Here is a 110,631-nt window from a genome sequence, read left to right as displayed (position 1 = left end):
TCGTCAAACCGATGGCCAGGGCAACAGAAAGGAGGCGCACGAGGCGATCGTGCCACAAGGGCTTCAGCCTGCTATGCATTGCAGTGCCTCTGGATCTTGTTACTGGACACGACGTTCGGGCGAAAACTCGCCGGCAAGCATACGGCTGCGCAGCGATTCGAGCACCGCTTCGGCGCCGTTTTCACCATGAATCCGGATGGTCTCCCGCATGGCCAGGGCGAAAGCCGCGTCGGCGATAATTTCCGGTTCGATGCCATCCGCGATGCCGTCGGCCCAGGCTTCGTTCTGGTATTCCAGCGCGGCCTGCGTCTTCTCATGCACGATCATGTCGTCGATCTCGTTGCGGCGCGGTTCCATGGTCATTCCCCGAAGCGTAGTCCTTACTCACCTGTTAATGACACTATCAGTCTTTTATCAAAACGACACGGCCCGAGACCAAAACAGGTGAATTAATCGTTAATTTCCATAACGGGCGGCGATTTCGACAGCCAGTGTTGCGCCTTCGTTACGGTAGAAACCCTCGGCGGCGATCGCCGACGCCGTGCAGGTCGTGTAGACCGAGGCGAAGGAGCGGTATCCCCGATTGTAGGCCGAGACCATGCGTGCGCGCCTTTTCGGCTCGGTGCCGGTCTCTGCATCCACGAGCTCTTGCATGGCCTCGCGCCATTCGGGCTCGCCTTCCTTGTCGCACAGATTGCGCAGGTAGTGCACCGCGCCGATGATCTCCGAAAGGCGGGCGAGCTTGTCGTCGTAAGGCGCGGGCTTCTCTGTCGATTCGGGCGTGGCTTCCGGTGCTGCGGGTGCCTGGGGCGCCTGCGCATTCGCCGGAAGCGCACCAATGGCAAGGGCGGCGGCCACGAATAAAGCCTTGGCGGAAAATCCTCTAGCGCGCATGCCCTGCCTTGTCGTCGCTGCGGTAAAATCGTCGGCGATCGAGCGCCGAACCCTTGTTTATCCCGCTTCGCCGCCCCTGACCAGCCTCTCGACGCAGGCGCGCACGCTGTCGGGAACGGGCAGGCGGGCGATCTCCTCGGGCAGGAACCAGCCGGCCTCGAGCGCATCGTCGTCGGCGATGGCGACCGTTTCCGCAGCCGCCTCGACGCGGAAGACGGAAAGCAGGAAATGGCTTTCCGGCATGCCGTCTTCGGGCAGCAGTTCGAGCGTTTCGAAGAGACGCGCCGCGCGACCCTCCAGCCCGGTCTCCTCGAACAGTTCACGGATCGCGGTTTCCTCCGGCGTTTCGCCGGGCTCGGCCCGTCCGCCGGGAAAGGCGAAGAGATCGGCGGCCGGCGGGTTGCGCCGGCGCACGAGCAGGAAGCGGCCTTCGCGTTCGACGATGGCGGAAGAGGCAAGGCGAGGGCGGGTCTGCATGAAGCGGATCTCCTGGGGGCTGTCGACGTGCACTGGGCGCGGCGGAGAATCGACCGTTCGACTATCGCCAGTTTTGCTTCTGGTCGCAAGCGCCGGGGCCACGCGCCGTCGCCTTGACCGGTCCGGCGGCAAGTGCGATGGATTCCGCATGTGCGGACGTTTTTCACTGACGGCGACACCTGAAGAGGTTCAGGAGTTCCTTGGGCTGCTTGAGCTCGAAGGGTTTCCGGCGCGTTACAATATCGCGCCGACCCAGCCGATCCTGGTGGTCGTTTCCGGCGATCGGCCGGAGGCCGGAAGCAATCTGCCGGACCGCAAGGCGGTCCTCGTCCGCTGGGGGCTCATCCCCGGCTGGGTGAAGGATCCGAACGATTTCCCGCTGCTGATCAACGCGCGTTCGGAGACGGCCATCGGCAAGGCCTCGTTCCGCGCCGCCATGCGGCATCGGCGCGTGCTCGTCCCGGCCTCCGGCTTCTATGAATGGCATCGTCCGGCCAAGGACAGCGGCGAGAAATCGCAGGCCTACTGGATCAAGCCGCGCCATGGCAAGATTGTCGCCTTCGCCGGCCTGATGGAGACGTGGTCGTCGGCGGACGGATCGGAAGTCGACACCGGTGCCATCCTGACCGTCGGCTCCAACCGCACGATCGGACGCATTCACGATCGCATGCCGGTGGTGATCAAGGCCGAGGATTTCGAACGCTGGCTGGACTGCAAGACCCGCGAGCCGCGCGAGGTGGCGGATCTCATGGTGCCGGCGCAAGAGGATTTCTTCGAGGCGGTGCCCGTGTCCGACCTTGTCAACAAGGTCAAGAATACCGGACCGGAGGTGCAAGCCCCGGTCGGGGAAAGCCTGGTCGTGGCCAAGCCGGAGAAGAAGTCATCGGGTGGTGGCCAGATGAGCCTGTTCTGAACCTCAGGCGACGGCCTTCTTGACCGGCTTGCGCTTCAGCATCAGCGCGGCGGCGATGACTGCCTTCAGACCGAGCGGCCTGTAGTGGGAATCGAGACTCGGGTTCGCCGGCTTTGCCTCGGCGGGGGCCTTGGTGGTCATGTCGTGCTCCTGAAGTGTTTCCTGGATGATTTTTTGTTTTTGTTTTTCGCTCTATTCGAGCAGATCACGACAAAAGCGTGGCGCAGACCACGAGGCAAATCAATTTTGATCAGAAGCGGCCATGTTTCGCGAGAAAAGAGCAAATTTCTCCGGGAAAAGGCTGCGGTTAGGCGAAAACCGCGGCTCAGAGACCCCGATCGATCTCGGAGAGACCCTTTTCAGGGGCTTCCTCGCCGATGGTCAGCGTGCCGTAGCGGCGGTGCCATGAGCGGGCGCCGAACGGCAGCGACAGAAGATAGCCGAGCACGGTCAGCGACAGCACTTCCCAGGTGAAGCTCATCAGCAGCGCCACGTAGAGCACCACGCCGAGAATCATCGGCAGGACGAGATCGCGGCGGATGCGGCTGGTCTCCGACTTTCCCGACCAGACGGGCAGGCGGCTGACCAGCAGATAGGCGATCAGAATGGTGTAGATGGCGCCGGCAAAGGCGACAGGCGCGCTCGGAGGGACGCCGAGGAAGCCGAGATAGACCGGCAGCAGCACCAGCATGGCTCCGGCCGGAGCAGGCACGCCGACGAAGAATTCCGATTGCCAAGGAACCTTGGTCTCGCGCTCGGCCATGACGTTGAAGCGGGCAAGACGCAGCCCCGCGGCAATGGCGTAGATCAGCGCCGCGATCCAGCCGAACGAGCGGGCCTGGTCGAGGATGAAGACGTAGAGCACGAGGGCAGGGGCGACACCGAAATTGACGATGTCGGCGAGTGAATCCATCTGCGCGCCGAACTTGGACGTCGCCTTCATCATGCGCGCAATGCGCCCGTCGATGCCGTCGAGGAAAGCTGCGGCAAGCACCATCATGACCGCCAGTTCATAGCGGTTCTCGAAGGCCAGCCGAATGCCGGTCAAACCGGCGCAGATGGCCAGCACCGTAATCAGGTTCGGCACGAGCAGTCGCAAGGGGATCTCGCGAAGGCGAGGGCCGCGTGCGCGATCATTTTGCCCGTTCTCGTCGGCCGGCGGCTTTGGCGTCTGCATGCGGCGTGTCCTCCCTGGCCTCAGCTGCGGCGGCTGACGACGGGTCCCTTGGCCGAGCCGAACTCGGCGATCACCGTCTCGCCGGCGATTGCGGTCTGGCCGATGGACACGCGCGGTTCCGCGCCGGCCGGCACGAATACGTCGAGGCGCGAACCGAAACGGATGAGGCCGAAACGCTCGCCGGCGGCCAGCGGGTCGTTCGGATTGGCCCAGCAGACGATGCGGCGCGCGACGAGGCCGGCGACCTGCACGACGCCGAGGTCGCCGTGGCTGGTTTCGATGACGAGGCCGTTGCGTTCGTTCTCTTCGCTCGCCTTGTCCAGCTCGGCGTTGAGAAAACTGCCCTCGCGGTAGACGATATTGGCGATGCGGCCGCGCATCGGTGAGCGGTTCACATGGCAGTTGAACACGTTCATGAAGATCGAGATGCGCAGCATGGGTTCGGTGCCGAGATGCAGTTCCTCGGGCGGAACGGTCATCTGGATGGCGGAGACGCGACCGTCGGCCGGGCTGACGACGAGATCGTCATCCTGCGGCGTGACCCGCTCCGGATCGCGGAAGAAATAGGCGCACCACAGGGTCAGCACCATGCCGATCCAGAAGAGCGGCTCGAACATCCAGCCGAGGATCAGGGACGCCACGAAGAAGATGGCGACGAAGGGGTAGCCCTCCTTGTGCACAGGCACGATAGCCTTACGGATACTCTCGAACAGATCCATGAAAAACCCCGTTTCGCTGCAAAGGATCGACGTGGCTGACTACCCCGAAAGCGCGCCGGGGGCAATGCTCAAGCCACCGAAACCGAAGGACGCGGCAAATGGCGTCACATCGTGACCATTTTTGGTAGTTGGGAGCCCATGCACCTTCCGTCAACAATTACCCCCTAAAATGGTAGGTCAAAACTTTCAGGCGCGTCCCGCAAGGATGTATTTCCGCCGTCATGAAATCGGAAGAGCAGTTGTCCAGTATTGAACAGAGTTCGATGCGACAGGCCCATACGAAGGACGACCGTGAGGTCTTCTGGCTTGCCGTCGATAGCCGTCCGATACCGCCGCTCCTGGCCGCGCAGGGCGTGACCGCGCCGTTGTCCATCGAAATTCCCGAAAGTCCAATCGCCTACCTCGTCCCCGTGGCGGCCGAACGGCTGGGCAATGCGGTGCGCGAACTGCGCCGCTCATTGGGCGAACATGCCTATCTCGTCATCGCGACGGAGAAGCTCAGTGGCGGATGGATCGAGCGCGCCATCGCTCTCGGCGCCGACGATGTCGTCGACCCGACCTCGGCCGAGAGTATCGCCATCTGCCTGGCTCGCACGCGGCGGGCGCTCGAAAGGGGCCGCGCCACGTACCAGCAACGGGGCCATCTTGCTCTTGAGCGCGACTACCTTCAGGCCTGTATCGACAACCTCCCGGCGCCGATCTTTTTCAAGAACGCCGAAGGCATCTATGTCGGCTGCAATGTCGCCTTCGCCACCTTCATTGGCAGAACGCCGGACGGCGTCGTCGGCCGCTCGGTCTTCGAAGTGGCCCCTGAAGCGCTGGCGAGCCGTTACCAGGAAGCCGACGACGAATTGCTGATGCGCGGCGGGATACAGGTCTACGAGAGCGAGGTCCGACATTCCGACGGAGCAAGCCGCCATGTCGTCTTCCACAAGGCGGCCATGCAGGGCGGCGACGGTTGCGCGCGCGGTATTGCCGGGGCGATCCTCGACATCACCGAGCGCAAGATGCTCGAGGCGCGATTGATCGAGGCCGCCGAGCGCGATCCGCTCACCAATGCCTATAACCGGCGCAAGTTCTTCGAACTGGCCGACCAGATCATGCGCCGGGCCGCCGGTGAAGGCCAACGCCTGGCGGTGGCCGTCGCCGATGTCGACCAGTTCAAGCTGATCAATGACCGGCTGGGTCATGCCGAGGGGGACAACGCCCTGCGGCTGATCGCCAGTGTGCTGGAGGACACGATCGGTGAGGGCAATGTCATCGCTCGGGCCGGTGGCGAGGAGTTCTACGCGCTGTTTCCCGACGCATCGATCGATGACGCCGAACGCATAGCCGATCGGATGCGGGTCGAAGTCGAGCGCAGTTGCCGTCAAGCGGCCCTGTCGGCTGTGGCCGGCACGGTCAGTATCGGTCTTGCCGGCTTCGATCCACTGGAGGAAACCTTGGACGAGGCCCTCAAGCGCGCCGACAATGCGCTCTATCTCGCCAAGAACAGCGGCCGCAACCGGATCTGCGTCGCCGCCTAGGTTCGGACTGACTCGGCGAGAATAGCGATTGGCCTCAGGATGCCGGCGGCTTGCGCACCACGACGCCGAGTTCGTCGCTCTCGCGGACCTGCCGCAGATGCTCTTCCGCCTGCGTGGCTTCGCGCTGGCGGTTCCACATCGAGGCATAAAGGCCCTGCTTTTCCAGCAGAGCGGCATGGGTGCCGCGCTCGGCGATCTCGCCACCCTTCAGTACGATGATCTCGTCGGCATCCACCACGGTCGAGAGCCGATGGGCGATGACCAGCGTCGTACGGTTCTTCGACACCACGTCGAGTGCCGCCTGGATTTCCTGCTCGGTCGTCGTGTCGAGCGCCGAGGTCGCCTCGTCGAGGATCAGGATCGGCGGTGCCTTGAGCACCGTGCGGGCGATCGCCACGCGCTGCTTCTCGCCGCCCGAGAGCTTCAGGCCGCGTTCGCCGACCTTGGTCTGGAAGCCGTCCGGCAGTTCGGTGATGAAATGGCCGATCTGCGCGACTTCGGCGGCCTGGGCGATGTCGGCATCGCTGGCAGAGGGGCGCCCGTAGCGAATATTGTAGGCGATGGTGTCGTTGAACAGCACGGTGTCCTGCGGAACCATGCCGATCGCCGCGCGCAGGCTCTTCTGGGTGATATCGCGCACGTCCTGGCCGTCGATGGTGATCGAGCCCTGCTGGATGTCGTAGAAGCGGTAGAGCAGTCGCGAGATCGTCGACTTGCCTGCGCCCGACGGGCCGACCACGGCGACCGTCTTGCCGGCCGGCACCTCGAACGAGATGCCCTTGAGGATCGGGCGCTGCGGATCATAGGCGAAATGCACGTCCTTGAAGGCGATCGCGCCGCCCTGACGGATCGAAAGCTCGGTCGCGCCGGGCTTGTCGACGACTTCGGCGTCCACTTCCAGGAGGTCGAACATCTGCTCGATGTCGGTCAGCCCCTGGCGGATTTCGCGGTAGACGAAACCGATGAAATTGAGCGGGAAGGAGAGCTGCATCAGCATGGCGTTGACGAAGACGAAGTCGCCGATCGTCTGCTGACCCTGCTGCACGGCGATGGCCGACATCACCATGACGACGGCGGTGCCGACCCCGAAGATCACGCCCTGGCCGAAGTTCAGCCAGCCGAGCGAGGTCCAGACCTGGGTGGCCGATTTCTCGTAGCGCGCCATCGACTGGTCGAAGCGGCTGGCCTCCATCTCCTCATTGCCGAAATATTTGACGGTCTCGAAGTTGAGCAGCGAGTCGATCGCCTTGGTGTTGGCGTCGGTGTCGCTGTCGTTCATCGCCCGGCGGATGCCGATGCGCCAGTCGCTGGCGCGGATGGTGAACCAGATATAGGCCCACACGGTGAAGGCCGTGACGGCGAGATAGGAGAAGCCGTAGCTCCACCAGAAGATCGCCGCCGTCAGAAGGAATTCGATGAGCGTCGGGATCGAGTTGAGGATAGTGAAGCGGACGATCGTCTCGATGCCCTTGGTGCCGCGCTCGATGATGCGCGACAGGCCGCCGGTCTTGCGCTCCAGATGGAAGCGCAGCGACAGGCGGTGCATGTGCACGAAGGTCCGATAGGCGAGCTGGCGCACGGCATACTGGCCGACGCTGGCAAACAGCGCGTCGCGCAGCTGGTTGAGGCCGACCTGGGCGATGCGGGTGAGGTTGTAGACGATGACCAGCGCCACGGCGCCGAGCAGGAAGGTGGGCAGGATGCCCACCATGTCGAGCTTGCCGTTCAGCGCGTCGGTCGCCCATTTGAAGAAATAGGGGACGAGGATGAGCACGAACTTCGACACCAGCAGGAAGATCGTCGCCCAGACGACCCGCATCTTGAGGTCCAGCCGGTCGCGCGGCCACATGTAGGGCCAGAGGTTGACGAGCGTACCGAGGGGATTGCTATCGTCCGCCGAAACCGTCTTCTTCTTGTTGTCAGCCATTCCCGATCCGCCCCTGAAAGCCTCTTTAGCGCAAAAGGCGGCGACTCCCTTGGAGCCGCCGCCTGGTTCGCAGATAGGGCTTCGTTTCGCCCAATGCAATGTCCGGACGGAGAAAGTCCCCGCCGTTTGCTCAGTTCACCGGCTCGCCGCTCAGCCGCTTGCGATGGATCTCTTCGGCATTGGGCAACGCCTCGTTCGGGACCTGGAAGACCTGGCCCGGCTCGATCAGATCCGGATTGCTGATCTGGTTGGCATTGGCGAGGTAGATGGTCGTGTAGCGCACGCCCTGGCCGTAGACGCGGCGCGAGATCTGCCACAGCGTATCGCCGCGACGGATGATCACGCTGTTGCGGCTCTCGGTCAGCGGTGCCTGCTCGATCGTCTTCGGTTCGGCCGGCGCCGCTGCGGTGTCCAGCGTGGTCGTGGCGGGCACTGATGGCGCGGCCGGCGTTGCCGTTGCCTCCGCTGCGGCCGGCATGACTGGCTCGGGCGAGGGGGCGACTGGCGAAAGCACGGCCTCGATCAGCGCAGCGATCTTCGGCAGTTCGGCGCCGACCGCCTCGATGTCATTCGGCAGTGCCTGCAGCGCGGCAAGGGCCTTGCCGGCCTTTCCGGCGGTGGCGGCGACGAAATCGGCGAGCGGGACCGCCGAAATGGCGGCCGGACGGAAATCGGCAATCGATTTCAGGCCGATTTCGGTGGCCGAACGGGCGGCGGCAAGCTCCTCGAGCGCCGGCTTCTTGCCATCGACATAAAGTCCCTGCAGCAGGGCGAAGGCCTGGCCGAGCGAGCCGCGCAGCTTTTCGAAGGCGGCGAGATCGACCGGTACCATGGCGCCGCCCTGTCCGGACGCCGTCTGGCTGTTCTGCGCGACGACGGATACCTGCTCGCCCTCGGGGCGGTCGAACGGCACGGAGGCGCGCACGACGACCGCGCCGTTGGCGTCGAGCAGTTCCGCACGGATCACGTGGGCGCCGACCGAAAGCGGCACCTCGCCGTCGACGACGAAATGGCCGCTGGCGTCGGTGACGACCGTGCCGATCAGCGTCTCGTCGGCAAAGCCGCGCACGCTGCTGCCGGCGGGGGCCTTGCCGGCCACGAAGATGCGGTTGCCCTCGATCTCGACGGCGGTGACCTGGATCTCGGCCGGCTGGGCGGCCGGCGCGGTCTCGGTCGGTGCCGTCGATGGCGTGGTCGCAGCCGCGGCGGTCTCGGCAGGTGCTGTCGCCGAATTGTCCGTCGCCGGTGTGGTCTCGCTCGCGGCGACGCGCTCCTGCTTGGTGCCGGAGTTGACGCTTTCGGGCAGGGTGATCAGCCGGCTTGCCTCGCCGGGTTTGGAAACCATGGCCAGCAGCTTGCCGTTCGGATCGGCGGGAACGGAAATGGTCGCGACTTCGTCCGAGGTGAGCGCCTTGCCGTCCGTGCCGGTCGCCTTGAGCTGCAGGCTGTGGTCGCCCGCCGGCAGCGGCTGGTCGAGCACGGCGGCGAAGTCGCCGCTCGGGTCGACCTCAAGCGTGGCGATAACCTTGTCGCCGGAAACGATCTCAAGCTTCGAACCCGGAGCGGCATTGCCGGCGATCACGGTCGAGCCATCGGGCTCGACGCGCAGAACGTCGAAGCGCGGCAAGCCGGCATCGGCCGCCTCGTCAGATACTGCGGCCGGAGCGGCAGGTGCCGGTTCAGTTGCCGCGGCGCCCGTCAGCGCGCTTTCGATGGAGGCGATGAGGGCTGCGGCCTTGGCCGGATCGTCGGGCAGGGACTCGATGAGGGCGAGGGCCTTGGAGGCGTCTTCGCGGGCCTTCTTCATCGCTGTGTCGAGCGCAGCGTCGATCCCTGCCGGAATGTCCAGGGCGGCGAGCGCCGAAACGGCGGCCCGGGCCACACCCTTGGCGGTGGCGAAGGCATCGGCCGCCGGCGTGCGGCCGTCGGCAAACAGCGCCTTCATGGTCGTCACTGCCGTGGTGGCCTCGGCCTTCAGCCGGTCCATCTTTTCCGCTGCCGTCTTGGCAGCGTCCGCGACCGTGGCTTCTGCCGTGGCAGCGGCGTCCTTGGCCGTATCGACGGCCGTGGTGACGGCCTGCGAGGCATCGTCCTTGACCGGCGAAACGCGCGGCAGGACGAAGAACACCATCAGCAGGGTTGCAACGCCGAGCACCAACAGGGCCACCCAAACGGCGCGGTTTTTCATCATCGTCAGTCTCCGGGCGGAACAGCCGCCATATTCTTCAAAATTGCTAGCCCTATCTTTCGACTTTCACAAGCGTTCTCAAGGGATTCGAGATTGTGGCGAACAGGTTTCCGTCAATTTTGTTGACCTTGTCGCCGCTCCATAGTCATCTTTCGGACATGACTGAAAAAGCATCTTCGATTCGATCCGTCTGCGTCTATTGCGGTTCACAGCCCGGTCGCGACCCTGCCTACATGGCTGCCGGCCGCGCGCTCGGCCGCTCGATCGCGGCGAACGGCATGCGCCTCGTCTATGGCGGCGGCACCAAGGGCATCATGGGGGCGGTCGCCAGCGGCGTTCTGTCGAACGGCGGTCAGGTGACCGGCATCATTCCGGAATTCCTCGTCGACATGGAGGCCACGCGCCATTCCCTCGGCCAGCTGGACGAGCTGATCGTCACCAGGGACATGCACGAGCGCAAGCACGCCATGTTCGAACGCGCCGATGCCTTCGTTACTTTGCCGGGTGGTATCGGTACGCTGGAGGAGATCGTCGAGATCATGACCTGGGCACAGCTCGGCCGCCACGAAAAGCCGATGGTCTTCGCCAATGTTAACGGTTTCTGGGATCCGATGCTGGAACTGGTGCGCCACATGCGCGAGCAGGGCTTCATCCACACCGCCCACAGGGTCCAGCCCATGGTGATCGCCGAGATCGACGACATCGTCCCGGCCATTCTCGAAAAACTGGAAACGGTCACCGACCTCGACGGGGCCGATGAGGTCATTTCCCGGCTTTGAAGCCGGGGTCGGTCAATCGACGATGAACAATTTGGCGCCGACTTGGGTTGAGGAGCGGTGGGGTTCGGCATTGTCGGCCACCTGATAGCTCATGCCCGGCTTCAGCACGAAGACGCGACCATCGGCAAGCTCGGTCGTCAGCTCGCCCTCGAGGCAGAGCAGGATATGCCCTTTGACGCACCAGTGATCCGCCAGATAGCCGGGCGTGTATTCCACCATCCGGACCCGGATCGGACCGAATTGGCGTGTGCGCCAGGTGGCAGCGCCCGTCTCGCCCTTGTGCTCTGTCGCCTCGATCGTGCTCCAGTCGGTGGTGCCGAAGGCTATGTCCGCCATCTGCATCGCATGTCTCCACTCGGTTTCGCCGATGTCGCCGCCCGCTTGCTTTCGCCGCTCAGCGGTTGCGATACTCGCGGATCATCGGCCAGGAATAGGTGATCAGGCCGGCCCAGATGAACAGGAAGGCGATGAACTTCGTCTGGCCGAAGGGTTCATGAAACACGAAAACGGCGGTGATGAACACCATGGTCGGGGCAATGTACTGCATCATGCCGATCGTCGACAGCCTGAGCAGTTTCGCCCCGTTGGCGTAACTCATCAGCGGAATGGCGGTGGCGATGCCGCTGAAGATCAGCAGCCCGATATCGCTTGCGCCATTGCCGTTGACCATGTGCCCCGTGCCGCTCATTTCGACGAACAGGATGTAGAGGCAGGCCGGCACCGACAGGATCAGGATCTCGAGGAAGAAACCCTGATTGGGGCCGATCGGCAGCGTCTTGCGGAAGAAGGCGTAGAAGCCCCAGCTAAACGCGAGCGCCAGCGAGATCCAAGGCAGGCCGCCGGCGTCATAGGTGAGGATGGCGACCGCGATCGCCGCCAGAAGGATGGCGACCTTCTGCGGCAGCATCATGCGCTCCTTGAGCAGAATGGCCCCGATCAGCACCGAGATCAGCGGATTGATGTAATAGCCGAGCGCGCCCTGCAGCGCATGGCCCGACGTGATCGCATAGACATAGACCAGCCAGTTGATGGTCACCAGGCTCGCCGTCACCAGCGCCATACCGAGCATGGAGGGCGTGCGGATCGCCTTCCACACGTCGCCGCCGCGCTTGAGCAGAAGCAGGATCACCGCGGTGATCGGCAGCGACCAGATGACGCGATGGGCGACGACTTCCATCGGCGAAATATGCGCCACGAGCTTCAGGTAGAGCGGCAGGAAACCCCACATGAAATAGGCAGCAAAGGCGAAAGCGAAACCGCGCGCGCTGTCCTCGTTCTTCACTGCCGGGGCGATCTCGTCGCTCATGATGGTCGCATCCTGATCAATATCTGGGCATGCGGGTTAGCGGATGACTTGCGAATGAGCAAATTCATTCGGGTGAACAATGCCTGATTGCTTTTGATGCGTGCGCGCGGCAAATTTGCGTCGGGGGCCGAGCGGATGGAGACGGATCATGCTGGCCGGTTCGACGATGGAGCAGCGTCGGCACTATGCGGTGCGCATGCTGCAGAAGGCGGGCGTCCTCGAGGACGGCCCTCTGGCGAACGCCTTTTCCCATGTCAGACGCGAGGACTTCCTCGGGCCGCCGCCCTGGCTGATCCAGGAACATGGCGGCTATCGCGAGGCGCCGTCGCATGATGTGGCAACCCTCTACGAGGATGTGCTGGTGGCACTCGACGCGCCGCGCGGCGTCAACAACGGCAGTCCGTCCCTGCATGCGCTGGCCCTTCATTCGCTGGCGCCGCGACGGGGCGAAACCGTGGTCCATGCGGGCGTCGGCACAGGATACTACACCGCCATCCTCTCGGAACTCGTCGGCCCGCAAGGGCGTATTCTCGCGGTCGAATACGATCCGGCGCTCACTGAGCGGGCACGGGCCTGCCTCGCCGGTCGTGCCAATGTCGAGGTGATCTGCGGCAATGCGGTAGAATGGCCAAAGGAAGATGCCGACATCGTCTACGTCAACTTCGCCGTCGACCGGCCGGCCGATCCGTGGATCGAGCGACTGAAGCCGGGCGGACGACTGCTGTTTCCCCTCGGCGTGCCGCTCTTCGAGGGCGGCGGCAAGGGCCCCGAATATACGGCCATGGCCGGCTTCCTCCTGATGCGGCGGGAGGCGGCGGGCTACGCAGCCCGCTTCATCGAAGGCGTCTCCTTCGTCTGGGGCGAGGGCGTCGCGCAGTCGGACTGGGCCTGCCACACGCGGCTTCGGGCCGCCTTCGTCGACAATTGGCGCGCGGTGCAGAGCCTGCGCTGGAAGGGCGTCCCGGCCGAGGACGAATGGTATTCCGAGCCCGACTGGGGCCTCTCCACCCACGCGCTGGCCGTGGCCGCCGCCGAGTGACCGCAAAAGTGCTAGAGCGGCGGGGGCTTCGTTCGCGATCAGTTGACCCGGCCGTGTTCCGAGAGAAAATCGAGCATCACCCGGATGCGGGCGGGCAGGTGACCGCCCTGGCCGACATAGACCGCGTGGAAGGCTTCGCTGACCCGGGTGCGCGGGTCGTCGAGCACCTGGACCAGCCGGCCGGCGGCGATGTCCTCGCGCACGGTGAAGGCGGCAAGCCGCGCCAGTCCCGTGCCGCCGATCGCCAGATGACGCAGCGCCTCGCCGTCGCTGGCGCTGACGCGGCCGACCGCCGGTACCGGAACGATGGCGTCGCCCTCCGGGACGTCCCAGTCGGACAGCGCGCGCACATAGCCGAAGCCCAACCGGCAATGGCGATCCATGTCGGCGGCGGTCCGCGGTTCGCCGTGACGCGCCAGATAGTCCGGCGACGCGACGATCACGAGCGCAGTCTCGCCGAGCTTGCGGGCGACCAGACTGGAGCTCGCCATCGGCCCGGCGCGGATGGCGATGTCGGCCCGTTCCGCCAGCAGGTCGACCACGAGGTCGGTCTGGACGATTTCCACGGAAATGCCGGGATGGGCTTCGAGGAAGCGGGAAAGCACCGGCGCCAGGATATGCGTGCCATAGGCCGCGCTGGTGTTGATGCGGATCAGGCCGCGCGGATTGTCGAGCGAGGCAGCACTTTTCTCCGCCTCGTCGATGTCGGCGAGGATGCGCATCGAGCGCTCGTAGAAGACCTGGCCTTCGGGCGTCAGCAGCAGTTTGCGGGTTGAGCGATTGACCAGCCGCGTACCGAGCCGGGTTTCCAGCCGCGCGACAAGCTTGCTGACCGCCGAAGGGGTCATGCGGCAGGCGCGGGCGGCGGCGGAAAAGCCGCCCCGTTCCACCACCTGCACGAAAACCTCCATCTCGCCGGATCGATTGATGTCCTGTCGGGCCATTCGGTGACTTCAGTTCACATATATTGTTCTTGTCGGCATACTATTTCACCGAGCCGCCTCTGTCTATCTGGAGAGCCTAACGGCACCAGATAGAGGATGTCTCTCCATGCCCCTTGCCCTTTATGCTCTCACCGCCGGCGCCTTCGGGATCGGCGTCACCGAATTCGTCATCATGGGATTGCTGATCGAGGTCGGCCGCGATCTCGGCATCTCGATCGCCACGGCCGGCCTGCTGATCTCCGGCTATGCGCTCGGCGTCGTCGTCGGTGCGCCGATCCTCACCGCCTTTGCCGGGCGGATGAAGTCGCGCACCACGCTCCTGCTGCTGATGGTGGTCTTTACCATCGGCAACGCGGCCTGTGCGCTGGCCCCGAACTTCGAAGCGCTGATGGTCGCCCGCCTGGTCACGGCGCTGGCCCACGGCACCTTCTTCGGCGTCGGCTCCGTGGTGGCGACCAGCCTCGTCGCTAAGGACCGCCGCGCCTCGGCCATCGCCGTCATGTTCACCGGGCTTACGGTCGCCAACATCGTCGGCGTGCCGCTCGGCACCTGGCTTGGCCAGGAATATGGCTGGCGCATGACTTTCTGGGCGGTTGCCGTCGTCGGCGTCATAGCCTTTGCCGTTCTCACCATTTTCCTGCCGAAGGAAGACGCCGCGGCCGACAAGACCGAGAAGGGCACGTCCCTCTCGGTGCTGTTCAGCGAACCGGTGGTAACGAGCCTCGTCATGACCGTGCTCGGTTTCGCCGCGGTCTTTGCCGTCTTTACCTTCATCGCGCCGATCCTCACCCAGGTCAGCGGCTTTGCCGAAACGGCCGTCTCGCCGATCCTGCTGCTGTTCGGGGCGGGTCTGGTCGTCGGCAACCTCCTCGGTGGCCGACTGGCCGACCGCAATCTCGACCGCGCCCTGATCCTGTCGCTGGGCGGGCTCGGCGTGGTGCTGGTCGCCATGGAAATGCTGATCGGTTACCCGTTCGCCGCCGCGGCCATGGTGGGCCTGCTCGGTGCCGCCGGCTTTGCCACCGTCGCGCCGCTGCAACTGCGCATCCTGCAGAAGGCCACGGGCATGGGGCAGGCGCTGGCCTCCAGCCTCAACATCGCCGCCTTCAACCTCGGCAATGCGATCGGCGCCTGGGTCGGCGGGCTTACCATCGAACACGGTCCGGGCCTTGCTCATCTGCCGATCGTCGCCGCCATCTTCCCGGTCGCGGCCGTCGGGCTCGCCCTCGTCGCCATGCGCCGCGAGCAGCGGGGCCTGGATGCGGCGCCGGCCAAGTCCTGAACCACACCCAGCCAAACGCATCAACAATCGAAAGGACACTGTCATGGAATATCGTCGTCTGGGAGCTTCCGGCCTGCGCGTGCCGGCCCTCAGTTTCGGAGCCGGCACGTTCGGCGGCTCCGGCCCGCTCTTCGGTGCCTGGGGCAATACGGATGTGACGGAGGCGCGGCGGATGATCGACATCTGCCTCGAGGCCGGGGTCAACCTGTTCGACACGGCCGACGTCTACTCGGCCGGCGCCTCGGAGGAGGTGCTGGGCCAGGCCATCAAGGGCCGGCGCGGAGACGTGCTGATCTCCACCAAGACCGGCCTGCCGATGGGTGACGGGCCTGCCGATTGGGGCACATCCTCGGCGCGCCTCGTGACCAGCATCGACGCCGCCCTGCGCCGCCTCGGCACCGACTATATCGACCTCCTGCAGCTTCATGCCTTCGACGCCTCGACGCCGGTCGAGGAGGTCTTGTCGACGCTCGACCGCCTCGTCGCATCCGGCAAGCTTCGCTACGTCGGCGTATCCAATTTCGCCGGCTGGCAGATCATGAAGTCGCTGGCCGCCGCCGAAAAGCACGGCTGGCCGCGCTACGTGGCCAACCAGGTCTACTATTCGCTGGTCGGCCGCGACTACGAATGGGACCTGATGCCGCTCGGCATCGACCAGGGCATCGGCGCGATGGTCTGGAGCCCGCTCGGCTGGGGCCGTCTCACCGGCAAGATCCGCCGCGGCAGCCCGCTGCCCAAGCAGAGCCGACTGCACGAGACGGCCGCCTTCGGCCCGCCGGTCGACGAGGAACGGCTCTACCGGGTTGTCGATGCGCTGGATGGCATTGCCGAGGAGACCGGCAAGACCGTCCCGCAGGTGGCGCTCAACTGGCTGCTGTCGCGCCCGACCGTCTCTTCGGTCATCATCGGCGCCCGCAACGAGGAGCAGCTGCGCCAGAACCTCGGCGCCATCGGCTGGACCCTGACGGCCGAACAGATCGCCGCGCTCGACGCCGCGAGCGTAACGGACGCAGCCTATCCGCACTTCCCGTACTATCGCCAGGAAGGCTTCGCCCGCCTCAGCCCGCCGGCGGTGTAAATGCACCGCATGCAGATCGCCGCCGTCACTCGGCGGCGATCTTGCCGGCGAGTTCGCGGTTCTTCATCAGCTTGTAGACGATCGAATCCATCAGCGCCTGGAACGAGGCGTCAATGATGTTTTCCGACACGCCGACGGTCCACCAGCGCACGCCGGTATCGTCGGTGGATTCGATGAGCACGCGGGTGATGGCTTCGGTGCCGCCATTGAGGATACGCACCTTGTAGTCCGCGAGTTCGAGATCGGCGATCTCGGCCTGGAACTTGCCGATGTCCTTGCGCAGCGCGAGATCGAGCGCATTGACCGGGCCATCGCCTTCGGCGACCGACATGACGGCCTTGCCGTCGATCACCATCTTTACCACCGCTTCCGACACCGTCTTCAGCCGGCCATGGCTGTCGAAACGGCGCTCGACCATGACGCGAAAGCTTTCGACCGCAAAGAAGTCCGGCACGGTGCCGAGCGTGCGGCGGGCCAGAAGCTCGAAGCTCGCATCCGCGCCCTCATAGGCATAACCCGACGACTCGCGCTCCTTGACGATCGAGATCAGCTTGTCGAGCCGCGGATCCTGTTTGTCGACCTCGATGCCGCGGCGCTTCAGCGCGTTGATGAAATTGGCCTTGCCGCCCTGGTCGGAGACCATGACCTTGCGGAAATTGCCCACGCTTTCGGGCACCACATGCTCGTAGGTGCGCGGGTCCTTGAGCAGTGCGGAGGCGTGGATGCCGGCCTTGGTGGCGAAGGCGGACGCCCCGACATAGGGCGCCTGATGGTCGGGCGAGCGGTTGAGCAGTTCGTCGAAGGCATGCGACAGCCGGGTGAGCTCAATGAGCTTGTCGGTATCGATCGCGGTTTCGAAGCGCGACGCATAGGTCTCCTTCAGACAGAGCGTCGGGATGATCGTCACCAGATTGGCATTGCCGCAGCGCTCGCCGATGCCGTTCAGCGTGCCCTGGATCTGGCGCACGCCGGCCTCGACGGCGGCGAGCGAATTGGCGACCGCTTGGCCTGTGTCGTTGTGGGCATGGATGCCGAGCGAGGCGCCGGGAACGCCGGCCGCGATCACCGCCTGGACGATGTCGCGGATCTCCGGCGGCTGGGTTCCGCCATTGGTGTCGCACAGCACCACCCAGCGCGCACCGGCCTCATAGGCCGTTTTGGCGCAGGCCAGCGCGTAAGCGGGATTGGCCTTGTAGCCGTCGAAGAAATGCTCGCAATCGACCATCGGCTGCTTGCCGGCGGCGGCCACCGCCTCGACGCTCTCGCGGATGCTTTCGAGATTTTCTTCGTTGGTGCAGCCGAGCGCCACTTCGACGTGATAGTCCCAGGTCTTGGCGACCAGGCAGACGGCATCGCTCTCGGCTTGCAGCAATTGCGTGAGGCCCGGATCGTTGGAGGCCGAGACGCCTGCCCGCTTGGTCATGCCGAAGGCGACGAAAGAAGCGCTGGTGGTACGCTTCTGGGCGAAGAAGGCCGTGTCTGTCGGGTTGGCACCGGGATAGCCACCCTCGACATAGTCCAGGCCGAATTCGTCCAGCATGGCGGCGATGGCAATCTTGTCCTCGACCGAAAAATCGATGCCCGGCGTCTGCTGCCCGTCGCGCAGGGTCGTGTCGAAGAGGTAGATCTTTTCGCGTGTCATGTCTGTGCCTCCCGAGGCATATGTCCTGTCATGTCGTCCACCCCCCTCTGCCCTGCCGGGCATCTCCCCCTCAAGGGGGGAGATCGATCCAGCCGTTGCCGCTCTTCACCTCTTGAGCACCCGAGGGCTTGGCAGGAGTTTCTTTTCCGAGCCGCAGCGCCACCTCGATCTCGGCGCATCTGACCGGTCGGCGACCGTGCCGCGCGTCGATCTCCCCCCTTGAGGGGGAGATGCCCGGCAGGGCAGAGGGGGGTGGCCAGAACCACAATCATTTCATTTCCTTGCCGGCAAACCGGTCCGTCGCGCGGATCAGCTGGTCGAGGATGCCGGGTTCCAGATAGGCGTGTCCGGCGCCTTCGATCAGGTGTAAGTCGGCCTTCGGCCAGGCCTTATGCAGCTGCCAGGCATATTTCGCCGGGCAGGGCATGTCGTAGCGGCCATGCACGATGACGCCCGGAATGTCCTTGAGCTTATGGGCGTCGCGCAGCAGCTGGCCTTCGTCCATCCAGCCGGCATGGACGAAGAAATGGTTCTCGATCCGGGCAAAGGCGATCGCATAGTCGTCCTCGCCGAAATGCGCTTCATAGTCCGGGTTCGGCAGAAGTGTGATGGTCCCGCCTTCCCAGGTGCTCCAGGCGATCGCGCATTCGAGCTGCTTCTTCCTGTCCGTGCCGGTCAGGTAGCGGCGGTAGGCGCCCATCATGTCGTGGCGTTCGTCCTCGGGGATCGGAGCCTGAAAACGCTCCCACTTGTCGGGGAACATCTCCGACACGCCGAACTGGTAGTACCAGTCGAGCTCCGCCTTGGTCAGTGTATAGATGCCGCGCAGGACCAGTTCCGACACATGCCCCGGATGCGTTTCCGCATAGGCGAGCGCCAGCGTCGAGCCCCAGGAACCGCCGAAGACCAGCCATTTCTCGACGCCCATCATCTCGCGCAGCCGTTCGGTGTCGGCGACGAGGTGCCAGGTGGTGTTGGCGTCCAGGCAGGCATGCGGGGTCGACCTGCCGCAGCCGCGCTGGTCGAACAGCAGGACGTCGTAGAGTTTTGGATCGAACAGGCGGCGCTGCAGCGGGCTCGTTCCGCCGCCCGGGCCGCCATGCAGGAAGACCGCCGGCTTGGCGCCTTTGGTGCCGACGCGTTCCCAATAGATCGTATGGCCGTCTCCGACGTCGAGAAAGCCGGTCTCGAACGGTTCGATCTCCGGGTAGAAGCCGCGCAGTTCACTGGTCATGATCAATCCTCTTCCGGCGGCCAGACCGCCGTATCATGGTCGGGATGCTGGTTCGACACGACCGAGGCGAAGAACGCCTCCATTTCCGGCGAAGTCGCCGCCGGCTTTTCAAACAGGTGGTCGATCCATGGCAGCCGCTTGTCGTGGTTGACCTGCACCTGCGGCTCGATCAGCTCGGGATGGTCGAAGGCGCCGATCGCCAGCTCGATATGCTCGCCGACATGGTAGGTGAGGGGCGTGCCACACTTGTTGCAGAAGCCGCGCTTGACCTTGGCCGAGGAGCGGAACAGCGAGGGCTGGCCGCGCGTCCAGGTGAGATGCGCATGGTCGGCGGTCACCAGCGCGCCGAAGAATGATCCGAAGGCCTTCTGGCACATGCGGCAATGGCAGATCGACGGCCGCCCGAGCTTTTCCGCCCGGAACCTGACTGCACCGCACTGGCATCCGCCGGTGAAAATTCCGTCCATTCGTTCTTCTCCTAGTGAAGCGCCACGTAGGCGACGACGCCGACGGTGATGAGCACGACCACGATGCCCTTGCCGATCAGGCCGTAGAGCAGCCATTTGGGCATCTGCGTATTGGGGTTCTTTTCCGTCATTCCTTGCTCTCCTTCGGCCACTCGCCGCCGGCGTCATGGTCAGGATGCTGGTAGGAGACGATCTCCAGCACGAAGGGCGCCTCTTCGGCATCCTCTTCCGTGCGGTGGCCGGGCAATTCTGCGAGATGATCGACGAAGTCGATCTTGCCCTCGGTGCCGAACTGCACCACCGGCGGCAGCAGCGACGGATCGTCAAAGGCGCCGGCGGCAATCGCCACGCCGTCCGGCGCCTCATAGGTCAGCGGCGTGCCGCAATTGTCGCAGAAACCGCGAAAGGCGAAATTCGACGAGCGGAACTTCTTCGGCTGACCGCGCGTCCATTCGAGCTCAGCCCCCCGCGTCGAGACCAGCGGCGCATAATAGGCGCCGAACGCCTTCTGGCACATCCGGCAATGGCAGATCGACGAGTCCTTCAGGACACCGCTGACCCGGAAGCGGACCGCGCCGCACTGGCATCCGCCGGTGTAGGTGGCTTCTGTCATGATGCGTCTCCTTTCCGGGTGACGTTGCCCCCCTCTGCCCTGCCGGGCATCTCCCCCACAAGGGGGGAGATCGACCAGGCCACCGCCATCCTCTCTGTCCCCATCAGAACCCTTGAGCCTGGCCGAAGACCAAGACAGGCAAAGCGCCTGAAGTCCCATTCGTAACCGCGAGCGCTTTGATTCGAGGGGGCCCGCGACGGTGCGGCGTCCCGATCTCCCCCCTTGTGGGGGAGATGCCCGGCAGGGCAGAGGGGGGCGATCCAGGTCGAGACGCCGACGGCACTCATTCCCTCTCCCTCCCAATCACGGCCAGGATATGCAGGCACACATTGTCGAGATCCCGAAGCACGTCTTCGTTCCAGAAACGCAGGACCGTCCACCCGTCCGCCTCGAGCCTTGCGGTGCGCGCGCGGTCGTAGGCGAGATCCAGGTCCTGCGCGTGCTGGGAGCCGTCGATCTCGACGACGAGATTTTGGGTCGGGCAGGCGAAATCGACGATAAATCCGGCAATCGGCACCTGCCGACGGAAGCTCAGCCCCATCAGCCGGTGAGCTCGGACAGCGTTCCAGAACCTCAATTCGGCCTCCGGCATGGCCTTGCGCATGCGCCGGGCGTTCTTCCTCCGCTGGGGCGGGATCGGTGTGTGCGGCATCGGCAATCCCCTCGCAGAAACACAGTCCGGCGAAGAGTGGAGCGAAAGGGAATGCGACTCAAGGGGCCGTTTTGACGAGGTGTTACCCCCCTCTGCCCTGCCGGGCATCTCCCCCACACGGGGGGAGATCGACCCGGCCGCCGCCCTCTCTGTCTCCTTCAGAACCGGTGGGCGCGGCCGAAGGCCACGAGAGGCAGGGCGCCCAAAGCCCCATTCGTTTCCGAGCGCGCGACGGTTCGATGAAGTTGGCGACGGCGCAACGTCCCGATCTCCCCTCTTGTGGGGGTGAGGCACGGTCGGCGTAGCCGAGCAATCGATCCGGTGAATCGATTGCAGGGCCGAACGCCCGGCAGGGCAGAGGGGGGTGTCGGCAAACGCCAGAACAAACATCCTACCGCTTGACCTCCCAGATGGTCACCCGCTCGCCGCTTTCCTTGTCCTTGCCGTCCTTGAGCTGGATGCCCTTGGCCAGGAGATCGTCGCGGATCTTGTCGGCCTCGGTGAAGTTCTTCGTCTTCAGCATTTCCAGGCGCATGGCGACAAGCGCTTCGACAGCGGCGGCGAGGTCGTCGCTCACCGCCACCTTCTTCGGCATGATGCCGAGCAGGGCGGCGCTGGCGGCGAATGTGCCGGCCTTCGACGCATCGGCATTGGCGGCCTGCGCAAGCGCGTGCAGCGCCTGCACTGCGGCGACCGTGTTGAGGTCGTCGGCCAGCGCGTCGATGATCGCCGGGTCCGGCTGTGCGTCACCGGCGTCTGCCGTCGGCCACCTGGCGAGAAGCCTTTCCGCCTCCTCCAGCCGCTTGACGGAAAAGTCGATCGGCTCGCGATAATGCGTCATCAGCATCGCAAGCCGGAGCACCTCACCCGGCCATTTACGGCCGCCGAACTTCTCCGTTTCCAGCAACTCGTTGATGGTGACGAAATTGCCCTCCGACTTCGACATCTTGCGGCCTTCGACCTGCAGGAAGCCGTTGTGCATCCAGACATTGGCCATGACGTCGGTGTCGAAGGCGCAGCAGGACTGGGCGATCTCGTTCTCATGATGCGGGAAGATGAGATCCAGCCCGCCGCCATGGATGTCGAACTGGTGCGGGCGGGCCTTGGCGCGCGGCGAAAGCCGGTCCTTGATTTCTTCCCAGAGATAGCGGTCCGACATGGCCGAGCATTCGATATGCCAGCCGGGGCGGCCGTGGATCGCCACCGTCTTGCCCTCGAAGGAGAAACTGGCGCTCCAGCCCGGCTCGGTGTCGGCCGACTGTTTCCACAACACGAAATCGCCGGGATTGGTCTTGTGGGCTTCGACCGCGATGCGGGCGCCGGCCTGCTGGTCTTCGAGCTTGCGCTTGGAGAGTTGACCGTAGTCGGCCATGGAGGCGGTGGCGAACAGCACCTCGTGACCCTCCGAACCGGAAGCCACGTAGGCGTGACCCTGATCCAGCAGCCGCTGGATGATGGCGATCATCTGGCCGATATTGTCGGTTGCCCGCGGCTCGACGGTGGGCTCGAGGCAACCGAGCGCCGCCACGTCGGCATGGAACTGGCTCTCGGTCTTGCCGGTGACGGCGCGGATGGCCTCGTTCAGCGTCATCGATCCGTCGGCGATCTGCGCACCGAAGTCGCGCAGCGCGCGGGCGTTGATCTTGTCGTCGACGTCGGTGATGTTGCGCACATAGGTGACGTGGCTTTCGCCGTAGACATGGCGCAGCAGGCGGTAGAGCACGTCAAAGACGATCACCGGGCGCGCATTGCCGATATGGGCGAAGTCGTAGACGGTCGGGCCGCAGACATACATGCGCACGTTGTCGGCATCGATCGGGGCGAAATCGACCTTGTCGCGCGTCAGTGTGTTGTAAAGCTTGAGGCTCGTCGCCATTCCAGTCTCCCAATAGCCAAATCGTCCGGCTGGACCGGGTCGTTTGTCATCTGGGACTTGATCAGGAGACGAAAACGGCCGGGCCAGCGTTTGCGCTAGCGAATAATAGTCCCGCAAATAATGCAGATGGTCGTTTTCATGGGGCGTGTTATGGCGCGGGCCGGGCCCGAGGTCAAGAGGCCGCCGCCGGCCCGGATCGCCGCGCCAGCAGCCCCTTGAACACGCTCCTCAAGGATAGACGTAGGAGAACGAGGCGCACATGTCGCCGCTGCTTTGCGGCACGTCCTGAGTGTCGAACATGGCGACGATGGTGACGTCGTCGGCGGCCCAGGAGGCGACGTAGGTCACGGCGCTCGCGCCGCAGAGCGTGTTCCCGTTGAGGAGTTCCGGCACGCTCGGATCCTTCACGCTGTAGACGGAGGCTGGAACATCTTCGCCGTCAACGACGAAGTGGTCGCCGACCAGCTCATCGAACTCGATCTTCTCGCCATTGGCAAAAACCATCTCGAAGTCGTCCATGCTGATGTCGCCGGTGATGGCGGTCGCGGTCGTGCTGAGCGCCACCAGGTCGTCGGCGAGGACGGGGCTCGCGGAAAGCAACAGGACGGCGGCATAGGTGAGGGCTTTCATTCCAGATATCTTCCCGGTTCCACAGTGACGGCAGACGCTAACTACATGTTCGGGCAAAGGAAAGGCATACGCAGCCGCCTAAGAGGGAAAACTCGGTGGAAAGCCGAAATGAGCCGGACCAATTTTGGCATCAGCGTGATTTGCCCGGGAGGGCGGCGTCGCTGTTCGCCGTCGCGGACAGGCGAGGCAGCCGCGAGGTATGACGGTGCGGCGGCGGAGGCGGGCGCCGTATAGGTTCGGCGCCGTGGTGCCTTCAGCGTAAGGGTTTCTCAATCAGCCGTCTTATAGGATGACGCCGCAAGGTCTCTTTGAGCGGACACTTATTTCAGCATGAACCATCTCTTGCATCTTCCGACCATCATGGTGATCCATGCGTGTTCGACGTTGATCTCAGCCTTGCTGATCGGAAACCTGTGGCGTCAGCGCAGGAGCAGCGTGCTGCTCGGCATCCTGACCTTCGCCGCTGCCATCGGATTTCTCGGGACGGTCGTGCATGCCATGCGCCCCATTGTGCCGTTCTGGATGTCCGCCGGGTTCGGGCTCGGAGCCGGCACGCTGGCGCTGGGCCTGTTCTGGCAGGCGATCGCCGTGTTCGAAGGCAAGCGCCCCAGCTACTTTCGGGCGACGGCGGGAACACTGATCTGGTTCGTGCTCTATCTGACGCCGATCTTCCACGCCTCGATCATGTTCCGCACGGCCGCCATCGCCCTGATCATGGGCACCTATTCGGTGCTCGGCGGGCGTGAGATCTGGCTTGGCATGCGGCGCGAGCCTCTGCCGTCGCGCAAGCTGGCCGCCGGGGTGCATTGCGCCCGCGGCGCCGTCTGGTATTCGGTGCTCGTCGGCTCCTTGCTGCTCGATCCGGCCTATAAGGCGCCCGGCGAATATGCCGACTGGTTCGTATTGGCATCGCTGCTGCAGACCCTGCTGGTCATGCTGTCGATCATCACGCTGCTTATCCTTGCCCTGGAGCGCGACGAGCGCGCAAGTCGCCTGGTCGCGGAACGCGATCCGCTGACCAATCTGCGCAATCGCCGCTCCTTCGTCGAGCATGCCGAGGCACTGCTGAAGCGAGAGAGCAATCCTTCAGCCCTGTTGCTCTTCGACATCGATCATTTCAAGCAGATCAACGACACATACGGCCACGCCGCCGGCGACAAGGTGCTGACGGAATTCGCCGCCATGCTGGAAGGGCGGATGCAGGCCAACTGGCTTCTCGCCCGCATCGGCGGCGAGGAGTTCGCCTGCCTCATCCCGAACGCCGGGACCGCCGACGCCGCCGACATTGCCGAGGCCATGCGCCGGGCCGTCGAATGCCTGCACACGACGATCGACGGACGGTTCGTTCCGGTTGCCGTCAGCATCGGGGTTGCCGCGACCGACGAGGTGACGCCGAGCCTCGATCCGCTGCTCGCAGCAGCCGACGTCGCGCTCTACCAGGCCAAGGCCGATGGCCGAAACGCCGTGCGCGTCCACCGGCCGGGCCAGTCCTTGCGCGACCTTCTCGCCGACGGCCATATGCACCCGCCCGCCGCCAACCAGACGCTGGCCTATGTCCGCGCGTCGAGGGCCAACCGCCTCGGTTGAGAACGGCATATTTTCACCGGCTGTCGGATGTATCATCCCTGCGGTGGTGAGACCGTCCGGTCTGACGTCGGTCTTGGAGAGAAGGGCGCCGCGGTGAGGAAATGGGTCAAGGCGATCAGCATCGGTACGGTGATTCTCGCGGCTGCATGCGCGGCCTACATGACGTATGAAACAGAAATGGCCCGCTTCAATCCGCCGTCGCTCGCAGACTACCCGATCCAGGGCATCGACGTCAGCCACCACCAGGGCGACATCGATTGGCCAAGGCTTGCGTCACTGCCGAATGTACGCTTCGCCATCATGAAGTCGACCGAGGGCGGCGATTTCAGGGACAAGAAGTTTGCCGAGAACTGGCGACGTGCGGGGGAGGCCGGCATCGTGCGCGGCGCCTATCACTTCTTCACCTTCTGCCGGCCGGGCAGGGATCAGGCAGAGAACGTGGTGGCCACCGTCCCGCCCGATCCGGCGGCACTACCCGTTGCTGTCGACATCGAGTTCCACGGCAATTGCGGCAAGGTGCCGGCGGTCGATGAATTGGCGAACGAGCTCAACGCCTTCATGGATGGGATCAAGGAAACATTCCCCGACAAGCCGATCTTCTACGTCACGCAGGAGGTCTACGACCGCTACCTGAGGGGAAACGAGAACCGTTTCCCCAAACACCATCTCTGGCTACGCAGCATTGCCCGCGAGCCGAAGCAAGAGGACTGCGGCCGCTGGTCGATCTGGCAGTTCGCCGACAACGGAAAGCTCGAGGGCATTCAGGGGTCCGGTCGACCTGAATGCCCTGTGCCCGTCGGAGACGGGATTTTCCCATCTGTTTTCCGCTTTGGAAGACGAGTGAGGCAGGCGAGGGCTGGCACCAGATGGGCATGAGCGGGGATCGAAGTGACCTGCATGATGGAGCGCAGACAATCCCACACCGACCTAATCTGGTTGCTCCGCTTCCATCCACTCCTGCATGGCATCAATGACATCGACTGTGGGATACTGGCGGATGTCGTCTTCTGCTGCACCCGCGGCGATTTCACGTTTCCAGTACCATTGCTGAAAGGTGGCATATTTACCGAGGATCAGCGCCGCACCGCGCTTGGGCGCTTCGGCCTGACGTATCAGCCAGGCACGGACTTTCTTGACGGCCACTTCATGATCGCGGTCATGGGACTCGATGTCCCATCCGGCAATGTCAGAGAGTGCCTTTTGATAGTCGTAGCGGCTTTCCCCAAGAATGAGGATCGACTTCTTCTGAAGTGCCCCTTCGCCGTAGCGCCTGCTTCCATGGTCCATGCCCAGTTCAAAAGGCATGTTCATGCGGGCGAACTCACCCACTGCACTGGAACGGCAGCGACTGAGATCGTGAATGCCGTATTTTGACGATCGAATGATTTCGGCAATCCGATCAAGTCGATTGGCGGCGTTATCCCCATTCTGCGGGGCGAGTCTCGGCGCGAAGCCCAAGAAGGTCACACAAAAGGCGACGGCCTGGAGAATGGGAGCATAGTCTTCGTCGAACGGGCAATTTATGAAAACTGATCTTTCGAACGCGGAAAGCACTTTCAACCCTTCGTCGGCAAGGGGTCGCTGCCATAGGTATTGCGTTCACGGATTCGGCCATCTTTGCCGTGAATATAGAGCTCTGTTTTGTGGGACTTCGCGATTTGCCGCGCAGTCTCTATGGCCTCAGCCTGTGTCTCGTGAACGCTACTCGCCCGGGACGAGCCAGAGGTCAGTACGCCCCACCTGCCCGAGCGGGGTACCACATGTTGTGCCTTTGCTTTCGTCATCTCGTCGCTCCAACCAGAGAAGTCAAACATAGCGGAGATCGAGGCTGACTACCAGAGGTGGTGCCTCACTCCGGCATCCGGTAGTCGACCAGCTTGTTCTCGCGCACGACGAACAGCTTGCCGGTTTCCGTGAGGTCGGGGCCGCAGAGCGGCAGGAGCCGGGCGGCGACTTCGGAAGGGTGCGGAACGGTGCTCGGGTCCTCGCCCGGCACGGCCTGCGCGCGCATGGCGGTGCGGGTCGCGCCCGGGTCGATCGACACGATGCGCAGCGGCAGGCGCTGGGTTTCGCCGGCCCAGGTGCGGGCCAGCGCCTCGACGGCGGCCTTGGAGGCGGAGTAGACGCCCCAGAACGGCCGGCACTTGTGGGCGGCGGCCGAGGACAGGATCAGCGCGCGGCCCTGGTCGGACTTGACGAGCAGCGGCTCGACCGAGCGGATCAGCCGCCAGGTGGCGGTGACGTTGATGGTCATCACCTTCTCGAACACCTTGGCCTCGATATGGCCGATCGGCGAGATGACGCCGAGCATGCCGGCATTGGCAACGAGAATGTCGAGCTTGCCCCAGCGCTCGTTGATCGAGCCGCCCAGCGCGTCGATCGCGTTCATGTCGGCAAGGTCGAAGGGAACGAGGGTGGCGCTGCCGCCGACGGCCTTGATTGCATCGTCCAGTTCTTCCAGGCCGCCGACCGTGCGGGCGCAGGCGATCACATGGGCGCCCGCCTTGGCGAGCTCGAGGGCGGTGAAAAAGCCGATGCCGCGTGAGGCGCCGGTGACGAGCGCGATACGGCCCTTCAAGTCAACTGTCATGGTGTCTGTCCTTGGAGCTCAGCCGTTGGTGGCCAGCATGGAGACCTTGCGGCCCATCTTCTCGCCTTCCTTGTCGAGCAGGCGGGTCGGGTAGTCGCCGGTGAAATAGTGGTCGGTGAACTGCGGCGCGGCGTTGTCGCGCGGCTTGCCGCCCACGGCGCGGTACAGTCCGTCGATCGACAGGAAGGCGAGCGAATCGGCGCCGATATACTTCGCCATCGCTTCCGGTCCGGCATACTGGTTGGCCAGCAGCTTGTCGGCGTCCGGCGTGTCGATGCCGTAGAAGTCGGGATGGAAGATCATCGGCGAGGCGACGCGGATATGCACTTCCTTGGCGCCGGCATCGCGGATCATCTGCACGATCTTCAGCGAGGTGGTCCCGCGCACGATCGAATCGTCGACCAGCACGACGCGCTTGCCTTCGATCATCGCCCGGTTGGCGGAATGCTTGAGCTTGACGCCGAAGGCGCGGATCTGCTGGGTCGGCTCGATGAAGGTGCGGCCGACATAGTGGTTGCGGATGATGCCGTATTCGAAGGGAATGCCGCTCGCCTGGGCATAGCCGAGCGCTGCCGGCGTGCCGCCGTCGGGAACGGGCACCACCACGTCGCCGTCGCACGGGGCTTCGGTCGCCAGATTGAGACCCATGGCCTTGCGGGTCTGGTAGACGTTGCGGCCGCCGACGACGCTGTCGGGACGGGCGAAGTAAACATATTCGAACAGGCAGAGCCGCTCCGGCTGCGGCTTGGCCGGCTTGCGGGCGTCGATGGTGATCGAACCGTCCGGCTGGATCTCGCAGATGATGACTTCGCCGTTTTCCACGTCGCGGACGAACTTGGCGCCGATGATGTCCAGCGCGCAGGTTTCCGAGCAGAAGATCGGCTTGCCGTCCAGATCGCCCATGACCAGCGGGCGGATGCCGATCGGGTCGCGGGCGGCAATCAGCTTGGTGCGGGTCATCGCCAGCATCGAATAGCCGCCTTCCATCTGGCGGATGGCGTCGATGAAGCGGTCGGCGGTCGACGAATGACGCGACCGGGCGATGAGGTGCAGCACCACTTCGGTGTCCGAGGTCGACTGACAGATGGCTCCCGTGGCGATGATCTGCCGGCGAAGCGTCAGGCCGTTGGTGAAGTTGCCGTTATGGGCAATCGCGATGCCGCCTTCTTCCAGTTCGGCAAACAGCGGCTGCACGTTGCGCAGCGCCACTTCGCCGGTGGTCGAATAGCGGGTGTGGCCGATGGCGGCCGAACCCGGCAGCTTCGCCAGCGTCGCCGGATTGGTATAGTGGTCGCCGACCAGGCCCATGTGCTTTTCGGTGTGGAACTGCCGCCCGTCGAAGGAGACGATGCCCGCCGCTTCCTGGCCGCGATGCTGCAGGGCATGCAGGCCGAGTGCGGTCAGGGTCGCCGCGTCGGTGTGGCCCAGAATGCCGAACACCCCGCATTCTTCATGGAGCGTGTCGTCTTCGAGACTCCATTCGGAACCGGAAAAAGCTGACTGAGACATGGAAGCAGGCCTTTGCTCGATCGGACAGATGTGCCGGGACGGCTTTAACACGGAAGCCGCCGGTCTGTCCTGATCCGGCGGCGTCCGCTTGTGGATTTCAAGGGCGCGGCCGAAGGCCGCAGCCTGGTCAGTTGTTGGCGGCCGGTGCGTCTTCGGCCGGTGCCTGTTCCGCGGGCGCCTGGTCGGCCGGCGCATCCGCGGCCGGGGCGTCTGCTGCGGGCTCTTCCTTGCCGAGGATGCGGGCGCGGATCTGCGGCTCGATGTCGGCCGGCAGGACCGCCTCAAGCTTCAGCACCAGCGTATCGAGGAACGGCTTGGACTTGGCATTGTTGACCCAGTCCGGGCGATGCTTGACGTCGATCAGCCAGTTCCAGAAGGCGACGGCCACGACCAGCAGCAGGATGCCGCGCGCCGCGCCGAACAGGAAGCCCAGCGTGCGGTCGAGCGCGCCGATGCGGCTGTCGATGATGAAGTCGGCGATGCGGCTGGTGATGAACGAGATGACGATCAGCGCGACCAGGAAGATGATGCCGGCCGAGCCGGCCATCGCGATACGGTCGTCGCTGGTGTAGTTCTTCACATAGGGAAGCAGCAGGGGATAGAGATAGTAGGCGGCGGCAACCGCGCCGGCCCAACTGGCGATCGAAAGGACTTCGCGCGAGAAACCGCGCACCATGGCGAGCACGGCCGAGAACAGCACGACGCCGATGACAATACCGTCAAAAATCGTAATGGGCATAAATACCAACTCCAAGACTTGCCGGCCTACGCCTGCTTGTTTGCCATCGCGACCGCTGCCGCCTTAAGCCGGCCGGGCCGGATTGGATCAGTCGCCGGCCTCTTCCGAACGCGCCTTCAGCCGGGAACCGGCAATCCGCGCCACGAGATCGGGCAGGCTCTCGACTTCATTCCACTTCCCCGCCGCTCCCTTCGGAAGCTCCGACGAGGCCGCGGGCAGTACAGCGGACGAGAAGCCGAGCTTTTCCGCTTCCTTCAGCCGCTGGGCCGTATGCGCAACCGGACGGACGGCGCCGGACAGGCTGACTTCGCCGAAATAGACGCAATCGGCGGGAAGGGCAAGACCGGCCAGTGACGAAACAAGGGCAGACGCGATCGCCATGTCCGCCGCCGGCTCAGAGATGCGGTATCCGCCGGCAACATTCAAGTAGACGTCGTGCTGTCCGAGCCGAACGCCGCAATGCGCCTCAAGCACGGCGAGGATCATGGCCAGCCGAGATGAGTCCCAGCCGACCACGGCGCGGCGCGGCGTGCCGAGCGTCGTCGGCGCGACCAGGGCCTGCACTTCGACCAGAACCGGACGCGTGCCCTCCATGCCGGCGAAGACTGCGGCGCCGGGCGATTTGGCATTGCGTTCGCCGAGGAAGAGTTCCGACGGGTTGGCGACCTCGCGCAGGCCCTTGTCCGACATTTCGAACACACCGATCTCGTCCGTCGGCCCGAAGCGGTTCTTCACGGTGCGCAGGATACGGTAATGATGCCCACGGTCGCCCTCGAAATAGAGCACGGCGTCGACCATGTGTTCGACCACACGCGGGCCGGCGATCTGACCGTCTTTCGTGACGTGGCCGACGAGCACCATGGTGGCGCCGGTCTGCTTGGCAAAGCGGATCATCGCCTGCACGCCGGTCCTGACCTGGGTGACGGTGCCCGGCGCGGATTCGGCCGTGTCGCTCCACAGCGTCTGGATCGAATCGATGATGACGAGATCTGGCCGCTTTCCTTCGGAGATGGTGGCGAGGATGTCCTCGACATTGGTCTCGGCGGCGAGCAGCACGTCGGTGTCGGCGGCGTGCAGACGCTGGGCGCGAAGTCGGACCTGCGCCACGGCCTCTTCGCCCGAGACGTAGATGACGCGGTGGCCCTTGCGCGACAGGGCAGCGGCCGCCTGCATCAGAAGCGTCGATTTGCCGATGCCCGGATCGCCGCCGATCAGAACGGCCGAGCCGCGCACGAAGCCGCCGCCGGTCGCCCGGTCGAGTTCGCCCATGCCGGTCGGGATGCGTGGCGCTTCCTCGATCTCGCCGGACAGCGAGGTGAGGGTGACCGGACGGCCCTTCTTCGGTGTCTTGCCCGGGCCGGAGCCGATGCCGCCCATCGGGTCTTCCTCGACGATGGTGTTCCACTCGCCGCAGCCGTCGCACTTGCCGGCCCAGCGGTTATGCACCGTGCCGCAGTTCTGGCAGATGAATTGGGTCTTCGCTTTCGCCATGCTGGAGATTCCCGCGTCCGCGTCGCAGCGGAACAAAAAGTGAATATCGATCTCTCAGTTAGGAGAAATCGCGGGAATGCGCAAGCCGGTCACGCGAGTCCTTAAAGCGCGTCGATATAGCGCCGCTCGTAGCGCAGGCCGAGCCCGGTCAGCAGCTCGTAGCCGATCGTGCCGGCGGCGCGGGCGACCTCGTCGATCGGCATGTTGGCACCGAACAGCTCGATATAGTCACCGGCGGAAATGGCGTTCGGCGGAACATCGGTTACGTCGAAGATCGTCAGGTCCATGGTAACGCGGCCGGCGACCGGGACCTTGTGGCCGGCGACGAAACCACATGCGCCGGCAATACCGGTGTCGCGGAGCGGCACGCCGCTGCCGGACAGCGAACGCAGATAGCCGTCGGCATAACCGGCCGAGACGATGGCCAGCCGGCTGTCGCGGGCAAGCCTGCAGGTCCCGCCATAGCTCACCGGTTCTCCGGCCTTGGCTTCGCGGATCTGCAGGATGCGGGCCTCGGCGGTCGCCACCGGCCGCATCGGGTTCTTCACGCCATTGACCGCCTCGCCGCCGTAAAGCGCGATGCCGGGCCGGGTCAGGTCGAAGTGGTATTCGGCGCCGAGGAAAGTTCCAGCGGAAGCTGAAAGGCTTGAATCGATGCCTTCGAAGGCGGCGCTAACCCTGCGGAATGATTCCAGTTGCCGGCGGTTCATCGGCGAGGCCGGATCATCGCCGCAGGCAAGGTGGCTGAGCACCAGCACCGGCGACAGGCTGGCCGGACGCGACACGTCGTCGGCGAGCGCCAGCGCATCTTCGAGCGGCAGGCCGAGGCGGTTGAAGCCGGTATCGACATGCAGGGCGCAGGGGTGATCGCCGTGCTCGGCGACGACTGACATCCAGAAGGCAAGCTGTTCCTGCGAGGCGATGACCGGCACCAGATCATGCTCGAAGAACACGGCTTCCATTCCGGGCCAGATGCCGGAGAGAACGAAGATCCGCGCCTCGGGCGCATAGGCGCGCAGCGTCGCGCCTTCGGCCGGGACTGCGACGAAGAAATCGCGTGCGCCGGCATGGTAGAGCGTCTGGCCGACATCCTCGATGCCGAGGCCATAGGCATCCGCCTTGACCACGGCCGCGGTGCGCGCCGTGCCGGAGCGCCGGGCCATGTCCCGCCAATTGTCCGCGAGGGCGGAAAGATCGATGGTTAGCCGCAGCGGGGAGGCGAGGAATTCATCGGAGGCGTCGGTAAGATCGAAGGCGGCAGACATTTTGAAATCGGAAACCACGTGTCATGAAAGAACTGGCCGGACCCTAGCACTTTTCTTCAAGACTGGAATGCTCGGAGCGGGTATAATTTTGCAATGCACAATGTTTCGCAGAGGGATGCGGCGGACGACATGCCGCTGACGCCGACCGAACGCACCAGCTTCTGGCGCGACGGGCGGTTCGGCGGCATGGAATGTCTGAGCGCCACCTTCCAGACCCATGCCTATGCGCCGCATGCCCATGACACCTTCTCCATTGGCGCGATCGAGAGCGGCAGCCAGATCGCCCGCATCCGCGGCGCCCGCGAGGAGACGGGCCCCGGCTGCCTCTACCTGATCAACCCGGAGGTCGTGCATGACGGAGCGCCCGGCCCGGGCGGCTATCGCTATCGGATGATCTATCCGAGCGAGGCGCTGTTTCGCGACGTGCTGGAGGAAGTGACCGGCAAGGCATGTCGCTCGACGCCGAGCTTCGCGCGCGAACTGCCGCAGGACGCCGAACTGGCAAGGGTTTTTCACCGCGCCCACCGGGCGCTCGAGGAGAATGTCGGTGCCCTCGAAGCGGAGGAGAGCATGTACAGCGTGCTCGCGGCGCTTTTCCTGCGTCACGGAAGCGAGCAGCGCGCGCCGATCGAGACGCGCGAGCGCACCGCCGTCTGGCGCGCCCGCGACTATCTCACCGAGCACTTCGCGACGGATATCGGCCTGGAGGAATTAGCGGGCATCGCCGGTCTGTCGCGCGCCCATCTGATCCGCGCCTTCCGCAAGGAATTCCACATCACCCCGCACGCCTTCCTGACCGACATCCGCATCCGTCGGGCGCGGGCACTGCTTTGCCTCGGCCGAAGCCCGGCCGACGTCGCCTTCGCCTGCGGCTTTGCCGACCAGGCGCATTTCACCCGCCACTTCAAGGCGCGCGTCGGCGTCACGCCCGGCCAGTTTCGCAAAGCCTGATCACTTTCGTTCAAGACCGGCACGGCCGTCGCCCCTAGAAGGCGCGTCAAAGGTTTTGATGGGAAAGTGGAATGCCGACAGAACACTCATCCGCGCAGGAATTTCTCCAGGGGCTGCGGCGCATGGCGCCGCTCATCATTGCCGTCCTGCCGGTCGGCATGGTGTTCGGCGCGGTCGCCGCGACCAAGGGGCTGTCGACGCCCGAAATTGCCCTGATGAGCGCGCTCGTCTTCGCCGGCGGTTCGCAGTTCGTCGCCATGGACATCTGGACCCATCCGGCGAGCTGGACGGCCGTCGGCTTTGCTGCGCTTCTGGTCAATGTGCGCCATGTGCTGATGGGAGCCTCGATCGCCGGCAAGATGGGGGCCTTCAGTGGCATGCAGAAGGGCGTCTCGCTGCTCTTCCTGGCCGACGAGATATGGGCGATGTCGGAATTCCGGGCCCGCGAGGCGCGTCTGACGCCGGCCTGGTACGCCGGCGTGGTCGGGATTTTCTACATCGCCTGGGTTCTGGCCAGCGTCCTCGGCGGCCTGCTTGGCCGTTTCGTCGGAGATCCGGCGGTCATCGGCCTCGACTTTGCCTTCCCTGCCGTCTTCATCGTGCTGGTGACCGGCTTCTGGAAGGGCAGGGAGACCGGCATCGTGCTGGTCGCCAGTGCGCTGAGCGCGCTTGCCGTCCATCATCTCGTACCCGGCGTCTGGTACATCGCGGCCGGTGCGGCCGGCGGCCTGCTGGCGGCAGCCTTCAGCCGAAATCCGGAGGGAGACGTTCGATGAGTCTCGATCTTGCGACGCTCGCGGCCATCCTCGCCATGGCCGGCGCCACGATGATGACCCGGCTGGCCGGGCTGGTCGTGCTGAAGTTCGCGACGCTGACGCCCCGCGCGCGGCGCATGCTGGACGCCATTCCGCCCGCGGTGATGGTGGCCGTCGTCACGCCGACGGCGCTTGCGACCGGCCCCGCCGAGAGCCTGGCCTGTGCCGTCACGGCCCTTGCCGCCCTCCGGCTGCCGATGCTTGCGGCCGCCACAGCGGGGGTGGCGACCGTCGCGCTGATGCGCCTGGCCGGTCTTTGAGGTGCCTCACGGCTCCTGGTATTCGACGAAGCTCGGATCGGCGAGGTCGGCGAAGCGGGTGAACTCCGACTGGAAGGCGAGCTTGACGGTGCCGGTCGGTCCGTGGCGCTGCTTGGCGATGATGACGTCGGCCGTACCCTTGACCTTGTCCATCAGCGCTTCCCATTCCGGATATTTCGGATCGGCGAGATCGCGCGGCTCGGCATTCTTCACATAGTATTCCTCGCGGAACACGAAGAGCACGACGTCGGCGTCCTGCTCGATCGAGCCGGATTCGCGAAGGTCGGACAGCTGCGGGCGCTTGTCGTCTCGGCTTTCGACGCCGCGCGACAGCTGCGACAGCGCGATGATCGGCACGTTCAGTTCCTTGCCGAGCGCCTTCAGGCCCGTGGTGATCTGGGTGATTTCCTGCACGCGGTTTTCGCCCGCCTTGCCGGTGCCGGTCATCAGCTGGATATAGTCGACCACCAGGCAGTCGAGGCCGCGCTGGCGCTTGAGGCGACGGGCACGGGCGGAGAGCTGGGCGATGGAAATACCACCGGTCTGGTCGATGAACAGCGGCACCTTCTGCATCATCTGGCTGCAGGCGACCAGCTTCTCGAAATCGGCCTCGGTGATGTCGCCGCGGCGGATCTTCGACGACGAGACTTCCGTCTGTTCGGAAATGATACGGGTGGCGAGCTGTTCGGACGACATTTCCAGCGAATAGAAGCCGACGACGCCGCCGTTCTTCGCCTTGAACGAGCCGTCCGGCATGATCTCCGGCTCGTAGGCCGCCGCGATGTTGTAGGCGATATTGGTGGCGAGCGAGGTTTTGCCCATGCCGGGACGTCCCGCAAGCACGATCAAGTCGGAACGCTGCAGGCCGCCCATCTTGCCGTCGAGCGACATGATGCCGGTGGAGATGCCGGACAGGTGACCGTCGCGTTCGAAGGCGGCCCCCGCCATGTCGATCGCCTGGGCCACCGCATCGTTGAACGACTGGAAACCGCCGTCATAGCGGCCGTTTTCGGCCAGCGCGAAGAGGCGGCGCTCGGTGTCCTCGATCTGCGCCTGCGGCGGCATGTCGAGCGGCGCATCATAGGCGATGTTAACGACGTCCTCGCCGATCTGGATCAGCGCGCGGCGGAGCGCGAGGTCGTAGATGGCCCGGCCATAGTCCTCGGCATTGATGATGGTGACCGCTTCCGACGCGAGGCGCGCGAGGTATTGCGCAACGGTGAAATCGCCGACCTTCTGGTCGGACGGCAGGAAGGTCTTGATGGTGACCGGGTTGGCGGTCTTGCCCATGCGAATGATTTCCGAAGCGACCTCGAAGATCTTGCGGTGCAGGGGCTCGTAGAGGTGATCCGGCTTGAGGAAGTCGGAGACGCGGTAATAGGCGTCGTTGTTGACGAGGATCGCACCCAGCAGCGCCTGTTCGGCTTCGATATTGTTCGGCGCTTCCCGGTAGTGGGGTTCGGCCGGCTGGATTGGGGCTATCTTGCGCGCAGCATCGTTCATCGCGGGCTACCGTCTTTTCTTCTCGGGAATGTCTATCTTGTTGGCCTTAGGATTTGGCGGCTGGCTCGGTGCGAGTCAACTTCAATCGAGCGCGTCGGACTTGTCCCCTTTTATCCACAGGGGTCAGGGAAAAATCGGCGCGCCCGCTGACGAAAGAGCTTGCACAAGCATTTGCCGCACGAATCGCCAAGCATCATGGAATCATATCCCAAAGGCGCGAGAGCGGCGCAAATACTTCGGCCGCCCACCCTTGCGCCGCAGGCGGGCGGCCAAACAAAAACGCCCGGGTCGAAAGACCCGGGCGTTTTTTCAGCATTGACTGATGCTTATTCTTCGTCGCCGTCGCGGTCAGCGTCCGGATCGAAGAAGTCTTCCGGACGAAGCGCGTCTTCGTCAACGCCGTAGATGGCGTCGGCCGAGGTGAGGCTTTCGCCCTTGGCCTGGCGCTCGGCTTCTTCGCCCGAACGGGCAACGTTGAGCTCGACCGAGATTTCGACTTCGGCATGCAGGTGGATGACAACCTTGTGCAGGCCGATGGTCTTGATCGGGGTATTCAGCTCGACCTGGTTGCGGCCGATGACGAAGTTCTCGGCGCCGAGGATCTCGACGACGTCACGAGCGGCGACCGAACCGTAGAGCTGGCCGGTTTCGCCAGCCGAACGGACGACGATGAAGGACTTGCCGTCGAGAACGTCGGCAACCTTCTGGGCTTCGGACTTGCGCTCGAGGTTGCGGGCTTCGAGCGTTGCGCGCTCGGCGTCGAAACGGGCCTTGTTGGCGGCGTTGGCGCGCAGCGCCTTGCCGAGCGGCAGGAGGTAGTTACGGGCAAAGCCGTCACGAACCTTTACCGTCTCGCCCATCTGGCCGAGCTTGGCGATGCGTTCAAGAAGAATGACTTCCATTTTTCTGTTCCTTTCAGTTTGAGTTCAAGATTTGGAATTGTCGGTTTCGGCCTTGCGGGCCGGGGTCAGGGCCACGGTTCGCCGCGTGTCGGCGAGCCCGAGGACGAGAATGACGAAGGCGGGCAGCACCATCGGTGTCGCGATATAGGCGAGCACGAGGACCGGCAGGCGCCAGTCCTTGCCGCGGGTGCGAAGGTGTAGCGCGCCGAAGCCGGCGAGCAGGAAACCCGCGCCGAAGGTGCCGCAAATGGTTGCGCCGATCAGCGCCGGAACACCGCCGACGAAACAGGCGACGATGCCGGCGAGAAAGACGAAGGTCGCGTTGCGGTTCATGCGAAGCGACGAAGGCAGGTCCTCGCGCGGGCGAAGCGCCCGGCCGGAGGCGCTGACGACGCGCATGGCGATGTAATAGGCGGCAAACAGCATCAGCACCCACATGCCGCCCTGGACGATCGGCAGCAGCAGCACCATCATGCCCTTGATCTGTTCGATCGAGGCCGGGTCGGCGGCGAGCGTCGGATCCCGTTCGGCGACCGATGCCATGAGCAGGTCGATCATCTGGCCGGTGAGTTCCGGGCCATAGCCGATCATCACGCCGAGGAAGATCACGGCGACCGACACCAGTGCGCAGAGATGCAGCAGGATGTCGGAGAGCGGATACCATGCCATCAGGTCGTCCGGGCCGCCGATCTCGGAGGCGGGGCGGGCCAGATTGGCGAGGTGGCTGAGCCAGCCGGCCGGCAGCAGGGTGAAGATCGCCATGGCGACGGCAAACAGGGGGGAAATGACGAGCGCGCCGATGAGCGCCGCGGTGGCGACGGCGGCGATGGCCGCGACATTGCCCCAGCCGAGGCCGACAATCAGCACGGGGAGGGCGGAGGCCGCATAAAGGATGGAGGAAAAAGACGGCTGCGCGTTCGCGCCCAGCACCAGCAGGGCGGCGGTAAGACCGGCGATCAGGCCGATCAGCAGCAGTTGTCCATTTACCTGTTTCACGTTCGCTGTCCTGCTGGTTCAAGCAGTTAGGGGAAAAGCCGGATTCAGATCCTGAAGTCCGTCCCCAACATGGGATTTCACCTGAGGTCGTTCATGCTTCGGATGAAGGCGCCCGACCTTGGGCATGGGTTCCGATCCGCGCCCAACGCGGAAGGGATGAAGCCCGCCGGCAAAGGCCGGCAGGCTTCGGATCAGATTACGCTACGACGTAGGGCAGCAGGCCGAGGAAGCGGGCGCGCTTGATGGCCTGGGCCAGTTCGCGCTGCTTCTTCTGGGAAACTGCAGTGATACGCGAAGGAACGATCTTGCCGCGCTCGGAAATGTAGCGCTGCAGGAGACGGACGTCCTTGTAGTCGATCTTCGGTGCGTTTGCGCCCGAGAAGGGGCAGGTCTTGCGACGACGATGGAACGGACGGCGTGCCGGAGCAGAGGATGCATCAGCCATTGTGTTTTCTCCTATTGCTCGAAATTACGCGCGGTCTTCGCGCGGACGACGCTCGAAGCCGCCTTCGCGCGGACCACGGTCCGGACGCGGGCCACGATCGCGATCGCCGAAGCTGCGCTCCGGACGGTCGCCGTCACGACGCGGACGGTCGTCACGGTCACGCTTCTGCATCATGGCAGACGGGCCTTCTTCGTGGGCTTCCACGGCGATGGTCATGTAACGAAGAATGTCTTCGTTGATGCGCATCTGGCGTTCCATTTCGTGGATCGCTGCACCCGGAGCTTCGATGTCCATCAGGGCGTAGTGAGCCTTGCGGTTCTTCTTGATGCGGTAGGTGAGGGACTTGAGACCCCAGTTTTCTACGCGCCCGACCTTGCCGCCATTCGCTTCGATAACACCCTTGTACTGTTCGACGAGGGCATCAACCTGCTGTGCGGACATATCCTGCCGGGCAAGGAATACATGTTCGTAAAGAGCCATTGTAAGCTTTGCCTTTCTTGCGGTTGTCATCACCCGGATCCGGCGCTAAGCCTCAACGACTGCTCCTGTTTGGGAAACCCAAGGCAAGAAAAGCTGTTGTATCGAGACGGTCGAGAGCGGAGACACGGGAGGCCGGAACCTCTCCTGGTTCCTGCGGCATCCTCATCGGATACCGGCCCTCCGTTCAGCCACCAGCCATGAGACCGGGTGTTGTGAACAGCGCGCTTATACGGATTTTCGGCGCGATAGCAAGGCCAGTCCGGGAAAAACCGCTCAAACAGCCGCTTTCGCCTTCTTCCACTTGCGGATGCGCGCCCGCGCATTGGCATAGGGCGAGGCGGTGTTGAACTGGATCATCCGCCCGAGCGTCCATTGCTTGTACCAGCCACGCCCGTAAAGCGCGTCGTCGTCCAGGCGCTCGACGAGCGCCATCAGCCGCGCATGAGTGGCTCTCAGCCTTTCGAGGCGGTCGGAAAAGTCCAGACCCTGCTGATCGCGATAGAATTTCTGCGCCAGCGCGCCGAGTTCGTTCCATTTGTAGCCGGTTTCCGGGAAATCCGGCTCCAGGCCCCGGTCACGCAGTTTCATCCATTTCAGCACCAGTTCGCCCCAGCCGTCGAGATAGGCGACGAGGTCGTTGACGCTCATCGTCGTGCCCCGGGCATGGCCTTCCATGCCCGGATGCTGCGCTTCCTCGGGATCGATCGTCGAAAGCTCGGCCTCCAGCCTGGCAAAGCCCTGCTTCATCGCGTCCAGAAGTTGGGCCTTGTTGGTCGGAACGGCCACGGTGCCGCCTCAGATCGGCGCCGGATAGACCCGGTGCACCTTGCTGATCTCCTTCAGAATCTCGTCCGACAGCGTGATGTCGGCCGCGGCGATATCCGTCTTCAACTGATCCATCGTCGTCGCACCGATGATCACCGAAGCCATGAAGGGGCGGGTCAGGCAGAAGGCGATCGCCAGCTGCGATGGGTCGATGCCGTGCTTTTTCGCCATGTCGACATAGGCGCGAACCGCGGGTTCCTGCAGCGGCTGCAGGCGGCCGCCGAGATCGCCGTTGATCGCGCCGCGCGAGCCGGCCGGTTTCCGGCCGTCGAGATATTTGCCGCTGAGAAGTCCGGCGGCGAGCGGCGAATAGGCGAGAAGGCCGACGTCCTCGTGGTGGGAAAGCTCGGCCATGTCGAGATCGTAGTGGCGGTAGAGCAGGTTGTATTCGTTCTGCACGGTCGCAACGCGCGGCAGGCCGTTTGCCTCGGCGAGCGCGATGAACTTCTGCGTGCCCCAGGTCGTCTCGTTGGACAGGCCGATGGCGCGGATCTTGCCGGCCTTGACGCATTCGTCGAGCGCCTCGAGCTTCTCGTTCATGTCGGCAAGCGCACGCTCGCGATCCTGTCTGTAGGGATTGTAGGTCCAGGCCTGGCGGAAGTGGAAATGCCCGCGGTTCGGCCAGTGGATCTGGTAGAGGTCGATATAGTCCGTCTGCAGGCGCTTCAGGCTGGCGTCTACCGCCTCGCGGATCGAAGCGCCGGTGATCGGCTTGCCTTCGCGGATATAGGGCCGGCCGGCACCGGCGACCTTGGTGGCGAGCACCACGTCCTTGCGCTTGCCGCTCTTGGCGAACCAGTTGCCGATGATCGTCTCGGTCAGCGCATAGGTCTCGGGCGACAGCGGCGTGGTCGGGTAGAGTTCGGCGGTGTCGAAGAAATTGACGCCACGTTCGACGGCATAGTCCATCTGTTCGAAGGCTTCGGCCTCGGTGTTCTGCGAACCCCAGGTCATGGTGCCGAGGCAGATTTCGGAGACGGATATGCCGGTGCGGCCGAGTATATTGTGCTTCATGAAAAGGGATTCCGATGGTTGAGACGGCCAGAGGCCTTGGGGGCGCTCCAAATCTAAGGCGGTTTTGGCGGATCGCAAGCCGTCATCGACCGCTTTCCGGAGTGTGCAGTCCTGCGCTCGTCACTCTTCGGGCCGAAAGAGAGAATTCGCTCAAAGGTGGTAATCGGGCTTTCATCGTTCGCGCATATCAGACGATTTTTCGCCGTGGGTATGGCGTCAGAGGGCGGGACGCGTGGAACGAGCAAGGATTGCCTCAAACATATTTGCCCTGATCTGCACCTCGTTGCTGACGGGTCTGCTGCTGCACGATATGTTGGCAGACAAGCGCGCCGCCGAGCATCTGTTGAAGGTCGGGACGGTGACACCTGCGCTGGCGGCCAAAGCCAAGGTCACGGGCGGGAGACGGTGTCGCTACCGCATCGACTATTCGTTTCGCGCCGATGACGGCCGGCAGATGTCCCACCGCGCGGATCTGCGTTGCGAGCGGGAAGGCTGGTTCTTCGCCAAGCCGGTCCCCCTGCCGGATGTGCTTGAGGTTGTCTACGAGAAAGGTAATCCGGTCAATTTCCGTCTGATGCTGGAGATCAAAAGGGCGGTGGAGCCACAATTTTATATGGTAGTAGTGTGCTTCTTCCTGGGGTGGCTCCTGTTCTTCAAGCTCGCCAGTCGGGTAATTGCCTGGGCGGTGAAACTGCCTTGATGATAGACCGATAACAGCGCGCGGCGTGCTCCGTGGTTGTGCATCAGGGCCGCTCCATTGGCCGCCAGACTTGACTTGCAAGGCAAGAATGTGAATTGAGAGGCCTCAAAATGAGGCTATTCAGCGAGGCATCCATGAGCATTGCATTCACATTCCCCGGCCAGGGCAGTCAGGCCGTCGGCATGGGCAAGGAGCTTGCCGAAACCTATGCTGAAGCGAAGGCGGTCTTCGCGGAAGTCGACGAGGCGTTGGGCGAAAAGCTTTCCGCCACCATGTTCGATGGCCCGGAAGAGACCTTGACCCTGACCGCCAACGCCCAGCCGGCCTTGATGGCCGTCTCGATGGCCGTGATCCGCGTCATGCAGGCCCGCGGCCTCGACCTCAAGTCCAAGGTATCCTTCGTCGCCGGCCATTCGCTCGGCGAATATTCGGCACTCTGTGCCGCCGGCACCTTCTCGCTCGCCGACACCGCGCGCCTCCTGCGCATCCGCGGCAATGCCATGCAGGCCGCCGTTCCGGTCGGCGAGGGCGCCATGGCGGCGATCATCGGCCTCGAGCACGGCGATGTGCAGGCAGTCTGCCAGGACGCTTCGTCGGCCGGCCCCTGCCAGATCGCCAACGACAATGGCGGCGGCCAGCTGGTCATCTCCGGCGCCAAGGCCGCGGTCGAGAAGGCAGCTGCCCTTGCCACCGAAAAGGGCGCCAAGCGCGCCATCATGCTGCCGGTCTCGGCACCCTTCCATTCGGCCCTGATGGCCCCTGCCGCAGACGCCATGCGCGAGGCACTGGCCAAGGTCGAGAAGCACAACCCGGTCGCGCCGCTGATCGCCAATGTGCGCGCCGCCCCCGTCACCGATGCCGGTGAAATCGCCGACCTCCTGGTCGAGCAGGTGACCGGCCAGGTGCGCTGGCGCGAGACGGTCGAATGGTTCGGTGCCAACGGCGTCACGACGCTGTATGAAATCGGCTCCGGCAAGGTGCTGACCGGGCTTGCCCGCCGCATCGACAAGAACATCAGCGGCGTTGCCGTCAATTCTGCAGCCGACATCGACGCGGCGCTTGCCGCGCTTCTCGGCTGATTGTCTGGATGATCTGGAACAAGGAACTTAGAACATGTTTGACCTGACCGGCCGCAAGGCCCTCGTCACCGGCGCGACCGGTGGCATCGGCGAGGAGATCGCCAGGCAGTTGCACGCCCAGGGCGCCATCGTCGGCCTGCACGGCACCCGCGTCGAAAAGCTCGAGGCGCTGGCCGCCGAACTCGGCGACCGCGTCAAGATCTTCCCGGCCAACCTGTCCGACCGCGACGAGGTCAAGGCGCTCGGCGAGAAGGCCGAGGCCGACCTCGAAGGCGTCGACATCCTGGTCAACAATGCCGGCATCACCAAGGACGGCCTGTTCGTCCGCATGCAGGACGCCGACTGGGACAGCGTGCTCGAAGTCAACCTGACCGCCGTCTTCCGCCTGACGCGCGAACTCACCCATCCGATGATGCGCCGCCGCTTCGGCCGCATCATCAACATCACCTCGGTCGTCGGCGTCACCGGCAATCCGGGCCAGGCCAACTACTGCGCCTCGAAGGCCGGCATGATCGGCCTCTCCAAGTCGCTCGCCCAGGAAATCGCCACCCGCAACGTGACGGTCAACTGCGTTGCACCGGGCTTCATCGAAAGCGCCATGACCGGCAAGCTCAACGACAAGCAGAAGGACGCCATCATGGGCGCCATCCCGATGCGTCGCATGGGCACCGGCGCCGAAGTCGCCTCCGCCGTCGTCTATCTCGCCTCCAACGAGGCGAGCTACATGACCGGGCAGACGCTGCACGTCAACGGCGGCATGGCGATGATCTGATGCGTCCTCGCCCGCGGCGCCACGGTTTCTCAATTGCATGTTGAGCAACCGCTGCGGGCGAATTTCTGGCTTTGCGGCGCGGCTAAACCGTGTTAAGCGGGCCATGACTGTGAACAGTCGTCCTGTCATTTAAGACGATTGCTATGCGTTTGATTGCATGGTTGGTTCGTTGAGACGGGGCTGAACGGGTTTGCCGGGGGAACGAAACGTTCTCCGGTTTGATACAGGGTAGGGAAGTCGTCACGACGCCCCTGAGATTAAGAAGGTCGAGGAAACCGACATGAGCGATATCGCAGAACGCGTTAAGAAAATTGTTGTTGATCATCTCGGCGTTGACGCTGAAAAGGTTGTTGAAGGCGCCAGCTTCATCGACGATCTGGGTGCGGATTCGCTCGACACGGTCGAACTGGTCATGGCCTTCGAAGAAGAATTCGGCGTCGAGATCCCGGACGATGCCGCTGACTCGATCCTGACGGTCGGCGATGCCGTGAAGTTCATCGAGAAGGCTCAGCCCTGATCGATTGCAGGAATAGCGGGGCGGCGGCTGCGGCTGCCTTTCCCGCCGGGGCCCGCGACATGCGGGCCTTGCTGTTTTCTAATGACATCGACTGCAAGAGTGGGGTGGACTACGGGCGATGAGACGTGTCGTTATCACCGGTACCGGCATGGTATCTCCGCTAGGGTGTGGAACTGAACTGACCTGGTCGAAACTTCTCGCCGGTGAAAGTGGTGCCCGCCTCGTGACCGAATTCGAGGTCGATGACCTGCCGGCCAAGGTTGCCTGTCGTATCCCGACCGGCGATGCCGAGGGCGCCTTCAGTCCCGACGACTGGATGGAGCTCAAGGAACAGCGCAAGGTCGATCCCTTCATCATCTACGCGATCGCCGCCGCCGACATGGCGCTCAACGATGCCGACTGGCATCCGAAGACCAATGACGACCAGTGCGCCACCGGCGTCTTGATCGGCTCTGGCATCGGCGGCATCGAAGGCATTGTCGAAGCCGGCTATATCCTGCGTGACAAGGGGCCGCGTCGTCTTTCGCCGTTCTTCATCCCCGGTCGCCTGATCAACCTTGCCTCCGGCCAGGTATCCATCCGCCACAAGCTGCGCGGTCCCAATCATTCGGTCGTCACGGCCTGCTCCACCGGCGCTCATGCGATCGGCGACGCGGCGCGCCTGATCGCGTTCGGCGATGCCGACGTCATGGTGGCCGGCGGCACGGAATCCCCGATCAGCCGCATTTCTCTCGCCGGCTTTGCCGCCTGCAAGGCGCTGTCGACGGCGCGCAACGACGATCCGAAGGCCGCCTCGCGCCCCTATGACAAGGATCGCGACGGCTTCGTCATGGGCGAAGGTGCCGGCATCGTCGTGCTCGAGGAGCTTGAGCACGCCAAGGCGCGCGGCGCCAAGATCTATGCCGAAGTGGTTGGTTACGGCCTGTCGGGCGACGCCTTCCACATTACTGCCCCCTCCGAGGACGGCGACGGCGCGTTCCGCTGCATGACCATGGCGCTGAAGCGCGCCGGGCTGACGCCTGCGGATGTCGACTACATCAATGCCCATGGCACATCGACCATGGCCGACACGATCGAGCTCGGCGCAGTCGAGCGCCTGGTCGGCGAGTCGGCCTCGAAGATCTCGATGTCGTCGACCAAGTCGGCCATCGGCCATCTGCTGGGTGCTGCCGGTGCCGTGGAAGCGATCTTCTCGGCGCTTGCCATTCGCGACAATGTCGCCCCCCCGACGCTGAACCTCGACAATCCCGCTGTCGAGACGGCGATCGATCTCGTGCCCCACAAGGCGCGCAAGCGCGAAATCAACGTCGCGCTGTCCAACTCCTTCGGATTTGGCGGTACGAACGCCTCCCTGGTGCTTCGGCGCTACGAGGGCTGAGCGCCGCGCGAGCACGGCGAAGTTTGTGGATGCCGGGGCGCAAGCCCGGCTTCCACCTGCTTTTTGCCGTATTGCTTGGCCAGACAGCAGCGATACCGAACTGAAGAGGATTGCCGGTGACCGACAATAGCCAGAACAGCGGGGTTTCCTTTGGTCGCGGAGCGGAAACGTCTGCGAAGGGGCCGATTATTCCGAAGTCTCCGACCGAGGCGCTGCGTCCGGAACGAGTCCCCGCGCCGCCACGCCGCTCGCGCAAGGCGCGCAGCCAGCTGGTGATCTTCCTCAACTTCCTGATGACGATGACGGTGGTGGTCTGCGTGATCGCGGTTGCCGTCTTCTTTTACGCCATGCAGGCCTACCAGAATCCCGGCCCGCTTGCGACCAACACCAATTTCGTCGTGCGCACCGGTGCAGGCCTTGCCGAAATCGCCGGCAGCCTGGAGCGCAACGGCATCATTGCCGATGCCCGCATCTTCCGCCACGTCACCTCGACCTATCTGCGGGAGGGCGAAAGCCTCAAGGCCGGCGAGTATGAGATCAAGGCCGGGGCCTCGATGAAGGAAATCATGGAACTGCTGAAGTCCGGCAAGTCCATCCTCTATTCCGTCTCGATGCCGGAGGGCCTCACCGTCAAGCAGATGTTCAAGCGGCTGGCAGACGATCCGGTGCTCGAAGGCGAACTGCCGGCCGAACTGCCGGTCGAGGGTTCGCTCCGGCCCGATACCTACAAATATTCGCGCGGCACCAAGCGCACCGAGATCATCAACCAGATGGCTGCGGCGCAGGCCAAGCTGGTCGACCAGATCTGGGAAAAGCGCGATCCGGACCTGCCCTTGAAGACCAAGGAGGAGTTCGTCACGCTCGCCTCCATCGTCGAGAAGGAAACGGGCAAGGACGACGAGCGCGCCCATGTGGCTTCCGTCTTCATCAACCGCATGGCCAAGGGCATGCGGCTGCAGTCCGACCCGACGATCGTCTACGGCCTGTTCGGCGGCGACGGCAAGCCGGCCGACCGGCCGATCTACCAGTCGGACCTGAAGAAAGAGACGCCGTACAACACCTATGTCATCAAGGGCCTGCCGCCAGGGCCGATCGCCAATCCCGGCCGCGCTGCTCTTGAGGCTGTCGCTCATCCGTGGAAGACCAAGGACCTCTACTTCGTCGCCGACGGCACCGGTGGCCATGTCTTCGCAGCCACGCTGGAGGAGCACAACGCCAATGTGAAGAGCTGGCGCAAGCTTGAGGCGGAGCGCGGCGAGGATCCGGGCGCTGCGGTCGATGCGACCCCGGAGAGCGACCCGGATGCGGCTGCCGTCAAGAAGAAGAAGACGAACTGATCTCCAAGGCGAGGGTAGGGCGATGGCACTGCAATCCATGACCGGTTTTGCCCGCAGCGAAGGCACCGTCGGGCGATATCGCTGGGCGTGGGAACTGCGCTCGGTCAACGGCAAGGGCCTGGATATCCGCATGCGCCTGCCGCAGGGCATGGAGAATTTCGAGGGCGAAGTCCGCCGTCTGGTCTCGCAATATGTCACGCGCGGCAATGTGCAGGTCGGATTGACCGTGCAGGTCAGCGAGAACCGCGTCGAGGCGGTGCTCAACCGCGAGACGCTCGATGCCGTGCTGAAGCTGCGCCAGGATCTCGGTGCCGGACTGGTCGATCCCGCGCCGCTGACGCTCGATGCCCTTCTATCGATCCGCGGGCTCGTCGAATTCAAGGAGGCCGCCGACGACGTCGACGCGCTCGCCCGGCGTGACGCCGATGTGCTCAACGGCCTCGAACAGGCGGTACACGCGCTGTGCGAGATGCGGCGGATCGAGGGTGATGCGCTCTGTCGCCTGCTGACGGACCAGGTGCAGCGGATCGAAGAGCTTGCACACATGGTCGAGGCTGACCCGTCGCGCCAGCCGGACGAGATCACCCGGAAGCTGGAAAGCCAGATCGCCGCACTGATCGGCGCCGCCGCGACGCTCGACCGCGACCGGCTCTACGCCGAGGCGGCGCTGCTAGCCACCCGCGCCGATTTGCGCGAGGAAATCGACCGGCTGAAGGCGCATGTCGCCGCCGCCCGCGATCTTCTCGCCATGGGCGGCCCCGTCGGCCGCAAACTCGATTTCATTGCGCAGGAATTCAACCGCGAATCGAATACGATCTGCTCGAAGTCGAATTCCGTGGCCGTGACCTCCGCGGGCATCGAGTTGAAGGTCGTGATCGACCAGTTCCGCGAACAGGTCCAGAATTTGGAGTGAACCGATGGTAGAGGGCAAGGGGACGATCATACCGATCGCGCGCCGCGGGCTGATGCTGGTGATCTCGTCGCCGTCGGGCGCGGGAAAGTCGACGATCGCCCGCAATCTGATGGAACGCGACCGCCAGATCGGCATGTCGGTGAGCGTCACCACGCGCCAGCGCAGGCAGAGCGAGATAGAGGGGGTACACTACCACTTCGTCTCGCAGCGCGAGTTCGAGCGCATGCGCGATTCGGATTCCCTGCTGGAATGGGCGGAGGTCCACGGCAATTTCTACGGCACGCCGCGCGATCCTGTCGAGCTTGCCATGTCGGAGGGCCGCGACATGCTGTTCGACATCGACTGGCAGGGTGCCCAGCAGTTGCAGGACAAGATGAAGGCGGACGTCGTGTCGATCTTCATCCTCCCGCCGACCATGGCGGAACTGCAGTCCCGGCTGCACCGCCGGGCCGAAGACACCGAGGAAGTCATCCAGACCCGGCTTGCCAATTCGCGGGCGGAGATCTCCCATTGGCGCGAATATGACTACGTGATCGTCAACGACGACCTCGATGCCGCCTTCGATGCGGTACAGTCGATCGTCAAGGCCGAGCGCCTGCGCCGCGACCGTCGCCATGGGCTGTTCGACTTCGTCAGCGACTTGGTGAGATAACGGCAGATTTCTCTGGAAGCATTTCCAATGGTTGCAAGGATGCAAGATTGCCACCAAAGAAGATTAAATTTAACTAAAATGCAATAATGGCACGCATAGAGTGTCCCAGGTTTTTATGCCCGCGTCGGGCGTCTTTCGGGGGATGACATGCGTCTTATTGATGTTCCTGTAAAATGGAGATTGCTTGCTGCCTTGGCCGTGCCGCTTGCCGCCGCTGCAGTTCTCTCCTTCCTGCAGGCCATGGCCACACTGCAGAGTTACCGCGATGCCAGGCATCTACAGGATGTCGGTGCCGATCTCGCCCTGATTGGCGATCTGGTCCACGAACTGCAAGCCGAGCGGGGCATGACGGCCGGTTTTCTTGGATCGAAAGGCCAGCAGCGCGGTGCCGAATTGGCTGCGTTGCGCGACAAGGCCGCGCCCCATGTTCAGGCGATGTCAGTCGTGGTCGAGAATATCACGGCCGAGAACGATCCCCGAATGACCCGGCACGCCGAGGCGATCCGCACCGAACTTGATGGCCTCGTGGAAATGCGCGGCAGGATCGACCGCTTGGCAGTCGAGCGACCCGAGGCATTCGGTTACTACACGGGCGTCATCGTGCATCTTATGAACCTGTCCCGGGAGTTTTCGCTGGCGGTCACGTCGAAGAGCATTACCGGAAAACTGATCGCCTACAGCCTGCTGATGAATGCCAAGGAAGTGGCCGGCCAGGAGCGAGGCATGGGCAACGGATACCTCACGGCGGGGGCGCTCGATTCCAGGACCTATCTTGAGTTCGCCGGATTGCAGGGCGCGCAGAAGGCGCTGCTAGGCCAGTACATCGAGCTCCTGCCGGAAGACGTGCGCTCCCGGTTTCAGGCGGGAATCGAGACGGAGGAGGCCGGTAAGGTCCAGGAATACCGGCAGAAGTTGCTGTCTTTCGACGCGTCGAAGGACTTGTCCGGCCTCGATGCGGGTGCGTGGTTCGCCACGACGACCCGACGGATGGAGCAACTCAAGGAGGTCGAGAACAAGACGCTCGCGGAAATCGTCCAGGATGCGACGAATATCGCCGAAGCCGAGTTTCAGCACCTTGTCGTGGTTCTGGCCATCGTCGGAAGCGGATTCCTTGTCGCGTTCGTGCTGACCACTTCGCTTACCTATACCGTGGTCCGCCCCCTGGGCATGCTGACGGACGCGGTGCAGCGACTGGCAGCCGGCGAGGCCAATGTCCATCTCATCCACTCCGAGGGCAAGGACGAAATTGGCCGCATGGGGCAGGCCATTCGGCAGTGCATCACCAATTCCGAGGAGCAGGCGGCGCGCGAGCATGACGAGCAGATGCGCAACCTCGCCGCAAAACAGGCGAGGGAACGTCAGGCCGAGCAGGAGCGGGCCGAGCGGGCGACGCAGATCGCCTTCGCTGTCGACCAGCTTGCCGACGCGCTCGACGCCTTGGCCGCTGGAGATCTCGGCTATCGTGTGAGCCAGCCGTTTGCCGAGGATCTCGACGCGCTACGCCATAACTTCAACGGCTCGATGGACAGGTTGCTGGCGGTCATGTCGACGATCGGTGACAGCACCCGGATCATTCATGGCGGCACGGGTGAACTGCAGCATGCCGCCGAGAATCTGGCGCAGCGCACGGAAAGGCAGGCAGCGGCCCTTGAGGAGGCATCCGCGTCTATTGCCGAGATCACCACGGGCCTGCGCGACGTGAGCCGTCGCGCCGAATTGGCTGGCGGGTTGGTGGGACGCGCAACGGTCGATGCGCAACATTCTGGGGCCGTGGTCCGCGATACCGTGGATGCGATGGGCCGAATCGAGCAGTCGTCGGGCCAGATCGGCCAGATCATCGGCGTCATCGATGAGATCGCCTTCCAGACCAACCTCCTGGCGCTCAATGCCGGTGTCGAAGCAGCGCGTGCTGGCGAAGCCGGAAAAGGCTTTGCTGTGGTTGCCCAGGAAGTGCGGGAACTCGCCCAACGCTCTGCACAGGCCGCGCGCGAGATCAAGGAGCTGATTGCCCGATCGGCAGGTGAAGTCAAGACTGGCGTGACCCTGGTGGGTAATACCGGCGAGGCGTTACGCGGCATCGAATCGCACGTGTTCAAAATCAATGAAGAGATCAGGGAAATCATTTCGGCCGCGCGCCAGCAGTCGGCTGCCCTTGGCGAGATCAGTGCTGCTGTCGGGCAGATGGATCAGGTGACGCAGCAGAACGCAGCCATGGTCGAGGAAACCAGTGCGGCTACGCACGGTCTTGCCAACGAGGCGAACAGGCTGAACGGGCAGGTGGCGCTCTTTCGCCTGACGCAGGCAGGGCGCGGCGGTACCGCGCGTGCCGCTTGATCGTCTCTTCGATCCAACTATCGACGGGGGCTCTGGCCCCCGTCTCTCTTTCTGCGTCACCGGGTCCTCTGATGTGTCGGCAAGAGGCTCTGGTGAACGGAAGACGGGCGATCCGCCCCGCCGCCTGCCGGCCTGCCTCATTCGCCGCGCGGGAAGCGCTGGTTATCCTCAAGCACGTTCAGATCCATATGGTTGCGCATGTAGCGCTCGGATGCCTTCTGCAAGGGCTGGTAGTCCCAAGGGAAGTAGGCGCCGTTGCGCAGCGCCGCATAGACGACGTGACGCCGCGCCTGGCTTTCCCGCACGGCAGCGTCATAGCGCTTGAGGTCCCAGCGCTTGGCCGCTGCCGCCTCAAGACGCTGGAAGGTTTCGGCATGGGCCGGCTGACCTGCGAGATTGTGCAGTTCCTGCGGATCCTCCTCAAGGTCGACGAGGATCGGCGGATCACGATCGCACAGCGTCAGCTTGAAGCGACCGTCCCGTAACCCGACCAGCGGCGCAATCGAACCCTCCGCCGCATACTCCATCGGCACAGGACTGCGTGCCCCCTTGCCGGTCGCAAGCGGCAGCAGGTCCTCCCCATCGGTCCAGGCGGCGAGCGCGGACATGTCGATGCCGGCAAGGCGCGCGAGCGTCGGCGTGACGTCGAGCGTCGATACGGGCTCGGTGACCAGCCTCGGCTCCAGCCCGGGGGCACAGAGCATCAGCGGCACGCGGGCCGATCCCTCGAAGAAGTTCATCTTGAACCACAGACCGCGCTCGCCCAGCATGTCGCCATGGTCGGAGACGAACAGGATGGCGGTATTGTCCGCCATGCGGGTCCGCTCCAGCACGTCGAGGATCTCCCCGATCTTCTCGTCGACATAGGAGACATTGGCGAAATAGCCGCGGCGGGCTTGGCGGATGTCCTCGTCGGTGATGGCAAAGGCCGTGTGGTCGCAGGCATCCATCAGCCGTTTCGAATGCGGGTCCTGGTCCTCGTAGGGGATCGCCGGAACGGCCGGGTCGAGTGCCGGACAGTCCTCGTAGAGGTCCCAGAACTTGCGCCGGGCCACATAAGGGTCGTGGGGGTGGGTGAAGCTCACCGTCAGGCTCCACGGGCGCTCGTCCTGGCCGCGCGACAGATCGTAGAGGCGGCGTGTCGCATGGTAGGCGACCTCGTCATCATACTCCATCTGGTTGGTGATTTCCGCCACGCCCGCCCCGGTGACGGAACCGAGATTGTGGTACCACCAGTCGATGCGTTCGCCCGGCTTCGAATAATCGGGCGTCCAGCCGAAATCGGCGGGATAGATGTCGGTGGTCAGCCGTTCTTCGAAGCCGTGCAACTGGTCGGGGCCGACGAAATGCATCTTGCCCGACAGGCTGGTCTGGTAACCGGCATTGCGCAGGTGGTGGGCGAAGGTCGGAATGTCGGAGGCGAATTCCGCGGCATTGTCGTAGACGCGGGTGCGGCTCGGCAATTGCCCTGACATGAACGAGGCGCGGGCAGGCGCGCAGAGCGGGCTGGCCGTATAGGTGTTGGCGAAGCGCACGGAGCGCTCCGCCAGGGATTGCAGATGGGGTGCGTGGAGAAATTCGGCCGGCCCGTCCGGAAACAGTGTGCCGTTGAATTGATCCACCATCAGGATCAGGATGTTGGGACGGGATTGCACGACGTTTTCCTTCTCAGAGCCCGAGGGACGACTTGACCGCGTCGGCACCCGGCTTGCCGTCGAACGTGGTCACACCCGCCAGCCAGGGTTCGAGCGCTGCGGGGTTGGCCTTGAGCCATGCGCTCGCCGCCTCCTTGGAATCCTTGCCGCCAAGGATCTCGCCCATCAGCACGTTCTCCATGCCCACTTCGAACTTGAGCTGCTTGAACAGGCTCGCCGCGTTCGGGCAGGTCTCCGACCAGCCGGTGCGGGCCAGTGTATAGACTTCGGCGCCGCCGTAGTTGGGACCGAAATGGGCGTCACCGCCGGAGAGATAGGTGATCTGGAAACGCTCGTTCATCGGATGCGGTGCCCAGGCAAGGAAGACCACGCCCTTGCCTTCCTTCGTCGCTCGTTCGACCTGCGAGAGCATGGCCTGTTCGCCGGATTCGACGAGCTTCCAGTCCTTCAGCCCGAATTCGCCGGCATCGATCATCTTCTGTATGTTGAGATTGGCCGGTGCGCCGGGCTCGATGCCGTAGATCGTGCGTTCGAAGTCGTCGCCATGCTTTTCGAGGTCGGCGAAGTCCTTGACGCCCTTATCGGCCGAGGCGGTGGGCACCGCCAGGGTGAATTTGGCGCCTTCGAGATTCTTGTTGATCACTTCGATCGCCTTGGCGGCGTTGAGGTCGTCGATGAAGGCCTGCTGCGCCGGCATCCAGTTGCCGAGGAAGACGTCGATCTCGCCGTTCTTCATCGACTGGTATCCGATCGGCACGGCGAGCGTTTTGACCTCGGCCTGATAGCCGAGCCCATCGAGCAGCACGGACGCCACGCCGTTGGTCGCGGTGATGTCCGTCCAGCCGGGATCGGAGAGGCGTATGGTCCGGCAGCTCTCGGCATCGGCGGCCACAGCTGGTGCGGCTGCGCCGATGGAAACGGCGAGCGCGACGCCGCCGAGCCAGTATCTGGTCAAGCCCTTGTTCTTAAGCATGTCTTCGTTCCCTCTTTTTTGACATTCGCTAGCTTTATTGAAACGGAAACTGCGATAGGCTGTGAAGCTGGAGAATTTCGATCGTTGACATAAGGAGTGTTTATGGCAGATGCGCCGGTGGACCTCGGATGGATGCGGCTCCTGGTCGAGATAGGCCGACGCGGTTCGCTGTCGGCCGCAGCACGTGCACGAGGATTGAGCCAACCGGCGGTGAGCTATCAGATCCGCCAGCTGGAGCAGAGTTTCGGGGTGCCTCTTCTGCGCCGGCTGCATCGCGGCGTGGCTCTGACGGACGAGGGCCGACGGGTGTTCGACATCGCCGCCCGCACGGTCGCGGAAATGGATGAACTGGAGCGCGTCATGCGCGCCGCCAGTCAGAGGCCCGTCATCCGGCTTTGCACCGACTATGCCTTTTCGAGCCTCTGGCTCATTCCCCGCATGCACGCGTTTCGTCAGGCCCATCCGGAACTGGATCTGCAGATCGTCGCCACGCAACGCCTTGCCCCTGACTGGGAGGTGGATTCCGACATCGCCGTTGCCTTCGGATCGCGCGGAGAATTCGGCCAGGACGGAATCCTGCTGATGCCGGAGCGGGTCTTGCCGGTCTGCACCCCGGCCTTCCTCGAACGGCACGGCCCGTTCGAGGATCCGGGTGCGCTCGCGGGCGTGCCGCTGATCCATCTGGATGCCGCCGTGCCGTCACCGTGGTTCGAATGGACAAGCTATCTGGCGCAAGCCGGGGCGAGCCGAAAGGCCGATGCCATGCTCGGCGACATGAGTTTCAATACCTATGCCATGGTCATCCAGGCGGCGCTGGCAGGGCAGGGGCTGGCGCTGGGCTGGCTCGGCCTGGTCGACCAGATCATCGACAGCGGCATGCTGTGCCGCGCCGGGGCCGTTCTGGAACGCAAGGAGCGCGGCTACTGGCTGCTCGTCTCCAAGGCACGACGTGCAGGCGTCGAGCAACTGGCGGACTGGCTGGTCGCGGAGGCGAACGGTGGGGCACCGGAAGAGGGCGCCCAGGTTGCACCCACGGTCGCTGGCGGCCAATAGCCGGCCAGCCTGTCGCCGCTACAGCAGATTGGCGATGCGGCAGAACTCTTCGACTGACAAGGTTTCGGCACGGCGTGCCGAATCGATCTCCGCCTTGGCAAGCAGGGCTTCGCCGCCGAGTGATTTCAGGCTCTGGCGCAGCATCTTGCGGCGCTGGCCGAAGGCGGCCTGCGTCACCCGTTCGAGCTTTTCCACGTCGCAGGGAAGTGGCTGCGGTCTCGGCACAAGATGCACGACCGAGGAGGTCACCTTCGGCGGCGGGGTGAACGCCTGCGGCGGCACGTCGAAGGCCATATGCGCGTCGGCGCGCCAGCCGCACAGCACGCCGAGCCGGCCATAATGGTCGTCGCTCTCGTCGGCGACGATGCGCAGACCGACTTCCCTCTGGAACATCAGCGTCAGCGACTGCCAGAAGGGCGGCCACGTCCGCGGCAGAAGCCAGTTGATCAGCAACTGCGTGCCGACATTGTAGGGCAGGTTGGCGATGATCTTGACCGGGCCTTCCGGCGCCATCGCCTCGAAGTCGGTCTTCAGCGCATCGCCCTCGATCACCTCGAGACGCCCGGGGTAGTGGTCGGCGATTTCGGCCAGCGCCGGCAGGCAGCGCGCGTCGCGCTCGACGGCAATGACTTTCTTGGCGCCGAGCGACAGGATGGCGCGGGTCAGCCCGCCCGGCCCGGGACCCACTTCGAAGACGGTGACGCCCTCAAGCGGCCCCGCGGTTCGGGCGATCTTCTGGGTGAGGTTCAGGTCGAGCAGGAAGTTCTGGCCGAGCGCCTTGCGCGCATCGAGACCGTGACGGGCGATGACGTCACGCAGCGGCGGCAGTCCGTCGATTGCAGCCATCAGGATTGCGCTTCGCTCGTCCGGCTGATCGTCTCTGCAAGCTTCAGCGCCGCGACCAGACTATCCTCGCGAGCGATGCCCTGGCCGGCAATGCCGAACGCGGTGCCATGATCCGGCGAGGTGCGCACGAAGGGAAGGCCGAGGGTGACATTGACCGAATCGTCGAAGCCGAGGGCCTTGACCGGGATCAGCGCCTGATCGTGATACATGCAGATGGCCACGTCGTAACGGCGGCGGGCTTGGTCATGGAACATGGTGTCGGCCGGAAGTGGGCCGAAGGCATCGATGCCCTCGCTGCGCAGCTTCATGATGGCCGGATGGATGATGTCTTCGTCCTCGTGGCCGATCGCGCCACCTTCTCCGGCATGCGGATTAAGCCCGGCGACGGCAAGACGGGGATGGGCGATGCCGAAACGGTTCTTGAGATCGGTGGCGACGATCCGGCAGGTCTCGACGATAGCCGCCTCGGAAAGCGCGCCGGGAACGTCCTTGATCGGGATATGGATCGTCACCGGGACGGCACGAACCTTGGGGCCGGCCAGCATCATCACCGGGCGGTAGGTTTCGCCGGTGCGGCGCCTGGCAAGGTCGGCGAGGAATTCGGTATGCCCCGGGAAGCCGAAGCCTGCTTCATAAAGCACTGCCTTGGCGATCGGATTGGTGACCATGGCACGGACCTTGCCGTCGAAGCAGAGCTGCACGGCAGTCTCGATCGCCGCAATCGTGCCCTTGGCATTGGCGATATGCGGCTCTCCGGCGACGACGTCGAAGCCGATCGGGACGGGGAGAACAGGCAGGGCCTTGTCGAACAGGCCGACGGCACCGCCTGCATCCGTTTCCTTGAGCGGAACGTCAAGCTCAAGCTGCCGGGCGCGCACCGCCAGCACGGCCGGATCGCCGATGAAGACGAAGGGCGGCAATTGGTATTCCGCCCGCTTCACCCACGCGGCGAGCGCGATGTCGGGACCGATGCCTGCCGGGTCGCCCTGGCTAAGCGCAAGAGGAAGGTCGTTGGCAGGGGTCATCCGGTGCTCGGCTCAATTCTCAATTATAAAGGATCTGGGCCTTCGAGCGCAGATCTTCGAGGTATTTCTTGGAGTTCGGATTATCGTCCTGCTTCTCCTTGCCGAGATCCTCGGCGCGGAACACGACTTCGGCCGCGACGTCGTCGGAGACCTGGCGCTGGTTGCAGATCGCCAGGTACTCGACGCCACGCTCGGTGACGCGGGTACCCGTCGTGCCGCCGTTGGCCTTCTCGATCAGCGGCTTCCACTCCGGCGGCAGCTCGGGCTCGAGCACGCGGCCGAGATTGCGGATCGATACGTCGAGATAGTTCTTGGCAAAATCCATGGCGCCGTCGCAGCCCGGGAACTTGGCGCGCGATGCTTCAGCTTCGGCCTTGCGCTTGCCGGTGATGCCCTTCTTCGAAGCCGGGACGACGAAGATCACCTGCTTGAGGAAATACTCGGTCGTGACCGGCTTTTCCTTCTTTTCCAGCAGGCGGGTGACGAGGTCCTGGTTGGACAGCCGCCCCTTCGTGCCGTAGCGCGCATTCACCAGCCGCGGCCAGCTCATGGAGACGGCGATATAGGCCTTGAAATGCTCGGCGCCGACACCGGCCTGGCCAAGAATTCCGGTCAACTGCTGCGGGGTGAGCTTGTTGCCGCTGGCGAAGCGGGCGAAGGAGGCATCGACCTCGGTGGTGCTGACGGACATGCCGACGCGGGCAATTTCCTGGCGCTTCAGCGCTTCGTCCACCAGTTCTTCCTTGGCGACCTGGTTCAGATTGCCCTTGCGGCGCTGCAGGCGAAGGAATGCGACGCGACGCGCGACGTCGCCGTTCGTAATCGCCGTCTTGTTGACGACGGCGACGACCTGGCTCGCTGCCTGAGCGACGCTGACGACGGATGCGTCACCTGCGATGATCGCCAGCGCGACAGCGCAGGCGATCAGCATCTGCTTCCCCTTCATTGCAATGGCCATCATCTTCCTTTCCAGCGGGAGCAGCAGTGTACTCATCCCACCTACGCACAGTCCGGTGAAAGTATAATCTGCCGCACCGATTGCACAATCCGTGCGGCGAAACAATGACGTGAACCCGCGATAGCGATGGGTTTTACCGGCAAACCGGCCTCAATCGAACCCGGCAAGCTGCGTGTCGCCGATCTTGACGTCGCCGAGTGTGCGGAAGGTCAGGCGTGCGCCGATCGACCAGTCGCTCGCCGATTCCTTCTCCGGGTCGTACTTGTCGGAGTAAACCAGCGAGAAGACCGTGCATTCGTCGGCATAGGAAATACCGATGCCCTTGCGGTTGATCACGCTCTCGTCGAGGTCCCAGGTGACCGAGCCGAACAGCGACCAGTATTCGCTGACCTTGATCGAGCTTGCCGACTGGATCTCGTCGTTGCGTTCGGTGAAGCCGTATTCCGGCTGGGCAGCGATCTGCGAATAGGTCAGGCTCGTCTGGAGTTTCTCGTTGGAGAACGAGACGTTTGCATCAGTCCGCCGGAGCGCCAGCGTGCGCTCGTCGAGGCGAACATTGGTTGCCAGCGACATTCCGTTCGGCATGTCGACGCCGGCCATGCCGACGAAGTCGGAGACATCGGTTTCGAGGCCGGAATCCGCGCCGACCTTGACGAGGTCGGCGGTGGCAAACGAGTTCAGGCCGGCGATGTGATAGGACTGGCCAAACACGCCGCGGACGCCGAAGCCGTTGTCGAAGGAGCCGGTATAGCGCAGGCCGACATTGGCGCGGGTGCCGCCTTCGACCCGGTCATAGCCGGAGAACTTGTCGCGATCGAACAGGTTGGTCGCGTCGAAGACGAAGCTCTGCGCGTCTTCGTTCGGCAGGCGACCCGCCAGCTGCTCGTCGTTGCGCGCGTAGATCTGGGCGATCGGCTCGATGATGTGGCTGCTGTTGTTGGTGGTCAGCAGCACCGGATAGCGGGCTTCGAGACCCGCCGTCAGCATGTGGCGGGTTTCCGTCGTCTCGGTCGTGAAGTTGCCGGTGTAACCGACCGGCGCATTCAGATCGAGGCCGAATGCGTCGCCCCGCGCGGCGAGCAGCGGCGTCAGTTGCAGGCCGCCCGGAACGCTGAGCGTGCGTTTCCATTCAAGTTCGCCCGACAGGCGGCTCGACGTGCCCTCGAGCCCGCGGAAACGGGTCAGGTCGTCCACACTGTCGCCATTGGTATCGACGTCGAATTCGTCGGACTTGAAACGCGACAGGGCCGTGAAGTTCAGGTTGCCCGAAAGCTGGCCGCCGGCGACCGGTTCGGGCGCATAATAGGCGTAGTCGACGGAAGGCAGCACGGTCGGCTGCTTCTTCTCGGCGGTGTTCTCGGTATCGGCGTCCTGGACGTCGAAATAGTAGCCGCGCATGTCGAAGGAGTTACGCTTGCCGAGACCGGTCAGGTAGACCTGATTGGTATGGGTCGTGTCGTCCAGGCCCTCGAGGCCGTAGGTTCGGGCGAAATTGTTGTCGCTCTGGAACATCACGTCCCAGCCGAAGGTCCAGCGCGGGTTGATCTGGAACTTGCCCTCGGATGCGACCATGCCGCGCTGGTCGCGATTGGCGTCGCTGGTGCCCGAATCGAAGTTTTCGCTATGCAGTTGGTCTATGCCGGCGGCGCGCAAGCTGGCCGTGCCGTTCTCGAAACGCTGGCGAATCTCTGCATCCAGCAAGACGCCCTGGCTGGTGAAGCCGGTCGCCTTGACGGTTGCGTCGCGCTGGTTCGAAATCGCGAAATAGTAGGGAACCGTCAAGCCGAAGCCGAGGTTTTCCGAAGTCCGCATCTCGGGAAACAGGAAGCCGGATTTGCGCTTCACCGTGTGGTCGGGAACCTCGATCGCCGGCAGAACGGCGATCGTGCGGCCGAACAGTTCGAAGCGGGCTTTCTCCAGCCGCACGGTATGCTTCTGGCCGTTCTGAATGACGCGCTCGGCCTTCACCTGCCAGAGCGGCGGGCGTTCCGGATGATCGGCGCAGGGCAGGCAGGCGGTATAGACGCCCTTGTTGAGAATCATGTCCGTGCCGTTCACACGCTCGCCGCTCTCTGCGGCAAGGCGCGTGTTGTCGGTGGTCTCGATTCTGAGCGCCTTGACGAAGCCGTCGGCGAAATTGTCGGTCACGTCGAGCGAGTCGGCATAGATGCGGTTGCCGCCCGGTTCTATCATCTCGATATTGCCGGTGGCCGTCATGCGGCCGCTCTTCTGGTCGTAGACGACCTTGCGGGCCACCATCTGGTAGCCGCCATAGTTGATCTGCACGCCACCGACAGCCGTCACGCGTTCGGCGTCACGGTCATAAAGCAGTTCATTGGCTGCCAGCAGGAGTTTTGCATCTTCGGGAATATCGGTCGCCAGTGAAGCGGCCGGCTGGCTGTCCTGGGCACGCGCGACGACGGCCGGCGACACCAAAGCGCACACGGCGACTCCCGTCAGCAGGGCTAGGGCTAGCCTTCTGATATTCTCGCGGTCACTTACCGCCACTAACCATCCTCCTGATGAAGCAGGATTGTCGCTCCCAAGGCCATCGCCACGACGACTGGAACCCAGGCCGCGACGAACGGCGGTACGACACCGCTGCTTCCGAATGCTTTTACAAGCACGGTAACCACATAAAGCACGAAGCCCGACAGGATTCCACCCAGAATCACCGAGCGCGACTGGTTGAACCTACTGAATTTTAATGAAACGGTTGCAGCAATCAGCGTCATTGCGACCAAAAGGAAAGGGAGCGAAAGCAGGGAATGGAACTGCGTCTCAAGCGCCTTGGTCGACACGCCGAACGATCTTGCGACCGCGATCTTTCGAGAAAGCTCATAAAAAGCAACGGTCTCCGGCTGCGCCAGACGTTCCTGGACGAATTCCTGTTTCAGATTGGTACTGACTTTGGCTGTGGCGAGCCTTGTGGGTACGTCACCGGGACGGGTTTCCGTCACGTCGGTAAGCATCCAGTAACCATCTTTCAATTTCGCCGAGTGCGCATCCTGTCTCAGGATGATGCGACCGTCGCTGTCGAAATGGATCAGGACGGCATCGACGAGGAAGGTTCCGTCCTCCAGAACGGTCTCCGCACCGATGATCACGTCGGCCTTGCCGCTGATCTGGCGCAGCCACGGCACCGAGTTGGACGAGGGCCGCGCCCCGCTCTCGCGCGAGCTTGCCTCGATCTGCAACGCCTGGCGTTGCCCCCAGGCGGCGAGCGGATTGACGACGAAGGAGGTGACCAGTCCGACGAGGAAGGCGCCGACGATGAAAGGCGTCATGAACTGCCAGACGGATATGCCGGCGGCCCGCGCCACCACGAGTTCGGATTTCCGGTTGAGGGCGATCAGCGTCGTCATGCCGACGAACAGCGTGATGAAGGGGATCGTCTGCTGCAGGATAAGCGGCAGGCGAAGCGCGGTCAGCCACAGCAGGCCCCAGACCGAAAAGACGCCGCGCCCGGCAAGCCGTCCCGACGTCTCGCTGAAGTCGATCAGATAGCCGATCGCGATGACACCGGCGAGGAACCAGAGCATCGTCGTCACATAGCGACGGAAGAAGTAGCGGCCGAGCGTGAACATCATGGCGCGGAACCCTTGCCGGATGATTCGCGACGGGGGAAGTAGGCCGACATCGCGTTCCACAGGCGCGCCGCCGCGTGGCGGATGACGCGCGGGAAGCGCAACTGGCGTCCGCTGAACAGCAGGAAGGCGGAAAGACCGCCGCCGACCAGCGGCACCGCATAGACCAGCGGCACATAGACCGCGTCGCCTTCGGCGAGCTTCACCGTGTAGTTCGACAGCCAGTAGAGCCCAAGCGCGATGGCGAGCGACGAGGCCATCGGATGCAGCCGTGCCTCGCGATGCGAACGGGCATTGCCGCAGATGACCAGCGAAATCAGCGCGAACACCAGCGGCATCGCCCAGGTGCTCATGCGGCGATGCAATTCGCTGCGGTATTCGCCGCCGTTCTTCTGCACGTCCGGGTCGTTGGGATCGGGATTGAGCAGGAAGGAGAGATCGCGGTCGATCGCGTGCAGGCGGGCCTGGCTGCGCGTCTGCGACAGGTCGGACAGGTCGAAGGAATAGGAATCGAATCGCACGATCGACACTTCGCCCTCGGGCGTCTTGCGCTGCACCTCGCCGTCCTTCATCACCAGCGCCGTTCCGCTCTCGTCCACCGCGCCTTCGCGGGCATAGTAGATGAGCGAGTAGGCCGGGTCGCGCGAATCGGCGACGAACAGGCCGCGCAGCACGCGACCCGACAGGCGCTCGGAAATCTGCACGTAGAGACCGTCCTCGATGCGGCGGAAGCTCTTCTCCTCGATGACCGTCGACAAAAGGTCGGCATAGGCGGCGGCGATCATCTCGCGGGTGCTGACGCGCAGCTTCGGTTCGACGAAATTCGCCATCAAGAAGGAGAAGACGCTGAGCACGGCGGCGGCGATCAGCAGCGGCCTCGAGATCGTGCGGCGCGGCGCGCCGGCTGCGTCGATGACCGCGAGCTCCGAATCGTTGTTCATCGCCGTCAGCGTCTGGGTGATGCCGATCACCAGCGCGAAGGGCAGGACGGCCGGGATGATCGTCGGCAGGATCAGCGTCGCGAGCTTCATGAACGAACCGACCGACTGGCCGCTGTCGGTCACCAGGTTGATTCGCGCCAGCACCTGCGTTGTCCAGATGATCGCCAGCACCGGCAGAAGCGCAGTGAGGAACATCTGGCCGACACGCCGCAGGATGTAGAGTTCGAGAAGCTTCATGCCGTTCCCTGGGAGCGCGGAAACCGGATCGCGCCCGCGATTGAGGATTGGCTCTCTCTACGACGCCTGCGGCTTTTTGGCGACAGCGCGCCTTCGCTTTTCCTGCCTGTCATGCTGCGTTTTTCCGCACTCGCGCTATTTCGAACACGGCGACGACCAGGACGAAGACCACGGGCGACGACAGCCAGCCGAGAACCACGTCGGAAAGATAGTGCCCCCCGAAGGATAGGCGGAAGGCAGGCGTCACCAGCGAGACAGCGATGATCCCCGGTGCCAGCGCAAGGCGAAGCCGTTCCGGCAGCAGCGGGATCAGGCAGATCAGCCATCCCGCGCCAGCGGCCTCGCCGGATATGAACGAGCAATTGTTTTCACACAGGCCGGAAAACGACCCGGCCGGCATGAACGGCAGGTCGCCGCCGAAGATGTCGGTCTGGTGTGGCCTCGGGCGGCCGGAATAGCTCTTGAGCAGCAGGTTGACCAGCACATAGGGACCAAGCAGGAAGGCGATCAGCGATTGGCTGTAGCGCCGGACTTTCTGCGGCTCATAGGTGGCGCCATGGTGCTGCAGCGCCATGATGAGGGCGATCAGGACGACGACGGCGGCGGCGGACGGCGCATAGAACAGCACCTTGCGCAGGAAGAGGAAGAGCGCGTCCAGTCGATAGGGGAAGTCGCCGCAAACCACGCCCGGAGCGGTCCCGTCGGGGCAGGTGGCCCTCTCGAAAAACGCGGCGCTCGTCGAAATGTCGAGCGATGGGACGAAATGGAAGATCGCCAGCAGCAGGCACCAGAGGGTGAGCAGAGCGAGCGCCAGCACGCAGGCGCGATAGGCGTCTGCATCGCGACGGATCGCTTCGATCAGGGCTTGGTGGTCGGGCTTCGGCAAAGGCGGTTCCATCTCGACGGGCAGGGCCCCCACCGAGCCGGCGAGGAGCGCGCGGAACCTATCCGCAGTCGCCTTCGCCTGACAAGAGGCAGCGCGATCACGTTCCGTCCATCGGGGATTGTCGCTGTATGCAGTCCGGTTTTCCTTGCCTTCGAGGCGGAAAAGGAGAAGATCGCGGTCCGTATCTTTTCTCCCTTCTATTGTCCGTTGGAGTCCCCATGACCGGCAAGATCGACATCAGTTTTTCCAAGTCCCATCGCGTTACCGGAGGTGTCGCCATCCTGCTGAAGACGGTCGAAGCCGAGCTTCCGGCCGGCGTCGCCGATGCCGATCCGGCCGGCATCTTCGGCCGGGCTGCCAAGGTCGCAAAGTTCACCGGCAAGTCCATGTCCGTCCTGGACATTGTTGCGCCGCACGGTTCCGAGGCCGACCGCATGGTCGTCGTCGGGCTCGGCAAGGCGGCCGCGCTGACGGCGCATGACTGGCTGAAGGCCGGCGGCAAGGCCGCGGCTGCGCTCAAGGGCGCGGACAAGGCCACCATCTTCCTTGACGTTCCCGGTCTGGAAATCTCGCCGAAGGCTGCCGCTGACTTCGCACTCGGCATGCTGCTGCGCGCCTACAAGTTCGACACCTACAAGACCAAGAAGAAGAACGACACCAACGGCGACGACGAGGCCAACGCCAACGACAAGAACGTGAAGGTCACCATCGTCACGGCCGACGCATCGGCTGCGAAGAAGGCCTTCTCCGACGCCGACGCCGTGGCCGAGGGCGTCGTCCTGGCCCGTAACCTCGTCAACGAGCCGGCCAACGTGCTCGGCCCGGAGGAATTCGCCGAAACGGCGAAGAAGCTCGAGGCGCTCGGCGTCGACATCGAGATCCTCGGCGAAAAGGAAATGAAGAAGCTCGGCATGGGCGCGCTGCTCGGCGTGGCGCAGGGCTCGGTGCGTCCGCCCCGCCTGGTCGTCATGCAGTGGAAGGGCGGCAAGGCCAAGGACAAGCCGATCGCCTTCGTCGGCAAGGGCGTGGTGTTCGACACCGGCGGCATTTCGATCAAGCCGGCCGCCGGCATGGAAGAAATGAAGGGCGACATGGGCGGGGCCGCCGCCGTGACCGGCCTGATGCACACGCTGGCCGCGCGCAAGGCCAAGGCCAACGTCGTCGGCATCATCGGCCTCGTCGAGAACATGCCTGACGGCAATGCCCAGCGGCCGGGCGACATCGTCACCTCGATGTCCGGTCAGACCATCGAGGTCATCAATACGGATGCCGAAGGCCGCCTCGTGCTCGCCGATGCGCTCTGGTATTGCAACGACCGCTTCAAGCCCGAATTCATGGTCAACCTGGCGACCCTGACGGGTGCCGTGCTGGTGGCGCTCGGCAACCTGCATGCCGGTCTGTTCTCCAACGACGATGCGCTTTCCGAAAAGCTGCTGGCCGCCGGTCTTGCCACCAACGAGCGTCTCTGGCGCCTGCCAATGGGCAAGGACTACGACAAGATGATCGACTCGAAGTTCGCCGACATGAAGAATTCGAGCGGCCGTCATGCCGGCTCGATCACCGCCGCACAGTTCCTCAAGCGCTTCGTCAAGGATACGCCCTGGGCCCATCTCGACATTGCCGGCACGGCCATGGCCTCGCCTTCGGACGAGATCAACCAGTCCTGGGGTTCGGGCTTCGGCGTGCGCCTGCTCGACGAACTGGTCCGGGCCAACTACGAAGCGTGACAGTGGAAAGGGCAGGGGTCTTGGCCGAGATTCTCTTCTACCATCTGACGGAATCGAAGCTTGAGGATGCCCTGCCGCCGCTTCTCGAAAAGAGCGTCGAGCGCGGCTGGAAAGTAGCGGTCCAGACCGCCGATCCCGTGCGCCGCGACGCGCTCGATACGCATCTGTGGACCTTTCGCGACGACAGCTTTCTGCCCCACGGTACGGATTCCGTCGAAGGGGCGGAAGGCCAGCCCGTGCTGATCACCACCGAACCGGACAATCGCAATGGCGCCACCGTCCGCTTCCAGGTCGACGGCGCCGAGCCGCCGGAGGCGCTTGACTACGAGCGTGTCGTGTTCGTCTTCGACGGCCATAATCAGGAACAACTCGAAGGCGCCCGCGGCCAGTGGAAGAAGCTGAAGACCGAAGGCCACAAGCTGACTTACTGGCAGCAGAGCAACGAGGGCCGCTGGGAAAAGAAGGCGTGAGCGAGGTTCCGGCGGCTCCCCGGCGCACGGGCCTTATGCTGCGGATGGCCTACTTGTGTTCGACCGTGTCTCCGACCCGCGGTCGGGCAAAGGCGTTGCTGCTCAGCTGGTAGCTGTCCAGCCCCGTCACCTTCGACAGGAGCGAGGTGAAGGTGGTGGTCATTTCGAAGTTCACCACGGTCACCACGATCTGCACGCCGGGTTCCTTGATCGTCGACGGTATGTCGACCGGGGACTGCGCGCCGGCACTAAGCGCCGTGGTGTTGTAGCCATAGGACCAGTTGACGGTCGCCTGGCCCTTGCTGTCGATGTCGAGCACCGAAACCAGGACCGTGGCGGGGTCCGCGACGAAGGGTTCGAGAATGCTGGTCGATCCCTCGAGAAGCGTCTTCAATTGCTGATTGGACCAGTCCGGCTCCTGCGTGACGATGTCGCTCGTGGTCGCCGCGATCTGGTTGACGCGCCTGTTGACCATCAGGACCTCACCGAGGTCGAGCGTGGCGGCAAACAGCATGACGATCAGCGGCAGAAGGATGGCGAACTCCAGGCCGGACAGGCCGCTGCGGTCCTGGAACAAACGTCGGGCAAGCGCAGGTGCTCGCGGCCGGAAACGGCAGACTCGGTTGATGAGCTTGTGGGGCATCGTCATTCGAAGGGCTCGTTTCTGAACAGAGCGGATGCCGCCAGGGCGTAGGAGCCGTCGTCGAGGGTATGGGCGTCGACCCCGGCAAAGGCGAGCACGCTGTCGAATGGCAGAAAGGCCTGGATCAGCATGTAGTCGCCCGACTCGCCCGCCGAAAAGCTCTCCTCGACGGACATCTTGCCAGCCTTGACGGCGGACACGTAGCTCACGGAGGAAAAGTCGGCCATGGCCGTCGTCTTGACGAGCAGCTTTTTCTCGCAGTCGAACGCGAGCGACATGTTCCCGCAGACTTTGGACTTGAAGGTCTCAAGGCTCCAGTTTTCGGTGTTTGCCTTCCCTGTCCGCACCTGCCGCGCGGTCATCTGCAGGGCGGCATCGAGCGAGCTGTCGATGAAGAACATGAATGCCACTTCGAGAATGGCGAAGATCAGTGTGAAGAACGGCATGGCCATCAGGCCGAACTCAATGGCCGCCGCTCCCTCCCTGTCCCGGATCAGACGCCGGCTCACATGCATGGCGTCCTCCTCAGTTCGTCAGCCGCACTTTGGCGACATATTGCTGGAACAGGCTGGAGAGACCGGCCTCGATCTCGGCGGCCGAACTCGCCTGCAGGAACAGGTCGCTGCTGGATGCGCATTCTTCGAGTGCGATCGGAATATAGGCCTGTCTGGTCTTGTTTTTGCTGCCGGATTGCATCTTGCCGCCCCAGACCGAGGAGAACACGCTGGTCGACATCTTCTCGCCGACCGTGACGTTATAGCCCCAGTCCCAAGTCATCGGCAGGTATTCGGTATAAAGGACGCCGAAGGCGGCATTGAGATCCTTTACATTGTCGCACCAATCCGGATTGAGCGGCGTGGTGGCTTTCCGCAGGCTGTCGACCGCGGTGGGGAAGCGGATGCCGTTTGCCGTCTGGTGAACCCAGTTGCGCTCGGACTGGATTCCGTCGGTCAGCATGAGGACGAGCTTCATCGGGGAGTTCGCCGTCTTGCCATCACCGGCCGTGCCGATCAACTTCTTCAGCGCCGTCAGCGAATAGTCGAAATAGGTGGCATCCTCTGAAGTCGCACCTGTCATTTTCTTGGCGTCGTTGCTCAGCACCTTGCGTGCCGTCGTGGTCGAATAGGTCGGCGCCATGGCTTCGGCCGCAGTCTTGCCGACAGTGTAGAACCCAACCTTGATGCGCTGGTGTGCCGAGTCGTAGACGTCGATCATGTCGAGCACCTCCGACACCGCGCTCAAGGCGACGTCGGTTCGCAATTGCACGCCCATCGCCTTGGCCAGGGCATAGTTCGTCGAATATGTCTTTCCCTTGTAGGTGTGGCTGCCCTCGGAAACGTGACATGCAAAGGCGCAGTCCGCCGTTTCTTGCATCGCGGTCTGGCCGGCACTTGTCGCGGCCAGCATCATCGACGCCGATTTATCGACCACGATGTAGACATTCATGTAGGAAGAGCCGGGCCCCGCGACGGAGGAACTGACGCTCACGTCCACGCTGTCGATGTCGGCGATCCTCAACAGGGTGGTCGGAACGGTCACCTTGGCCTTGGCGGTGATCTCCTGACTGGTCGTATCGATGTCGATATCGCTCAGTTCGTAGCCCTTGTCGGTCAGGTTCGTCTGCGCCGCGAACCAGTTCCGGATCTGCTCCTCGATGGCGTCGTCGCTCAGCGTGCCGATGTCCTGGGCGACGGAGAGCAGCGCGGTGTCCAGATCGACCTGCATCTTGGTGCGGATGTTGTAGGCCCGCACATAGTCGATGCTCATGCCGACAGCACTGATGAGCGGCACGAGCAAAAAGGCGAAGGTGATGGCGATGTTGCCGCGGCGGTCGCCGAGAAAGCTGCGAATATGCCAGTTCATACGCATTACCGAAAGTTGAGAGCACCTGACGCGCGAAAGGGATTACCCTTACTTTTAGCAGGGTGCCCTTTCATTTCTGTTAAGTGATATGGCGGGCGCGGGCCGCGGCGCGCGCCCTGGCTCAAGGCCCGGCCTTGAGGATGAACTTGCAGGCCGTCTGTGTGGGAAAGCGGCTGGCCGCGAGCGTGCGGGGCCATGAGCCCGCGCGGCAATGGCAAGCTCGACATGTCGGCGGCACTGAGTGGTGCCCGCCGCTCGACTGTTCTGTAAGTCCGTTGGCTTGGAATCCGCGAGCTTCTCCGAAAGCTAGCCCGCCATCGCCTCTTCGTACTCGGCGGACAGTTCCAGCCATTGCTCTTCCGCAGCCGAGAGCTTGGCGGCCGCCTCGCCGCGCTGCTTGACCTTGTCGGCGGCCTTGGCAGGGCTCTTTTCGTAAAGCGCGGGGTCGCCGAGTTCCGCATCCAGCGTGGCGATCAGCTTCTCGAGCTTCTTGGTTTCGGCCTCGATATCGTTGATCTTCTTGCGCAGCGGCGCAAGCGAGGCCCGCCGCTCGGCGGCCAGCTTGCGCTGGTCGGCCTTGCTCGCCTGGTCGGCTAAGGGTTCAGGCTTGTCCTTTTCGTCTTTTTTTTTACCGGAAGAGACGATCAGGCTCCGATACTCCTCCATGTCCCCTTCGAAGGGTGAGACGGTGCCGTTGTTGACCAGCCACAGCCGGTCGACGGTCGCCTCGATCAGGTGGCGGTCATGGGAGATCAGGATGACCGCGCCCTCGTAATCATTGAGCGCCGCGATCAGCGCGCGGCGGCTGTCGATGTCGAGATGGTTGGTCGGCTCGTCGAGGATCAGAAGGTTCGGTGCATGAAAGGCGGCAAGGCCCATCAGCAGGCGCGCCTTTTCGCCACCGGACAGATCCTTCGCAGCCGTCGCCATCTTTTCCGTGGCAAGGCCCATCTGCGCGACGCGGGCCCGGACCTTGGCTTCCGGCGCGCCCGGCATCAGCCGGCGCACGTGTTCGACCGGCGTGTCATTCGGAACGAGGTCTTCCAGCTGGTGCTGGGCAAAGAAGCCGATCTTCAGGCTGGGTGCAAGCTTGATCTCGCCGCTTTCGGCTTTCAGCCTTCCCGAGATGAACTTGGCGAAGGTCGACTTGCCGTTACCGTTGGAACCGAGCAGCGCGATTCGGTCATCGGCGTCGATGCGAAGGTTGATGTTTTTCAGGATCGGCCTGCCGGGCTCGTAGCCGACCGCACCGCCGGAGATGGCGATGATCGGCGAGGCGGGCTGTTTTTCCGGTTCCGGGAAGGTGATCGGCTGGACATGGTCCTCGATCACCGAGGCAACCGTGCCCATGCGCTCGAGCGCCTTGACGCGGCTCTGCGCCTGCTTGGCCTTGGATGCCTTGGCCTTGAACCGATCGATGAAGCTCTGCAGGTGCTTGCGCGCCGCCTCGTTCTTCACCTTGGCCTTGGTCTGCAGTTCGTCGGCTTCGGTCTTCTGTCGTTCGAACTGGTCATAGCCGCCGCGGTAGAAGGTGAGCTTCTTCTGGTCGAGATGGATGATCGAGTTGACGGCCGTGTTCAAAAGGTCGCGGTCATGGCTGATGACGATGACGGTGTGCGGATAGCGTCGCACGTAGTCTTCCAGCCACAGCGTGCCTTCGAGGTCGAGATAGTTGGTCGGCTCGTCGAGCAGCAGCAGGTCGGGTTCGGAAAACAGCACGGCCGCCAGCGCCACGCGCATGCGCCAGCCGCCGGAAAACGACGAGGCGGGACGCAGCTGCGCTTCGGCATCGAAGCCAAGGCCGGCGAGGATGGTGGCGGCGCGCGCTTCCGCCGAATGGGCGTCGATGTCGGACAGTCGCACCTGGATGTCGGCGATGCGGTGCGGATCCGTCGCCGTTTCCGACTCGAGCATCAGGGCCGCCCGCTCCTTGTCGGCGGCCAGCACGATCTCGATCAGCGAATCCTCTGTGCCGGGCGCTTCCTGCGCCACCTGGCCGATGCGCGCATTCTTCGGAATTGAGACCGAACCGCTTTCTGCGGAAAGATCGCCGGTGATGATCTTGAACAGCGTCGACTTGCCCGCGCCATTGCGGCCGACGAGACCCGCCTTGGTGCCGCTCGGCAGCGAGACGCTCGCATGGTCGATCAGAAGGCGGCCGGCGATGCGGGCCGATATATCGTTGATGGTAATCATGTCCGCGCTTTTGGCCGATGTGCGGCACAAAGGCAAGCTGCGGGCGGATTGGCGAAGGCCGTGGCCACCGGTGACGCGTCGAGGGTGGCATCCGGGCAACAGGCGCGCCGCGCCACCGGCAGCCTTTTGCCGTCAGGCGACGTGGCGCCCGGCAGGACGGCCGCGCTCCGGCGGATAACCTGCGATCGGTGCCCGCGGATTGGCCCGCGCGGTGTTCAACGCCGCCTCGGCATGGAAGAGCAACTGCATCGGCTCATCGGCGTCATGGGTCAGCGCAAAGCCGATCGACAGGCCGAGCCCGCCATGGGTGGAGCCATGCTCGGTGGCAAAGACCAGATTGTTCTCGACGGCGGCGTGCAGGCGCTCCGCGATGGCATGCGCATCCTCGGCCGCGACGTCGCTGAACAGGAAGGCGAAGTCGTCGCCGTCGATGCGTGCCACCACGTCGTTCTTCTTGATGGTCTTGCGGAAGATGGTTGCGAGCCTCTGCAGCAGGCGGTTTCCGGCCTCCTCGCCAAACTGCTGGTTGATCGAGCGGAAGTCGTCGATATCGACGAGAAGCAGCGCGTGGCCGGACGGCGGCACGTCGTGCCCGTAAAGATCCTCCAGGCGCTTCATGAAGGAAAGCCGGTTCGGCAGGCCGGTGAGCCTGTCCTTTTCCGTCGCCGCTTTGGCCGTCTCCACGGCACGCTTGGCCGCCTCGATCTGCTGCAGACCGCTCTTGAGCTTCAATCCGAGCTCGGTTTCCGAATGCAGAAGGTCGCTCGTTGCCCCGTTGAGGAAGTCCAGTTCGGCGATCAGGTCGCCCACGCCGCGGCCTTCGTCTTCGCGGATCGATTTCAGGATGGTCTCAAGCGCCCGGGCAAAGGTCTGCTTGTGCAGGATGCCGAGAGAAACATGTTCTCCGAGCTTGTCGAGTAATCCGGTCGCGTCCGCCTGCAGCCTATCCTCGGCGATGCCGCAATGGCCGAGCAGGCGATGCTTCAGGCCGAGCTGGTCGAGATCATGCTGGGAGGGGCGCTGGCCGAGGGCGGCGAGCCCGCGCGCCAGGGCCGGATGGTGGCCGTTCAGGGCCTCGTGGACCAGCTCGTAATTGCGGGGGAGGCCGCCGATCATGTGTTTGGCCATGTAGCCTGCCACCTTCTGCAACTGGTCGTGACCGGCTGCAATCCGCGCATTCTGTTGGTGTCGCTGTTGCGCGTTGCTGGCATCGTTCTGCATGGCATTCCCCTTCGTGGTCCGCCGGATTGGTCCGGTCTGCTTGTCGATAGGCCGGTCAGGCCTTTGCGGGAGAATCTTGCCGGCAAGTATCAGCATTCCGTTAAACGCGGCCGGCTAGGTCGAACGAGGGTTAATGCCTGCTGAACCGGGATGCGAGACCGGACTTGCTTTGCCAATTCTGTCCGGCGGCGACAGCTTCGCCGAGCCTATAGAACTTAATTAAATCTTAGTCGGCGCCATCTATTTTGACCTTGCGGCGCGACCATCTCGGATCTGGAGGGATCCGGTCGCAAAGTAACGCCACTGAATGAGGAGCGGTGTGCGGAAAAACAAGGAGTGGCGACTTATGGCAATCCAGAAGTCGATCGTCTTGGCAAATTTCGCATTTTTCTTGCTGCTGATCGTGGCGGTCTGGGTGCGTCCTGCCGGGCCGTTCGTCCTGGTCGTGACGGATCCGGAAGCAGATGCGAGCGGGAACATGCGGGTGATCGGAGACGCGGGCGGTCGGCTCGTCTGGTCCGGCCGCTATGCATGGGTCTCCGTTGCCTATTCCGATGCAAATGATTTTGCCGGCCGCCTGATGCGGGCTGGCGCTCTCCTTGTCCTGAATCATGATTTGGCAGTCGGCTGCCTCGAAGGGAACTGACATGAATGCTCTGAACGCACTGCGTTACAAGGCTTCGACGGGGATCGTCGCGCTTCTGTGGCTCAATCTTGCGTTGATCGCGCTTCGCAATGCTCTGCGGGCCGAGGGTTTTGACGTCTTCGCGATCGTCGCCACCCTGTTGATCGTCGGTTCGGCGACCTTGAGCTGGATGAAGGATCGCACCGGTGGGACGACCCGCGTCGTCACCTCGATGGCGCATGCGGCAACGGTTGCCGTGCTGGTCTACTCCTTTGCCGGCTCGCCCCTGCAGATCGACATCCACATGTACTTCTTCGCCTCGCTGGCGATCTGTGCGGTCTGGGTCGATTGGCGCGCGATCGTCGGCTATGCGGCGCTCGTCGCCGTGCATCACATTCTGCTGTTCTTCGCCATGCCGCTCGCGATCTTCCCCGGCGAGTCCGATTTCTCGCGCGTGGTGCTGCATGCGGTCGTGCTGATCCTACAGAGCGGTGTTTTGATCGCGCTCACCCATTCGGTCGTCAGCGCTTTTGTCGCTTCCGAGGCAGCCGTCGAGGCGGCCACGAGCGCCGAACGCAAGACCATGACGATGGCCGAGCAGGCCCGTCAGGCAGACGAACATGCCGAACAGATGCGCGCCGAGCGCGAGCAGGAAAAGGCCCGCGAGGCCGAAGCGGTCGACTTTGTCGTCATGAAGCTGGACGAGGCGCTCAGCCAGCTCGCCGCCGGCAATCTGTCGCATCGTATCTCGCAGGAGTTCAAGGGCGAACTCGACAAGCTGCGCAGCTCGTTCAACACCTCTGTCGAAGGGCTGGAGTCGGTCATCAGCCAGGTGAGCCAGGTGGTCCGCATCATCCGCGATGGCACCGGCCAGATCGGCGACGCCAATCACGACCTGTCGGCGCGGACCGAGCGCCAGGCGGCTTCGATCGAAGAAACCGCAAGCGCGCTCAGCAACGTCACCGAAACCGTGCAGCAGACGGCCAAGGTCGCCGAAAATGTCGGACGTCTGGTCGAGCATGCCCGCAACGGCGCCGAGCGTTCAGGCTCGATCGTCACCAATGCCGTTCAGGCCATGGGCAAGATCGAGACCTCGTCCCGCGAGATTTCGCAGATCATCAACGTGATCGACGAGATCGCCTTCCAGACCAACCTCTTGGCGCTGAATGCCGGTGTCGAGGCAGCGCGTGCCGGTGAAGCCGGCAAGGGCTTTGCCGTCGTTGCCCAGGAAGTGCGCGAGCTCGCCCAGCGTTCCGCCAATGCCGCCAAGGACATCAAGGCGCTGATCAATGCTTCGGGCGCCGAGGTCAAGAACGGCGTCGGCCTGGTCGACCAGACGGGTGAGGCGCTGCACACCATCGCCAACGAAGTCACTGCCATCAGCGTGGAAGTCGAGAAGATCGTGCGCAGCGCCCGCGAACAGTCGACCGGTCTTACCGAGATCGACGCCGCCATCGGCCAGATCGACCGCAATACCCAGCAGAACGCGGCAATGGTCGAGGAATCCTCGGCCGCCATCCAGTCGCTCGCCAACGAGGCGTCCGCGCTCGAACAGCTGATGGTCCGCTTCCAGATCTCCGGCGGCAACGGCTACGCGCGGCGCCAGCGCGCCGCCTGACAGGCGCATCGCATGACCAACGTTCAGAAGCCGGCGGAGCGATCCGCCGGCTTTTCTCGTTCAGAATATCTCTCGACCGGCGCCTAAAGCCAGGCCTGGCCCTGTTGCCGCAGGAAGTAGAGCAGATCGAGCGCCAGCGAGGGCTTGCCGAGCGCCGTCAGCGTCATGTGGCACTGGCCGCGGTGATGGGTCTGGTGGTTGAAGAAATGCGACAGGCCGGGTGCCAGCTTGTGGCTGACCGGAACGGGGTTGCTCACCGGCGTATAGGCGATCGTCGCTTCGAGTTGTTCGGCGCTCAGGCCGTCGATCCACGCGACGATCCGCTCGTCCTCTGCCGCACGCGCCGAGGCCAGGTCGGCGAAATTGTCGCAAGGCCGCGCGTTGAGCGCCTGGTAGGTCGGTCCTTGCCCGGTGAAGCGGTGAAGCCATATCCGGTCGGCCACGAGAATGTGGCTCATCGTGCCGAACAGGGAACCGAAGAACCCGCCCGCATTGCGATTGAGTTCTTCGTTGTCGAGCTGGCCTGCCGCTTCGTAAAGAACGGCGTTCGCCCAGCGATTATAGGCGGCGAACATCTGGAAATGCTGGCGCATGACTGTCTCCGATGAATGGGCTCGCGGTATCCTAACCGGGATCGCCACAAGTTGGTTTGATGAAACCGATGAAATTTCCTGATTTGATTGTTGGCGGATTTTGCGTTCGAGTTCGCCGCCACCGCCCGCCATCGCCACAAGGAATGACCGATGTCCAGAACGCTCTACACCCTTTGCGGCGCTGACAGCGCCCGCCCGTTCTCGCCCCATTGCTGGAAGACGGTAATGTCGCTGCGCCACAAGGGCCTCGATTTCGCCGAGACGCCGCTGCCGTTCACCGAAATCCCCAAGGTGGAGAACGGCGCGACGAAGATCGTCCCGCTGCTGCGCGACGGCGAACAACTGGTGGCCGACAGCTTTGCCATCGCCCTCTATCTGGAGGAGACCTATCCGGAGCGGCCGTCGCTGTTTCGCGGCGAGGGTGGCAAGGCCATGGCGCGTTTCGTCGAAGGCTATTCGCAGATGGTGCTGCACACGGCAATCAGCCGCATCGCGCTCCTCGACATCCACGACATGCTGGCGCCCGTCGACAAGGCCTATTTCCGCTCCAACCGCGAGGAACGTTTCGGCAAGCCGCTCGAACAGGTGGCACCCGATCGCGCCGCCGAGATCGCCGCTTTCCCGGCCAAGCTCGAGCCCCTGCGGCACATGCTGAAGTTCCAGCCCTTCATCGGCGGCGAGCGGCCGCTGTTTTGCGACTACATCCCGTTCGGCGCGCTGCAATGGCTGCGCATCACCACCGGCTCGATCCATCTGGCCGAAGACGATCCGGCCCGCCTGTGGTTCGAGCGCTGCCTCGACCTCTATGACGGAGAGGCGCGGGCGGTCGCCTGAATGGGGGCGGGCCGAAGGTCGTTCAACGGCCATAGGTGACGGTAAGGGAGGCGCGGGCCAGCGCATTCGCATTGGTCATGAAGCCGATCAGCGCGCCGCTTGCGCTTTCGTCAAGTTCGAGCTTGTCGACCGAAAGGGCCGAGACGCTGAAGACATAGCGGTGCGTCTGGCCGGGCGGCGGGCATGCGCCGAGATAGCTGGCAAAGCCTGCATCCGCCCGGCTCTGGACCGCGCCCTTGGGCGCGCCGTTGTCCGGGGTGATCCCGGCATCGAGCGCCTCCACATCGGCCGGGATGTTGAACATCACCCAATGCCAGAAGCCCGAGCCTGTGGGCGCATCCGGATCGTAGGCACTGACGACGAAGCTCCTGGTTCCGGCCGGCGCATTCTGCCACGACAGCGCCGGCGATACATTGCCGCCGTCGCAGCCGAAGGTGTTGGAGACCTGCGCCTTGGCAAGACTGCCGCCGTCCTTGAGATCGGGGCTCGACAGCGAGAAATCGGCGGCGAGTGCGGGCATGCCGGCGAGGGTGGTCAGTGCGGCGGCGGCGGCGAAGGCTCTGAATGTCATGATCGGGTTCCTCTCGATTGGGAAGCCCGACACTACTCCGAGGACTACTCCGCCGCGGCTCTGGGGCGCTCGACCTCTGCCCCGGAACGCTCATCCGCCTCCGCTGCGATGCGGATGTCTCGCGGCGAGAGGCCGAACCGGGTGCGGAACCGTGCCGCAAACTTCGATGCCGATTCATAGCCCACGTCGAGCGCGATGCGGTTGATCGGCAGTTCGGTTGCCTGCAGCAGCGCAAGCGCCGTCGTCATGCGCACGTCGGCAATCACTTCGGTGAGGCTGGTGTTCAGGAGAGCCAGCTTGCGCCGCAGTGTCTGCTCGCTCATCCCGACCCGGCGGGCAATCGTGCCGGCCGTCCAGTCGCACGCGGGGTCGGAGCGAACCAGCGTTCGGATGCGCAGGGCGAGGTTTTCGCGCGCATCGGGCAGCAGGCCGATCCCGAGCGCCTGCAGCCGGATGACCAGTTCGCCGAGAACATGACGGTGCACCGCCTCTTCGGTCTCATCCCCTTGCGAGATCGTTTCGGAGGCGCGCTCGAGCGCCTGACGGAATCCGGTGTCGGGCTCGATCAGCGTCGCCTCCGAGGTCGGACGGAGTTTCGGGTCGGCATAGAGCGCCACGAGGCTGGGAGCGAGCACATAGGCGTCGGAATGATAGGCGCCGTCCGCGCCGACCCCGTTGGTCACCGTGCATTCGAACCCCTGGGGCAGGAATATCGCCTGTCCCGGCCCCGCGCTGACGTGTCCGTGCTCGGTTGCCGCACGCTTCCAGCCTTGCCTGACCAGGATGATGGCCGGCTGGTCGATGTGGAAACGCCGGAACTGCCCCGTCGAGGCCTGCAGGATCGAGCAGTGCACCGCCATGTCCGGCAGCGCCCGTGTATAGCGCCGCGCGCTGTCGGAAAGTCTTTGCATGGACCGCTCCAGTTGATGACCGTTCCTTGTACGCCCTGGGCCAGGAGGCGTCGCGTCAGGATGGCGATGATTAGTATGACGCTGGCGTGAAATTCGTCCATCCCCCTTGTTTTCAGGGCCTGAGACGGCTAGAAACCGCCCACTTTCCCAATAGGACAAAAGGACTAGACCGATGGCGATTGAACGCACCTTTTCGATGATCAAGCCGGACGCAACGAAGCGCAACCTGACGGGCGCCATCACCAAGATGCTCGAAGACGCCGGCCTGCGCGTCGTCGCCTCCAAGCGCGTCTGGATGAGCAAGCGCGAAGCCGAAGGCTTCTACGCCGTTCACAAGGAACGCCCCTTCTTCGGCGAACTGGTTGAAGGCATGACCTCGGGCCCGACCATCGTTCAGGTTCTCGAAGGCGAAAACGCCATCCTGAAGAACCGCGAAATCATGGGCGCCACCAACCCGGCCAACGCCGATGAAGGCACCATCCGCAAGACCCACGCCCTGTCGATCGGCGAGAACTCGGTGCACGGTTCGGATGCCCCGGAAACCGCTGCCCAGGAAATCAAGTACTGGTTCTCGGACACCGAAATCGTCGGCTGAATCGGGATTTGAGCACGGCCGCATAAGGCCTTGCAAAGTTTGATGAACTGGGGTCGCAAGATCCCGGTTCTTTCATTTCGGGCAGGAGAGATCCTGGGCATAGTCGGCGCTGCCGTCCGCTTTGAAGACCTCGGGGTTCTTCGTGTAGACCGGCCCGACCACCAGCGGTTTCGACGGCAGGATCGACTGGTCCTGGCTGGAGACGATGGTCGTCGCGATCGTCTGAAGCTCGCGTCCGCCCGCATCGACGATCCGGATCGAGACCGCATAGGGGCGGTCCTTGGCGATGCAGCGCATCGGCGGGCTCTCGACGGTGACCTTCTTCCAAAAGGGAAAGATCTTCGCCCGGGTTACGTGCGGCGCGCCGCCGGCCGGGTTCTCGAAGGTCGTCTCGACATAGCTCTCGTCCGGCAGGGCGCCGTTGCGCGCCAGCGTGATGACGGCGGTCGCCTGTGCCACGCGATAGTTGAAGATGAAGACCTTGCCGGAGATGACCAGCGGTTTCTCGATGTCATCGCGCTGGCAGCCGGCGAGCGCCAGGACGACGGCGGCGAGGAGCACGGTTTTCCGGTGGGCTGTCACGTCGCGTCTTCCTTTCGTGTCCGCCGATAGTGGCGATTGGCCTTGATGCGGTTGCCGCAGACCGCCATGTCGCACCATGTGCGGCTGCGGTTCTTGCTGCGGTCGAGAAACAGCCAGCCGCAATTGCCGCAGATCTTCAGGCGATCCGGTTCCGGCGTGGCGGCGAGGTGCAGGGCCGAGCGCGCGGTTGCCGCCTCGAGCGCTGTCTCCGACGATGCCAAGCGCAGCATCAGGGCTGCGGCTTCCAGCAGGTCCGCCAGCGTTCTGCGATCGGCTTGCCCCAGAACCTGTGCGCGAAAATGCCGGTCGATCGCCTCGCGCAGGTGCAGGAAGCCATCGGTGTTGGGCGCCTCGACCGGGGCGATCGGGCCGAACAGGGCGCGTTCGGCACAGAACTGTTCGGCTGCGGCCGGAAAGGCGGCGAGCTGCTCCTCGACGGCGAAACGGTCGATGCTGCGGTCACGGTCGAAGCGCAGGATCACGCTGTTGGCGACATCGAACGCCAGCGCGCCACCGGAGAAACGATGCGGGGTCCAGGAAAAGGTCATGCGGAATTATAACTGGTAAAACCGTTTTTGCCAGTTATAAATGAGAGAGGAGGCGATGATGGTCTATCTCTTTCAGCAATTGGCCAATGCCGTGCCGATCGCGGCGCTCTATGCGGCGCTGGCCTTCGGCTATGCGCTGATCTTCGGCATGACGCGGCGTCCGGACATCACCTATGGCGCTCTCTTCGCCTTCTCGGGGCAGATCTTCCTGATCTTTGCCCAGTTCGCCTGGGATAGCCTGTTCCTCATCCTGCCGGCCGCCCTCACGCTCGCCGCGGTCGCGTCGCTTCTCTACACGCTGGGCACGGCAGGCGGCATTGCGCGCTACGTGATGCGTCCGCTGCACCGGCATTCGCCGAATGCCGTCATCGTCGCCTCGCTCGCCCTGCTGATCCTGCTGTCGGAATCGACCCGGCTTGCCATGGACAGCCGCGAGATCTGGCTGTCGCCCTTTCTCAACGACCGGCTCGTCTTCTTTCGTCACGGCGGAGCGGAGGTGGGGCTGACGGCCATCCAGCTCGGCAATGCGGCGATCATGGCGGCCCTGGTGGCGCTCGGCCATCTGCTGCTGGTGCGCACGAGGGCGGGGCGCGTCTGGCGGGCGGTGGCGGACGATGCAAATGCCGCGCAGCTTTGCGGCGTGAACGCCGACGCGGTCTTCGCGCTGTCCTATCTGTCCGCCGCCTTCGTCGCGACGGTCTGCGCCATCTTGGTCACCTCCTACTACGGCACGATGGATTTCTCCTCCGGTCTGCTGTTCGGCCTCAAGGTGGTGCTGATCGCCGCGATCGGCGGTCATTCCGTGCCGTTGCGTTCGGCGCTCGGGGCCGCGGTCTACGGGTTCGCCGAAACGCTCTGGGGCTCCTACCTGCCGCTTGCCTGGCGCGACATGGCGCTCTTTTCCATGCTCGTCCTGCTGGCGGTGATGTATCGCCGCGAGGCGCGGATCTGAGCCCTGGCCCTGAACCTTGGCCCGCTGCCGGGCTTGAGCGTCGGTCGACACCTTCCGGTGGACCACCGACCGGCGCGATTGACGCCGGCATTCGGGCGCGCTTTATGGGGTAAGGATACGGCCAGTGCCGGATTCTCGCCCGCAAACGCCAGAGCGCTTAACGGACTCCATGAACAGCATTCGCCGGCAATTGATCCCTTGGCTGAAGGTCCTCGTCTCGCAGGGCCTCGTTCTGGCGCTCGTGCTGTGGCTGCGGGAGTCCATCCCGGTCGGCGGGCCACTGCTGCTGGTCGCCCAGGGTCTTGTCGCGGCGCTGCTCGGCAGGCTGCTCGGCCTGTCGCCGTTCTGGATCCCCATCCAGATCCTGCTGCCGCTCGCGGCCGCGTATAATGCCGTGGTGCCGGCCTGGGCCTATCTTGCCGCCTTTATCGTCTGCGCCCTGATCTACTGGAACAGCGCGTCCGAGCAGGTGCCGCTCTACCTCACCAACCGCAAGACCTGGCAGGCCTTGGACACGATCGTCTCGGAGCAAAAGGCGACCTCCTTCGTCGATCTCGGCAGCGGCATGGGCGGCGTGGTCACCTTCCTGGCAGACGCCCATCCGGGGCTTCGCGCCCGCGGCGTGGAAACCGCACCGCTGGTGTTCCTGGCATCGCGGATCCGGTTGATGCTGCAGCGTCTGCCCAATGCCGAGTTTGCCTATCGCAGTATCTGGGACGAAGACCTGTCGGCCCACGACGTCGTCTATTGCTTCCTCTCACCGGTGCCGATGCCGAGGATGTTCCTGAAAGCCAAGGCCGAGATGCGGCCGGGGACGCTGTTCGTCAGCAACAGCTTTGCCGTGCCCGACGTGGAGCCGGATGCGGTCGTCGAGGTCGATGACACGAGGAAGACGCGGCTTTACCTCTACCGGATTTGAAGCTCTGTCGGATCAGGCGGGGCCGATCAGCGCCACTTGTCGCGGGCGCGGTCGTCGGCATCCTTGGCCGAGACCCAGTCGCCGGCCGTGCCGTCCTTGCGGTGTTCCTTCTTCCAGAAGGGCGCCGAGGTCTTGAGATAATCCATCATGAAACTGGCCCCGTCGAAGGCGGCCTGGCGATGCGGGGCGGTGGCGATCACCAGCACGATCTGCTCGCCCGGCGCGATGCGGCCGAAGCGGTGGATGGCGGTGAGGCCGATCAGGTTGAAGCGGGTGATGGCCATCTCGCCGATGCGCCGGATCTCGGCCTCGGCCATGCCGGGATAGTGTTCGAGTTCCAGCGCCGAAAGCGTGCCGGCCTCGTCGCGGCAAAGGCCGACGAAGGAAACGACCGCGCCGATATCGGCCCGGCCCTCGGTGAGAGCCCGGCTCTCGGCGGAGAGGTCGAAGTCCTGGCTCTGGACGCGCACGGTCGGCATGGTCATTTCATCGCTTCTCCCGCTTGCAGGCCCATGCGGCGAGCCCATGTCACCCGCCGGTCATCGGCGGGAAGAGGCCGATCTCGCGGGCGCCGGCGATCGGCTCGTCGTGCTCGACATGCTCCTGGTTGATCGCGACGCGGATGGCCTTGGGAAACTGCAGGGCGTTCTCGTATTCCTCGCCAAGCGTCGCAAGATGGGCGATGAGGTCGCCCGCGGTCTTCACATGGGCCGGAAGATCGATCTCTTCCTCGCCCTTGCCGATCCGCTCCCTGACCCAGGCGAAATAGACGAGCTTCGTCATCCTCAGTCCACCATATGCTTCACGCCGGCGCGGAAGTAGTCGTAGCCGGTGTAGAAGGTCAGGACGGCCGCGATCCACAGCAGCGTAATGCCCATTTCGGTCGTGTAGGGCAGGACCTTGTCGCCCGCCGGGCCGGCCAGCAGGAAGGCCAGGGCGAACATCTGCGCGGTGGTCTTCCACTTGGCGATCTGCGTCACCGGCACGCTGACCTTCAGCGCGGCAAGGTATTCGCGCAGACCCGACACGAGGATCTCGCGGCAGAGAATGGTGATCGCGGCCCAGAGCGACCATCCGGCAATGGTGCCGTCGGCGGCCATCAGCAGCAGCACCGAGGCGACCAGAAGCTTGTCGGCGATCGGATCGAGCATCCGGCCGATATTGGAGGTCTGGTTCCAGATGCGGGCGAGATAGCCGTCCAGATAGTCGGTTATCGAGGCGACGATAAAGATGCCGAGGCCAGTCCAGCGGGCGAAGTCCGAACTTTCCAGCCGGCCCTCGATGAAGAAGCACACGACGATCAGCGGCACGGCAAGAATGCGCGCGTAGGTCAGGAGATTCGGAATGTTGTAAGCGCGCGAAGCCATGATGCCCTGTCTGTCGGATGATTTTCGAGTGTAGATGACGGTTTCCCGACGCGACCGTCAACACAAGATTTCTTAATTGTTTTTAAGGCGGCAAGCGAGGAAAGCACGCTTGGTGCCGTCAATCTGCGGCGTTTTCGTGGAAATGATTGTAAATAAGCCTGGCAACCGCCTCGGAAATGCCCTCGACGGCCGTGAGATCCGAAACCGCGGCGCGCGACACCGCCTTGGCCGTGCCGAAATGCTGCAGCAACGCCCGCTTGCGCGTCGGGCCGATGCCGGCGATCTCATCGAGCGGGTTCTTCACCATTTCCTTCTTGCGCCGTGCCCGGTGCGAGCCGATGGCGAAGCGGTGCGCCTCGTCGCGCAGGCGCTGGATGAAATAGAGCACCGGATCGCGCGGCGGCAGGGTGAAGTCCGGGCGGCCGAGTGCGAAGAACCGTTCCCGCCCGGCATCGCGGTCGACACCCTTGGCGACGCCGATCGCGGTGACGCAGTCGGAAATGCCGAGTTCGTCGAGAATGGCGCGCACCGCTGTCATCTGGCCCTGGCCGCCGTCGATCAGGATCACGTCGGGCCAGGCGGGGAAAGCGGCGTCGGCCGAGTCGTCCGGCGCCGCGCTGCGGTCGGGCTTTCCCTCTTCCTTGAGAAGACGCGAGAAGCGGCGTGTCATCACCTCGCGCATCATGCCGAAGTCGTCGCCCGGGGTGATGTCTTCCGACTTGATGTTGAACTTGCGGTACTGGCCCTTGACGAAGCCTTCCGGCCCGGCGACCACCATGCCGCCCACGGCATTGGTGCCCATGATGTGGGAGTTGTCGTAGATCTCGATGCGACGCGGCACGTAGGTCAGGCCGAAAGTTTCGGCGAAACCCTGAAGCAGGCGTCCCTGCGATGCCGTCTCGGCGAGCTTGCGGCCATGGGCCTCGCGCGCATTGGCGGTCACATGGTCGACGACATCCTTCTTGTCGCCGCGCTGCGGCACGAGGATATGCACCCTGTAGCCGGCGCGCTCGGTGAGCGCGGTCGCCAGCAGGTTCTGTTCCTCGATGACTTCCGACAGCAGGATCTGCCGCGGGCAGGGCTTGTCGTCATAAAACTGCGCGAGGAAGGCGTTGAGCACCTCGGCGCTGCTCATCTGTGGATCGGCCTTGGGGAAATAGGCCTGGTTGCCCCAGTTCTGCCCGGCGCGGAAGAAGAACACCTGGATGCAGGTGAGCCCGCCCTCGTGATGGATGGCGAACACGTCCGCCTCCTCGACATTGGCCGGGTTGATGCCCTGATGGCTCTGCACGTGGCTGAGGCCGGCGAGGCGGTCGCGAAACACGGCGGCGCGCTCGAAATCGAGATTCTCTGCCGCCTCGTTCATCGCCGCTGCGATCGATGCCTTGACGTTCTGGCTCTTGCCCGAGAGGAAGTCCTTCGCCTCGCGCACCAGCTCGGCATAGTCGGTCTCCGAAATCTCGTGGGTGCACGGACCGGAACAGCGCTTGATCTGGAACAGCAGGCAGGGGCGGGTGCGGCTTTCGAAGACACTGTCGGTACAGGTCCGAAGCAGGAAGGCCCGCTGCAACGAATTGATCGTGCGGCCAACCGCGCTGGCGGAGGCGAAGGGGCCGAAATAGTCGCCCTTGCGGCCGCGCGCGCCGCGATGCTTGTAGATCGCCGGTGCCCGGCTGTCGCCGGTGATGAGGATATAGGGAAAGCTCTTGTCGTCGCGCAGCAGCACGTTGAAGCGCGGTCGCAACCGCTTGATCAGGTTGGCTTCGAGCAGCAGCGCCTCGACCTCGGTCCGGGTCGTGACGAATTCCATGTTGGCCGTCTCGCGCACCATGCGCGTCAGCCGGTTGGAATGGAGCCGGCCCTGTGCATAGTTGGTGACGCGCTTCTTCAGGCTGCGCGCCTTGCCGACGTAAAGCACATCCCCCTCGGCATTGAGCATGCGGTAGACGCCCGGACTGTTGGGCAACTGCTTGACGAACTCGCCGATCAGCTCGGCGCCGACAAGGCCGGTTTCGTTGACGTTGGTCACGCTCCAGTCGACGCTCAGCACCGCGCGCGGCGCATCGCTCTCGACGACGATGTCGTCGTCCTCTTCCGTTCCGTCATAGAGAATGCCGCCGTCCGGCAGCTTTCCTCCGGTCATTCCTTGATCTCCGTTGCACCGGCTCCACGCCAGGCGAGATGCTGTCCGCCATCGAGCGCAATCATTTGGCCGGTGATCGACGGCGTGTCAAAAAGAAAGCGGATCGTCCGGCCGAATTCCCCGAGTTCCGGCCCGCGTTCGAGCGGCAGGGCGTTGATCTGTGCCTGGAAGTCCTCCTGCGCCTGCCGCGCGCTCTTCAGCGTCGGCCCCGGGCCGATGCCGTTGACGCGAATCCGCGGTGCGAAGGCCTGCGCCATTGTATGCGTTGCGGCGAACAGCGTGGCTTTCGACAGGCCGTAGGAAAAGAAGCGCGGCGTCGGCGCCAGCACCCGCTGGTCGATGATATTGACGATCAGCCCCTCGCGATCGGCCGGAAGCTGCTGAAACAGCGCGGAAGCGAGAATCGCCGGCGCCCGCACATGCAGGGCGAAATGCTGGTCGAAGATCTCGGCGTCGAAGGCCTCCGCGCTGTCGTCCAGAAAGACGGAAGCATTGTTGACGAGCAGGCCGATCGGTCCGAGCGCAGCGGCGGCATCCGGCAGCAGCCGGGCCGTGGCGTCGAGGTCCCGAAGGTCGGCCTGCAATGCGGTCGCCCGGCCGCCCAGGCCACGAATCTCCCCCGCAAGGCTCTCCGCCTCGTCTTCCGAGTGGTTGGCATGCACTGCGATGGCAAAACCGTGGCTGGCCAAGTCGAGAGCAATTGCGCGCCCAAGTCTCTTTGCCGAACCGGTGATGAGGGCCGTCTTCGGAATGTTGTTTTCCATAGCGATCTGACTTGGTTCTATGCGGTTATGCTTGGCATATAGGATGGCCCGCCGCAGTTTGCATAGGGATTCGCTATTTCTTTTCTTCATGTTTGAAAGCGTATAATTGGAACTAATTTCAGTTTAACTGCTATTATTCTTAGTATATCTGCGTTTACACCTTGTTATGGTTAATGAAAAGTTTGTTGCTGTTAAGCAACATCCAATTTTCGTCACGCACGCGCCACAATGAATTCATATTTCGGCTCTTTCAACTCCTCAATTGGCCTCCATGTTTAGTTCGGAACGGGCAGGGATTTACATCGATCGTTCAGGCTGTCGCCAGATTGTTTCTGACGCGGCTGGGAACTGAAAGGAGACAAGTATGCGTACCCTCACTATGATTCTTCTGGCTTCCGCCACGAGCATGATGGCGCTTCAGGTTGCCAACGCAGCCGACGCCGTCGACCAGATTCCGGAAGCTCCGGCCGCAACCGAAACCTATGCCGCTCCGACCGGCTGGGGCGGTGCCTATGTCGGTGGCGCGGTCACCTATGACTGGGGCCGTTTCGGTGGCAGCGACGAACGTGACGCCAATGCTGTCGGCGGCACGCTTTACGGCGGTTACAACATGCAGAACGGCCAGATCGTTTACGGTGCTGAAGCAGACGTCGGCTACAACGGCGAAGACGGTTCTGCCGGCGCAGGCCTGACCGGCACCCAGGGTGTCAACGGCTCGCTCCGCGCCCGTGTCGGTTACGACATGAACCCGTTCCTGGTCTATGCGACCGGTGGTGTTGCCGCCGCGAACCACACGATCGAGAGCGCGACCGACGAAGACTCCAAGGCCGCCATGGGTTACACCGTCGGTGCCGGTGTCGAAGCCCTCGTCACCGACAACATCATGGCACGCGTCGAATATCGTTACACCGACTACGCTTCGCGTGACTTCGACATCGACGGCGCCACGGTATCGCGCGGTTTCGACGACCATTCGGTCAAGGTCGGTATCGGCATGAAGTTCTGATCTGAACGAACGAAGAATACGGAAAAGCCGGGCGCAAGCCCGGCTTTTTTGTTTGCGCGTCATGCTTTTGCGGCTTGGTCACGTTTGCGGACGGAATTCTCCGTAGGCCTTGAAGCGCTCGGAAAACTTGCCAGGCCAGGCGGCCAGGCGCGTACGGCCGTTCTCCCATTCGCCGGGAAAACGCAGCATCAGATAGCCGAGCAGGGAGGCCAGAGCAAAATGGCCGCCATGCAGCGACTTGCCGAATTTCGGCATGTTGGCATTCAGATAGTCGAGACTGCGCTCCACCTTGGCCCATTGGCGATCGATGGCGTCCTGGCTCACCAGTTCCGGCGGCCGGAAGCGCTTCTCGTAGACGATCGCCAGCAGGCAGTCGTTGATACCGTCGCAGAGCGCCTCGAGCACTTCGGCCTCGGTCCGCTTGTCGTCCTTCTTCGGATAGAGCCGCCCTTTTGCGCTTCTGTGCAGGTAGTGCATGATCGCGCGGCTGTCGAAGATCGCCTGGCCTTCATCTGTCACCAGGGTCGGGATCTTGCCGAGCGGATTGCTCCCGATCAGTTCGGGCGGGTTGTCGGAGGTGTTGACCACCACGTCGTCGATGGCGATGTCGAGATGGTGAGCCGCCATGCGGACCTTGGCGGAGTAGGGAGAGGTCGGCGAACTGAACAGTTTCATCGGTGTGGTCCTGGTTGTGATTCTCAAGCGTGCGGGAAGCGCGTGCGCTCAGTCGATGGGTGGAACGGTGATCCGGCCCTGGCGGCAGCCGTTTCCATCGACCTGAGGGCAGGCGCGGAAGCGAAGATCCCGGGTCAGGCAGATCTGCACTTCGTCCAGCTTGCCTGCCTCGCAGGTGACGGCGATGCCGCGCGGGCTCAGGCCCTGGTTGGCGGAAACGAACTGACGCTCGAGATCCTCCGGCCGGACCTTCGTCTCCTTCGATGTGTGCTTGAGCGCAGGCGGTATCGTCACGCGCTCAAAGGCTTTGCGCATGGCGGAAAAATAGTCCTGCTGGCTGAGGCCGGAACAGGTGCCGTGCTTGCGCCACTGGTGACCGATCAGGCCCATGGACGGCATGATGTCGAGATACTGGCGTCCGAGGCTCGACGGTACCCGGCCCGGCTGGTCGCTCGGACAGGATTGGGGATATCCCCGTTCGTATTGCGGCCACAGCCCGTGGACGATCAGGCCGAACGCGCGGGTGGTGCCGCACTGGTCGCGGTTCTGCGCCGCCTTCCCGGTGGCGCAGAAGGTCGGCGACCAGGAAAGCGACAGCACGTAGAAATCAAAATCGCGCCCGCGGTCCTCGCTGTGCGCCACGCCAGCGCCGAGCCAGACGAAAGTGGCCAGGAAAAGTCCAAATACCGTCCGGGCAGGTTGAACCATTAATCCTTCATCTCCAAAATGGGCAGGTCGCCAGCGGTCTGGCGGCAGCGCGCTCGGTATCGGGGAGAGATGATCGGCAAGACTGGATGACCCTGAAGAAATATTTCTGGCCTGTGGTGGGCGCCGCGACGATCGCGGTATCCGCTTGGCTTCTTTACAAGGAATTGCGTGGGCTGTCACTCGACGACCTGCATGACAGCCTTTCCCAGATAGCCACGCATGACTGGGTGCTGGCGGGTCTATGTTCGCTGGTCGCCTATGCCGCGCTGGCCGGGTACGATCGTATCGCGCTGATGCATCTCGACCGCAAGGTCAACTGGCTGTTTATCGCGCTCGCCTCCTTCACCGCCTATGCGCTGTCCCACAACGTCGGCGCCTCGGTCATTTCGGGCGGCATGGTGCGCTACCGGGCCTATTCGTCCAAGGGGCTCGATGCGCGCGAGATTGGCGGTCTGATTGCGCTGTGCTCCTTCACCTTCCTGCTCGGCGCACTGCTTCTCACCGGTCTCGTTCTCGTCTGGGAGCCGGATATTACCGGGCGCTTCGGCGACCTCCTGCCGATCGGCGCGTCGATGGCGACCGGCCGCGTCATCCTTGGTCTCGTCGGCCTCTATACGATCGCCAGCATGCTGAGGCTCCGGCCCCTGCGCATCGGCACCTTCCAGGTCACCTATCCGGCACCGCCCGTCGTTCTGTCGCAGTTGCTGGTCGGCCCGATGGAACTGATCGGCGCCGCCGGCATCATCTATTTTGCCCTCCCGGAGCTCGGCAATCCGGGTTTCGTCGTCGTGCTCGGCATCTTCCTGGTGTCGTTCTCGGCCGCCCTGATCTCGCACGCGCCGGGCGGGCTCGGCGTGCTCGAACTGGTCTTCGTCATGGGGCTGCCGGAAATGGACCAGGCGGACGTCATTGCTGCGCTCCTGGTGTTCCGCCTGTTCTACCTGCTCATTCCGCTGGCGATCGCGCTCTTGGTCATTCCGATCTTCGAACGCACGCAGTTCCGTGCGGGCCAAGAGCCGGGTGGCGACGGCGAGGTCTGAGTTAGCGCAGCGACTTGCAGTGCGCGCCGTAGACGTGCCACGGATCAAGGCCGCTCACGCAGAACTCGACCGACGAGCCGAGGCCGGCATAGCCCCAGTCGCTCTCGATCAGGAACCAGAGCTGGCGGCGCTCCCCGTCGGTCATGGTCACCTTCGCCTGGCAATAGCGCCGCTCGACACGGTGAGTTCCGTCCCGCGGCTCCAGCCGGCTCTCCGAGATGATGCCGAAGTCGGCGATCGACAGGTCCATGTCGAGGAAGCTTCGCATGTTCTGGGCAAGACGGCTGGATACCGTCCCCGTCACCTGTTCGCAGGACGGCGTGCCGGCAGCCGCCTCGGTCGCAATGGCGAGCGGGAGCAGGGCGGCGAGTGCAAGCGCGGTGCGGATCAGAGATCTGGCGAACATGGAAGCTCTCCCTTCGCCCTCAGAATGTTGGCAAAGCAGAGCAAGGTCAAGGGAGGGCGGGGCTGGAAGTGATCCCTGCCGACGCTTGTGGCGATGCTTCGCTATGGAGAGCCTCAGATGCGGACAGCAAACTGACTGGCTCGTATCGGAGACTGCGCTGCCCGCGTACTGCGCGTGAAGCCGCCTATTTGCCTTCAAACCAACGCGGCTATCTGCCTCCGTCTCGCTCCCTCGATTTCGTTGCCCAAAGACAGTCAACGTAAAGATTAATTATCTCATCTTTAGTTTTGTATTGCTCATCTTTGTCCCGAAACATTATGCGGTCCATAAGATTAAATGCCACTCTCTCAGGCGAGCCTGAATCTGGAAAGTTCGCGACATTTACGGACTGATCGGCCATTTGAGTTCCTCCACTTTGGCCGAGCCATCTTCGCCAATGGTCCACATATTTCAAGGAATTTCGCCAAATAGTTGAGTTGTCGAGGAATTTTCGACTGCATTTCAGTTCCAAGATGACGCACCCAAATAGGGACGGGTACGCCCCCTCAGTCGTCCTGCCGGTCCGAGTCCGTGGCCTCGCCGCGCAGCCAGAAGCAGCGGTGCGACGCATAGCGATCCTGCGCCATCACGCGCTTCAGCTCGGGAAGCGCCGCATGCAGCTCGTCCTTCAGCGTGAAGGGAGGATTGACGATGATGAGGCCGGTGCCGGAAAGCCCGGTCGTGTCGCGGTCGCTCTTCACCGACAGCTCGGCGCACAGCATCTTGGGGATCTCCAGCGCCTTCAGCGCTTCGTGGAAATCGGCAATCGGCGCGCCTTTCTTGATCGGATACCAGAGGCAATAGACGCCGCCCGGGAAGCGGCGCCAGGCGCGCGAAAGCCCTTCGATCAGGCGGTCATATTCGCCCTCTTCCTCGAAGGGCGGGTCGACCAGCACGATGCCGCGCTTTTCCTTCGGCGGCAGATGGGCGCCGAGCGCCAGCCAGCCGTCGAGTTCCGTCACGCGCACCTGGTAGTCGCCCTCGAACAGCCGGGCCAGCCGGCGGCTGTCGTCGGGATGGAGCTCCATGGCCGAGAGACGGTCCTGCGGCCGGAACAGCATGCGGGCGAGCTTCGGCGAACCGGGATAGAGCGTGATCTCGCCCTCAGGGTTGAGGCTGCGGACCGCATCGAGATAGGGCGCGAGGATCGTGGCGACCGGCTCCGGAAGCTTCGCCTCCATCAGATGGCCGATGCCCTCGCGCCATTCGCCGGTCTTCTGGGCCTCCTCGGAGGAGAGGTCGTAGAGGCCGATGCCCGCATGGGTGTCGAGCAGGCGGAAGGCCTTGTCCTTCTGTTGCAGATAGACGATCAGCCGCGCCAGCACCGCATGCTTCAGCACGTCGGCGAAATTGCCCGCATGGTAGATGTGGCGATAGTTCATCTGTCGTCCTGATGGGTTGTATGAATTGTCGGAATGGGGCTTTTGAGCCGCCCGGCCATGCCATATACAAACGTCATGAACATCGCGAGCCCTATCCGAACCACTGGTCATACGGTCTGTCCGCACGACTGTCCATCCGCCTGCGCCCTCAACGTCGATCTCGACGCGGACGGCCGCATCGGCCGCGTCCGCGGCTCGCCCGACAACAGCTACACGGCCGGCGTCATCTGTGCCAAGGTCGCCCGCTATGCCGAGCGGCTCTATCATCCCGGCCGGCTGTTGACGCCGAAGCGCCGCAAGGGCGCGAAAGGCGAGGGCGCCTGGCAGGAGGTCTCCTGGGACGATGCGCTGGACGAGATCGCTTCGGCCTTCGTCAAGGCCGAAGCGGCGCACGGCTCCGAAGCCGTCTGGCCTTACTTTTACGCCGGCACGATGGGCCAGGTGCAGCGCGATTCGATCGAGCGCCTGCGCCACGCCAAGCGCTATTCCGGCTTCTTTGGCTCGATCTGCACCAACATGGCCTGGACCGGCTATGTCATGGGGACCGGCGCGCTACGCGGTCCCGATCCGCGCGAGATCGCCAAGGCCGATTGCGTCGTCATCTGGGGCACCAATGCGGTCGCCACCCAGGTCAATGTGATGACCCATGCGATGAAGGCCCGCAAGGAACGCGGCGCCAAGATCGTGGTGATCGACGTCTACGACAATGCGACGATGAAGCAGGCCGATCTCGGCCTGATCGTGCGGCCCGGCACCGATGCGGCGCTCGCCTGTGCCGTGATGCACATCGCCTTCCGCGACGGTTACGCCGACCGCGCCTACATGGCGCAATATGCCGACGACCCGGCAGGGCTCGAGGCCCATCTTCTGACCCGGACTCCGGAATGGGCGGCTGCGATCACCGGGCTTTCGGTCGAGGAGATCGAGACCTTCGCCCGCCTGATCGGCACGACGAAGAAGACCTTCTTCCGTCTCGGTTATGGCTTTGCCCGCCAGCGCAACGGTTCGGCCGGCATGCACGCCGCGCTGTCGGTCGCCACCGTGCTTGGCTCCTGGCAGTACGAAGGCGGCGGCGCCTTCCACAACAATGGTGACATCTTCCGGCTGAACAAGGCCGAACTGATGGGCACCAGCTATGCCGATCCGGACATCCGCATGCTCGACCAGTCGCAGATCGGCCGCGTGCTGACCGGCGATGCCGAAGCCCTGCGCCACCGCGGCCCCGTGACCGCGCTGCTGATCCAGAACACCAATCCGGTCAATGTCGCCCCCGAACAGCGCTTGGTGAAGAAGGGCTTCCTGCGCGACGACCTGTTCGTCGCCGTGCACGAGCATTTCATGACAGAGACGGCGGAAGTCGCCGACATCGTGTTGCCGGCCACCATGTTCGTCGAGCATGGCGACGTCTACCGTGGCGGCGGCCATAGCCATATCCTGCTCGGCCCGAAGATCGTCGAGCCGCCGGACACGGTGCGCACCAACCTCTTCGTCATCGAGGAACTGGCCAGGCGCCTCGGCGTTGCCGACCGCCCCGGTTTCGGCCTCTCGGAATACCATCACATCGATCACATGCTGAAGGCGAGCGGCTGGCCCGGTTACGACACGCTGAAGGAAGAGCGCTGGTTCGACTGTCAGCCGGAATTCCGCCAGGCCCACTATCTCGACGGTTTCGGCCATGCCGACGGCAAATTCCGCTTCCGCCCGGACTGGCAGAACGGCAATTCGCCGAACAAGCCGCCGGCCAAGCTCGGCAATCTGGGGCCTGTCGCCGCGCTGCCCGAGTTTCCCGACCAGGTCGACCTGATCGAGACGGCGGACGCTGCGCATCCTTTCCGGCTGGCGACCTCGCCGGCCCGCAACTTCCTCAACTCGACCTTCTCCGAGACGCCGACGTCGCGGGAGAAGGAAGGGCGTCCCGAAGTGATGGTCAATCCGGTCGATGCGGTGCGGCTGGCGATCGCAGACGGCGACGTCGTGCGCCTCGGCAACACGCGCGGGAGCCTGCGCATCCACGCCCGGGTGACCGATGCGGTGAAACCCGGCGTGCTGGTGGCCGAAGGGCTGTGGCCGAACAAGGCGCATCTCGACGGCGAGGGGATCAACGTGCTGACCGGGGCCGACGCCGTCGCGCCGCATGGCGGGGCCGCCTTCCACGACAACAAGGTCTGGCTGGAAAAGGCCGCCGGATGAGCCGCTTCGATCAGATCCGCATCGCCATCCTCAAGGACGAGACCCTGTGGAAGGGCTGGAGCCATTTCCGCCGCATCGTCTTCGACTACATTCGGCCCGACAACAGCAAGGTCGAGCTGGAGTGGGAGGTGTTCGACCGCGGCGAGGCCGTGGCGATCCTGCTCTACGACCCACAGCGGCGCGTCGTCGTCATGGTCCGGCAGTTTCGCATCCCGGTTCACCTGATGGGCGATCATGCCTTTCTGCTTGAGGTGCCAGCCGGCTCGATGGAGCACGGCGAAGACCCGGCCGAAACCGTCTGCCGCGAGGCGATGGAGGAAACCGGCTACGAGGTCGCCGCGCCGCGGCATCTCTTTAGCGCCTATACCTCACCTGGCGCAGTGACGGAGAAGGTGCATTTCTACTTCGCCCGCATCGAGGCCGCCCACAAGACGGCCGACGGCGGCGGACTGGCCGAGGAGCACGAGGACATCGAGATCACCGAGCTCTCTCTCGACGAAGCCATGGCGATGATCGCCGACGGTCGCATCTGCGACGCCAAGACCATCATGCTGCTGCAATGGGCGGCGCTCAACCCGGATGAACTTTTGGCCTGACAAAAAAATGGCCGCGGACGCGCAAAGGGTGCGTCCGCGGCCGGACGGACAGCGCCAGGCGCTGCCCGCGGGGGGCTCGGTATTTTAGAACTTGCCCTTGAGGCCGAACGAGATCGACATCGCCTCATAGGTCGCGCCGGCCGAGTCCGACGAATGGGAATCGGCGCTCGCGCCCGTCGTGTCGGTGATCTTCATGTCGCCGCGCGAATGGAAGACGCGCTCGAACGAACCGGTGACGTAGAGTGCCGCCATCTCGTTGAGCTGGTAGTTGGCCGTGACATTGGCGCCGATCATCGGGGCGGCGGTCATGCTGTCGAAGAAGCGCAGGTCACGCATCCAGTGGTCGTCGATGTCATCGATGCCGAAGCTCAGACCGCCCTGCAGGCCGCCGCTCAGCGTCAGTGCGCCGATCGTGTGGGCGCCGTTGACGGCCAGAAAGCCGACCGGGATCTTCTGCTGGTAGCTGATGCCGCGCTCGCCATCGGGGAAATCGCCGATGTCGTCGCGAAAGCCGCCGCTGCTGTAGATGTAGGAGCCGCCGTAAGCGGTCCACTTGACGTCGGTGTAGCGGAAGCCGGCACCGACATCGAAGCTCGTCGTGTCGTTCTCATAGACGCCGCGATCAACTTCGACCGAGCCGCTGAAATAGTGGTCGAGCTCGGTGTCGGGATGGGTCGAGCGATCGGTCCAGTCGTCATTGCTGTAGTCCATCCAGTCATAATCGACCATGTGGCCGTCGCCGCCGGTGCCGACGTTGAAGGCCGCGCGGACCTTCCAGTTCTTGTCGATCTGTGCGTCGGCACCCAGCGTGTAGAGCGTCATGCCCTTGGTTTCCCAGTTGAGCTGGCTGAGCTTGTGGGAGCCGTCATAGACGAACTCGCCAGCCTTGACATTGGCAAGGCCGACGCTGCCGTAGAGCGAGAAGGCGCCGTCCGGCGAGGTGAAGAGGTTGTCCGCCGCAGCCGCAAAGGTCGGGCAGAGCGCCAGCCCGGCAAACAGCGCGGTCGTGGTCAACAGCTTGGTCATGTGAAACGTCCCCATAAAGATGTAATGTCCGATGGCCGGCACTCTTGCGGAAAACGCAAATAATCTCAATGGCTTGGATCGGCCACTTCTGGACCTTGTGGCGGCCAAATCTGGGCCCATTCGTGCTTTTTGTGCAGGAACCCGTTTTGGTGGGTGCGCATGCATCCTCGGCGCCACCCTTGGCGCTTGCGACGCCGGGTGTTTTTCCCGATGATTGGGCGGCAGTGAGGGAGAGGGCAATGGCGGACGATCGCAAATGGGCTTTGATTACGGGCGCGACGGGAGGGCTGGGACAAGCGTTTGGCATGGCACTGGCCCGGCGCGGCTACAATCTCGTGCTGACCGCTCGCAAGGCCGACGCTCTGGAGGCGTTGGCGGCGGAACTAAGCCGCCACGGTGGCGAGGTGGTCGTGGAAGTCGCCGATCTGGCCGAGCCGGATGCCTGTTTGCGCCTGAAGCAAGCGATCGACGCGCGCGGTCTCATCGTCGAGACACTGGTGGCCAATGCCGGCTACGGCGTTCAGGGCCGATTCGTCTCGCGACCGCGTGACGCCGAACTCGGAATGGTCGACGTCAACGTGCGGGCGCTGACCGATCTATCGCATCTCTTTGCAAGCGCCATGGCCGAGCGCGGCGGCGGGCATATCCTCCTGGTCGCGAGCACCGCCGCCTACCAGCCGATCCCCGGATATGCGGTCTATGCCGCGTCCAAGGCCTATGTGCTGGCCTTCGGCCATGCGCTGCATCGCGAGCTCGCCCGCCGCAAGGTCGTCGTCAGCGTGACCTGCCCCGGGCCGACCGAAACGCCCTTCTGGGACCGGGCCGGACACCGGCTCAACCGGATGGCATCCGCGGTGCTGATGACGCCCGAGGCTGTGGTCGAGGCGAGCCTCAAGGCCCTCTATGCCGGGCGGCCGAGCGTGGTGCCGGGCGTCGCCAACAAGCTCATCACCCTTTCCACGCGTCTTCTCCCCCGCAGCCTGCTGGCCTGGGGCGCGTCCTATTTCATGGGCAATGCGAAATAGTCTCTAGACCGAGACCAGGCTCGCCGCCGCGTCTCCGGCATAGCCGGTCCGCACGACACGGCCGTCGGCGTCCATGCGGAGCGTGCCGTCGGCGAACAGGCGCAGCGCCTTGGCATAGCTGCGGTGCTCGACGGTCAGCACCCGGGCAGCGAGGCTGTCCGACGTGTCGCCGGGCAGAACCGGCACGACGGACTGGGCGACAATCGGTCCCTCGTCCATGCCCTCGGTGACGAAGTGCACGGTGCAGCCCGCCACCATCATGCCGGCGTCGAGCGCTCGCTGGTGGGTATGCAGGCCGGGGAACAGCGGCAGCACCGACGGATGGATGTTGAGGATCCGGCCTTGATAGGGACGGATGAAATCGGCGCTGAGCAGGCGCATATAGCCGGCGAGGCAGATGATGTCGGGCGAGAGTGCTGCAAGTGCGGCAAGGATCGCCGCCTCGTGCTCGGCCTTGCTGGCATAGGCGCGGCGCTCGAACACATGCGTGGCGATGCCGCGCTCGGCAGCCTTGGCCAGTCCGCCCGCCGTCGGCTTGTCGGCGATGACCGCGACGATCTCGGCCGGGAAGTCCGGGGTGGCGCAGGCATCGGCCAGCGCCACCATGTTCGAACCTCCGCCGGAAATGAAGACGACGACGCGTTTGCGGGCCGTCGTCATAGAGCGAGCTTGCCTTCGTAGCGGGTGCCGGCCTCGCCCTCGGCGCGGGCGATCATGCGGCCGAGCGTCACGACCTTCTCGCCTTCGGCGGAGAGCACTTCGGTAACGCGCGCCGCGTCCTTCTCGGCAACGACAACGATCATGCCGACGCCGCAGTTGAACGTGCGCAGCATCTCGTTCTGGGCAACGCCGCCGGTGCGCGCGAGCCAGGAAAAGACCGGCGGAACGGTGATGGCGTCAAGGTCGATCGAGGCGGCGAGGTGCTTCGGCAGTACGCGCGGAATGTTCTCCGGGAAGCCGCCGCCGGTAATGTGGGCGAGCGCCTTCAAGGCGCCGGTCTCGCGGATCGCCTTCAACAGCGGCTTGACGTAGATGCGGGTCGGCTCAAGCAGGGCGGCGCCCAGCGTCTTGGCCGTGTCGAAGGGGGCGGTCGCATTCCAGTCGAGACCGGAGAGGCCGACGATCTTGCGCACCAGCGAAAAGCCGTTGGAATGCACGCCCGAGGAGGCAAGCCCGAGGATCACGTCGCCTTCGGCGATGTCGCCGGCAGGCAGCAGCCGGCCGCGCTCGGCGGCACCGACGGCAAAGCCGGCCAGGTCATAGTCGCCACCGGAATACATGCCCGGCATTTCAGCGGTCTCGCCGCCGATCAGCGCGCAGCCCGCCTCGCGGCAGCCGGCGGCGATACCGCCGACGATCGCCGCACCCTGGTCCGGGTCGAGCTTGCCGGTGGCGAAATAGTCGAGGAAGAACAGCGGTTCGGCGCCCTGGACCACGAGGTCGTTGACGCACATGGCGACGAGGTCGATGCCGACCGTGTCGTGGATGCCGGCGTCGATGGCGATCTTCAGCTTGGTGCCGACGCCGTCATTGGCGGCGACGAGAACCGGATCGGTGAAGCCCGCGGCCTTCAGGTCGAACAGGCCGCCAAAGCCGCCGATCTCGCCATCGGCACCCGGACGGCGCGTCGAGCGGACGGCCGGCTTGATCTTCTCGACCAGCAGATTGCCGGCATCGATGTCGACGCCCGCGTCGCTATAGGTCAAACCGTTGCGTCCAGACTGGCTCATCTCGTGCCTCCGATGGGTGTCGATATTGCCGGTGGCCATTGCATGAAGAGCCCGGATATGCAAGTCGCGCGACGGGCAAAGCACGGTTTTCCGGCGTTTTCGCCGTTGTCGTCACGCTCCTGCGGGTGCTCAGCCTTGACCTTCGCTTTCGGCCTGACCTATCTGGCGTTTCCTGCTAGAAGAGCCGGCAAGGTATGCGGTAGCGAGAAAGAGGAAGGCGGACAATGGTTCAGCACATCAGTGGTAGCGGGCTTCGGCGGCAGGTGCTGTTCTGGGCTGTCGCGCTCTTGGTCTTTGTCTTCTTCCTGATGACCTTCCGCACCATCCTTTTGCCGTTCATCGCCGGCATGGCACTCGCCTACTTCCTGGACCCCGTCGCCGATCGGCTGGAACGACTGGGCCTTTCGCGCATGTGGGCGACCGTGGTGATCCTGGTTACCTTCATCGTCGTCTTCGTCCTGTCGCTGATGATCATCATCCCGATCCTGGTGAATCAGTTCAATGAGTTCATCCAGCACATACCCGGCTACATCACGCAGTTGCAGACCTACATCACCACCACCAATGCCGCATGGCTGCCGGGCTGGCTCGGCACCCAGACGGATGCGCTGAAGGAGAACTTCTCCAAGTATCTGTCCGAAGGCGTCGGCTTCCTTGGAACGCTGCTGGCGCAGATCTGGAATTCGGGCAAGGCGCTGGTCGACATCGCCTCGCTGCTGGTGGTTACCCCTGTCGTTGCCTTCTACCTGCTGCTCGACTGGGACCGGATGATCGCCAAGGTCGATGGCTGGATCCCGCGCAACAACGTCGCCGTCGTCCGCGAGATCGCCGGCGAACTTGATAGCACCATTGCCGGCTTCATCCGCGGCCAGGGCTCGCTCTGCCTGTTCCTCGGCATCTATTACGCCGTGGGCCTGTCGTTGATCGGCCTGAATTTCGGTCTGCTGATCGGCTTCCTCACAGGCCTCTTGAGCTTCATTCCCTATGTCGGTTCGACCGTCGGCCTGGTGCTCGCCGCCGGAGTGGCGCTGGTGCAGTTCTGGCCGGACTATGTCCACCTGATCATCGTCGTCGGATTCTTCTTCTCCGGCCAGTTCATCGAGGGCAATATCCTGCAGCCGAAATGGGTGGGCGAGAGTGTCGGACTTCACCCGGTCTGGCTGATGTTCGCTCTCTTCGCCTTCGGCGCGCTGTTCGGTTTTGTCGGCGTGCTCGTCGCCGTGCCGGCGGCGGCGTCGGTCGGCGTGCTTGTCCGCTTCGCCCTGAAGCGGTATCTTGAAAGCGATTTGTATTATGGGCCGTCGACGCCCGTCGATGGCGGGCCTAAACCCGGCGTTTCAGAGAAGTAGATGCGTGACACAATGAAGGCCGCGCCGCGCCGCAGGGCAGCCGAACAGCTGCCGCTCGCTTTCAAGCACGGCACGGCGTCGGGCCGCGACGACCTTCTGGTTTCGGACCGTCTGGCGACGGCCGTCGCGCTCATCGACCGTTGGCCCCACTGGCCATCGCCGGTGGTGATCCTGGCGGGCCCACCGGGCTCCGGCAAATCCCACCTGGCCGAGATCTGGCGCGAGCAGGCAGGGGCGACCGCGATCAACCCTGTGGCGGGCGGCGCGGCGGCCGAGGTTGCCGCCAAGGGCCCCGTGCTGCTCGAGGATGCCGACCGAACAGGGTTCGACGAAGTCGAACTGTTCCATGTGATCAACAGCGTGCGCGAACACGGCACGAGCCTGCTCATGACGTCGCGCACCTGGCCGCTCTCCTGGCCGGTGGCGCTTCCCGATCTGCGCTCGCGCCTGAAGGCGGCGACCATGGTGGAGATCGGTAGCCCGGACGAGGCGCTGCTGTCCCAGGTCATCGTCAAGCTGTTTGCCGATCGTCAGCTTAATATTGACGACAAGATCGTCGACTATATCGTTAAGCGCATGGAGCGCTCGTGCGCCGCGGCACAGGAGGTGGTCGATCGAATCGACCGGCTGGCCCTGTCTCGACGGACGAAAATTACGCGGGCGCTGGCAGCCGAAGTCCTGGGTGAACTCTACGAGCCTGACGGCACGGAGTGAGCGTCACAGGATTGTCGTCAAACTGTTATAATTGCGGGCACTCCGGCAATTGAGGGATGGGCAATGGATTCTGTGGTGACTGAGACGAATACTCCCGACGTGGTCGTGGGAGAGGCACCGGAGGATCTGTCCAACAGCCCCTTGCGCTTCATCAATCGCGAGTTTTCCTGGCTGCAGTTCAATCGCCGGGTGCTTGAGGAAACCCTCAATACGGCGCATCCGCTGCTGGAGCGCGTCCGCTTCCTGTCGATTTCCGCCGCCAATCTCGACGAATTCTTCATGGTTCGCGTCGCTGGTCTCGAGGGACAGGTGCGGCAGGGCATCGCGATCCGCAGCCCGGACGGCAAGACGCCCGCCGAGCAGCTGGACGATATTCTGAAGGAAATCGACAATCTGCAGATGGAGCAGCAGGCTTCGCTGGCCGTCCTGCAGCAATATCTCGCCAAGGAGGACATCCTGATCGTGCGGCCGGCGGCGCTTTCGCGCGAAGACCGGGCCTGGCTGGCGACCGAGTTCGAGGAATCGATCTTCCCGGTATTGACGCCGCTGTCGATTGATCCGGCTCATCCGTTCCCCTTCATCCCCAATCTCGGCTTCTCGATGGGCCTGCAGCTCGAAAGCCGGCGCACCGCGGAGCCGATGACGGCCCTTCTGCGCCTGCCGCCGACGCTCGACCGTTTCGTCCGCTTGCCGGACGACAAGTCGACGATCCGCTACATTACCCTGGAGGACATGGTCGGGCTTTTCATCGACCGGCTCTATCCCGGCTATGAGGTCAGGGGCTTCGGCACCTTCCGCATCATCCGCGACAGCGATATCGAAGTGGAGGAAGAGGCCGAAGATCTGGTGCGCTACTTCGAGACGGCACTTAAGCGCCGCCGTCGCGGATCGGTGATCCGGATCGAAGTCGACTCCGAGATGCCGGTCGGCCTGCGCCAGTTCGTCGTGCATGAACTGGCCGTTCCCGACAATCGCGTCGCGGTTCTGCCGGGCCTGCTGGCGCTCAACACCATTTCCGAAATCGCCAAGGCACCGCGCGACGACCTGCGTTTCGAACCCTACAATGCCCGTTTTCCGGAACGCGTGCGCGAGCATGCCGGCGATTGCCTGGCGGCGATCCGCGAAAAGGACATGGTGGTCCACCATCCGTACGAGTCCTTCGACGTCGTCGTGCAGTTCCTGCTTCAGGCGGCGCGCGATCCGGACGTCCTGGCTATCAAGCAGACGCTCTACCGCACCTCGAACGACAGCCCGATCGTGCGCGCGCTGATCGACGCCGCCGATGCCGGCAAGTCGGTGACGGCCCTGGTCGAGCTCAAGGCGCGCTTCGACGAGGAGGCCAACATCCGCTGGGCGCGTGACCTCGAACGTGCCGGCGTCCAGGTTGTCTTCGGCTTCATCGAACTCAAGACCCACGCCAAGATGTCGATGGTCGTGCGGCGCGAGGACGGCAAGCTTCGGACCTATTGCCACCTCGGCACCGGCAACTACCATCCGGTGACGGCGAAGATCTATACCGACCTGTCCTTCTTCACCTGCAACCCGAAGATCGCGCATGACATGGCGAACGTCTTCAACTTCATCACCGGCTATGGCGAGCCGGAAGAAGGAATGAAGCTCGCGGTATCGCCCTACACGCTGCGGCCGCGCATCCTGCGTCACATCGAGGAGGAAACCGCCAGCGCGCGCAACGGCAAGCCGGCGGCGATCTGGATGAAGATGAATTCGCTGGTCGATCCGGAGATCATCGATGCGCTCTATCGCGCCAGCCAGGCCGGCGTCGAGATCGACCTGGTCATCCGCGGCATCTGCTGCCTGCGGCCGCGCGTGCCGGGTCTGTCCGACAACATCCGCGTGAAGTCGATTGTCGGCCGTTTTCTCGAGCACAGCCGCATCTTCTGCTTCGGCAATGGTCATGGCCTGCCGTCGGAAAACGCGCTGGTCTATATCGGTTCGGCCGACATGATGCCGCGCAATCTCGACCGTCGAGTCGAAACCCTCGTGCCGCTCGTCAACCCGACTGTCCATGAGCAGGTTCTTTCACAGATCATGCTGGGCAACTTGATTGACAACCAACAGAGCTACGAGATATTGCCCGACGGAACGTCGCGGCGCATGGAAGTGCGGCCCGGCGAGGAACCTTTTAACGCGCAGCACTATTTCATGACCAATCCGAGCCTTTCGGGTCGGGGAGAATCGCTGAAAGAAAGCGCGCCGAAACTGATTGCCGGGATCATCTCCGGCAGGAAACAATAAAACTGGTACTTCATGACAAGATCAGAAGCGCAGGGGCGGTTGCCTGGCATAGCCCCTGTCTCCGTCGTCGACATCGGTTCGAACTCGATCCGACTGGTCATCTATGAAGGCCTGTCGCGGGCGCCGACGGTGCTGTTCAACGAGAAGGTGCTCTGCGGTCTCGGCAAGGGTCTCGCGACCACCGGACGGATGGACGACGAGGGCGTGGCGCGCGCGCTGACTTCGCTGCGCCGCTTCGGCGCGCTGTCGCGCCAGGCGCGGGCAACCGCGATGTATGTGCTGGCCACGGCGGCGGCCCGCGAGGCGGCCAACGGCCCCGATTTCATCCGTCGCGCCGAGGAGATACTCGGTCGCGGCATCGAGGTTCTGACCGGTGAACAGGAGGCGCTCTATTCCGCTCTCGGCATCGTCAGCGGCTTCCACGATCCGGACGGTATTGCCGGCGACCTCGGCGGCGGCTCGCTCGAACTCATCGACATCAAGGGCCGCGAACTCGGCACCGGGATCACCCTTCCGCTTGGTGGCCTGAGGCTGTCGGAGACGGTCGGCGGCTCGCTTGGAGCGGCACGGGCCTATGCCCGCAAGCTGATCCGCCCGGCCGCCATGCTGCAGCGGGGCAGGGACCGCACCTTCTATGCGGTCGGCGGGACATGGCGAAACATCGCCAAGCTGCACATGGAAATGCGGAAATATCCGCTGCACATGATGCAGGGCTATGAACTGCAGTTCGACGAAATCGCCCAGTTCCTCGACGAAATCATCTCCGGAGCCAGCGTCCGCGATCCGGCCTGGGGCGCAATCTCCAAGAGCCGTCGATCCCTGCTGCCCTACGGCGCGATCGCCATGCGCGAGGTGCTGGACGCGATGCGTCCGGCGCGCGTGTCATTTTCGGCGCAAGGCGTGCGCGAGGGCTATCTCTATTCGCTGCTGTCGGAGGAAGACCGGGCGCTCGATCCGCTTCTCACCGCAGCCGACGAACTGGCGATCCTGCGCGCCCGCTCGCCCGAGCACGCCCGCGAACTCGCCGACTGGACGGGCCGGATGATGCCGTATTTCGACGTCGCCGAGACCGAGGAAGAAAGCCGCTACCGGCAAGCGGCCTGCCTGCTTGCCGATATCAGCTGGCGTGCTCACCCCGACTATCGCGGGCTGCAGGCGCTGAACATCATCGCCCACTCGTCCTTCGTCGGCATCACCCATCCGGGCCGCGCCTTCATCGCGCTCGCCAACTACTATCGCTTCGAGGGGCTCAACGACGACGGCCAGACCGGTCCGCTGGCGACGATCGCCACCGAACGCCTGCTGGAGCGCGCCAAGCTGCTCGGCGGATTGCTGCGTGTGGTCTACCTGTTCTCGGCCTCGATGCCCGGCATCGTCCACAACCTGACTTTCCGCAAGGCCCCGCGGCCCGATCTCGACCTGGAATTCGTCGTGCCCTCGGCCTATCGCGATTTCGCCGGCGAACGTCTGGACGGCCGACTGCAACAGCTCGCACGCCTGACCGGCAAGCGACTGGCCTTCCGGTTCGAATAACAGCGGCCTGCCGTCCATCCGCTTGCGCGACATCGGACGACCCACCCCAAATTCCGTTGCATTTTACCTGTTACGTTTGTTGCCGCTTAACCACTTGTTTTGCAAAGGAAATGCACCCAGTTCCGGTCGTTGTATTCGCCGGTGTTCGCAATAGTTTGCCGTTATTCGACATAACGAGGTGAATACTATCATGGCATCTTACAGCATATCGGTGGTCAACAATTCCGGCAGTGGCGCAAACTATACGGTCTTCCAGAAGTCTCCGCAGACGACGACGGATGCCGCGAGCCTGGCCTGGATGACCAAGGCTCCGTCGACCGGAACATCGATCGACTGGACCAAGTCCTACACCTATGACGATCTGACTGCGGCCGCCGCCCAGACGCCCGCCCCGACGCGGCCGTCGCCCCAACCGAACGCGGACGGCAGCTTTGCCTACGACATTTCCGGCAAGGCGCAGAACTGGGAGCCGCCGACGAGCAACGTGCTCTATCTCTGAACCTGTGTGACTTACGGGAAAAGCCGGCGGGAGATCCCGCCGGCTTTCCTGTATTTGCAGCGTTGGACTGGCTTACTTCGCGGCGAGGAATTCGCCGACTTCCAGCAGGACGAATTCGTTGTCGTCCGCCTTGTCGAGCGCGCGGCCGGCCGAGAAGGGCAGGTTGTTGTCATTGCCGACGACGATGTGGGTAGCGTCGATCACGTCGACATCCTCGATCGTGACGAACGGCATGTCGTAGAAGCCTTCGCCGCCGCCCTGGCGCTTCTTGCTGTCCGGATCGGCGATCTTCATCAGGTCGATATAGCCGATCTTGCGAACGGCCTTGCCGGCATTCTCGTCGGTCATCTCGATCTTGTAGATGCGCTTGTGCTTGGCCGGCGTGGCAAAGCAGGTCGGTTCCGGCTTCTTCGGGTCGGCGCAAGCCTTCTCGGCCGCACCCGCACCGTTGTCGCGCTCGATGACGAGGGCGGTCGTGCCGTCGATCATGTTGAAGTCGCCGATCGCCTCGCCGCCTTCCGACAGCGGATAGAGCCACGAACGGCCGGTCCAGGCCTTCGAGGCGACATCCAGCTCGATGATGCGCAGGGCGGTCAGGCCATCCGCCTTCTCGACCGAGCCGTCCTCGAGGAAAAGCGGACCTTCGAGCAGGCCGTAGAGTTTCGAGCCGTCTTTCGACATCGCCATGCCTTCATAGCCACCCGAACGCTTCAGGTTGAAGGCTGGCATCTTGGCGGTCGGATTGGCCGGAACGACGAGCGTCGCATTGTCCGGCGACTTCACCTCGATCTCGCCGGCCTTGGTCGGGATCACGTCGGTCAGCTTGCCGTCCTTGCTGAACTTCAGGATATAGGGGCCGAATTCCTCGCCCACCCAGAAGCCGTCGGCCGTGGGCTGAATCGACTCGACGTCGAAATCCGCGCCGGTCAGGTAGCGCTGCTCGGCGCCTTCCATGACGATCGGGAACGGAGACTTCTTGTCCGGGTCGGACAGGAATACGGTTTCGAGATGCTCGACCTTGCCGGCGTCCCAGTCGAACTTGATGTGATGCAGCATCAGCATGGAATCGCTGGAATTGGCTTTGGAGCCGAAGCCGTTGTCGGACAGGCTCCAGAACGTGCCGTCCTCCATGGTCTTGATGCCGGAGAAGCCCTGCATGGCCTGGCCGTCGAAGGGCATGGAAAGCCCGGTCGGGCGAACGCCGTCCTTGCCGGGCACGGTGCCGAGGCCTTCGGCGCGCTTGCGGTCGGAGGTGGTGAACTTGCCCGAGGTCTTGAGATGGGCCGGAGCATCGGCCGGGGCGGCGATGATCGAATTGGCCGGCAGGACGGCATGGCTGACGAGCTTGGCCGGAAAAGCGGTTTCGTCGGCGAAGGCCGGAGTGGCGAGGAGGAAAAGGGATACGGAAGCAAAGAGATGATTTTTCATGGCGTCACCATTCGTGAGACGGTTTCAGACGCGGCATGGTTAGGGAGCGCCCATGTCAGAGCGATCTCTGTTCGATGAAGTTTCGGTGACTGTCCTCAAGCGTGACAGCGATCAGTGGGCGCGCGTTGGGGGAAGGACTTTCTCACGCCTCCAGCGCCAGCACGGCAAAGCTCGCCAGCCAGTGCTCGCCCATATAGTCGCCGGCGACATGGGGCAGGGCTGCCTGCAGATGGCAATCGGCCGCCGCGTTCATGATCGTCCGGCGGGCGTCCGTCTCCTCGGCCGATGCGGCCAGCGACCGCCAGCACCAGGCGCGCGACAGGTTGAGCCCGTCGAGATGGGCGATCTTGCCGTCGGAGCGATCCGAGACCGCGGCCGGGGAGAACAGGGGCTGCGGTTCGCCGCTTTCGAGGCCGGGCAGGAAGCGCGCGAACCAGTCGGCAAAATCCGGAGCAGGCAGCAGCCGGCGCATGCATTCCGCCTCGATCAGCGTCGAGGACAGAAAGTCGTCGCCCGAGGGTTCGCCCCAGGCGGGGCAATTCTGGTCCGGCCCATACCAGCGGAGCGCCGTCGTGCGCAGCAGATCGATGAAGCTCTTGTCACCAACCGCATCGCCGTAGTCGGCGGCGAGGCGAAGGGCGAAGGCGGTGTTGTAATGCGTGCCGACCCGCACCGGATAGGTGGCAACCGGCAGGAACGCGTGAAAGCGTGCGACGATCCGCTCCGTCAGCGGCTGCAAGGTCCGGGAAAGACTGCCGTCTTCGGCCACCTCCAGTTCAGCAGCGAGTTTGAGCAACCAGCCCCAGCCATAGGGCCGTTCGAAGCCGCGATTCATCGGCCGATCGAAGGTGGCGCATTCGCCGGCGACGGTCTCTGGCGTCAGTTGGCGGCTAAGCAGGGCGCGGATCGCCTCGGCCGATGGCATGTCGGGAAAGCGGTTGAGCAACCGGACCAGCATCCAGTAGCCGTGCACGCAGGAATGCCAGTCGAAGCTGCCGAAGAAGACCGGATGGGTTTCGCGCGGGCTATGCACCTCGCTTGCCCCGGCAAACACATGGCCAGGCTTGTGCGGATATTCCCGCTCGACATGGCCAAGGGCGATCCGCGCGAAGCGGTCGGCGGTCTCGCGATCAAGCGTCGTCGTCATCGCTCCCATTCCCCGTTTCCGGTTCAAAAGCGTCGCCCCAGTCGGCGCGGCGGGCCGCCTTGAACACGGCGCCGTCGCGGCGGCTGACGGTCAGCTCCTCGGCGCGACCGTCGGCAAGACAGAGCTTCAGTCTGGCAAGTCCGCTCGAAGTGCGCGGCGGGGCCAGCACGCGGGCGGCGGGCGGCGCGGCGGCGTGGCGCGAGGCGGCGATGAAAATGTATTTCTCGTCTTCCCACGGCACTTCGGCCCCCTTGGAAAGCCGGTGGACCCGCGAGCGTGCGACCCGGCGGGAGAAATGGCACCAGTCGGGTGCCGTGATCGGACAGGTCTGCGCGTGCGGGCAGGGCGCAACGACCTTGGCGCCCGCGTCGATCAGCGTCTGCCGCGCCGCAAGGATCCGCCGCCAGCCGGCCGGCGTACCCGGTTCGACGATGACGATGGTATGGGCGGTCAGATCCCAGAGCCGCTTGACGACATTCGGTATGGCCGTCTCGGCAATCTCGTCCAGCACATAGGCGAGCGTGACCAGGTCGGCCGGCTCGAGCGGCGGGACGGTGCCGGTGATGTCGCCGGCGAGCCAGTTGGTCGCAATGTTCGAGTGTTTTGCCAGCGACGAGCCGACCGATCGGATGGCGGGGCTTGTCTCGACGAGCGTGGCACGATCCAGTTCCGGCCAGGCATCGCTCGCCGCCCAGAACACCGTGCCGGGTCCGGCGCCGAAATCGAGAAGGCTCGTCGGCTGGAAATCGGGCGAGGCGTCTTCGATCATCGAGAGTGCGGCGCGCACGGCGGCATAGGTCGCCGGCAGGCGGGTGGCGAGATAGGCCTTGGCGGCGAGCTCTCCGTCGAGATGGAATTTTCCGTCGCGGACTTCGCGCCGATAGCGGTCGGAGAGTTTTTCGCTGGCGCGGGCCAGGCGCTCGATCGGCTCGTGCGCCAGCATCTGCTCGACGGCGGCTCTGAGCGGGGCGGGGAGTTCCATCGGGCGGACCTTAAGCGCGCGCGGCCCATTCGGGCCGCAGCATCGACATCATGACGAGATCGGTCCGCTCGCCGTCCGGCGTGACCACGGCCTCCCGCAGGATGCCTTCGTCCTGGAAGCCGGCCTTGCGATAGACGTTCCAGGCGCGGGCATTGTCCCGCACGACGTCCAGCCAGAGCCGATGCACGGGCGTTGTCGAGAATGCGTGGTCGATGATAGCGGCCAGCATGCGTGAGCCGTAGCCGCGTTCCGGCACGGCCACGGCGAGGCGCTTGATGCAGAGATTGCCGTCGCGATTGTCGAGGCCGCTCAGGATCGTGAAGCCCACCGGCGACCCGGCCTCGTCCTCGCCGATGAAATAGTTCATCGCCGGATCGTTCAACTGCTGCCGATGTCGGTCCGCGTCGAACTGGCCGATGAAATGGTCATAGCCCGGCAGCCGCTCGACCTGCATGACGTAGCCGATGTCGTCCGGGGTTGCCCGCCGAAGCGTCACGGCTGCCATGGGCTTAGAATTCCACCGCTTCGACGCGCTTGTCGACGAAGCGCAGGCCGACGCCGCCGGAAATGAGCTTCAGGGCGACATCGCCGAACAGTTCGCGCCGCCAGCCATGCATGGCCGGAACGTCGGCTTTTTCGCCTTCGGCGGCGATCTTTTCCAGGTCCTCGGTATTGGCGATGACCTTGGAGGCCACGCCGTGCTTCTCCGAGGTGAGGCGCAGAAGAACCTTCAGGAGCTCGACGGCCGCCTGTGCCCCTTCGGGGGCCTGGCTGTGGCGATTGACATGCGGCATGTCGGTCTTCGGCAACGCCAGCGCCGCATTGACCTGTTCGATGATCGCGGCACCCGAGGTCGAACGCTCCCATCCCTTGGGGATGGTACGCAGCCGGCTCAGCGCATCCGTATCCTTCGGCTGCTGCTGCGCAATCTCGTAGATCGCGTCGTCCTTCAGCACGCGTGAGCGCGGTACGTTGCGGTTGCGGGCCTCGCGTTCGCGCCAGGCGGCGACATACTGCATGACGGCCAGTTCCTGCGGCTTGCGCAGCCGCATCTTCAGCCGCTGCCAGGCATCGTCCGGATGCAGGTCGTAGGTTTCTCGGGATTCGAGGATGGCCATTTCCTCGGTCAGCCAGCCGGCGCGGCCTTCGCGGTCCAGCTCTTCCTTCAGCTTCAGGTAGACGTCGCGCAGATGGGTGACGTCGGCCAGCGCATAGTCGAGCTGCTTTTCCGACAGCGGCCGGCGGCTCCAGTCGGTGAAGCGCGACGTCTTGTCGATATGGACGTTCTTCACCTTCTGCACGAGCTGGTCATACGAGACGCTATCGCCGAAGCCGCAGACCATGGCCGCGACCTGGGTGTCGAAGATCGGATGCGGGATCAGGTTGCCGAGATGGAAGATGATTTCGATGTCCTGCCGCGCGGCATGAAACACCTTGATCACCGAGGTGTCGGCCATCAGCGTGAAGAAGGGCGCAAGGTCGAGGCCCTTGGCCAGCGGATCGACGATCACTTCGAGATCGGGGCTCGCCATCTGGATCAGGCAGAGCTCCGGCCAGAACGTCGTTTCCCGCAGGAACTCGGTATCGATGGTGATGAAATCCGATTGGGCCAGCTTGAGGCAGGCTTCTTCTAATGCGGCAGTGGTCTCGATCATTGGGGCTCGGTCATGAAATAGAGTTGATCAACCTTAGTTCCCCTTTCGACCGGTGATGTCAATATGAACGGCCCATTGCGCGCCCTCGCAAGGCATTGCCGCACGGCTTTTCGCACGTCCGGACATGTCAGGCCGGATCGGTGGCACCGATCCCGCGTGCCTTGCGCACCTCGGCGATGTTGGCGCGGTGAACCACTTCATAGGGTTCGAAATAGATGATGCGCCCGGCCGCGATATCCTCGGCCACGAAGTCGCGCAGGGAGAGGCTGTCGAGTGCCGGGTCTTCGGCGCGATCGAGCAGCCGCTGCAGATAGTCGCGATTGGCGTCGATCAGGCTCGGCTCGTAACCGCCCGAGGCGATCCGCTCACGCGCGCCGTGGTCCGGCAGGATGCGGCGGATCGGCAAGGTCTTCAGCCGGTTGAGTTCGGCGATATGGGTGGCGATGTGCTCGGGCTCTGAAACATAGGTGACGGTATCCTCCAGCGTGTCGCCGGCCAGCAGGATGCCCTCGTCGGGGAGGAAAAGCACGGTGCCGTCGGCACTGTGAATGTCGAACTGCATCAGTTCGACCGTGCGCCCGCCGAGCGTCAGCGTCATCTGCCGGTCGAACAGCCGGTTCGGCATGACGACGGGATTGATCGGCGGCGTCTTGCGGGCGAGCGTCTTGACGTTCTCTTCCAGCGTCCTCGCGGTCAGCCGGTTGGCGATGATCTCGCAGTCGGCGAAGATCGCATTGCCGGCGATGTGGTCGGTGTGCCAGTGGCTCAGCACGAGGCGGATGCTGGTGACGCCCAGCCCTTCGAGATGGTCGCGCACCGCCCGGGCATGGTCGAGCGAGGTGTGGCTGTCGTAGACGATCGCCTCATGGCCCGAAACCAGCGCATAGGTGGCGATGCCGAGCGAATAGGCGCCATCGTCGAGCCAGTTCTTCGCCTCGGAATGAAGGCGCTTTCCGGCGATCCGGCCGTCGTAATAGGCATAGAGACCGGGATAGGGCTCAAGCACGGTCATGGTAGCGGCGAGATTCGGCAAGGCTTGGCTCCTTGGGGTGCTGCGGCGCGAGAAGCGCATTTATCGCATCCCGCGCGACGTCCCGCCAGTTGTCAATTGCCCCGCGGGGCTTCAGACGATGCGCACATAGCCGGTCATCCCGGTTTTCTGATGCTCGATGATATGGCAATGGAACACCCAGTCGCCCGGATTGTCGGCGACCACGGCGAGCTGCACCTTCTCGTCTGGCAGGATCAGATAGGTGTCCGAGACGAGCGGCAGGACCTGCCTCTTCGAGGAGGAGACGACCTTGAAGTTCACGCCGTGAATATGGATCGGATGGGCGTGTGGTGTGACGTTCTCGACATTGAGCAGATAGGTGCGGCCGAGCTTCATCTCGGCGAGCGGCGCCATGGGATCGGGCGTGTCGCCCGGATAGGGAACCTTGTTGATCGCCCAGAAGGAGTAGCCGAGCGAACCGCAGATCGAATCCTTGGCGGCCTCCTCGGCGGTGGCGCTGAGTACCAGCGGGATCGGCGTCGCATTGGCGAGATCCGGTTCGGGTGCCGGGTTGGCGACCAGGGGCGGCACGTCGCCCAGGCTGCGCTTCAGCGAGGGCCCGACGCTGCGGAAACTTGCGACCGTTTTCGGCGTCGAGGGGCGGATGTCCTCCAGCGCGACCACCGTTCCCTCGCTGTCGGGCATGCGCACGACGAGGTCGAGCCGCTGGCCGGGAGAGACCACCGCCATGTCGAGCGGCATGGTGACGGGTACGGGTTGACCGTCGATTGCCACGATCAGCGCCTCGGCACCGGCGAGCCTCAGATTGTAGAGCCGCGTCACGTCGGCAACGAGGATGCGGAGGCGCACGAGACCGCCGGAAGGAGCGTCATAGCTGGGGGAGGCCTGCCAGTTGGCGGTGCGCACCGTGCCGAACGTGCCGGACTTCGCCGCATCGCGCGCCTTGAACTGCTCGATGAACTGGCTGTCGCCGCCAAGCCGCCAGTCGCGCAGGTTGAGCGCGATTTCGGCATCGAAGACCGGGTCCTTCGGATCCTCGACGATCAGCATGCCGGCGAGCCCGCGGCCGATCTGGGTCAGGGTGTTGCAGTGGGGATGGTACCAGAAGGTGCCGGCATCGGGCGGCGTGAAGGCATAGTCGAAGCTGTCGCCGGGATAGACGTAAGGCTGGGTGATGAAGGGCACGCCATCCATGGCATTGTCGATCCGCAGCCCATGCCAGTGCACCGTCGTCGGCTCGTCGAGATGGTTGACGAAACGGGCAGCGAATTTTTCGCCGCGCCGGGTTCGAAGCACCGGCGGCATGGGATCGGCGCCGGTGGGGCCGGTCGCATAGGTCATGACGTTGCGGGTCTTGCCCTTGCCGTCGAGCATGGCCTCGACGATCCGGGCGTCGAGAAGGGCGGGATCGCCCGCGGCAAGCGCCGAAAGACGCGGCGCCAGCACCATGCCCGCGCCATAGGCGCCGGCCACGGCGGAGACCTTCAACAGATTTCGGCGGGTCAGAATGGCCATGGGGATCCCCGGATCATTGTCGTCCGGTTCTGTTTAAAGTTGACTTCGACTTTCAGCAATATGCGAAGGGCGGCCAAACTGCCGCAGGGGCAGCTATTCGTCCTTGTCGGAGGGCGGGGCCGCCAGCTTGTTGAAGAAGGTCGAGGTGCGCAGCAGGTTGCGGAAGCGCATGCTGCGTCTCGATGTCGGAACGCCCTCGCGGACCAGCATGCGGCTCAGCGTGTAGACCATGAAGCCGGCGAGCACGACGACCATATAGATGAACAGGGCTCGCGGTCCGAACTTGTCGAGCATGACGGAAGCGAACAGCGGGCCGATGACCGCGCCGAGCGACCAGAAGAACAGGCTTCCCGCCGAAACCAGTGCATGCTGTCCGGGCGCGGCATGGTCGTTGGCATGGGCGGAACAGAGCGAATAGAGCGGCATGGCGAAGGCGCCGAACAGGAAAATGCCGACGAAGTTGAGGAAGGCGTTGGATCCGGCGACGAAGGCGAGGAACAGGCCGGCGGCAAAGGCGCCGAAGGTGGCGATGAGAATGATCAGCCGCCGGTCGAGCTTGTCGGAATAATGTCCGAGCGGATATTGCAGCACGACGCCGGCGAAGATGCCCACGCTCATGAAGGTGGCGATCGACGTCACCGACATGCCGATGCCGTCGGCATAGATCGGTCCGAGCGAACGAAAGCTCGAATTGGTGAGCCCGACGACGATGCAGCCGACGGTCGCGAGCGGCGACACTTTCCACAGCACGCGAATGTCGAAGCGCACGTGTTCCGGCGGTTCGGGGCTGGAGCGGTCGGCAAAGGAGATCGGCACCAGCGACAGCGTCAGCGCCATGGATATGATGGCGAACAGCTCGAACCCGCCGATGCCCACCGCCGGGATCATGTATTGCGCCAGCGTCACGGCGCCAAGGTCGACGAAGCGGTAGAGCGACAGCGTGCGGGCCCGCGTCGAATTGGTCACCCGCGCGTTCAGCCAGCTTTCGACCACGGCGA

The 110,631-nt window shown here is 63.9% G+C and carries 109 protein-coding genes and 1 pseudogene (1 of these 110 running past the window's edge); 39 read left to right on the top strand and 71 right to left on the bottom strand.

The window, feature by feature from the left end; all coding sequences use genetic code 11:
• Positions 1-99: 99 nt before the first annotated feature.
• From L867_RS0106675 to L867_RS0106665, 3 genes are all read right to left on the bottom strand, one after another.
• A complete protein-coding gene (locus L867_RS0106675; RefSeq protein ID WP_028736157.1) occupies positions 100-357 on the bottom strand; it encodes a hypothetical protein in 258 nt (85 codons plus the stop codon).
• 99 nt (positions 358-456) lie between these two features.
• Entirely contained in the window at positions 457-858 is a 402-nt protein-coding gene (locus tag L867_RS0106670) for a TIGR02301 family protein (RefSeq protein ID WP_408605958.1), read from the bottom strand.
• Positions 859-951: 93 nt separating this feature from the next.
• The gene (locus L867_RS0106665) at positions 952-1,371 is read right to left on the bottom strand and encodes an NUDIX hydrolase (protein ID WP_028736155.1); all 420 of its coding nucleotides are present in this window, start codon (positions 1,369-1,371) and stop codon (positions 952-954) included.
• A 148-nt stretch (positions 1,372-1,519) separates the two neighbouring features.
• On the opposite strand from L867_RS0106665, the gene L867_RS0106660 reads away from it, so the two are divergent.
• A complete protein-coding gene (locus L867_RS0106660) occupies positions 1,520-2,284 on the top strand; it encodes an SOS response-associated peptidase (protein WP_028736154.1) in 765 nt (254 codons plus the stop codon).
• 3 nt (positions 2,285-2,287) lie between these two features.
• Here the strand turns inward: L867_RS0106660 and L867_RS27675 are convergent, their stop codons facing one another.
• The 3 genes from L867_RS27675 to L867_RS0106645 form a co-directional block, all read right to left on the bottom strand.
• A complete protein-coding gene (locus L867_RS27675; protein ID WP_169734066.1) occupies positions 2,288-2,425 on the bottom strand; it encodes a hypothetical protein in 138 nt (45 codons plus the stop codon).
• A gap of 184 nt (positions 2,426-2,609) precedes the next feature.
• Positions 2,610-3,461 carry a CDP-diacylglycerol--serine O-phosphatidyltransferase gene (gene pssA / locus L867_RS0106650; RefSeq protein ID WP_028736153.1) on the bottom strand — a complete coding sequence of 284 codons (852 nt, stop codon included), beginning with the start codon at positions 3,459-3,461 and terminating at the stop codon, positions 2,610-2,612.
• Positions 3,462-3,481: 20 nt separating this feature from the next.
• Complete coding sequence (locus tag L867_RS0106645) at positions 3,482-4,180, bottom strand: phosphatidylserine decarboxylase (protein WP_028736152.1); 699 nt, start codon at positions 4,178-4,180, stop codon at positions 3,482-3,484.
• 239 nt (positions 4,181-4,419) lie between these two features.
• Here L867_RS0106645 and L867_RS24730 point away from each other — a divergent pair, with 239 nt between their 5' ends.
• Positions 4,420-5,706, top strand: coding sequence for a GGDEF domain-containing protein (locus L867_RS24730; protein ID WP_028736151.1), 1,287 nt, complete (start codon positions 4,420-4,422; stop codon positions 5,704-5,706).
• A gap of 34 nt (positions 5,707-5,740) precedes the next feature.
• Here L867_RS24730 and L867_RS0106635 read toward each other — a convergent pair whose 3' ends face one another.
• Both L867_RS0106635 and L867_RS0106630 read right to left on the bottom strand, forming a co-directional pair.
• Entirely contained in the window at positions 5,741-7,633 is a 1,893-nt protein-coding gene (locus L867_RS0106635; RefSeq protein ID WP_028736150.1) for an ABCB family ABC transporter ATP-binding protein/permease, read from the bottom strand.
• A 130-nt stretch (positions 7,634-7,763) separates the two neighbouring features.
• Complete coding sequence (locus L867_RS0106630) at positions 7,764-9,824, bottom strand: LysM peptidoglycan-binding domain-containing protein (RefSeq protein ID WP_028736149.1); 2,061 nt, start codon at positions 9,822-9,824, stop codon at positions 7,764-7,766.
• Between the two features lie 155 nt (positions 9,825-9,979).
• On the opposite strand from L867_RS0106630, the gene L867_RS0106625 reads away from it, so the two are divergent.
• On the top strand, positions 9,980-10,600 hold the full coding sequence (locus tag L867_RS0106625; RefSeq protein ID WP_028736148.1) for an LOG family protein: 621 nt from the start codon (positions 9,980-9,982) through the stop codon (positions 10,598-10,600).
• Between the two features lie 12 nt (positions 10,601-10,612).
• On the opposite strand, the gene L867_RS0106620 is transcribed toward L867_RS0106625, so the two are convergent.
• Both L867_RS0106620 and rarD read right to left on the bottom strand, forming a co-directional pair.
• The gene (locus L867_RS0106620) at positions 10,613-10,942 is read right to left on the bottom strand and encodes a DHCW motif cupin fold protein (RefSeq protein WP_028736147.1); all 330 of its coding nucleotides are present in this window, start codon (positions 10,940-10,942) and stop codon (positions 10,613-10,615) included.
• Positions 10,943-10,994: 52 nt separating this feature from the next.
• On the bottom strand, positions 10,995-11,909 hold the full coding sequence (gene rarD / locus L867_RS0106615) for an EamA family transporter RarD (RefSeq protein WP_028736146.1): 915 nt from the start codon (positions 11,907-11,909) through the stop codon (positions 10,995-10,997).
• A gap of 145 nt (positions 11,910-12,054) precedes the next feature.
• Here rarD and L867_RS0106610 point away from each other — a divergent pair, with 145 nt between their 5' ends.
• Positions 12,055-12,945 carry a protein-L-isoaspartate O-methyltransferase family protein gene (locus L867_RS0106610; protein ID WP_028736145.1) on the top strand — a complete coding sequence of 297 codons (891 nt, stop codon included), beginning with the start codon at positions 12,055-12,057 and terminating at the stop codon, positions 12,943-12,945.
• 38 nt (positions 12,946-12,983) lie between these two features.
• On the opposite strand, the gene L867_RS0106605 is transcribed toward L867_RS0106610, so the two are convergent.
• The gene (locus tag L867_RS0106605) at positions 12,984-13,889 is read right to left on the bottom strand and encodes a LysR family transcriptional regulator (RefSeq protein WP_028736144.1); all 906 of its coding nucleotides are present in this window, start codon (positions 13,887-13,889) and stop codon (positions 12,984-12,986) included.
• Positions 13,890-13,995: 106 nt separating this feature from the next.
• Between L867_RS0106605 and L867_RS0106600 the strand changes: the two genes are divergently transcribed.
• Positions 13,996-15,171 carry an MFS transporter gene (locus L867_RS0106600; protein WP_028736143.1) on the top strand — a complete coding sequence of 392 codons (1,176 nt, stop codon included), beginning with the start codon at positions 13,996-13,998 and terminating at the stop codon, positions 15,169-15,171.
• Between the two features lie 43 nt (positions 15,172-15,214).
• A complete protein-coding gene (locus tag L867_RS0106595) occupies positions 15,215-16,249 on the top strand; it encodes an aldo/keto reductase (protein ID WP_028736142.1) in 1,035 nt (344 codons plus the stop codon).
• A 25-nt stretch (positions 16,250-16,274) separates the two neighbouring features.
• Here L867_RS0106595 and cimA read toward each other — a convergent pair whose 3' ends face one another.
• From cimA to L867_RS0106555, 7 genes are all read right to left on the bottom strand, one after another.
• Positions 16,275-17,891, bottom strand: coding sequence for a citramalate synthase (gene cimA, locus L867_RS0106590; protein ID WP_028736141.1), 1,617 nt, complete (start codon positions 17,889-17,891; stop codon positions 16,275-16,277).
• Between the two features lie 268 nt (positions 17,892-18,159).
• Complete coding sequence (gene pip / locus L867_RS0106585) at positions 18,160-19,125, bottom strand: prolyl aminopeptidase (RefSeq protein WP_028736140.1); 966 nt, start codon at positions 19,123-19,125, stop codon at positions 18,160-18,162.
• A gap of 2 nt (positions 19,126-19,127) precedes the next feature.
• On the bottom strand, positions 19,128-19,592 hold the full coding sequence (locus L867_RS0106580) for a GFA family protein (RefSeq protein ID WP_028736139.1): 465 nt from the start codon (positions 19,590-19,592) through the stop codon (positions 19,128-19,130).
• Between the two features lie 127 nt (positions 19,593-19,719).
• The gene (locus tag L867_RS0106570; RefSeq protein WP_028736138.1) at positions 19,720-20,205 is read right to left on the bottom strand and encodes a GFA family protein; all 486 of its coding nucleotides are present in this window, start codon (positions 20,203-20,205) and stop codon (positions 19,720-19,722) included.
• A gap of 283 nt (positions 20,206-20,488) precedes the next feature.
• Positions 20,489-20,857, bottom strand: a complete 369-nt coding sequence (locus tag L867_RS0106565; protein WP_084638473.1) for an endonuclease domain-containing protein — start codon at positions 20,855-20,857, stop codon at positions 20,489-20,491.
• A 391-nt stretch (positions 20,858-21,248) separates the two neighbouring features.
• Positions 21,249-22,733, bottom strand: a complete 1,485-nt coding sequence (gene cysS / locus L867_RS0106560) for a cysteine--tRNA ligase (protein WP_028736136.1) — start codon at positions 22,731-22,733, stop codon at positions 21,249-21,251.
• 228 nt (positions 22,734-22,961) lie between these two features.
• Positions 22,962-23,363 (bottom strand): hypothetical protein, encoded by a 402-nt coding sequence (locus L867_RS0106555; RefSeq protein WP_028736135.1) that lies wholly within the window; start codon positions 23,361-23,363, stop codon positions 22,962-22,964.
• Positions 23,364-23,693: 330 nt separating this feature from the next.
• Here L867_RS0106555 and L867_RS26355 point away from each other — a divergent pair, with 330 nt between their 5' ends.
• Positions 23,694-24,950, top strand: a complete 1,257-nt coding sequence (locus tag L867_RS26355; protein WP_084638472.1) for a GGDEF domain-containing protein — start codon at positions 23,694-23,696, stop codon at positions 24,948-24,950.
• 93 nt (positions 24,951-25,043) lie between these two features.
• Positions 25,044-25,794: pseudogene (locus L867_RS24720) on the top strand (glycoside hydrolase family 25 protein).
• A gap of 83 nt (positions 25,795-25,877) precedes the next feature.
• Here the strand turns inward: L867_RS24720 and L867_RS27915 are convergent.
• From L867_RS27915 to alr, 7 genes are all read right to left on the bottom strand, one after another.
• Positions 25,878-26,510 (bottom strand): hypothetical protein, encoded by a 633-nt coding sequence (locus L867_RS27915; RefSeq protein ID WP_156951553.1) that lies wholly within the window; start codon positions 26,508-26,510, stop codon positions 25,878-25,880.
• Positions 26,507-26,734, bottom strand: a complete 228-nt coding sequence (locus tag L867_RS24710; RefSeq protein WP_037172807.1) for a DUF2188 domain-containing protein — start codon at positions 26,732-26,734, stop codon at positions 26,507-26,509. Before L867_RS24710 ends, L867_RS27915 begins: the two co-directional genes overlap by 4 nt.
• A gap of 65 nt (positions 26,735-26,799) precedes the next feature.
• Positions 26,800-27,540 (bottom strand): SDR family NAD(P)-dependent oxidoreductase, encoded by a 741-nt coding sequence (locus L867_RS24705; protein ID WP_037172684.1) that lies wholly within the window; start codon positions 27,538-27,540, stop codon positions 26,800-26,802.
• An 18-nt stretch (positions 27,541-27,558) separates the two neighbouring features.
• Positions 27,559-29,049, bottom strand: coding sequence for an amidophosphoribosyltransferase (gene purF, locus L867_RS0106520; protein WP_028736133.1), 1,491 nt, complete (start codon positions 29,047-29,049; stop codon positions 27,559-27,561).
• Between the two features lie 127 nt (positions 29,050-29,176).
• Positions 29,177-29,788, bottom strand: coding sequence for a CvpA family protein (locus tag L867_RS0106515; RefSeq protein ID WP_028736132.1), 612 nt, complete (start codon positions 29,786-29,788; stop codon positions 29,177-29,179).
• Positions 29,789-29,875: 87 nt separating this feature from the next.
• On the bottom strand, positions 29,876-31,279 hold the full coding sequence (gene radA / locus L867_RS0106510; protein WP_028736131.1) for a DNA repair protein RadA: 1,404 nt from the start codon (positions 31,277-31,279) through the stop codon (positions 29,876-29,878).
• A 101-nt stretch (positions 31,280-31,380) separates the two neighbouring features.
• A complete protein-coding gene (gene alr, locus L867_RS0106505) occupies positions 31,381-32,544 on the bottom strand; it encodes an alanine racemase (RefSeq protein ID WP_028736130.1) in 1,164 nt (387 codons plus the stop codon).
• 93 nt (positions 32,545-32,637) lie between these two features.
• On the opposite strand from alr, the gene L867_RS0106500 reads away from it, so the two are divergent.
• The 3 genes from L867_RS0106500 (at position 32,638) to L867_RS0106490 (ending at position 34,570) form a co-directional block, all read left to right on the top strand.
• Positions 32,638-33,495, top strand: a complete 858-nt coding sequence (locus L867_RS0106500; protein ID WP_028736129.1) for an AraC family transcriptional regulator — start codon at positions 32,638-32,640, stop codon at positions 33,493-33,495.
• Between the two features lie 71 nt (positions 33,496-33,566).
• The gene (locus L867_RS0106495; RefSeq protein ID WP_028736128.1) at positions 33,567-34,271 is read left to right on the top strand and encodes an AzlC family ABC transporter permease; all 705 of its coding nucleotides are present in this window, start codon (positions 33,567-33,569) and stop codon (positions 34,269-34,271) included.
• Positions 34,268-34,570: an AzlD family protein gene (locus L867_RS0106490; protein WP_028736127.1), complete on the top strand. Its 303-nt coding sequence runs from the start codon at positions 34,268-34,270 to the stop codon at positions 34,568-34,570. Before L867_RS0106495 ends, L867_RS0106490 begins: the two co-directional genes overlap by 4 nt.
• 6 nt (positions 34,571-34,576) lie before the next feature.
• Here the strand turns inward: L867_RS0106490 and L867_RS0106485 are convergent, their stop codons facing one another.
• The 7 genes from L867_RS0106485 to L867_RS0106455 all read right to left on the bottom strand — a co-directional run bounded on the left by L867_RS0106485 (position 34,577) and on the right by L867_RS0106455 (position 40,735).
• On the bottom strand, positions 34,577-36,073 hold the full coding sequence (locus tag L867_RS0106485; RefSeq protein WP_028736126.1) for a replicative DNA helicase: 1,497 nt from the start codon (positions 36,071-36,073) through the stop codon (positions 34,577-34,579).
• 326 nt (positions 36,074-36,399) lie between these two features.
• Complete coding sequence (gene rplI, locus L867_RS0106480; protein WP_028736125.1) at positions 36,400-36,975, bottom strand: 50S ribosomal protein L9; 576 nt, start codon at positions 36,973-36,975, stop codon at positions 36,400-36,402.
• A 24-nt stretch (positions 36,976-36,999) separates the two neighbouring features.
• Positions 37,000-37,971 (bottom strand): YybS family protein, encoded by a 972-nt coding sequence (locus L867_RS0106475; protein ID WP_028736124.1) that lies wholly within the window; start codon positions 37,969-37,971, stop codon positions 37,000-37,002.
• A gap of 196 nt (positions 37,972-38,167) precedes the next feature.
• On the bottom strand, positions 38,168-38,416 hold the full coding sequence (gene rpsR / locus L867_RS0106470; RefSeq protein ID WP_028736123.1) for a 30S ribosomal protein S18: 249 nt from the start codon (positions 38,414-38,416) through the stop codon (positions 38,168-38,170).
• A 24-nt stretch (positions 38,417-38,440) separates the two neighbouring features.
• Positions 38,441-38,896, bottom strand: coding sequence for a 30S ribosomal protein S6 (gene rpsF / locus L867_RS0106465; RefSeq protein ID WP_028736122.1), 456 nt, complete (start codon positions 38,894-38,896; stop codon positions 38,441-38,443).
• A gap of 273 nt (positions 38,897-39,169) precedes the next feature.
• Positions 39,170-39,682: a ClbS/DfsB family four-helix bundle protein gene (locus L867_RS0106460; protein WP_028736121.1), complete on the bottom strand. Its 513-nt coding sequence runs from the start codon at positions 39,680-39,682 to the stop codon at positions 39,170-39,172.
• Between the two features lie 9 nt (positions 39,683-39,691).
• Positions 39,692-40,735: an aldo/keto reductase gene (locus L867_RS0106455; RefSeq protein WP_028736120.1), complete on the bottom strand. Its 1,044-nt coding sequence runs from the start codon at positions 40,733-40,735 to the stop codon at positions 39,692-39,694.
• A 232-nt stretch (positions 40,736-40,967) separates the two neighbouring features.
• Between L867_RS0106455 and L867_RS0106450 the strand changes: the two genes are divergently transcribed.
• The 9 genes from L867_RS0106450 to L867_RS26350 all read left to right on the top strand — a co-directional run bounded on the left by L867_RS0106450 (position 40,968) and on the right by L867_RS26350 (position 50,417).
• Entirely contained in the window at positions 40,968-41,435 is a 468-nt protein-coding gene (locus L867_RS0106450) for a hypothetical protein (RefSeq protein WP_146086589.1), read from the top strand.
• 134 nt (positions 41,436-41,569) lie between these two features.
• Positions 41,570-42,514 carry an ACP S-malonyltransferase gene (gene fabD / locus L867_RS0106445; protein WP_028736118.1) on the top strand — a complete coding sequence of 315 codons (945 nt, stop codon included), beginning with the start codon at positions 41,570-41,572 and terminating at the stop codon, positions 42,512-42,514.
• A gap of 34 nt (positions 42,515-42,548) precedes the next feature.
• Complete coding sequence (gene fabG, locus L867_RS0106440; RefSeq protein ID WP_028736117.1) at positions 42,549-43,286, top strand: 3-oxoacyl-[acyl-carrier-protein] reductase; 738 nt, start codon at positions 42,549-42,551, stop codon at positions 43,284-43,286.
• A gap of 280 nt (positions 43,287-43,566) precedes the next feature.
• The gene (locus L867_RS0106435) at positions 43,567-43,803 is read left to right on the top strand and encodes an acyl carrier protein (RefSeq protein ID WP_028736116.1); all 237 of its coding nucleotides are present in this window, start codon (positions 43,567-43,569) and stop codon (positions 43,801-43,803) included.
• Between the two features lie 118 nt (positions 43,804-43,921).
• Positions 43,922-45,181 (top strand): beta-ketoacyl-ACP synthase II, encoded by a 1,260-nt coding sequence (gene fabF / locus L867_RS0106430; RefSeq protein WP_028736115.1) that lies wholly within the window; start codon positions 43,922-43,924, stop codon positions 45,179-45,181.
• Between the two features lie 116 nt (positions 45,182-45,297).
• Entirely contained in the window at positions 45,298-46,518 is a 1,221-nt protein-coding gene (gene mltG, locus L867_RS0106425) for an endolytic transglycosylase MltG (protein ID WP_028736114.1), read from the top strand.
• Positions 46,519-46,540: 22 nt separating this feature from the next.
• A complete protein-coding gene (locus L867_RS0106420; RefSeq protein WP_028736113.1) occupies positions 46,541-47,431 on the top strand; it encodes a YicC/YloC family endoribonuclease in 891 nt (296 codons plus the stop codon).
• A 4-nt stretch (positions 47,432-47,435) separates the two neighbouring features.
• The gene (gene gmk / locus L867_RS0106415; protein WP_028736112.1) at positions 47,436-48,083 is read left to right on the top strand and encodes a guanylate kinase; all 648 of its coding nucleotides are present in this window, start codon (positions 47,436-47,438) and stop codon (positions 48,081-48,083) included.
• A 147-nt stretch (positions 48,084-48,230) separates the two neighbouring features.
• Positions 48,231-50,417, top strand: coding sequence for a methyl-accepting chemotaxis protein (locus L867_RS26350; protein ID WP_084638471.1), 2,187 nt, complete (start codon positions 48,231-48,233; stop codon positions 50,415-50,417).
• Positions 50,418-50,554: 137 nt separating this feature from the next.
• On the opposite strand, the gene betC is transcribed toward L867_RS26350, so the two are convergent.
• Positions 50,555-52,042 (bottom strand): choline-sulfatase, encoded by a 1,488-nt coding sequence (gene betC, locus L867_RS0106405; protein ID WP_037172797.1) that lies wholly within the window; start codon positions 52,040-52,042, stop codon positions 50,555-50,557.
• Positions 52,043-52,085: 43 nt separating this feature from the next.
• Positions 52,086-53,045: a choline ABC transporter substrate-binding protein gene (locus L867_RS0106400; RefSeq protein ID WP_051438851.1), complete on the bottom strand. Its 960-nt coding sequence runs from the start codon at positions 53,043-53,045 to the stop codon at positions 52,086-52,088.
• Positions 53,046-53,147: 102 nt separating this feature from the next.
• Here L867_RS0106400 and L867_RS24695 point away from each other — a divergent pair, with 102 nt between their 5' ends.
• Positions 53,148-54,098 carry a choline sulfate utilization transcriptional regulator gene (locus tag L867_RS24695; RefSeq protein WP_051438850.1) on the top strand — a complete coding sequence of 317 codons (951 nt, stop codon included), beginning with the start codon at positions 53,148-53,150 and terminating at the stop codon, positions 54,096-54,098.
• A gap of 18 nt (positions 54,099-54,116) precedes the next feature.
• On the opposite strand, the gene rsmA is transcribed toward L867_RS24695, so the two are convergent.
• From rsmA to L867_RS0106360, 7 genes are all read right to left on the bottom strand, one after another.
• Positions 54,117-54,944, bottom strand: a complete 828-nt coding sequence (gene rsmA, locus L867_RS0106390) for a 16S rRNA (adenine(1518)-N(6)/adenine(1519)-N(6))-dimethyltransferase RsmA (protein WP_028736109.1) — start codon at positions 54,942-54,944, stop codon at positions 54,117-54,119.
• On the bottom strand, positions 54,944-55,969 hold the full coding sequence (gene pdxA, locus L867_RS0106385) for a 4-hydroxythreonine-4-phosphate dehydrogenase PdxA (RefSeq protein ID WP_028736108.1): 1,026 nt from the start codon (positions 55,967-55,969) through the stop codon (positions 54,944-54,946). Before pdxA ends, rsmA begins: the two co-directional genes overlap by 1 nt.
• 19 nt (positions 55,970-55,988) lie before the next feature.
• Positions 55,989-56,927: a SurA N-terminal domain-containing protein gene (locus tag L867_RS0106380; protein WP_028736107.1), complete on the bottom strand. Its 939-nt coding sequence runs from the start codon at positions 56,925-56,927 to the stop codon at positions 55,989-55,991.
• 150 nt (positions 56,928-57,077) lie between these two features.
• Entirely contained in the window at positions 57,078-59,435 is a 2,358-nt protein-coding gene (locus L867_RS0106375) for an LPS-assembly protein LptD (protein WP_028736106.1), read from the bottom strand.
• Entirely contained in the window at positions 59,435-60,517 is a 1,083-nt protein-coding gene (gene lptG, locus L867_RS0106370) for an LPS export ABC transporter permease LptG (protein WP_028736105.1), read from the bottom strand. The genes L867_RS0106375 and lptG overlap by 1 nt, the downstream gene beginning before the upstream one ends.
• A complete protein-coding gene (locus tag L867_RS0106365; RefSeq protein WP_028736104.1) occupies positions 60,514-61,692 on the bottom strand; it encodes an LptF/LptG family permease in 1,179 nt (392 codons plus the stop codon). The genes lptG and L867_RS0106365 overlap by 4 nt, the downstream gene beginning before the upstream one ends.
• A 109-nt stretch (positions 61,693-61,801) precedes the next feature.
• Positions 61,802-62,578, bottom strand: a complete 777-nt coding sequence (locus L867_RS0106360; protein ID WP_169734065.1) for a phosphatase PAP2 family protein — start codon at positions 62,576-62,578, stop codon at positions 61,802-61,804.
• Positions 62,579-62,796: 218 nt separating this feature from the next.
• On the opposite strand from L867_RS0106360, the gene L867_RS0106355 reads away from it, so the two are divergent.
• Both L867_RS0106355 and L867_RS0106350 read left to right on the top strand, forming a co-directional pair.
• The gene (locus L867_RS0106355; RefSeq protein WP_028736102.1) at positions 62,797-64,305 is read left to right on the top strand and encodes a leucyl aminopeptidase; all 1,509 of its coding nucleotides are present in this window, start codon (positions 62,797-62,799) and stop codon (positions 64,303-64,305) included.
• A gap of 20 nt (positions 64,306-64,325) precedes the next feature.
• Positions 64,326-64,775, top strand: coding sequence for a DNA polymerase III subunit chi (locus L867_RS0106350; RefSeq protein ID WP_028736101.1), 450 nt, complete (start codon positions 64,326-64,328; stop codon positions 64,773-64,775).
• A 49-nt stretch (positions 64,776-64,824) separates the two neighbouring features.
• On the opposite strand, the gene L867_RS0106345 is transcribed toward L867_RS0106350, so the two are convergent.
• The 5 genes from L867_RS0106345 to L867_RS24690 all read right to left on the bottom strand — a co-directional run bounded on the left by L867_RS0106345 (position 64,825) and on the right by L867_RS24690 (position 70,698).
• Complete coding sequence (locus L867_RS0106345; protein WP_037172680.1) at positions 64,825-65,424, bottom strand: TadE/TadG family type IV pilus assembly protein; 600 nt, start codon at positions 65,422-65,424, stop codon at positions 64,825-64,827.
• Entirely contained in the window at positions 65,421-65,933 is a 513-nt protein-coding gene (locus L867_RS0106340) for a TadE/TadG family type IV pilus assembly protein (protein ID WP_028736099.1), read from the bottom strand. Before L867_RS0106340 ends, L867_RS0106345 begins: the two co-directional genes overlap by 4 nt.
• Positions 65,934-65,943: 10 nt before the next feature.
• Complete coding sequence (locus L867_RS0106335) at positions 65,944-67,281, bottom strand: TadE/TadG family type IV pilus assembly protein (RefSeq protein ID WP_028736098.1); 1,338 nt, start codon at positions 67,279-67,281, stop codon at positions 65,944-65,946.
• A 306-nt stretch (positions 67,282-67,587) separates the two neighbouring features.
• Entirely contained in the window at positions 67,588-69,477 is a 1,890-nt protein-coding gene (gene abc-f / locus L867_RS0106330) for a ribosomal protection-like ABC-F family protein (protein ID WP_028736097.1), read from the bottom strand.
• A 132-nt stretch (positions 69,478-69,609) separates the two neighbouring features.
• Positions 69,610-70,698 (bottom strand): GGDEF domain-containing protein, encoded by a 1,089-nt coding sequence (locus L867_RS24690; RefSeq protein ID WP_037172677.1) that lies wholly within the window; start codon positions 70,696-70,698, stop codon positions 69,610-69,612.
• Between the two features lie 346 nt (positions 70,699-71,044).
• Here L867_RS24690 and L867_RS0106320 point away from each other — a divergent pair, with 346 nt between their 5' ends.
• Positions 71,045-71,344: a hypothetical protein gene (locus L867_RS0106320; protein WP_028736096.1), complete on the top strand. Its 300-nt coding sequence runs from the start codon at positions 71,045-71,047 to the stop codon at positions 71,342-71,344.
• A gap of 1 nt (position 71,345) precedes the next feature.
• Entirely contained in the window at positions 71,346-72,941 is a 1,596-nt protein-coding gene (locus L867_RS0106315; RefSeq protein WP_051438849.1) for a methyl-accepting chemotaxis protein, read from the top strand.
• Positions 72,942-73,024: 83 nt separating this feature from the next.
• On the opposite strand, the gene L867_RS0106310 is transcribed toward L867_RS0106315, so the two are convergent.
• Positions 73,025-73,534: a DinB family protein gene (locus L867_RS0106310; protein WP_028736094.1), complete on the bottom strand. Its 510-nt coding sequence runs from the start codon at positions 73,532-73,534 to the stop codon at positions 73,025-73,027.
• Positions 73,535-73,684: 150 nt separating this feature from the next.
• Here L867_RS0106310 and L867_RS0106305 point away from each other — a divergent pair, with 150 nt between their 5' ends.
• Positions 73,685-74,368: a glutathione S-transferase family protein gene (locus L867_RS0106305; protein ID WP_028736093.1), complete on the top strand. Its 684-nt coding sequence runs from the start codon at positions 73,685-73,687 to the stop codon at positions 74,366-74,368.
• Positions 74,369-74,390: 22 nt separating this feature from the next.
• Here the strand turns inward: L867_RS0106305 and L867_RS0106300 are convergent, their stop codons facing one another.
• On the bottom strand, positions 74,391-74,939 hold the full coding sequence (locus L867_RS0106300; RefSeq protein ID WP_028736092.1) for a YbhB/YbcL family Raf kinase inhibitor-like protein: 549 nt from the start codon (positions 74,937-74,939) through the stop codon (positions 74,391-74,393).
• Between the two features lie 44 nt (positions 74,940-74,983).
• Entirely contained in the window at positions 74,984-75,850 is an 867-nt protein-coding gene (locus L867_RS24685; RefSeq protein WP_051438848.1) for a helix-turn-helix transcriptional regulator, read from the bottom strand.
• 172 nt (positions 75,851-76,022) lie between these two features.
• Here L867_RS24685 and ndk point away from each other — a divergent pair, with 172 nt between their 5' ends.
• Positions 76,023-76,445: a nucleoside-diphosphate kinase gene (ndk, locus tag L867_RS0106290; RefSeq protein WP_028736091.1), complete on the top strand. Its 423-nt coding sequence runs from the start codon at positions 76,023-76,025 to the stop codon at positions 76,443-76,445.
• A 72-nt stretch (positions 76,446-76,517) separates the two neighbouring features.
• Here the strand turns inward: ndk and L867_RS0106285 are convergent, their stop codons facing one another.
• Together L867_RS0106285 and L867_RS0106280 are read right to left on the bottom strand one after the other, a co-directional pair.
• Positions 76,518-77,027: a hypothetical protein gene (locus L867_RS0106285; protein ID WP_028736090.1), complete on the bottom strand. Its 510-nt coding sequence runs from the start codon at positions 77,025-77,027 to the stop codon at positions 76,518-76,520.
• Positions 77,024-77,575, bottom strand: a complete 552-nt coding sequence (locus L867_RS0106280; RefSeq protein ID WP_028736089.1) for a CGNR zinc finger domain-containing protein — start codon at positions 77,573-77,575, stop codon at positions 77,024-77,026. Before L867_RS0106280 ends, L867_RS0106285 begins: the two co-directional genes overlap by 4 nt.
• 58 nt (positions 77,576-77,633) lie before the next feature.
• On the opposite strand from L867_RS0106280, the gene L867_RS0106275 reads away from it, so the two are divergent.
• Both L867_RS0106275 and L867_RS0106270 read left to right on the top strand, forming a co-directional pair.
• Positions 77,634-78,527 (top strand): branched-chain amino acid ABC transporter permease, encoded by an 894-nt coding sequence (locus tag L867_RS0106275; protein WP_028736088.1) that lies wholly within the window; start codon positions 77,634-77,636, stop codon positions 78,525-78,527.
• Positions 78,528-78,696: 169 nt separating this feature from the next.
• A complete protein-coding gene (locus tag L867_RS0106270; protein ID WP_028736087.1) occupies positions 78,697-79,446 on the top strand; it encodes a class I SAM-dependent methyltransferase in 750 nt (249 codons plus the stop codon).
• Between the two features lie 26 nt (positions 79,447-79,472).
• Here the strand turns inward: L867_RS0106270 and L867_RS0106265 are convergent, their stop codons facing one another.
• The 5 genes from L867_RS0106265 to L867_RS0106245 all read right to left on the bottom strand — a co-directional run bounded on the left by L867_RS0106265 (position 79,473) and on the right by L867_RS0106245 (position 83,720).
• Positions 79,473-79,931: a molybdenum cofactor biosynthesis protein MoaE gene (locus L867_RS0106265; protein ID WP_028736086.1), complete on the bottom strand. Its 459-nt coding sequence runs from the start codon at positions 79,929-79,931 to the stop codon at positions 79,473-79,475.
• Positions 79,932-79,974: 43 nt separating this feature from the next.
• On the bottom strand, positions 79,975-80,229 hold the full coding sequence (gene moaD, locus L867_RS0106260; protein ID WP_028736085.1) for a molybdopterin converting factor subunit 1: 255 nt from the start codon (positions 80,227-80,229) through the stop codon (positions 79,975-79,977).
• Positions 80,230-80,231: 2 nt separating this feature from the next.
• On the bottom strand, positions 80,232-80,813 hold the full coding sequence (gene pgsA, locus L867_RS0106255) for a CDP-diacylglycerol--glycerol-3-phosphate 3-phosphatidyltransferase (protein WP_028736084.1): 582 nt from the start codon (positions 80,811-80,813) through the stop codon (positions 80,232-80,234).
• A 118-nt stretch (positions 80,814-80,931) separates the two neighbouring features.
• Entirely contained in the window at positions 80,932-82,956 is a 2,025-nt protein-coding gene (uvrC, locus tag L867_RS0106250; RefSeq protein WP_028736083.1) for an excinuclease ABC subunit UvrC, read from the bottom strand.
• On the bottom strand, positions 82,953-83,720 hold the full coding sequence (locus L867_RS0106245) for an SDR family oxidoreductase (RefSeq protein WP_028736082.1): 768 nt from the start codon (positions 83,718-83,720) through the stop codon (positions 82,953-82,955). Before L867_RS0106245 ends, uvrC begins: the two co-directional genes overlap by 4 nt.
• 364 nt (positions 83,721-84,084) lie before the next feature.
• On the opposite strand from L867_RS0106245, the gene L867_RS0106240 reads away from it, so the two are divergent.
• Complete coding sequence (locus L867_RS0106240; RefSeq protein WP_028736081.1) at positions 84,085-84,726, top strand: outer membrane protein; 642 nt, start codon at positions 84,085-84,087, stop codon at positions 84,724-84,726.
• Positions 84,727-84,804: 78 nt separating this feature from the next.
• Here the strand turns inward: L867_RS0106240 and L867_RS0106235 are convergent, their stop codons facing one another.
• Positions 84,805-85,401, bottom strand: coding sequence for a glutathione S-transferase (locus L867_RS0106235; RefSeq protein WP_028736080.1), 597 nt, complete (start codon positions 85,399-85,401; stop codon positions 84,805-84,807).
• 48 nt (positions 85,402-85,449) lie between these two features.
• Positions 85,450-86,109: a ribonuclease T2 family protein gene (locus tag L867_RS0106230; protein ID WP_084638466.1), complete on the bottom strand. Its 660-nt coding sequence runs from the start codon at positions 86,107-86,109 to the stop codon at positions 85,450-85,452.
• Between the two features lie 86 nt (positions 86,110-86,195).
• Between L867_RS0106230 and L867_RS0106225 the strand changes: the two genes are divergently transcribed.
• Positions 86,196-87,149 (top strand): lysylphosphatidylglycerol synthase domain-containing protein, encoded by a 954-nt coding sequence (locus L867_RS0106225; protein WP_028736078.1) that lies wholly within the window; start codon positions 86,196-86,198, stop codon positions 87,147-87,149.
• Position 87,150: 1 nt separating this feature from the next.
• Here L867_RS0106225 and L867_RS26345 read toward each other — a convergent pair whose 3' ends face one another.
• On the bottom strand, positions 87,151-87,555 hold the full coding sequence (locus L867_RS26345; protein WP_051438847.1) for a hypothetical protein: 405 nt from the start codon (positions 87,553-87,555) through the stop codon (positions 87,151-87,153).
• Positions 87,556-88,100: 545 nt separating this feature from the next.
• The gene (locus L867_RS0106215) at positions 88,101-88,976 is read right to left on the bottom strand and encodes a 23S rRNA (adenine(2030)-N(6))-methyltransferase RlmJ (protein ID WP_028736077.1); all 876 of its coding nucleotides are present in this window, start codon (positions 88,974-88,976) and stop codon (positions 88,101-88,103) included.
• Between the two features lie 57 nt (positions 88,977-89,033).
• Here L867_RS0106215 and L867_RS0106210 point away from each other — a divergent pair, with 57 nt between their 5' ends.
• Together L867_RS0106210 and L867_RS0106205 are read left to right on the top strand one after the other, a co-directional pair.
• Positions 89,034-91,166: a molybdopterin-containing oxidoreductase family protein gene (locus L867_RS0106210; protein WP_104368104.1), complete on the top strand. Its 2,133-nt coding sequence runs from the start codon at positions 89,034-89,036 to the stop codon at positions 91,164-91,166.
• Complete coding sequence (locus L867_RS0106205) at positions 91,163-91,762, top strand: NUDIX domain-containing protein (protein ID WP_028736075.1); 600 nt, start codon at positions 91,163-91,165, stop codon at positions 91,760-91,762. Before L867_RS0106210 ends, L867_RS0106205 begins: the two co-directional genes overlap by 4 nt.
• Before the next feature lie 84 nt (positions 91,763-91,846).
• On the opposite strand, the gene L867_RS0106200 is transcribed toward L867_RS0106205, so the two are convergent.
• Positions 91,847-92,788, bottom strand: coding sequence for an omptin family outer membrane protease (locus tag L867_RS0106200; RefSeq protein ID WP_028736074.1), 942 nt, complete (start codon positions 92,786-92,788; stop codon positions 91,847-91,849).
• A 68-nt stretch (positions 92,789-92,856) separates the two neighbouring features.
• Between L867_RS0106200 and L867_RS24675 the strand changes: the two genes are divergently transcribed.
• A complete protein-coding gene (locus L867_RS24675) occupies positions 92,857-93,813 on the top strand; it encodes an SDR family NAD(P)-dependent oxidoreductase (protein ID WP_332308392.1) in 957 nt (318 codons plus the stop codon).
• 3 nt (positions 93,814-93,816) lie between these two features.
• Here L867_RS24675 and purN read toward each other — a convergent pair whose 3' ends face one another.
• Complete coding sequence (gene purN, locus L867_RS0106190) at positions 93,817-94,473, bottom strand: phosphoribosylglycinamide formyltransferase (RefSeq protein ID WP_028736073.1); 657 nt, start codon at positions 94,471-94,473, stop codon at positions 93,817-93,819.
• A complete protein-coding gene (purM, locus tag L867_RS0106185; RefSeq protein ID WP_028736072.1) occupies positions 94,470-95,543 on the bottom strand; it encodes a phosphoribosylformylglycinamidine cyclo-ligase in 1,074 nt (357 codons plus the stop codon). The genes purN and purM overlap by 4 nt, the downstream gene beginning before the upstream one ends.
• Positions 95,544-95,767: 224 nt before the next feature.
• Here purM and L867_RS0106180 point away from each other — a divergent pair, with 224 nt between their 5' ends.
• The 5 genes from L867_RS0106180 (at position 95,768) to L867_RS0106160 (ending at position 101,894) form a co-directional block, all read left to right on the top strand.
• Positions 95,768-96,892 (top strand): AI-2E family transporter, encoded by a 1,125-nt coding sequence (locus L867_RS0106180; protein ID WP_028736071.1) that lies wholly within the window; start codon positions 95,768-95,770, stop codon positions 96,890-96,892.
• On the top strand, positions 96,893-97,606 hold the full coding sequence (gene hdaA, locus L867_RS0106175) for a DnaA regulatory inactivator HdaA (RefSeq protein WP_028736070.1): 714 nt from the start codon (positions 96,893-96,895) through the stop codon (positions 97,604-97,606).
• A 63-nt stretch (positions 97,607-97,669) separates the two neighbouring features.
• Positions 97,670-99,862, top strand: coding sequence for an RNA degradosome polyphosphate kinase (locus L867_RS0106170; RefSeq protein ID WP_028736069.1), 2,193 nt, complete (start codon positions 97,670-97,672; stop codon positions 99,860-99,862).
• Between the two features lie 12 nt (positions 99,863-99,874).
• Positions 99,875-101,395: an exopolyphosphatase gene (gene ppx / locus L867_RS0106165; protein ID WP_028736068.1), complete on the top strand. Its 1,521-nt coding sequence runs from the start codon at positions 99,875-99,877 to the stop codon at positions 101,393-101,395.
• Positions 101,396-101,585: 190 nt separating this feature from the next.
• Positions 101,586-101,894 (top strand): hypothetical protein, encoded by a 309-nt coding sequence (locus L867_RS0106160; RefSeq protein ID WP_028736067.1) that lies wholly within the window; start codon positions 101,586-101,588, stop codon positions 101,892-101,894.
• Positions 101,895-101,966: 72 nt separating this feature from the next.
• Here the strand turns inward: L867_RS0106160 and L867_RS0106155 are convergent, their stop codons facing one another.
• From L867_RS0106155 to L867_RS0106120, 8 genes are all read right to left on the bottom strand, one after another.
• Positions 101,967-103,322, bottom strand: a complete 1,356-nt coding sequence (locus L867_RS0106155) for an esterase-like activity of phytase family protein (protein WP_028736066.1) — start codon at positions 103,320-103,322, stop codon at positions 101,967-101,969.
• Positions 103,323-103,464: 142 nt separating this feature from the next.
• On the bottom strand, positions 103,465-104,469 hold the full coding sequence (locus L867_RS0106150; RefSeq protein ID WP_028736065.1) for a DUF2891 domain-containing protein: 1,005 nt from the start codon (positions 104,467-104,469) through the stop codon (positions 103,465-103,467).
• Positions 104,453-105,451, bottom strand: coding sequence for a small ribosomal subunit Rsm22 family protein (locus tag L867_RS0106145; protein ID WP_028736064.1), 999 nt, complete (start codon positions 105,449-105,451; stop codon positions 104,453-104,455). The genes L867_RS0106150 and L867_RS0106145 overlap by 17 nt, the downstream gene beginning before the upstream one ends.
• A gap of 10 nt (positions 105,452-105,461) precedes the next feature.
• Positions 105,462-105,956, bottom strand: a complete 495-nt coding sequence (locus L867_RS0106140; RefSeq protein WP_028736063.1) for a GNAT family N-acetyltransferase — start codon at positions 105,954-105,956, stop codon at positions 105,462-105,464.
• Positions 105,957-105,960: 4 nt separating this feature from the next.
• Entirely contained in the window at positions 105,961-107,106 is a 1,146-nt protein-coding gene (gene rnd, locus L867_RS0106135) for a ribonuclease D (protein ID WP_028736062.1), read from the bottom strand.
• A gap of 127 nt (positions 107,107-107,233) precedes the next feature.
• Positions 107,234-108,139, bottom strand: coding sequence for an MBL fold metallo-hydrolase (locus tag L867_RS24670; protein WP_232363897.1), 906 nt, complete (start codon positions 108,137-108,139; stop codon positions 107,234-107,236).
• Between the two features lie 90 nt (positions 108,140-108,229).
• A complete protein-coding gene (locus tag L867_RS0106125; protein WP_028736061.1) occupies positions 108,230-109,633 on the bottom strand; it encodes a multicopper oxidase family protein in 1,404 nt (467 codons plus the stop codon).
• 93 nt (positions 109,634-109,726) lie between these two features.
• On the bottom strand, positions 109,727-110,631 hold the 3' portion of the coding sequence (locus L867_RS0106120; RefSeq protein WP_028736060.1) for an MFS transporter. Its footprint extends 331 nt past the window's final position; 905 of the gene's 1,236 nt are visible here — the last part of the coding sequence; its start codon lies beyond the right edge, outside the window — the gene reads right to left on this strand; its stop codon occupies positions 109,727-109,729.

Origin of the sequence: Paenirhizobium selenitireducens ATCC BAA-1503, from assembly GCF_000518785.1 — a bacterium.
GTDB classification, from domain to species: Bacteria; Pseudomonadota; Alphaproteobacteria; order Rhizobiales; family Rhizobiaceae; genus Allorhizobium; species Allorhizobium selenitireducens.
Note: the sequence above shows the minus strand (reverse complement) of the source record. Positions and strands in the feature narration are given on the sequence as shown.

What these genes read in the sequence shown, in the direction of transcription:
- rpsR (WP_028736123.1), bottom strand. Translation starts at nt 38,416, where the DNA reads ATGGCTGATGCATCCTCTGCTCCGGCACGCCGTCCGTTCCATCGTCGT.
- L867_RS0106125 (WP_028736061.1), bottom strand. Translation starts at nt 109,633, where the DNA reads ATGGCCATTCTGACCCGCCGAAATCTGTTGAAGGTCTCCGCCGTGGCC.
- L867_RS0106230 (WP_084638466.1), bottom strand. Translation starts at nt 86,109, where the DNA reads ATGGTTCAACCTGCCCGGACGGTATTTGGACTTTTCCTGGCCACTTTC.
- ndk (WP_028736091.1), top strand. Translation starts at nt 76,023, where the DNA reads ATGGCGATTGAACGCACCTTTTCGATGATCAAGCCGGACGCAACGAAG.
- L867_RS0106235 (WP_028736080.1), bottom strand. Translation starts at nt 85,401, where the DNA reads ATGAAACTGTTCAGTTCGCCGACCTCTCCCTACTCCGCCAAGGTCCGC.
- abc-f (WP_028736097.1), bottom strand. Translation starts at nt 69,477, where the DNA reads ATGATTACCATCAACGATATATCGGCCCGCATCGCCGGCCGCCTTCTG.
- L867_RS0106335 (WP_028736098.1), bottom strand. Translation starts at nt 67,281, where the DNA reads ATGAACTGGCATATTCGCAGCTTTCTCGGCGACCGCCGCGGCAACATC.
- L867_RS26350 (WP_084638471.1), top strand. Translation starts at nt 48,231, where the DNA reads ATGCGTCTTATTGATGTTCCTGTAAAATGGAGATTGCTTGCTGCCTTG.
- L867_RS0106455 (WP_028736120.1), bottom strand. Translation starts at nt 40,735, where the DNA reads ATGAAGCACAATATACTCGGCCGCACCGGCATATCCGTCTCCGAAATC.
- L867_RS24690 (WP_037172677.1), bottom strand. Translation starts at nt 70,698, where the DNA reads ATGCAGAACGATGCCAGCAACGCGCAACAGCGACACCAACAGAATGCG.
- L867_RS0106300 (WP_028736092.1), bottom strand. Translation starts at nt 74,939, where the DNA reads ATGACATTCAGAGCCTTCGCCGCCGCCGCCGCACTGACCACCCTCGCC.
- rplI (WP_028736125.1), bottom strand. Translation starts at nt 36,975, where the DNA reads ATGGAAGTCATTCTTCTTGAACGCATCGCCAAGCTCGGCCAGATGGGC.
- L867_RS24710 (WP_037172807.1), bottom strand. Translation starts at nt 26,734, where the DNA reads ATGACGAAAGCAAAGGCACAACATGTGGTACCCCGCTCGGGCAGGTGG.
- L867_RS0106145 (WP_028736064.1), bottom strand. Translation starts at nt 105,451, where the DNA reads ATGGAACTCCCCGCCCCGCTCAGAGCCGCCGTCGAGCAGATGCTGGCG.
- radA (WP_028736131.1), bottom strand. Translation starts at nt 31,279, where the DNA reads ATGGCGAAAGCGAAGACCCAATTCATCTGCCAGAACTGCGGCACGGTG.
- L867_RS24705 (WP_037172684.1), bottom strand. Translation starts at nt 27,540, where the DNA reads ATGACAGTTGACTTGAAGGGCCGTATCGCGCTCGTCACCGGCGCCTCA.
- L867_RS0106205 (WP_028736075.1), top strand. Translation starts at nt 91,163, where the DNA reads ATGAGCCGCTTCGATCAGATCCGCATCGCCATCCTCAAGGACGAGACC.
- L867_RS0106170 (WP_028736069.1), top strand. Translation starts at nt 97,670, where the DNA reads ATGGATTCTGTGGTGACTGAGACGAATACTCCCGACGTGGTCGTGGGA.
- L867_RS0106155 (WP_028736066.1), bottom strand. Translation starts at nt 103,322, where the DNA reads ATGAAAAATCATCTCTTTGCTTCCGTATCCCTTTTCCTCCTCGCCACT.
- hdaA (WP_028736070.1), top strand. Translation starts at nt 96,893, where the DNA reads ATGCGTGACACAATGAAGGCCGCGCCGCGCCGCAGGGCAGCCGAACAG.
- L867_RS0106245 (WP_028736082.1), bottom strand. Translation starts at nt 83,720, where the DNA reads ATGGAAAACAACATTCCGAAGACGGCCCTCATCACCGGTTCGGCAAAG.
- L867_RS0106345 (WP_037172680.1), bottom strand. Translation starts at nt 65,424, where the DNA reads ATGACGATGCCCCACAAGCTCATCAACCGAGTCTGCCGTTTCCGGCCG.
- L867_RS0106305 (WP_028736093.1), top strand. Translation starts at nt 73,685, where the DNA reads ATGTCCAGAACGCTCTACACCCTTTGCGGCGCTGACAGCGCCCGCCCG.
- L867_RS0106215 (WP_028736077.1), bottom strand. Translation starts at nt 88,976, where the DNA reads ATGAACTATCGCCACATCTACCATGCGGGCAATTTCGCCGACGTGCTG.
- rpsF (WP_028736122.1), bottom strand. Translation starts at nt 38,896, where the DNA reads ATGGCTCTTTACGAACATGTATTCCTTGCCCGGCAGGATATGTCCGCA.
- L867_RS0106580 (WP_028736139.1), bottom strand. Translation starts at nt 19,592, where the DNA reads ATGGACGGAATTTTCACCGGCGGATGCCAGTGCGGTGCAGTCAGGTTC.
- L867_RS0106160 (WP_028736067.1), top strand. Translation starts at nt 101,586, where the DNA reads ATGGCATCTTACAGCATATCGGTGGTCAACAATTCCGGCAGTGGCGCA.
- L867_RS0106365 (WP_028736104.1), bottom strand. Translation starts at nt 61,692, where the DNA reads ATGAAGCTTCTCGAACTCTACATCCTGCGGCGTGTCGGCCAGATGTTC.
- L867_RS26345 (WP_051438847.1), bottom strand. Translation starts at nt 87,555, where the DNA reads ATGTTCGCCAGATCTCTGATCCGCACCGCGCTTGCACTCGCCGCCCTG.
- betC (WP_037172797.1), bottom strand. Translation starts at nt 52,042, where the DNA reads ATGGTGGATCAATTCAACGGCACACTGTTTCCGGACGGGCCGGCCGAA.
- gmk (WP_028736112.1), top strand. Translation starts at nt 47,436, where the DNA reads ATGGTAGAGGGCAAGGGGACGATCATACCGATCGCGCGCCGCGGGCTG.
- L867_RS0106315 (WP_051438849.1), top strand. Translation starts at nt 71,346, where the DNA reads ATGAATGCTCTGAACGCACTGCGTTACAAGGCTTCGACGGGGATCGTC.
- L867_RS0106180 (WP_028736071.1), top strand. Translation starts at nt 95,768, where the DNA reads ATGGTTCAGCACATCAGTGGTAGCGGGCTTCGGCGGCAGGTGCTGTTC.
- fabD (WP_028736118.1), top strand. Translation starts at nt 41,570, where the DNA reads ATGAGCATTGCATTCACATTCCCCGGCCAGGGCAGTCAGGCCGTCGGC.
- L867_RS0106675 (WP_028736157.1), bottom strand. Translation starts at nt 357, where the DNA reads ATGGAACCGCGCCGCAACGAGATCGACGACATGATCGTGCATGAGAAG.
- L867_RS0106660 (WP_028736154.1), top strand. Translation starts at nt 1,520, where the DNA reads ATGTGCGGACGTTTTTCACTGACGGCGACACCTGAAGAGGTTCAGGAG.
- L867_RS0106200 (WP_028736074.1), bottom strand. Translation starts at nt 92,788, where the DNA reads ATGACCAAGCTGTTGACCACGACCGCGCTGTTTGCCGGGCTGGCGCTC.
- L867_RS0106495 (WP_028736128.1), top strand. Translation starts at nt 33,567, where the DNA reads ATGCCGACAGAACACTCATCCGCGCAGGAATTTCTCCAGGGGCTGCGG.
- L867_RS0106630 (WP_028736149.1), bottom strand. Translation starts at nt 9,824, where the DNA reads ATGATGAAAAACCGCGCCGTTTGGGTGGCCCTGTTGGTGCTCGGCGTT.
- uvrC (WP_028736083.1), bottom strand. Translation starts at nt 82,956, where the DNA reads ATGACCGGAGGAAAGCTGCCGGACGGCGGCATTCTCTATGACGGAACG.
- L867_RS26355 (WP_084638472.1), top strand. Translation starts at nt 23,694, where the DNA reads ATGAACCATCTCTTGCATCTTCCGACCATCATGGTGATCCATGCGTGT.
- L867_RS0106605 (WP_028736144.1), bottom strand. Translation starts at nt 13,889, where the DNA reads ATGGCCCGACAGGACATCAATCGATCCGGCGAGATGGAGGTTTTCGTG.
- L867_RS0106565 (WP_084638473.1), bottom strand. Translation starts at nt 20,857, where the DNA reads ATGCCGCACACACCGATCCCGCCCCAGCGGAGGAAGAACGCCCGGCGC.
- pgsA (WP_028736084.1), bottom strand. Translation starts at nt 80,813, where the DNA reads ATGGCTTCGCGCGCTTACAACATTCCGAATCTCCTGACCTACGCGCGC.
- L867_RS0106400 (WP_051438851.1), bottom strand. Translation starts at nt 53,045, where the DNA reads ATGCTTAAGAACAAGGGCTTGACCAGATACTGGCTCGGCGGCGTCGCG.
- cysS (WP_028736136.1), bottom strand. Translation starts at nt 22,733, where the DNA reads ATGGCGACGAGCCTCAAGCTTTACAACACACTGACGCGCGACAAGGTC.
- cimA (WP_028736141.1), bottom strand. Translation starts at nt 17,891, where the DNA reads ATGACACGCGAAAAGATCTACCTCTTCGACACGACCCTGCGCGACGGG.
- L867_RS0106310 (WP_028736094.1), bottom strand. Translation starts at nt 73,534, where the DNA reads ATGCGCCAGCATTTCCAGATGTTCGCCGCCTATAATCGCTGGGCGAAC.
- L867_RS24695 (WP_051438850.1), top strand. Translation starts at nt 53,148, where the DNA reads ATGGCAGATGCGCCGGTGGACCTCGGATGGATGCGGCTCCTGGTCGAG.
- pdxA (WP_028736108.1), bottom strand. Translation starts at nt 55,969, where the DNA reads ATGACCCCTGCCAACGACCTTCCTCTTGCGCTTAGCCAGGGCGACCCG.
- pip (WP_028736140.1), bottom strand. Translation starts at nt 19,125, where the DNA reads ATGACCAGTGAACTGCGCGGCTTCTACCCGGAGATCGAACCGTTCGAG.
- L867_RS0106420 (WP_028736113.1), top strand. Translation starts at nt 46,541, where the DNA reads ATGGCACTGCAATCCATGACCGGTTTTGCCCGCAGCGAAGGCACCGTC.
- L867_RS0106210 (WP_104368104.1), top strand. Translation starts at nt 89,034, where the DNA reads ATGCCATATACAAACGTCATGAACATCGCGAGCCCTATCCGAACCACT.
- alr (WP_028736130.1), bottom strand. Translation starts at nt 32,544, where the DNA reads ATGTCTGCCGCCTTCGATCTTACCGACGCCTCCGATGAATTCCTCGCC.
- L867_RS0106340 (WP_028736099.1), bottom strand. Translation starts at nt 65,933, where the DNA reads ATGCATGTGAGCCGGCGTCTGATCCGGGACAGGGAGGGAGCGGCGGCC.
- L867_RS24675 (WP_332308392.1), top strand. Translation starts at nt 92,857, where the DNA reads ATGGCTTGGATCGGCCACTTCTGGACCTTGTGGCGGCCAAATCTGGGC.
- L867_RS0106625 (WP_028736148.1), top strand. Translation starts at nt 9,980, where the DNA reads ATGACTGAAAAAGCATCTTCGATTCGATCCGTCTGCGTCTATTGCGGT.
- L867_RS0106280 (WP_028736089.1), bottom strand. Translation starts at nt 77,575, where the DNA reads ATGACCTTTTCCTGGACCCCGCATCGTTTCTCCGGTGGCGCGCTGGCG.
- purM (WP_028736072.1), bottom strand. Translation starts at nt 95,543, where the DNA reads ATGAGCCAGTCTGGACGCAACGGTTTGACCTATAGCGACGCGGGCGTC.
- L867_RS0106355 (WP_028736102.1), top strand. Translation starts at nt 62,797, where the DNA reads ATGACCGGCAAGATCGACATCAGTTTTTCCAAGTCCCATCGCGTTACC.
- L867_RS0106665 (WP_028736155.1), bottom strand. Translation starts at nt 1,371, where the DNA reads ATGCAGACCCGCCCTCGCCTTGCCTCTTCCGCCATCGTCGAACGCGAA.
- L867_RS0106515 (WP_028736132.1), bottom strand. Translation starts at nt 29,788, where the DNA reads ATGCCCATTACGATTTTTGACGGTATTGTCATCGGCGTCGTGCTGTTC.
- L867_RS0106490 (WP_028736127.1), top strand. Translation starts at nt 34,268, where the DNA reads ATGAGTCTCGATCTTGCGACGCTCGCGGCCATCCTCGCCATGGCCGGC.
- L867_RS0106555 (WP_028736135.1), bottom strand. Translation starts at nt 23,363, where the DNA reads ATGAAAGCCCTCACCTATGCCGCCGTCCTGTTGCTTTCCGCGAGCCCC.
- purF (WP_028736133.1), bottom strand. Translation starts at nt 29,049, where the DNA reads ATGTCTCAGTCAGCTTTTTCCGGTTCCGAATGGAGTCTCGAAGACGAC.
- fabG (WP_028736117.1), top strand. Translation starts at nt 42,549, where the DNA reads ATGTTTGACCTGACCGGCCGCAAGGCCCTCGTCACCGGCGCGACCGGT.
- L867_RS0106620 (WP_028736147.1), bottom strand. Translation starts at nt 10,942, where the DNA reads ATGCAGATGGCGGACATAGCCTTCGGCACCACCGACTGGAGCACGATC.
- L867_RS0106140 (WP_028736063.1), bottom strand. Translation starts at nt 105,956, where the DNA reads ATGGCAGCCGTGACGCTTCGGCGGGCAACCCCGGACGACATCGGCTAC.
- L867_RS0106275 (WP_028736088.1), top strand. Translation starts at nt 77,634, where the DNA reads ATGGTCTATCTCTTTCAGCAATTGGCCAATGCCGTGCCGATCGCGGCG.
- L867_RS0106320 (WP_028736096.1), top strand. Translation starts at nt 71,045, where the DNA reads ATGGCAATCCAGAAGTCGATCGTCTTGGCAAATTTCGCATTTTTCTTG.
- L867_RS0106240 (WP_028736081.1), top strand. Translation starts at nt 84,085, where the DNA reads ATGCGTACCCTCACTATGATTCTTCTGGCTTCCGCCACGAGCATGATG.
- L867_RS24685 (WP_051438848.1), bottom strand. Translation starts at nt 75,850, where the DNA reads ATGCAAAGACTTTCCGACAGCGCGCGGCGCTATACACGGGCGCTGCCG.
- L867_RS0106570 (WP_028736138.1), bottom strand. Translation starts at nt 20,205, where the DNA reads ATGACAGAAGCCACCTACACCGGCGGATGCCAGTGCGGCGCGGTCCGC.
- L867_RS0106150 (WP_028736065.1), bottom strand. Translation starts at nt 104,469, where the DNA reads ATGACGACGACGCTTGATCGCGAGACCGCCGACCGCTTCGCGCGGATC.
- ppx (WP_028736068.1), top strand. Translation starts at nt 99,875, where the DNA reads ATGACAAGATCAGAAGCGCAGGGGCGGTTGCCTGGCATAGCCCCTGTC.
- L867_RS0106645 (WP_028736152.1), bottom strand. Translation starts at nt 4,180, where the DNA reads ATGGATCTGTTCGAGAGTATCCGTAAGGCTATCGTGCCTGTGCACAAG.
- L867_RS0106600 (WP_028736143.1), top strand. Translation starts at nt 13,996, where the DNA reads ATGCCCCTTGCCCTTTATGCTCTCACCGCCGGCGCCTTCGGGATCGGC.
- L867_RS0106435 (WP_028736116.1), top strand. Translation starts at nt 43,567, where the DNA reads ATGAGCGATATCGCAGAACGCGTTAAGAAAATTGTTGTTGATCATCTC.
- L867_RS0106610 (WP_028736145.1), top strand. Translation starts at nt 12,055, where the DNA reads ATGCTGGCCGGTTCGACGATGGAGCAGCGTCGGCACTATGCGGTGCGC.
- lptG (WP_028736105.1), bottom strand. Translation starts at nt 60,517, where the DNA reads ATGATGTTCACGCTCGGCCGCTACTTCTTCCGTCGCTATGTGACGACG.
- L867_RS0106265 (WP_028736086.1), bottom strand. Translation starts at nt 79,931, where the DNA reads ATGACCATGCCGACCGTGCGCGTCCAGAGCCAGGACTTCGACCTCTCC.
- moaD (WP_028736085.1), bottom strand. Translation starts at nt 80,229, where the DNA reads ATGACGAAGCTCGTCTATTTCGCCTGGGTCAGGGAGCGGATCGGCAAG.
- rsmA (WP_028736109.1), bottom strand. Translation starts at nt 54,944, where the DNA reads ATGGCTGCAATCGACGGACTGCCGCCGCTGCGTGACGTCATCGCCCGT.
- L867_RS0106270 (WP_028736087.1), top strand. Translation starts at nt 78,697, where the DNA reads ATGAACAGCATTCGCCGGCAATTGATCCCTTGGCTGAAGGTCCTCGTC.
- fabF (WP_028736115.1), top strand. Translation starts at nt 43,922, where the DNA reads ATGAGACGTGTCGTTATCACCGGTACCGGCATGGTATCTCCGCTAGGG.
- L867_RS0106500 (WP_028736129.1), top strand. Translation starts at nt 32,638, where the DNA reads ATGCACAATGTTTCGCAGAGGGATGCGGCGGACGACATGCCGCTGACG.
- L867_RS27675 (WP_169734066.1), bottom strand. Translation starts at nt 2,425, where the DNA reads ATGACCACCAAGGCCCCCGCCGAGGCAAAGCCGGCGAACCCGAGTCTC.
- L867_RS0106595 (WP_028736142.1), top strand. Translation starts at nt 15,215, where the DNA reads ATGGAATATCGTCGTCTGGGAGCTTCCGGCCTGCGCGTGCCGGCCCTC.
- L867_RS0106635 (WP_028736150.1), bottom strand. Translation starts at nt 7,633, where the DNA reads ATGGCTGACAACAAGAAGAAGACGGTTTCGGCGGACGATAGCAATCCC.
- rnd (WP_028736062.1), bottom strand. Translation starts at nt 107,106, where the DNA reads ATGATCGAGACCACTGCCGCATTAGAAGAAGCCTGCCTCAAGCTGGCC.
- L867_RS0106380 (WP_028736107.1), bottom strand. Translation starts at nt 56,927, where the DNA reads ATGGCCATTGCAATGAAGGGGAAGCAGATGCTGATCGCCTGCGCTGTC.
- L867_RS0106225 (WP_028736078.1), top strand. Translation starts at nt 86,196, where the DNA reads ATGACCCTGAAGAAATATTTCTGGCCTGTGGTGGGCGCCGCGACGATC.
- L867_RS0106485 (WP_028736126.1), bottom strand. Translation starts at nt 36,073, where the DNA reads ATGAACGATGCTGCGCGCAAGATAGCCCCAATCCAGCCGGCCGAACCC.
- pssA (WP_028736153.1), bottom strand. Translation starts at nt 3,461, where the DNA reads ATGCAGACGCCAAAGCCGCCGGCCGACGAGAACGGGCAAAATGATCGC.
- purN (WP_028736073.1), bottom strand. Translation starts at nt 94,473, where the DNA reads ATGACGACGGCCCGCAAACGCGTCGTCGTCTTCATTTCCGGCGGAGGT.